The organism is Flavobacterium piscisymbiosum, from assembly GCF_020905295.1.
Lineage (GTDB): Bacteria > Bacteroidota > Bacteroidia > Flavobacteriales > Flavobacteriaceae > Flavobacterium > Flavobacterium piscisymbiosum.
Genome location: NZ_JAJJMM010000001.1, coordinates 5,478,186 through 5,593,528, shown reverse-complemented (window position 1 = coordinate 5,593,528; position 115,343 = coordinate 5,478,186). Strand labels below are relative to the sequence as shown.

The following is a 115,343-nucleotide window of genomic DNA, read 5'->3' as shown; positions in this document are numbered from 1 at the left end:
CTACAAGAATTAATTGGTAAGGAACAATTTAAAATAGAAAAGGATGGCATTTAAATCTACTTATCTTGGAACAATACAAGATGTTAGTGGCACTTCACTTAGTGTTGCATTGGATAATACAGCACCATCTGGTCTTACCTATGTGGACGGAGAAGGTTATCGTATTGGACAAATTGGTTCATTTGTAAAAATTCCTATTGGCTATATTGATTTATTTGGTATAGTTACACAAGTGGGGGCTAGTGCAGTTCCTGAAAATCAAATACTTGCACAGCCTTATGGGTATAGGTGGATCAAAGTACAGCTTATTGGTGAAGGACAAAGAAATGGCTCCTTCCAAAGAGGAATATCTCAATATCCGACGATTAGCGATGAAGTTCATTTGGTTTCTGAAAATGATCTGAAAAATATTTATGGACAACCGGATAAGCCTTACTTTGTAAAAGTAGGTCATATTGCTGGAGCAGAATCCATACCCGCACTAATTGACATAAACAAATTAATTACTCGTCATTCTGCTATAGTTGGTACTACTGGTTCAGGAAAATCAACCACAGTTGCAAGTATCTTAAATGCAATTTCTGATCCTTTTAAATATCCATCAGCAAGGGTTATTGTATTCGATTTACATGGTGAATATGGACATGCTCTAAAAGACAGGGCAAATATTTTCAAGGTAAATTCAGACAAGACTGAAGGAAGTATAGAAAAAGATTTATTTATCCCTTTTTGGGCACTTAGTTTCGAAGAATTGGTTGGAATTAGTTTTGGACAATTTAGTAGTGAAAAAGATTATAACACCATTTTAGAAAGGATAACTAACGCAAAACTCAAAAGTTTAGAAACCTATCCAAAAAGAGGGATAGACATAGACTCTCTAAATGTTGATTCTCCGATTCCATTTAGTTTAAATTATTTATGGCACGAATTATATACTAAAACATTAGGTAAGTTTTACCCCGATAAAGTTGGTAAACCATTAGCATATGAGCTGGATGAAGATGGTAACGAAATGACAGGTGATCCAATCAAAGCAATTCCGCCAGTTTTTAAACCCGTGAATACTAATACAGCTAACGGAGATCGTGTCCAACACCCTACGGACTCTCCTTTAGCTAATAGCCAACAACTTCATTCTTTGGGATCAAAATTAAGAATACCACGATTTGATTTTTTATTTAAGCCAGGCGATTGGACTCCTGATGAAGATGGTAAAACAGAGAAAGATTTAGATTCTTTAATTCAAGAATGGATTGGTAGCGATAAACCTATTACAATAATGGATTTATCCGGCGTTCCGAATTCTATCCTTAATACCATTATTGGAGTTTTGTTGCGGATCATTTATGATGGGCTTTTTTGGGCAAGAAATTTATCACAGGGAGGTCGTAACAGACCATTGTTATTACTAATGGAAGAAGCTCATAATTACTTAAACAATGAAGGAAGTGCTTTGCCAGTAGTTCAAAAAATAGTAAAAGAAGGGCGTAAATACGGTATTGGAGCTATGATAGTTAGTCAAAGACCTTCAGAAGTTAATTCCACCATTCTATCTCAGTGCGGAACATTCTTTGCTTTAAGACTTGCTAATGCGACTGATAGAGGGCATATTACTAGCGCAGTAACTGATAATTTAGAAGGATTAACTAGTATGCTCCCAATTTTAAGAACCGGTGAAGCAATTATACTTGGTGAAGCTGTAAAACTTCCTATGCGGACATTAATTGATGCACCTCCAAAAGACAGAAGACCAGATAGTCAGGATCCTATAATCTATGATGAAAAGGGCAATGAAGATTCTATACATCCTGGAGGATGGGGCAGTAAAATGGAGGAAAATCCTAATTATAAAGAATTTGTAGAGACTTGGAGAGCACAAAATCCATTTATTAAATTAACCAATAAATCGAAAATTATGAACAGACAATCAGTTTCATCGTCTAACATTGCATCAATTGGATATGATGCAGATTCACAAACATTAGAAATCGAATTTTTAAACGGTGGTGTATATCAATATTTCGATGTACCCCAACACGTTCATGCGGAACTAATGAATGCAGATTCACACGGACAATATCTAGCCCAAAATATTAAAGGAGCATATCGCTACTCTAAAGTTTAATATTTATAATGGAAAGATACAGAAATTCAGGAGGAGATTCAGGCGTCTCCTCTTTTGAACTAGGGACTGATTTTATAATTGTTAAGTTTTCTGGCTCATTTCGTACTTATCGATATAGCTACAGAAAAGCAGGCCAGCATCACGTGGAAAACATGAAAAAGTTAGCTAGAAGTGGCGATGGTCTAAATAGTTATATCAACCGTTATGTGAAAAATCTATATGATTAAAAAAATTGAGCACATTAAAGATTTCGGTATTTACAAAAATTTCTTTTGGGTATCTTCAACAGAGATAAAGGATTTTAATTTAAAAAATTTATTCTATGGATGGAATTATTCCGGAAAAACAACTTTATCTCGAATTTTTAGTTCATTACGGGATAAACAAGTTCATGATAGTTACGTTAAAGGAAGTTTTAGAATAGTGACAGATGCTGGTACATTTGATTCATCAAATCTACAGCATTTTCCTTATGATGTTCTCGTATTTAATTCTGATTATATTAAAGATAATTTGAGCTTTAGTTTCAATGATAATAACATCACAGACTCCAAAACTATTTTTTTTGAAGTTGGAGATAATGCTAAATATGAGAAAATATTATCAGAATTAAGAACAGAAATATCAGAAATTAACGGGACTGATATTCTTATTGGAAAAAAAGCAAGATTTCTAAACGAGATTGATGAATTTGATATTTATGACAAAGCAAGTTCAGGAAAGTTTACTACTCTTGCTCGTGAGATTAAGGATGATCATTTTCTTAGTTTAATTAATTTTACTAAAGCGAATTTAAAGCCTATAGTATTAAGGATTAAAAATGATACAGGAGCATTTATTATTAAAGACAAAAAACAATTATCGTATCTAAATGATATAGTTAAAGTTAATGATCCCAAAGAAGAATTAAATGGAATCACTATTGACTTTAACTATGACGTAATTATTAAATACGCAAATAGAATTTTAGAAACTACTCCCGAAAAAAATACTGTAAATAAAATTTTGGATACTAATTACGAGATTTACGATTGGGTTAAAAAAGGAAAAGATTTAAACAAGCCAAATACTAAATGCCTTTTTTGCGATAATACAATAAGCGAAGACAGATATAATTACTTAATAGCTTATTTTAACAGCCAAGCCTCTTTATTAAAAAAAGAAGTAGATAATTTAAAATTCTTAATTGAGCAGGAATTAAACTGGAAAAACCGGTCAATTTGACCACCTAATTCCGGAGTAAATTGACCACCCGTTCCGGAGCAAACTGACCACCTAATTCCGGAACAAATTGACCACCAAGTTTTGTGGTTAATTAACGATTAAAAACTATTGATTTTTTCATGTTGTTAGAACCATACATTCGTTAAAAATATACGGATTATGGCAAACAAAATAACAGACATGAGTAAAATTAGAAAAGTAATTAAATTCTATTGTAATGGAAAGAGTAAGTTATTTATAAGTAGCTACTTATCCCTTTCAAGAAATACGGTAAAGAAATATATTTCTTTATTTGAAGTTCTCGGATTAAGCTTTGAATTAATCGACCAAAAAACCGATGCAGAGCTGGAACTTTTATTCTCCCAGACTAGTGTAGAGGCCATTGGCCCGAGATTACAGACACTTTATGATTTTTTTCCTAAAATGGAACGTGAACTAAAAAAAGTTGGCGTTACCGTACAGCATATGTGGGAACAATATATTGCTGTAAATCCTGATGGTTATCGAACTTCACAATTTCATTATCACTACAATATATGGGGCAAACGAGTTAATCCGGTCATGCATATGAACCATAAGGCTGGTGATAAAATGTATGTTGATTATGCCGGAAAGACACTCTCAATTATTGATATAGATACCGGAGAAGTCAAGGAAGTACAATTTTTTGTAGCAATATTAGGCGCTAGCCAATACACGTATGCTGAAGCTTCCATGAGCCAGCAAAAGGAAAACTTTGTTGACTCAGTAGAGAATGCCATGCGCTTTTTTGAAGGTACTCCTGCTGCCATTGTTCCGGATAATTTAAAATCTGCAGTAATAAAAAGCAGTCGTTTTGAACCGACAATCAATGAAACCCTGGCTGATTTAGCAGAACACTACGAAACTACCATTTTACCTGCCAGAGCTTACAGGCCCAGAGACAAATCATTAGTTGAAGGAGCTGTTAAGATATTATATCGAAGGATTTATGTAACCATAAAAGAAACCAAGTTCTTTTCTCTGGAAGAATTAAACCAGCAGATCTGGGATTTACTTGACTCTCATAATAACAGAAAACTAACAGGACGGCCTTATTCCCGCTTTGAATTATTTTTAGAAGACGAAAAAGAAAAACTACGTCCACTGCCACAAGATCGTTTTGAAATTAAATATCAATCTTTTGCAACAGTAATGCAAAACGGTCATGTTCAATTAAGCCAGGACAAAAACTATTACAGCGTTCCGTATCAATATGTAAAAAAGAAAGCAAAGCTGTTATATACCAAATCAACGGTAGAGATTTATTATAAATACAATCGAATAGCTGTACATCCAAGAAACTACAAACCTTATGTCTATACAACAACCCCTGAGCATTTAGCAAGTACACATCAATTTGTAGCTCAATGGAGTGCTGCCCGCTTCATTGAATGGGCTAATAATATTGATGAGTCAGTGGGAGAATATATAATGCAGATAATCGAAAGCAGAAATCATCCGGAACAGGCTTATAAAAGTTGTTTAGGAATACTGAATTTTGAAAAAAAGGTAGGCAGACAGCGATTAATAAATGCCTGCAGGCGGGCACTTGATTTTAAAATTTACAATTTTAAGACCATACAAAATATTTTAGAAAACAACTTGGATCATATTGATTTTGATCAAGAACCTGAGCAGGAACTTCCCGATCACAGTAACATAAGAGGAAAACACTATTATAACTAAATTAAATCTTGAAAAAATGAATGAATCCACAGTAACCAAAATGAAACAAATGAAGCTTTATGGCATGTTTAATGCTTTTAAAACAGCCATTGAAAGCGGAAAAACAGATCATTATACCCTTGACCAGTTTGTATCGATGATTATTGATGCAGAATGGGATGAAAGGTACAATCGTCGTATTGAACGAAGTATCACTAATGCCAAATTCCATTACAAATCAAATATTGAAAGTATCAATTTTGATGTATCACGTAATCTGGACAGAAACATGGTACTGCGTCTGGCAGAATGCGAATTTATAGAGAAAAATGAAAACATTTTAATCACTGGAAGTACCGGGGTCGGTAAAAGTTATTTAGGTACCGCATTAGGTTATCAAGCCTGTATACAGGGTTTTAAGGTAAGTTATTTTAATACCTCAAAATTGTTTGCTAGACTAAAAATGGCTAAAGCAGATGGCACTTATCTGCGGGAACTTACCAAAATACAAAGACAGGATGTTATAATACTTGATGATTTTGGACTCCAGGCACTTGACAGCCATAACCGAATTACTCTTTTAGAGATCATAGAGGACAGGCATAATAACGGCTCTATAATCGTGACATCACAAATCCCAGTTCAGGGCTGGTATGATATAATTGGAGAAAAAACGATAGCCGATGCAATATTAGACAGACTTATACACCAATCTCACAGGCTTGAATTACATGGAGAATCGATGAGAAAGAAAAGAGGAATAAACAAAGAGTGATATTTTATTATATTTGAATACTAATTAACAGATGAAAAAATATAGTTTTTAATCAAAACGGAGGTGGTCATTTTGCTCCGGAATTAGGTGGTCATTTTGAACTGGAATCAGGTGCTCACTTTAAAACGGAATGGGGTGATCAATATAACCGGAATTTGCAATTAAACAAAATACAAAATATCAATTTTCCGTCAAGTAGCAATGATTTGAATTTAGGTTTTACTAATGATTACATAGAGATTAAAAGTAAGTTGGACGAAATGTTATCTAAATATAAAAAGTATTTAAATAATATAATTCTTAAGTTGGATCTTAAAATAAGTAATAATTTATATACAAAGGTCAAACCAATACCTTCATTTAATATCAAAATTAATATTTCGTTAATAGAACAACTTAATAACCTTATCAAAAAAAACAACGAATTTTCGAGCAATTTCAATTTTATAATTAATCAGGAAAGAGGAAAATTAATTGATCATCTAGTTGCTTCTTTTTTGAAAACAGAAAAATACCTTTCAAAAGAAAACAAATACGAAAAAGCACTTTTTGAAATAGAAAAGCTAGACCAAAAAATACAAAGGTTAGAGAGAGAAATAGAAAGTTATGAATCACTTAAAGAAAGTGACAAAGAAGGAGCTGAACAGTATACTTATTTTATTCAAAGTTTTCTAAGCAGAAATGATATTGAAATAAAATTAGATGAACAATCTAAAAAATTTATTTTATTAAGAAACAATGAAAATGCGTCGAATCTAAGTGAAGGAGAAAAAACAGCAATAGCATTTTCTCACTTTCTGGTTTCTATTAAAGCATTAGAATCGAAAGGAAAATTCAAAGACTATATAATGTTTATTGATGACCCTATTTCGAGTCTAGATGGTAATCATATTTTTCAAATTAATTCATTGTTAAAAGAAATGTTGTTTTCAAATAAAAATATAAATGGTCAATGGGATATAACATGTAAACAATTATTCTTTTCTTCTCATAATTTTGAGTTTTTCAACCTTCTAAAAGAATTACCTTTAAATAAAAAAGAGTCTAGATATTTTATTGAAAGAAATAGAGCTTACAATACATCTGAAATAAAAATATTACCTGATATTTTTGACAAATATTCTTCTGAATATCACTACTTATTTAAAGAAATATATGATTTTAATAAACTTAGAAAGCCTCTTAATTCGGATAAATTATTAATTATCCCTAATATTTTGAGACGTTTTTTGGAAATGTATACACTAACAAAATTTCCTAGTTCTGAAAATGTAGATCGAAGAGCAGAAAGAATTTTTACACCAGAAGTTTCAAAGAGAATCTGTAAACCTTTTCATTTTTTTAGCCATTTAGATAATATTGATAGAATAGGTAAGCAAAGTGAATATATGGCAGATATTCCGATAGCGTGTAAAGAATTAGTAACTTACATCAAAAAGAAAGATAAACTTCACTATGAAGCTTTAGTAAATTCTATAATCAAGTAAAACAATATGTCAACAATAAAAATAAACCAACAACTAAGACGAATCGAAATAAAAGAATTCGAAATAGAAAATCAAATCGTTTTTAATTATTTTGACAATCTTCCAGTGTTTGAAAGAGACGAAAAACTGCTTCGAGCAATTTATATAGGTGTTTTAGCTTTAATGGAAGATCGCATGTCAGCATTTCTTGCCAAGACAAGTAATGAACTTGGTACAGAATTGGAAAGTTTGAAAATGATTTTTGATATGAAGAAAGAGCTATTTTATAAATCGTCAATCAAAGGTATTTTGGCTGAGGAAGAAATAGCCGATTTTCTCAATCAGTATTTTTCAGAGAAAAAACTAAAAGATCGGGCCATACTCACAGGGAATAATGCCGGGAGTATTCCAAGAAATAAAACAGGTGATATTATTTGTGAGATAGATGGTAATGTAAATCTTAGAATCGCTATTGAATGTAAATTCGACAAGAGTGTCCGTTTGGGAGATATTGAAACTAAAGATTTATTTACAAGAAAGACCGATACAGCTTGGAGCCAATTACTCGAAGCTCAAGCTAACAGAGATTCAAAAGTAAGTCTCATTATATTTGATATTTCTTTAGTAGACAATTCTGTTCTTCGGGTGTTTGAAAATGTTGGATATATCTCTGGAGTTGGATTAGTTGCTATTATTAATTCTCAAAAAGGAGATTATTCCAATTTGACAATTGCTTACATGCTGGCGAGAGATATTGCATTGAATTCCAAACAGGTCGAATTAGATAAGGATTTATTGGTGATTTTAGTCAATCGCCTTATAAAAGACATTAACGAAATAACAACTATAAAAAACTTGGTTCAAAATAATATTGATAATAATAAAGTTATCCTTAAACAGCTGGAAAAAAGCATCTTATTAATGGAGTTTAATCAACAATATCTCAAAAAATTCTTGTCGGATGGTACTTTAACGAAAGAAGATTTACTAAATTATTATCAAGGTGAAGATGTAAAAGATAGATATCGATTGATAGAAAAGGATATAAATAGTCTATAAAAATTACAGTTTCGTAATTTTTAACTATGGAACAAATTCATTTATAAACGAAATATAATCGTTTTCTTCATGTATATGCGAACGAAAACTACAGGCTTAGAAACAAGTAAAAAATGTTTGTAAATTTTACGCTATTTTTTGTTTGAATATCCAGACGTCTTCTAACATATTAATATAGGATGAATGGGAAAGCGGTATAATACTTTTGAATTACAAAACCTCGTCAAAAGAGTCGGCTAAAATTTTTAGGTCTTCAAGTAAAAGGTTCGTATTCGCTCCTTCTGCGTTCACATAAAAATACCACTCAATTTGAGTGGTATTTTTGTTTTATATCTAAATGGTTTAAGTGCGTAGCTCAGCTTGATAGAGCATCCCGATTTTCAATCGGGACGATCAAAGGTTTGAATCCTTCTGCGTTCACATAAAAATACCACTCAATTTGAGTGGGTCTTTTGTTTTCTATAATTTTACTGTTTGTAAAATCGATCAAAAAAATGTGGTAAAACCGTGGCAAAACGGTTTTTGAAATTACTGAAAGATAGAATTGATGCGGGTTTGTGACCTATTGTTGCAATCCTTCTGGGACTGCAAACTCTTTTTTGTAATTTCTGGCAGAACCGGATAAATTAATAATGAATGAAAACTTGAGGAAATGGATTAGAGAAATGTGTGATTTGGGGTATAAGTACGATTGCAGCTTTGATCGTTGGAGAATTGTGAGAGAATCAAAATAAAAAACAGTTCAATTATATTTTAATTCGGATATAGAAAAGCTTATATGTATAAAGAGCATATAGATTTTTAATAATTCAAAGATTATGCTCCTGAACCTGTATTAAAATGACGAAGGATTTGTTTAGGAGCATCAATAACCTCTCCTCTAAGAGAGTCGAACCATGTTACTTCTTTGGTAACTTCTGCACAACATTCATTTTTTGAGTTGAAAAAACTGCTTTTAATGTTGATTTTTTCAGCTATGTAACAATGTTTTAATTCTACAAAAAAATGCTCGGTAAACATCAGGTCTTTATGGCAAACCAATACATGATTTCCTTCCTGAAGAACAAGATGCAGTGTATTGAGTTTTTCTTTTGAAAAACCATGGCAAAACAAAAAATGATACAATAATCGAACTGTATATGCAATGTAGGAAGCGCTTTCCATGACCATAAAATCATTCACATCTTCTCCGGTAACAACATAATTTTTGCAGATCATTTAATTTGAATTGAAGTTAAAAAAAGAGGTCAGCTTAATATAAAACTGACCTCAGGGCATTAGTCATGTTTAGTGATCTTCCAAATCAAAAAAATAAATGTAGATAATAATTGGTGGGTAGTTTTTATTATCTAATTATTTTCTTTTTTTTTAACGATCATTTAGTTAATAAAAAATTGTAGTTGATTTTTATTTTATCAGCAATTTTTTTTCTCACAAGATTGGGTATTTCGATGTCAAAATCTTCCGGTTTTACTTCAAATAAACCTGTAGCATTAACTCCGTTAGCAGCTTTTGAAATTTTTACGCTTACTGTTACAGGTTTTGTTTTTCCATGAATGGTAAGATCCCCTTTTAAAGTGAAGTTTTTAGCTGTATTTGTAATTTTAGAAATATCAAAATCCTCTATTTTACCTTTGAAAGTCGCTTTTGAGAATTTTTCAGATTCCATGTAATTTTCGTTAAAATGTTCTTCCATTAAAGCTACTTTAAAACGAAAACCTTTTATAAGAATCAAAGCAGCAAAATCACCTGTAGACTGTTCCAGAACGGCAGACACACTTTTATTTTCTGCAGCAACTTCTTCGTTAGAAGGTGTAGAAGCCTGAAATTTGATAGTACCTGTTTTTGTGATTAATTTTTGTGCAAATCCGCTTGTATTTGCAGCAATAAGCAGCACCAATACAAAAAAATGAATATATGTTTTTTTCATGATCATTAATTTTCTTTTAGACCGTCCGTATTCCATTTTACAATGATATCAATATTTGCCTGAGACATTCTTCCTGCCTGAGGCATGATACCCTGTTGTCCGCTTTGCAATTGAATTCGGTTTAATAAACCGGCGTTTTCAACCGCAGATTTTACCTCTGCATAAGTAGTCAGAGGCCTGAAACCTGCAGATCTTCCGCTTTGGTGGCAACCGATACAATTGGCATCAATAACAGCTTTGGCATTTTTAGTATAACTAAATGTGGCTACTGGGTCAGGGTCTGGTGTTCCTGGTCCCGGAGGGGTTACTGTATCGGGTGGTGTTTCAATATCCTGATAGGTATCCGAATCACTACAGCTTGCAAATGCAGCGAGTAAAAAGGTAAGTGCTATTATTTTTTTCATAGTTTATTGTTTTTTTAAAATACTCTGTATAGATTAAATCCGAAAAAGAAATCACCTTTACCCCAGTCACCCGACGCATTAGTAAGGTATCCGCTCTCACTCATAGATTGTGAATTGGTAAATATGAGTTGAAAAACGTGTCCGCCTGTTTCTACATCAAGACCTACAGATAATGGATTTTTATAAAAGTCTGGTTTATCAAAATTGTGCATGTACTCTAAATTGACTGATAATCTTTTAGTGATTTTATAGCGGCCGCCTCCACCAAAAGAAAATTGATTGTCGTTTTCAATAGCCGGATTGTAAAGGTTTTTATGTACAAATGAAGGAACTATTTCCAGTGACAGCTTTTCGCTAACTTTTCTGGATATCAAAAGCTGCTGTACATAAGTCATGCGATGCTTAAATTCTAATCCCGGATACTGATCTTTTTCTAAAAAAGTATTGATGTCGGCAACACTGTATCCAACTATGTCTACAGGAAAATTGGCATTTTGTCTCATCATTCGATATTTTAATCCCGTTTCGTACATTTTGTTTAAGGTATGTCTGGAAAGACTTACAGATAACCAATCTGTAACCCCATAAATACCACCCAGTTTCGTAGTTGCGTTATCAAGACCAAAAAAGCTGTCAAAACCATCTTTGACGGTACCAAAACGGTGAGAGACTACAAAATAAAACTCCTTTTTTGCAGCCATTTTTGTGGTCTGTAGGGTTACGAGCTGTAAGGCTTTAAAAGTTGCCGTAGAATAACTTTCTTCTACCTGAGTAGAATCCAGATCCTTAAGCAAATCATCCTGCGAGTATGCCACAGTAGCGAGAAGTAGGCAGAGTGAGGCTAAAAATTTCTTCATAATTGGTTTAATTGTTTGGTTTATTAAAAGTGCACTGGTCTAGTTTAACTTCCTGAAAAAGTTCATCATACCCAATACATTTTCCTTTTACCGTTACTTTATCATCGAGATGTTTTTCTTTTATTTTTTTGGTAAACAGACAAAAAACAGTGTTTTCGATTGTAATAACAGAATCGGTTTCTTTGGTTACCGTACCTGTGATTTCAATAGTTTTATTGAGATACAAGACATCAGCTTTTTTTGGATCAGAGTTGTACTGTTCAAGTAATTTTTCGGCCGTTATACTGAAATCGGGTTTCTCTGATGCTATATTTCGCGCTTCCTTAAAAAGAAATCCGTAATAAAAATAAATGCCCGCAGAGACGATGATCAATAAGGCCGCAATTAAAAATGCGATTCTTTTTGGTTTCATATTTTACTTAATTTATTTAGGTACAGGTATTATCCTTTTATTTAAAATCAGTCCAATCTGCATTGGACTAATTTAAAATGGAGTATACTAAAGGGAATTTCCTAAAATGAATCGTTCTTAGATTGCAAGAGGTGAGTCTTTCACCGGTACAGGCCAAACTCCCGGGGCAGGAAAACTAATTCCTTTATTTGAGCCTCTTACGCTTGCATCCTGTCCAAAATAGTACAATGGCCAGCCGTTGTAAGTAAGTTGAGATTTGCCAAAAACAGTGATAACAGAAAATTTAGATTTATCCAATACAGAAGGGACAACAATTTTATCTGTTTCATAAATAGGCCAAACCCCATTGTTTGAAAAATCAGCTTTTGTAAAATTGTTTTTCTTGAAGTTATCATTCTTAAAAGTATATAAGGTGATTCCTTTAGCATCTGTAAAATAAGTTGTTAAACCATCTCCCACAGTATAATCTGATTTGTAGTTTTTAGTATCGTGTCCTACAAGCTGGCTTCGTACAATCATAATCGAATAGTCTGGTTTGGCAATAAACCAAACACCACCAACTCCGTCTCCTGTTGTTTTACCGGCAGCTTCTGTTGTGTTGGTTCCGTTTACATTTGGTGCATAATAATACAAAGGCCATCCTTTATAAGTCACTTGTTTTTTACCAGATGCAGTAGTTATCGTAGCAAAATCTGAGAATGTTAATCCTGTACCTAATTTATCGGCAGTTAAATTGTCAAGGTAAAAAGGAGGCCAAACGAGTTCACATCCTCCTGTACAAGTTACCTTGTCTTGAGCATCTGTTGAGAAAAAGTACAAAGATTTTCCATCCTTGTCTGAAAGATAAGAGCCTAATGTTGTACTTGTAGACAGGCTGACTTCTTTTTTTGTTTCAGTGGTAGGAGTAGTATCATTATTATTGTCACTACTACAGCTTACAAAAAATGTTGTTGCAACAGCAACCATAGCGAGTTTGATTTGTTTTAATTTCATTGTTCTTTTGATTAGGTTAAGGGAGTTACTTTTTTTCCTCTTTTCATAGGATTCAATAGTAAAACAGCCTTGGTGCAGATTACCCTACCAAAGAATTATTATTTTTTTAAAAAAAAGCAGAAAAAAATATGGAGCTTAAATTAACCCTGGATTCTCCGGGTTATAATGAAATCCTAAAACTCACATTTGGAGTTCTTTGCAGGGCGAATGTTTCAACTTCTTCTACAGAATTAGTTAGAGAACTTATTCTGTAATATTCACTGATTTCGTTTTTCCTGTTAAGGATATTTAAGATGGAGATTCCTAATTTGTACTGAATTCCGTTACCAGCTTCCCATTTATAAGTAGAGGAGATGTTTACCTGCGAAAAAATATGCAGGTTCGTATTGTTGGGTCTGTTGTATACCAAAACAGGATCTGAAAGATTAAATTGAGAAAGGTCAGGTGATGTTTTTGGTCTGCCCGAAGACCATTTTGTTCCCAAAGCAATTTTAAAATTATTTTTCTCGTAAATTCCTGCCCACGATACTGTATGCATTAACTGATAATTGTTGGGAAAACTTGGATATTCATAATTAGCAAAATGATAATTATTATGGTTATAGGTATAACTTAGCCAGGTTAGAAAGTGATCCATTTTTTTCTGAATCAGCATTTCTGTTCCCCATACTTCGTAATCTCCAGTTGTACGAACAAACTCCAACTGGTTCTGAAAACCCTGGCTGGAAGTTGTAATTCCTTTTACTTTTTTATAAAAATTTTCGATGTCCAGCAGCCAGTCATTTTTTTGATAAAATAAATTCAAGGATATCTGCCTGCTTCTTTGAATAGGAATTGTCGTATTGTTAGAAACAATCCAACGCCTTTTTTCAATGCCAAAGTAATCTTTTTGTAAATCAATTATTTGTTGTGAATTTTGACTTTTGAGTTCGCCCAGCAATTCTAAATTAAGATTTTTATTAATGCCATAACTAAATTGCATGCGGGGTTCTACAATGAATTTTTTAAATTTTTCAATATAATTAACTCGGCTTCCGGCTTTAAAATAGATTCTGGAAATCGTGTCGTTGTATTTTCCTTCTGCAATAAAGGAGTGTGTTCTCAGTACATCTTTAACTCTGCGATAAAAATCAGGATTTTGTACCTGCTCCAGATTGGTAATCCCAATTTCATTGTACTGATAGCCGTCGTTAATGATAAATTTTGGGCTAATAACATGATTATTCTCCAGATTTAACCCATTATTGTTTACTCTGTTTTCTTGTGTGACAACTTGTTCGTCAAGGGTAGTTTTTTGGTTGGCAAAAAGCTCATAAGAAGAATTATAAACATTAATTTTAGTGGTATTAAAGTTGTTCCAGTTTCTTTTCCATGACAAATTTCCACCGTAATTTTGTTGGCGTAAAATATTATTTTCAGATTTGTTTATGTCATATACGGTTGCGCTTTGAAAAACTTCCAGATTGTCTTTTATGGTAATCAAATCTAAAATTAACTGATCTTTAGATCCTATTTTTTGGGCATATTTTAGCGTAGCATCATAAAAACCAAATTTTTTATCGCTTTGGTAATTGATGTTTTGGTTTTGCGAAAAATCAGTAATGGTTGTGTTTTGAAATATTTTATCAAAATATTCCTTATAAGTAGGTGTTTCGACAAAATCAGTAATTGATTTGCGCGCCGAAATTTCGATATAACTCTTTTTCGAAATATTGTACTTCGTGTAAACATCGGCATTAATCATATTGATTCCGGCGCTAAAAGCATTTTTTTCCTCTGTTTGAGGATTGGAGGAAATAGCAACAACGCTCGAAACACTTTCTCCGTAAAAAGCAGAACTTCCATTTTTGTAAATAGAAATAGTATGAGCAAGATTTGGGTTAAAAACCGATATTAAACCAAAGAAATGTCCTGTTTGAAACATTCGTATTCCATTCCATACAAATAAATTCTGGTCGTGCGTTCCTCCGCGTACATTGATGCTTGATACACTTTCATCCAGACTGTTTACACCTGGAATCTGCTGCATGGTTTGTAAAGCGTCCGGCTCGATAAGCCCAGGTAGAATACCAAATTTTTTGGGTTTAATTTCCAGTGATCCATCGGCATTTTTTGAAATTCCCGAAGCCAGAATAGCTGTTGTTTTTATCTCCTGAAGTTCTGTGATTTCAGGTTCTAATATTATCTGAAGACAATTTTTAGATTCTGAACTTCCTGCTGTAATTCTTTTAGAAACAAAACCAACGTGACTAATTAAAATAGTATTTTTTTCCTCTTTAAAAAGTTCAAAATAACCTTTTGAATCTGTTGTGGTTTGAGTTTTATTAGCTAAAGTAATATTGGCGTTTTCGATGGTTTTTTTATCCAAAGCAGATAAAATATATCCGCAGATTCTATTTTGTTCGCTCTCTTTTTTATAAATATTAATGAATTTATTGCCTATGTTTTCAAAGGATAAATTGGTTTTTTTAGCAAGATATTCCAATTTCTGATTTAAAGAAAGTGATTGTTTCGGAGGATTTAATTCCAGGCCGGCAATATTGTCTTCGGTATAATTAAAACCAACCCCATGCTGTTTTTCAATGTCAATTATTATTTTTTTAAAAGGCACAGCTTTTCCTTTGTCCTGACCAAAAAGATTAAAGACAAGGAGGAAGAAAAAAAACAAAAAATGAAATTGTCTGGGGCGCAGCATTTATTTTTCGTCAAAAATTACTTTATTTTCAGAGACTTTTTTAGACTCTAAATGATAGGTTGTACTAATAATCTGTAAGGCTGTATTTAAATCTTTTGCCGGTAATTTTCCGGTAAATAAAGCGATGCTGTCCTTGGTGTTTAATTCAATTTTAATATTATACTGTCTTTCAACTTCGTCCAGAAGGCTTCTTATGTTTTCTTTATAAAAACATATTTGATTTTGTGTCCATTCCGGCTTCAATGAATTTACAGTCATTTTAATTTCTTTTCCATTTTCAAAACTTACGCTTTGTCCGTGAGTCAATAGAATTTGAGTGTTGCCATAATTTACCTTCACACGCCCTTCATAACACACTACATCAAACCTATTTTTTCGGGCTTTTACGTTAAATTGAGTCCCTAAAACGGTTACTTTTCCAAGAAGGGTTTGAACTTCAAATCGTCGGCCTTTGGCAACTCTAAAATACGCTTCTCCTTTAAGCTCGAGATGCCTGTTATTGTCCCAGTTCCATTTTTTATAATTGATTTCAGAACCTGAGTTTAGTACCACTTCAGAATTATCAGGTAAAGAAAAAGTAGTTTTTTCTCCAAAATCTGCTTTATGTGTTTGAGGAACCAAAAATTTCATGGCGAAAGTAATTCCAAGTGCTAAAACAAATATTGCAGCCGCTTTAAATAGCCATTTTTTATACAAAGGAACCACTTTTGGGGTCGTTTTTTTCTGCGCCAAAATGTTAGACAACATGGCGTTTTCATCCAAATCACTTATTTCTAAATGATTGGTGTAATTTTTTATCTTTTGATACTTTTCAAAATCGGGACCTGCCTCAAATTCAGCTAATTCATCGGGAGATAAATCATCATTGAGCCATTTTGCTAATAAGCGATTTTTTTTCATTGTACTAGTATTATTTATTAAAACAATTGGAACTAAATTTACCCTACTTTTATAAATCAATTTCTTTACGCAGACTTAACAAAGCCAAATGAATGCGTTTTTCTACAGCCTTTACGCTGATGTTTAATTCTAAGGCAATTTCACTGTATTTTTTACCGTCTATTCGATGCATCAAAAAAGCTGTGCGTTGTTTTTCGTTTAAGTCTTCGATGGCTTTTAAAAGTTTCGACTGAAATTGTTTTTCTTCCAAAAGATATTCCGGACTTTCATTTGTTTTATCCAAACCCGTGAAGTTTTTTTCATATCTCAAAACCACTTTTTGGTGCGCTATTGCATTAAGACTGCTGTTATTTGCAATTGTATAAAGGTACGATTTTGCTTTTTCGAGTGGTACTGACGCGCAGTTTTGCCAAAGCTTTACAAATGCTTCCTGAGTAATATCTTCTGCCTGGTCTAAGCTGCCAAATTTGTAGAAAAGAAAATTTCGTAGCGCTTTTACATGACTTTTGAAGAAAGATGAAAAAAATATTTCATCGCAAGTATTCGATTGATTTTTTGGTGGCATTTAGATTTTCGATTTGTACGACGCAAAAGTATTTGTTTTTAATTTAAGTAGGGTAAAAGCATAGCTGATTGTTTTATAGAAGAATAAAATGCTATTGGCTTTTGATAATTTAGTATTGAAGAAGAGAGAAACCTGGCGTTATATTAAAACCCCGTATCTTTTAAATTTTATTACATTTGTAAAAATATAAATATGTTCGCTTTAAAAAAATATTTATTCCTGGCTGTTTTACTGCTTATTTGCTCCTGTCAGAATGATTCAGAAGAGCAGGATTCTAATGCGCAAGGAACGGTTACCAGTACATCTCCTCTTACGACTTATTTGCAAAGGGTAGCTATGGTAAGCACCGTGCAGGATAATATGATTGATGGATCGACTTATTGTACCATAAAACTTCCATACACCGTAACTGTAAATAATGTACAGATTGCAGTTAATACAACAGCAGATTATCAAAAAGTAACAGACAATATCAACGCAAGTACGTATGATGATGATATTGTAAAAATAGATTTTCCTGTAACGATGGTGTACTATAACTACATTCAGAAAGTGATTCCCAACGAAGCAGATTTTAATGAATTGATTAATTACTGGAATCTTTATCCTGATCTTTTATCTAAAATAAACGGACTAAATATCAAATATCCCATAACGATTAATAGTTATAATAGCGCTAACCAGATAGCGAGTTCTGTATCTATTGTAAGTGATCAGGCTTTTTTTAATTTTATAAAAAACCTAAACGGCAGTCAGTATATTGCCTTACAATATCCAATTTCGATTACTGATTACAAGAATCAGACAAAATCAATTACCAATAATCAGGAGTTCGAAAATGCAATCAAATATGCTATTGACTACTGTCCGGAAAATAACGTGGTAACAGTCGATTTTGTTGCAACTCTTACTAATGGTTCCTGGGATATTCCGTATTATTTTGCCGATTCAGAAAAAACTTCCACTTATAATGGTTACACTTTTGTTTTTAAAAATGACCAATCAGTAGTAGCTACCAAAGGAGCAGTTTCGCAAACCGGTCAATGGGAAACTACTCTACAATATGGTGTTAGGGAATTGAAAATAAATTTTAGTTCAGCGCCACTCGCCCAATTGAACAGTAACTGGAAGGTGTTTGAGTTTAATGGTTCGCAGGTACGATTACGCAATGTAGGTACCGGAACTAATTATCTTTATTTTGAAAAATAAATTCAGAACTTAAGTTGGAATGGGATTAAGTATGTTTTGTTATTATGAACTAATTATAATGTGTTTACTAAGCTACTTTCTTTCCAGAATTTATTAAATAAAGTAAAAAGCTCGTTAGCATCAACATCGATTTCAGAAGCGGAATACATTAATGTCAGTTGATTGGTTTCTTTGTTAATAGCCATATTCCAAAGCATTTTAGAAAGTCTTCCTTCGTATTTTTTAGGGTTATTAATAGTGACAACTACTAAAGTATCTCCTCCGGTTTTTTGAGATTGAATATCCGCAACATCTTCCCAATTTACGACGCCAAATGATTTTGACATAGGTGTAGTTTTACCGTAGAAGTTTTGTTTATTTAAGTCGATTAGCGGACTTTTATCTTTTAAACTCAGCAAGCTTTTTAGCAAAAGAATAAACATAACTAAAAATATTCCGGCTGAAAATACAAGAGGTTTGATTTTTAGTTCACCATCAAATATTCCGGCACTATAAAGAATAACAAGAAGCAGAATAACACAGACTCCTAAAGAAGTAAATAATAGTTTTTTTGTTTTTTTTGAATTTCGGTAAAGTTGAATTCCATTTCCTGTAGCGTTAATTTCCTGCATTTTAAATTTAATTGATTGTTTGTATTTAGAATTATTTATTTGTTTTTAATGGTCAGCCGTTTTATTTTATTTAAAAATTCGTCCGATAATTTTTCCAATGTCAGCAAAATCATCCAGATTGCTTACCGCTCTTTTTTCGGTAACGGTTTTGTCAATTTTCGAAAAAGGATAAATCAGGATATAATTATTGTTGTTTAGATTTTTGTTTAAAATTTCAGGTACATTTTGCATTTGCGAAAAATAAGAATTCATGCCTCTGTCTGCCATTAATACAATCAAACCTTCGTCCTGTTCTAAATTGCAAGCAGCTTCCTGTGCTTCCTGCCATGCGGTTACGGGATTAAAAACAGCTTCGATATTTGCTTTTTTAATGATGCTCTTTAAGATCTCTGTTGTTTTGTCATTGGCATAAAAACTCATCTTAGCACCTGAGTTTTTGCCAATATTCCATACTCTTAATAAGGAATGAAAAAAACCAGGTTCACGCTCTGCATTTGCAGGAATCAATACAGCATATTTTTTTATGGTGGCAACGGGTTGAACGGCATGATATATAATGACGTTTATTTCCTTATTGCGTAAATAACCATTATAAAGATTGTATGTGAATGAAGATGAAAAACCTTTTTCTTCTTCCAGTCCAATGATTAGATCTGTAATACTTTGCTCTTTGACTACATTGCTTATTCCTAATACTACATCATTATCATGTCGGGTAATAGGATTTAGTTTTACATCTGCTCCGGCAGCCATATTTACGGCTTCACCAAGCAGTTTTTCTGCATTTTTAGACGAGGATTCACTTTTAGCTTCATTGATAATATTTACGGCAAACAGGCTGTCTTTATTGGTTTGTGTTTTTATAAGCAAGCCCAGATTGACTAATTTTTCAACGGTGTTTTCATGATTTAAGGCCAACAGTATTTTTTCTTTTTCATGACTTGTTCCTGCAACGGTTTCTTCTTTATCTGAATCTGCGATTCGCTGAGCACTAGCCATTGAAACAAATGACGAAATTGTACAGGAAACCAGAATGAGTAAAATACTTCCGTTCAGTACATGTTCATTCAAAAGACGCACAGGTTCTCCTGCTTCATTTTCGAACAAAATAATATTGTATCCTACCATTACAGAAGCTAATGTCGCAGCAGCAGAGGCGGCGCTCATTCCAAAAATAAGCGTACCCTCGTCATTGGTAAGCTTAAATGTTTTTTTGGTCAAAATAGCGGCTGCATATTTCCCCCCAATAGAAGCTATCAGCATAATCGAAGCTACGCCCAGCGTTTCCCAACTCTGTATAAAAGCATTAAAATCGATAAGCATACCAACACTTATAAGAAAGAAGGGAATGAAAATCGCGTTTCCAACAAATTCTACGCGATTCATAAGCGATGAGGTATGCGGTATAAGTCGGTTGAGGGCAAGACCAGCAAAGAACGCTCCAATGATGGCTTCAATTCCGGCTAATTCTGCCAGTAAAGCCGCAAGGTATATCATGACAATGACAAATATATACTGCGAAATTTTATCTTCGACATTCTTAAAAAACCAGCGCGCTATAATAGGAAATACGAGTAAAACGATCGAAGCAAATACCACCATAGAAACCGATAGTTTTACCCAAAACGAAGTTCCTACTTCTCCTTGCGACATACCTACGACAACGGCTAAAACAACCAGTGAAAGTACATCTGTAATCATTGTTCCGCCAACAGTTATGTTTACAGCCAGTTTTTTGGCGATGCCGAGTTTACTTATCATAGGATATACAATAAGAGTGTGCGACGAAAAGAGACTGGCAAACAGTACGGTGGTTAAAACAGAAAAATGCAAGACATAATAACCGCCAATAAGTCCCAGTACAAAAGGCACTATAAAAGTATAGAGTGAAAAGGTGATACTTTTCCATTTATTCTTTTTAAAATCGCCCATGTCAATTTCAAGTCCTGCCAAAAACATGATATAAAGAAGTCCGGTTGTACCCGTTACTACGACACTGCTGTCCCTGGCAAGCACATTAAATCCGTTTGGGCCTATGACAGCTCCGGCTATAATAAGACCCAAAAGATGCGGTACTTTTATTTTATTCAACAAAAGCGGAATGCATAATATGATAATTAGCTCAATGAGGAATTTTAACAGAGGATCTTCTATGGGGAGGCTTACGTGTTGTATACTTAGTAACATATATTATTTTTTTTGAGGAAGAGTCAGTTCTACAGAAAATCTTGCCGTACAGTTATCCTGTCCCGTTATGGTCTGTGTACCTTTTATGACATTGTTTTTGATATCATCAAGAACCACATTTATTTTTACACCATTTTTAGAGATAGTGTCCGTTTTAAATTCAAGCAATATTTTTTCATCAATATATTTTGCCTGAAACACCCGAATAAGCTTTTTGTTGTTTAAAACATTCGTATAAATTCCTGTAGAATCTGATAAAAATTGCCAGGTTTCGTTGCGCTGATCTCCAATTACGTATTTGCTACAGTTAGATTCGCGACACAACATTTTACTGTTCCAGATTCCCTGAATGTTTTCCGGCCATTCTTTTATAGACGAGGTGATATCTTTTACGGTATCTTTTAAGGCAAAAATACTGTCGCGAAACAGGAGCAGGGATTGATAGTCTGATTCCTTTTCGGCTATTTTTTCTTCTCTTACATTTAAAGCTTGTTCTCTTTTTTGCAGTTCAAGTTCTTTTTTGTTTTCACATGAAATAAAAAGGCATGTAAGGATCAATAATAGAGGGATTTTTTTCATAAAACAGGTCTTATGGATTACGTTTTTTGGAAATAAAAATTCACACTTTCAACAGTGTAAAAGAAATTTTGGTACTACAAGGTACTAAAAATAATTAGGAAAGAGCCCGTTTTTGGCTCATTAAGATTGAGTGGCGCTTATTTTTGATGGAACAAAATTGGTGTATTAAGCAGCAAAAAAATGTATGAAAAGATATGCAGACAGTTCTATAATAAGGTATTATATTTCATTTTTTTTATGGATAAGTAACTGTTTGTGTAGAAAATTTTAATGCTGAAAAAAATCGGCATAAAGTTATTGAGTCAACCTTATTTTTATTGAGTTAATGCAATTTCCTAAAATGAAGTACATTTATTTTAAAATTAAAAATAATTACCATTCATAAATGCATTTCAAATACCTACTGATTTTTTTTGTTTTATTTTCAATTAAATCAAATTCGCAAATTTCTCAAATTGTAGAAGAGAAAAAAAATTTCCGGGCAGCAGATTCACTTTTAAAAGAGCCCAGTTTTTCTGTTCATAAAGATAATTATTTTTTAACAGGAGTTCCAGTCAATACAGATATTACCCGCAATACTGCCGATGTAAAATATCAGGTAAGTTTTAAATTACGATTGAATTCAAAGCCTTTATGGGGAGGATTTTTTCCGTATTTAATGTATACCCAAAAAGCGTTTTGGGATATTTATGCAAGTTCAAAACCATTCTCAGAAATTAATTTTAATCCCGGTGTAGCGATTGTTCGTCCGTTTTATTTAAAAGGCAATAGGTTGACTTACGGAAGTGTCTCATTCGAACATGAATCAAATGGAAGGGATTCTATTTATTCACGAACCTGGAACATGCTTGCTTTTTCCTTAAAATCCCAGATTTCTCCACGTTGGATTGTTGGTTTAAGAGGATGGATTCCGCTTGTGGATAAAGAGGATAATCCCGGACTTACCAAATATGTGGGTTATGGCGAAGCGAGTGCAACGTATCAGATACAACCCGGAAGATGGAGCGCTGATATTCTTTTCAGGAAAGGAAGCGGACTTATCAATTACGGATCTTTGCAGACACAAGTAAATTGGAGGCCGTATAAAAGCGAGAATTATTATCTCACGCTGCAATGGTTTGTGGGTTATACAGAAAGTTTGATCGATTATCAGGAACACAAAAGTATGGTCCGTATCGGTTTTACGATCAAGCCTGAAAATATGGGAATATTTTAAAATAAATTAAAAAATCACTTTTTACTTGCCGCCCAAAAAATAGCATTTCGAAGTAGGGTAGTATACGCTTCATTTTGAAATAATTCCGGCGAATGTCCCATGAATATATAAACATTTCGAGATGCAAAATGGTCGTTGGTCCAAACTACAGGATGATCGCCCATTTTTATTTTTGAATCAGGTTCATAAGTAGATTCGTCTACAGAAGCCAGTACATGAACATTCGCTCGTGGGCTCTTGTTATACGTATACCATTCTTCGGTATTTACAAAAAAGTTCGAAGGAACTCCCTTTGTTATAGGATGTGATGTGTCTTCGATATTTACTTTGGCATTGGCAAAGGCAGGAATATAATCTAAAAAACGAATTCCTCCCATAAAATCAGAAAACCATTCCCACATAGGATATCCGTCAAATTCGCCCAATAAAGTAGCGTGATGTAATCCTACCCATCCGCCTTTTCCATTACTCATGTATTTCTCAAAAGCTTTCATAGATTCCTCGCTCCAGGTATACGGCGGATAATCTAATTGTATAAAAACCTGATATTTTTTTAGAAGAGCTTCGTTTATTGTTTTGGTACTTTCAATATAATCAATTGTAAAACTGCTATCGACAGCCAATTTGTTTAGCCAGGGTTTTGCCACCTTGGTAAAAGCCAGATGATGTCCGCCATTTTCGTATAAAACCAAAGCTTTGAATCTCGTTTTTTTTGACTTTTGGGCAGTACAATTCGCTTGGAAAAAGAAGTAGAATATTACTAAACAGATTACTATTAGTGAATTTTTCATTTAATTATTAAATTACCATTTTAATGATTGATAGTGGTTATAGCATTTTCTCTGCGCCCAGTTTTTAAATCAATAACTTCAAATTTTTTAGTCGAAGAAAAAGAACCTATATCACTATCACTATTGATTAAAATACCACCAACAAGAATAACGTATTTGCAATTGTAAGTAGTAGCAGCAACTAATTCCTCAATGCGTTTATCGATCGAATCGTAGATTATTTCTGTTGCTTCGTAAAGCGGTATTTCTGCATTTAGGATTCTTTCTTTCTGTCTGAACAGAATTTGCTCAATAGTATTCATCTGATAATCAATTTCTGTAATATGACCGGATTTTATGGTATTATTGATTAGTTTTCCTAGAGCCCCATTGGCTGCACCGCAACAGCCTGAAGGTTTATTTTGTCCAAATCTATTAATTTCACCAATAGTTCCTTCTTTCGAAATGCCAATATGTGGTCCGTAATATATAAAAACGGCACCATCATCAGGAACATGACTCGCAAATGCCTGCATGCCGGTTAATCCCGTAAAAGGAAATCCGTCTAATCCTCCCATTTTAAAAGGACCCAGAAATTCATTTGTTCTTACAGGATATTGAATGCTATTTACGTCATCACTGCAAATACTATCAGCAAACATTATTTGCGCGGGTTCCAGATCAAGTTTTTCTTCTACATAATCAATGATTTTGTTCATAAAATCAATGGTCGTTAATGCATCAGGATAGTATTTTCTAATAATTTCTAGTTTTTCTCTTTTTTTCATTATTAAAATAGATTGAAAGTTGGTGTAGTCTTCGCAGTTTGTAAAGCCATAAAATTTATTTTCTTTTTAGAACGCCTTAGCTTTTAGGAGAAAAGTAAAGTTAGATAATTTCGCAAAGTGATCTTTATTTTTTTGAATTTGAGCCTTATTATTTTTGATGTGGAGAATTCAAAATGTTTATCTACAAGTCATATTTTTTCTTCTTTTATCTGTTTTTGATAAACAATTGTGAAAAAAAAATCAGCTTTGTAATAAGTAAACCATAATTATAATAATTGTACGGCTTTTTGCGCTTAATTTTAAGAAATGATCAATTCGTCGGATAATTTTGTTGTTGGTCGATATTTTGGTTAAAATTTATTGAAAATTAATACATACATTCGCAAAAATTTTTGCGGATGAAAGTAATATTACACTTATTAATATTTAGTTGTTTTTTTAACGTTGCACTTTACGGCCAAAATGAGACCAATATCACTTATGGACTCAAGCTTGGCGGGCTATTTTCACGAATTAGCAATCTGCCGGAAAGCATTAAAGGCCGTGATAATACTTTCGACAATAGTGTGATGGAAAGTAAAGGCGGATACGGGTTAGAGGGCGGTTTTTTTTTGAACTTTAAACTTTATGATACGCGTGTCGCAATTCAGCCGGAAATTTTATTCAGGCAATCAGGAGAAACTATAAACTATCACGATGCTACAGGAAAAGAATTTGAGTTAGGACTTCATTACTCTTATTTGCAAATTGGTGCTTTGTATAAAGTATATCCATACGAGGGATTAAACCTGGGTTTTGGTGCATTTTACGGCATCAGTTTATCATCAAATAATGTTACTTACAAATCCAACGAAGCCGGAGGAATGTACGATGTTGCGACCAGACAATTTTATAAAGATGGTCTTGACGGTACAGATGATTTCTCCTTGTGTTTTGCCTTAGGTTATGAATTGCATCAAAGTATTCACTTCGATTTACGTTATTATCTAGGCGTAAAAGATGTGGTAAAAAGTAATTCTTCTTCCTTTCAGTTTATCGAAAATCAAAATAAAAGCAGTGTCATTTGCTTTTCTTTAGGTTATAGTTTTCATCAATGGTAATTTCAATAAAAAACATGAAAAAAATTATTTTGCTTCTTTTATTAGTAAGCACAAAATCGCTGTTTGCACAAGGTGACAGAGAGATTACTTATGGTCTTTTTGCAGGAGGAATTTATTCTAAAATGTCTAATCTTCCTGATGTAATTGTGCCAAAAGGAATTTATGAAGGATACACTTTAAAAGAAGAAGGAAAATTTGGAGGAACGGCCGGTATCATGATCAACTGGAAATATCCTTATGCCAAAGTGAGTATTCAGACAGAATTATCTTATTCAGGTCAGAGTACGGATTTAAAATATGAAGATATTAAAGGACTTAAATATACCATGACTTTTGGATACAGTTATCTAAATGTGGGTGCGCAATTTAAATATTATCCTGTTGAAGGTTTTTATATTGGTGCAGGACCTTACGTAGGATTTAATATTGCCAGTGATAATATAAAATACAGTTCGAATGCCCAGGAAATATTTGCTGATTCAGGTACTTATTTTGAGCCGGATGCTAATGTGCAAAAAGTATTGAAAGAATCACTAACAGGGAAAAACTATTTCTACGGTTTGTTATCTGCAGGATACGAGTTCAATTCGAGACTTTCGATAGGAGCGCGTTATACTTTGGGACTTACAGATGCTTTAGCTACCGAAGAAAACGGACACCGTTACAGCGAGAATAAAAACAAAATCAATAGTATTTCACTTATTATTGGTTACTCTTTTGATTTTGATGATTTAGCCAATTTCTAAAAAGTCGCTCATCATTTTAAAAACATAAAATTATGTACAGAAAGATTTTTTTAATAGCTGCTTTTGTAACCTTATTAACGAGTAATTTAATTTTTTCCCAGCAAAAAGCAGTGCCCGGATTAGTTGAAGAACCACAATTTTGGATTAAATCCCAAAATAATGGTGAGGCTTATTATTGGGAAAGTCTGACAAAGAAGGAAGCCAAAATATCAGGACGAAAACATAATGGAGCTGTTTTTAATTTTAATCCAAGTATTGTTTTTGACAGCAAACAGGATTCCCTGATTTTACCTCTGGGAATTGAAAGCAAAAGAAAGCAAACCCTTTTTATGGTGTATAAAGTAAAAGACAGTTTGAAAGAACAATTTTTATGGACCATAAACGATACAAAAAAAACACTTTCTGTAGCGACCAATAAACGGTTAGTCGATCTAAAAAAATATTCCTATCAAACCTATCAGGAGAAAATAAAACCCAATAAAGCCAATATTCATTTCTTTCAGCAAAATGTTACGGATAGTGTTGCAAAGTTATCGTTGCTGACTATTGGACAGAAGTCAAAATTTGATAAATTACCACCCGAAGAATTCAAAGGAAACATCAGCGAGATTTTGGTGTACAACAGGGTTTTGTCAGGTCTTGAAACTCAAAAAGTGGCAAGTTATCTGGCGGTAAAATATGGTATTTCACTTTCCCAGTTTGATATCAAAAATTATCTTAATAGTAAAGGTCAGACCATTTGGGATATCAATCAGCATAAAGGATTTGAAAATTCGATTACCGCAGTAGGGCGTGATAATGCCAGCGGATTATTGCAGCCCAAAAGCAGTAATATGGTCGATGAAGGACTCCTGACTATTGGACTTAAAAGTAAAACGAATACTATTCCGGATAATTATTTTGCTTTTTGGAGTGATAACGGAAAAAATCTTCTGGTAAAAAAACAGGAGCAGGGAGAACCTATTGGAATCGCCAAAGAGTGGCAGCTGGATTTTACCAACCCGACCGATTTAAGTCTTGACTGGACATTAAATCCAAAATTCATAAAAGGAACTTTACCAAAAGATACGTATTACTGGTTGTTAGTAGACTATTCCGGGAAAGGAACTTATGACGAAAAAGATTCAGAATATATTAAGTTAGCCAGTACTTCGAGTCAGGAAAAACTGGTATTGAATGATTTTAACTGGGACAAACAAAAATCTGGCAAAGCCAAATTTACGCTGAAAGTCGCCCCGGAAATGTTTAGCCGTGTCTGGATTACAGAGGCAACTTGTGGTGTTTCAGGATCAGGACAATTAAATTACTCTATAGAAGGCGGCGAGGCCCCATTTACCGTTACGGTAAAAAAAGAAGGCAGTGAACTTGCGGTAAAACAATGGAATCAGGCTGCAAAAAGTGCAACAGGAGTACAGCTTTCATCAGGAACTTATGATTATATCGTAAGGGATGCAAAAGGAAATTTGTACTCAGAAACTGTTTTTGTGGCTGATAAACAAGGAACATTCCCGAACCTGAAATCAGATTATTTATTGAAAGACGGAAATGCCCTGGCTCTTGATGCCAGTGCTGGTTTACCAGAAGGAAATTATGAATACCAATGGTTTTACGAAGGTGATTTTTTAGATAATAATCCAAAAATACTCATCGATCAACCGGGAGCATATGAACTTAGATTGGTAAACAATCAGGAATGTAAAACCGCTACCAAAATTGCCGTTGCTACTGATGGAAAAGAAATAACAAATTCAAGCGTACTTATTTTATACCCGAACCCAACTACAGACGGTCATTTTTCTGTTGCAATGCAATTCCCTAAAAAGACAAATGCCAACATTAGTATTTATACGCCAACCGGTTCACTTTTAAAACAAAAACAATTCAGCCAAATCGAAACCTATTTGTATGAAGATGTTATAAAAAGTGCTTCAGGAATGTATTTAGTGACCGTAAGTTCAGATTTCGGAACCAAAACTTTCAAAGTGATTGTGAAGTAATTCAAACTTATCTGATCAAAAGATAGTACGAATACAACTTGAAAAAAATAAACAGATTGCCCCATAATTGATTACCCCTGCTTTATGAAAAATAAAATTATAATACTGGTATTTTTAATAGGTTCTTTTTTGTTTGCCGCCAATTTTGGTCCGTACAAAATAGCCTCTTTATTTACTCAAGGTAATACTGAGAACGAATTGGTTATTGAAAAAGCAAAAGCAGATTCGATAGCGATTCTTAAAAACGAAACTAAAAACACAAAATCATTTAGTGCAGATATTGCCGAAGGTATTATAGGAATAAAGGATGAATCTGATGTTGATGATGCCTATGATAATGTTTTTCATCTTAAAGTAGATGCTTTGCCATCTCAGGAAGAAAATGCGTATCTGGAATATGAATTGTACGGATATGATCAGGCAGCTTCTATTTCGAGAAGTTTAAACAACCAAGCTAGTATTGGAGGACAATTTGTATCGCAAAATAACCACTGGAGCAAACAATCGGAGTTGCTTTCAGAAAAATCATTGCGAGAAGGAGACAACGTTTTATTGTTTACGGCTCCTGAAGGAATTTCAAATTCGTACCGAATAAAAAATGTTCGTATTGTTTATAAAACCGCTCTGGCTTCGACTGATTTTACTTTATTAAAATCAGATAACAAACTTTATATCAAAGGAACCAATTTTCCTTCTCAGATTAGAAAAATGACTATTGGTGGAATTTCCATTGATGTCAACCAACCCGAATTCGAATTGGTTTTGGACGCGGCAACTACGGGAAAATCTATTTTGGTAACCAAAGAAACGGCTACCGGAGTTATAGTAAATGAAAAATTAGAACTCAATCAATTTTTGAAAGTTCCGGGTTACAGACCACTGGAAAATGCGAAAGAACGTATTGCTAAAACCATCAACTTTGAAACTGTAAACACATTAGATTACAAGGCGTTTTCGGCCGTTTTTCCTGTTGGAGCTTTAAAAAGTAATGTAAAAGTTTCAGTAAGTGGTTTAAGAAAAATAGATATTGCTCCGCTAAATTCTGCCATGGTAAACGTTACGGGAACTAATGCAGGTTTCAGGTTATTGCCACACGGAACCATTTTTGAGAAAGCCGTAACATTGTCATTACCGTACGATAAAAAAACAATTCCGGAAGGTTATACAGAGAAAGACATTAACGTATTTTATTTTGATGAAAATAAAAGATTATGGCAGGAAGTAACCAAAGATTCTTTGGATATCAAACAAGGAATTATTAAGGCCAAAACCACTCATTTTACCGATTTTATTGCCGGAATTATAAAAATGCCGGAATCTCCTGAAACTTCAGGGTATACACCAACAAGCATAAAAGATTTAAAAGCGGCGAGTCCGCTGGTTGGAATTCAGTCTATTGCGCCACCTTCGGCAAACGGAAGAGGAACAGCAAGTACAGGATTTTCAATCGTAATTCCAAACGGAAGAGGCGGGATGCAACCTTCATTTAACCTTCAATATGATAGCGATGGCGGTCATAGTTGGGCAGGTATGGGCTGGGATATTTCGGCTCCTGCAGTAAGTATCGAAACCCGTTGGGGAGCACCACGATATGATGCATCAAAAGAAACCGAAACCTATGCAATAGCCGGAGAACAATTAATCCCCAATTCGCACAGGGCCGAATGGGTGGGAAGAACAACCGACAAACAATTTTACCCAAGACGAGAAGGAGCATTCCAGCAAATTATCCGTAAAGGATCATCTCCTAAAAATTATTATTGGGTCGTAAGGGATAAAAGTGGAGTAGCAAGTTATTACGGAGGAAACGCATCAGGACTTTCAACCGATGCAATTTTACAGGATGGATCCGGAAATATCGGGCATTGGGCACTATGTCTTCAGGTTGATTTAAAAGGAAATACAGTTGAATACGAATACGATAAAAAAGACGGAGAACTCTATCTTAAAAAAGTATACTATACAGGTTTTGGTTCCCAAAAAGGAAACTACAACGTTACTTTTGTAAAAAACTCAGATTTAGGTGAAGCCAACCGTGCAGATGTTCAGCTTTCGGCAAGATTAGGTTTCAAACAACTTAACAACCAGTTATTACGCAAAATCGAAGTACGCTACAAAAGCGATATGATTCGCAGTTATGAGCTAAAATATAAAGAAGGCGCTTTTAAGAAAACATTGCTTGAATCGATTTCTGAATATGATTCTGAATCAAAATTATTTTACACCAATACGCTGGATTATTTTGATGATATTCGTGATGCTTCAGGGAAATATAATCCTTTTGGGCCGGAGCAGAGTTGGAGTGTGCCGAGTGATAACTTAACTAATAATTCAATACCTTCTTTTAGTGATGTATTATATTCTGGAAAACACTCTTTAGTAAGTAGTACTGAGGGTGAAAACATTGGAATTAACTATAGAATTGGTATAGGATTGGGTTCCGGATATGGAAGCTTAAAAAGCAATACTATAGGGGCGCACGGTGGAAACGGTATAGGAAACTCAGAAACCGCCGTAACGCTTGAAGATCTAGATGGTGACGGATTGCCGGACAAGGTTTTTAAAAATAAAAATGGTGTTTTTTATCGTAAAAATTTAGCTGGATCAGGTCAAAATGGTTTTGGTGAGGCGAAAGAGATTAATATTAGCAATTTAGGACTTTCTAAAACATCTTCCTTCAATTGGGGTGTTGATGCCATTATCAGTATTGGAAATGTTGGATACGACAAACTGCGTACCACCAATAAAACGAAATCCTACTTTATGGATTTTAATGGCGATGGCTTAGTTGACTATGTAAAAAACGGACAAGTATATTACAATAGATTAGTTGACGGTGTTCCTACATTTGATAGGACTAGTTCAGGAACTCCTTCTCCGGTTGCGGGAGGTGGTACGATAACAATTCCGGGATCTTCTACTTTATCTCAGGAAGAAATAGAAAAACAAAATCCGCTGCACGATGTAGTACGCATGTGGGAAGCTCCTGTAACAGGGACTATTAGCGTTTCTCATAAATATCAATTAATTAAAGATGTAAGTCCTGAAGGAATAAAAAAACGAAGCGAATATGTAAATAATGCAGGTGATGAAAAGGCGGATGGAGTTCGTTTGTATTTTCAAAAAGGAAATCAGCTTTTATGGAATCAGTCGATAGATGCTAACGATGTTGGTCCAAAAACAAAAACTGATAATAATATTACAGTTACTAAAGGTGAAAGATTATATTTTAGGGTAAGTTCTATAAAAGATGGAAGTTTTGATACTGCTGTTTGGGATCCTGTGATTACGTATTCTCAGATGAATAAATATGACAGAGATGCTAATGGAAATCAGATTACATCGAGTGTAACGGTAATAGCAGGATTAAAAGACGCTAATTTATATTCGCTGGCTGTATATGAAGCTGGTGCCGATTTTTTCAGCAGTAGTAATGCAGGGAAAGTAATACCTGTGGCAGGAAATATTATTCTTAAAGGGATATTAAATAAACCAGTTACTTCAGATCATATTACATTACGCATTACAAAATCGTATCTTGACCAGACAAATGCTCCGGTGGTAGTATTCGAAAAGACTTTCCTGTCTAATGAAGTAGCATCATTTGACTTAGCGTCTGTAAACTTACCTTCATTTGAAAAAGAAACTCAGGTCAGTATTGCTTTAGAAACCCAAACTAATATTAACTGGCATAGCATTTCATTCGCTCCAACTATTATAGTACCCGTATTTCCGGGAGGAGAAATTGAAGAAACCCCTATGGAAGTGTCACATTTATTGTATGCTAAAAGAGCCGGGAATTATGATATTCCAGGAATTACTTCGACAGTAAATGGAAAAGTAAAATTAAACATATTACCTCAGGATTTAGTTCTGGCATCAGCGTTTCCTCCGGGTCCATTAAATAATTATAATGGAGATGTTATTGTTTCGGCAAAACAAAACAATGTTTTACTGGCTCGTAAACGATATAAACTGACAACAGGCACTTTAACAGAAGTTATAAATGCTTTTGACAATGCTGTTGATTATCCTTCAGCAATATCCGGAGTTCCTATTCAGTTAGAAGTAACAATTTCCAATCCCGAATCTATAAATATACTTCGTAATTATCCAAAAGCAAATGCATTAAATATTCAGGTTCAGGTTACGGATTTGAAAGATGTAGCCGATCTTACTGATGATGTAATATGGAATAGTGCAACAGACGATTTTGGAATTTACAGCCTTTTAAATGCTGACGAAATAACAATGGGATTGCATCACCGTCAATGGGGAGGATTTGTTATTAACGGAAATCTGGCATCAGATACAATCGATCAATCACAGTTAAAGCAATCAGATGCCTATGGTTCTGAACCTAACTTAAATAGTCAGGATCCAGATAGCTATAAAGATACCGATTACGAAATGTCTAAAACCTATTTTGTATCCTTACAGTCTTCTTATGCAAAAGCAAAGTGGGAAGGTCTGGAACAAGGTATATATATAAAAGATATCACAATAGGAACTTCCAGATTAGGAGAAGACGATATTACGGACTACATGGATTTCTCTCTTCCAAATTTACAAGGAGGAAGTACGAGTGCCCTTGATATGATTAGCGTGAGCAAAAGTGAAAGTATATCTGCAGGAGTTTCTGTTGGACCCGCTGGTCTCGGTATCAGTAAATCTATTGATGGTGACTCTGATGTAACACAAACCATGAGCGATTTTAATGGGGACCGTTTTCCTGATTATATAAGGGGAAGCAATGTACAGTTGACACTACCTTTAGGAAAAATTTCAGAAGAAGTTATTGATTTAGGAAATAATTTTAGTCATTCTAAGACAAGTTCAGAAGGAGTTAATACAGATGGAAGTTATAGTCACGGAGCAGTAGCAAACAGCAGCACTAAAACGACAAATAAACCCGAAGTAAAACCACAAACGGCAGCAGACGTAAGTACTGATAAAGCAAAAAAAGCAGGGGAGAAAATAGCAGGATCCATTAATGCATCTGTAGGATCTGGTGAAGACGAATCTACCATGATTCATAGTGATATTAACGGAGATGGATTACCCGATAAAATTACCAGTTCAGGAGATGTATTTTTGAATACAGGTTACGGATTTTTGCCGGCTGAAAATTGGAACGCCTTAAATTCATTAAATAAAGGAAGTTCTACAGACTGGAGTTTAGGATTAGGTTTTAGTATAAAAAAAGCCTCTATTTCAGGAGGTGCAAATTATGCACGATCAGAATCTGACGGAATAGATTCGTTTTTGGATATCAACGGTGATGGTCTGGCCGATAAAATTAAATACGTGGGTAATAGAATGCTCGTATCACTTAATATGGGGAATTCTTTTGCAGCCCCTGTTGATTATCCTAGATATACCGAGATGCAGCAGAATAAATCCGTTAGTTACGGAATGAGTGCCAATATTACTTTTGAAATCCCCATTCCGATACCTTTCTTTCCTCTTAGATTAGTGCCAACTATCGGAGAAAGTAAAGGATGGAGTACCAGTCGTTCTGAAGGAACTTTTACAGACATCGATGGCGATGGAAATATGGATTACATCGTTTCCAGAGATGATAATAACCTTACCGTACAACTTTCGAATATCAAAAGAACCAATAAACTTAAAGGTGTTACCAATGGTGCAGGAAATAGTTATGTGGTAGATTATGAACTAACTAAACCAAGCTACGAAAATCCTTCAGCCAAATGGGTGTTACAATCCGTAGATGTATTTGACGGACATGTAGGCGATGGTATCGATCATTCAATAGCTAAATTCAGATACGAAGATGGTTATTACGATCGTCGTGAAAGAGAATTTTACGGTTTCGGAAAAATAAGTCAGCAACAAATTGATGCAGCTGATAATTCGGTTTTTTCAACTACAGTTCAGGAATTTTACAATCAGGATTATTTCCGTAAAAATCTTTTAAAGCGTAGTTATAGCTTAGATAAAAATAATAAAATGCGTCAGGAATCTGAAAACGAATATAGTTTTACAGATGTAGCAACGCAGGCAAGTGTTTCAGTATCAGAATTGAATTTACCTTCTTGTGATGACAGACGTATTTTTGTTGGAGTTATTCATACCAATCAAAAAGTATACGAAGGCGGAAGCGATTATCTGGAAACCAATACGTTTAACACTTATGATGCCAACGGAAACATTACGCAATATGAAGATTTAGGCAATGGTTCTGCTACTGATAAAGTAACAGCAAAAATAAGCTATTACGAGAGTACAACGCCTTATTATGGTGGAATACCAAAACAATTGGAAGTATTTACAACAGAAGGTTTACGTCGTAAAAGAGGGACAACTATCAATACGACAACAGCCGAAGTTACACAAATAAAAAATTACAGCGCGGCAGATAAAATAGCACTTACTGATATTGCCTATGATACATACGGAAACCTACAAAAAATAACAGGCCCGGCCAATCACAAAGGACAGCGTATGACATTGGATTATATTTATGATACAGAGAATCATCAATATATGACCGATATAAAAGATGCATTTGGATACCGAAACAAAATGGAATACAATTATCGTTTTGGAATACCTATAAAAACAACCGACCGCAATGATCAAATTACGCTTTATACATTAGATGGAATTGGTCGTATTGCAACTATTAAAGCACCCTATGAAATTGCTTCAGGTAAGCCATACACAATAGCGTATGAATATTTTCCGCAAGCGAAAGTGCCGTATGCTAAAACTAAAAACTATGATCCGGAACTCGATAAAGATATTGAAACTTTTACCTATACTGATGGAATAGGAAGAGCTTTGCAGGTGAAGAAAACAGCCAGTTTATTTACACAAGCCGGAAGTGCAGATCAGGAAGCGCAAATCGTTTCCGGAAAAATTATTTATGACGGTTTAGGAAGACCAACAACCAGTTATTATCCAACGACGACGACTACCGTAGATAACAATTTTAGTACAGCAGTATCAACCGTTGCGCCAACCAAAACAGAATATGACGAAGTAGGACGTGCTGTAAAAGTTACGTTACCTGACGGAAGTTCCAATAGCACAGCTTTTGTTTTAGATAATTACGAGGGAGTGCAAGTTTTACGTACCACACAAACCGATGCTTTAAATAAAATAAGCCAAACCTATATGGACGCTAAAAGGCAAAATATGGCCAGTATGCAAAATGATTTAGTGACCAAGTTTGAGACCAATGCTTTAGGAGAAATCATAAAAGTAACCGATGCGATGGATCATATTACCAAAAGCAGTTACGACTGGTTAGGCCGACGAGTTGAATTTACACATCCTGATGCGGGAACAACCACCATGCAATATGATTTGGCAGGTAATTTAATATCACGCATTACACAGGATATTAAAAATACAGTACCAAATGGTGGTGCTATCGAATATGTATATAATTACAACCGTTTAGAAACGATAAAATATCCTAAAAATCCTCAGAATAATGTACAGTACAATTACGGTAAGGCTGATGGAACAGCATCACGCCGTGGCAGATTATGGTTTGTGCAGGATGCGAGTGGAGGACAGGAATTTTTTTACGGAAAATTAGGAGAGATCGAAAAAGAAATCCGTACACTTCGTATAACACCTACAGATGTGCAAACGTATATTTCGCAATACGAATACGATACCTGGAACAGAATTCAGAAAATGACTTATCCGGATGGCGAGTTTGTGGACTATACCTATAACCGTGCAGGAAACCTGCAAAGTATGCAGGGTAAAAAAGAAAGCCATACGTACGATTACATCAAACAATTGAGTTATGATGAGTTTGAGCAGCGTAAATACCTAAAATACGGAAACGAAACTGAGACCAACTATACCTACGATGCTGTAATGAGAAGATTACAACAATTGCAGGTAAAGAGCGAAACCAGACAGGTCATGAACAATTCGTACGGTTATGATTTGGTTGGGAATGTTTTAGGGATTAAAAATGTTGCTCCTGTAGTAAACAATACCTTGGGCGGAACTTCGAACCATGAATACCAATATGATGATTTTTATAGATTAAAATCGGCAAAGGCAACCTATCAGGGTGAGTTTACCAAGGCAAGTTATGAGCTAAATATGAGCTATAACAAAATGCACAATATCACTAAGAAAGATTTGGTTCACACCGTAAACAACGAGCAAAAGGGTTATGTATTAGATTATAATTACGATAACGAGCTGCATCCTAATGCACCAAACAAGATTGCTGAAACAGGAAAATCAGAGCCACGCCAATATGGGTACGATGGCAACGGAAACCCAACGAGTTATACCGAAGAAAAAAGTTTCAGAAAAATGACCTGGGACGAAGAAAACCGTTTATCAGGTATTAATGATAATGGTAGAATTCATCAGTTTACATATGACGCAGGGGGAGAAAGAGTCATTAAAAGCTCTGGAGATTCGCAAAACGTAGCCATTAACGGAGAAACAGCAGCAACAATTGTGCATACCGATGATTACACAGGATACGTTTCTCCTTATTTTGTTATTAGCAAGGGTAAATTTACCAAACATTATTTTGAAGGTGCAGGACGTATCGTAAGTAAATTAGGAAATGGAACTTTTGCGCAGCCTCTAGGTATTACTGCGGGAGGTGTAAACTACACCAAGCTAACAGCAGAACAACAAAAAGCATTAGATACGTATGTAAAAAGTTTGGGAGTTCCTCCGGGGCCTCCAACACAACAGGGTATTTATGCGACACCTGAGTTTACTGGAGATCCTTACCCAACAGCGGTGATAAAACCTGTGGAAGAAAATCAGGAACCACCGGAAGGCTGGCCAAGAAACCCAATTTTTAATGCTCCGGGAGATGTTCCGGGACCACCGGCACAATTTGGTCCTCCGGTCGAACCTGCAACGGTTAAGCCAGGTGAAGGATTTACAGGAATTGGTCTACCCGAGAATGATATTTTTTATTTTCATCCGGATCATTTGGGAAGTACTTCGTATATTACCACCAAAAACGGAAGCATTAGTCAGCATGTAGAATATATTGCTTTTGGTGAAGTTTTGTTTGAAGAGCATTCTAGTTCTTTTTCGTCGCCTTATTTGTTTAATGGGAAGGAACTTGATAGAGAAACGAATTTGAGTTATTACGGGGCTAGGTATTTGGATATGAAGACTAGTTTGTGGCTCAGCTTAGATAAGGAAGGAGAAAATGATTTAAGTGTAGGTAGTTATGTCTATTCGTTTAATAATCCAATTAACTTCACAGATCCAGATGGTAACTGGCCAGATTTACCAAGTTGGGGAAATAGTTTAATAAATCGAGCAAAATCAGTGGCTAGAAATTATATAAATAAGAAAGTAGATAACTTAGTTTCAAATACTAAAAAATATGTGCAACAAAAATCTAAGGCTGTTTTAGATGCTATCACTCCAAGTAATCCAATTAGAAGGTCTAAACCTGAGAAAGCAGAAAAAGGAAGCGGTTATGGAGTTAACTTTACAGTTGAAGGAGGAAAAGAGGGAGCAATGACCACTCCGCAAGGAGGGAGGAATGTTCAATCAGAGGATATGACTGTTTTTATGGTTTTTGCAATGGATGTTTTCGGACCAGAAACTACGTTACCAGGAGCGGCTCCAGATGGCAGCAATCCATTTAAAAAAGAAAGTAATGCAACTTCTGCTCCAGCGCCAACTTCTACAACCAGTGTGAATGATTCGGGTAACGAGATGATTGATATGAAAGTAGAAAGTAATAGTGCAACAGGAACTGAAGGTTGGAATCAATCAGAAGTCAATACGAAAACTAGAGATACTACAGTTAACAAGTCTAAAGCAGGTGTTATTAATAAAATGAATAAATTAAATCGAATGAGAGCCGAGCAAAAAGCAAAGACTAACAATCAAGAACTTCAAAAAAGAATAGATTATTATAAAGAATAAATTATGAAAAAAAGGATGATATTAGTAGTTAGTTGTTTTTTTTTAGCATTGCTATCTTGTAAAAAAGATGTAAATCAAGAAAATAACACTAAAAATAATGACGAAGCAGTTCTTGTTTTTCCTGATACGGTATATATCAATGAAAAATATGATGGCAAAATAGATTATAAAAGTGATTTAGATACAATTACTAAAAAGTTTAATGATGTCAAAAAAGCTAGATTTATATTTTACTCTTTTCTAAGAACCTATGACAAAAATTATGATGTAGAATATTTAAAAAGAATAGTAAAAGACACGTTTGTAGCAGAAACAAATAAAATGATTCCATTATACAATATCAAATTTGATAAATTGGGCTTAAATTTTTTTGATGGTATTATTACAGATGAAGTCATAATTGAAAATGGTGCGATAGATAAAAATGGTGAGTCAATGGCTCGTATTATTACTCACGAAACTAGACTTACTCGAGGTGTTTATGTTATAGAGAGAAAAAACAAGAAATAGAAATAACCAAACTATGGAGGATATGTTTTTAGTTTTAGTAACCCAATAAGTTTTATTGATCCCGATGGAAAATTTCCAATATTAGTAAATGGAAAAGTGGGCGGAGATAGTGAAAGAGCAAGTTCTTCATATTGGAATTCAAAAATACGTTCAACTATTTCAAAACAGACCGGCTATTCTCAATCATCATTTAAATATGTCGATGGAGATCAAGGATTTAGTGCAAGTACAAGAATTAAGGCTGGATTAATAAAAGGTAAAGCTGATGCGGCTTCTATATATGCTAGAATGAAGAAAACAATGAAGGGTGGAAAAATCACAGAACAAATACAATTTATCACTCATAGTAGAGGTAGTGCTTTTGGGAAAGGCTATATGGATGGGGTAAGTGCTGAAATTGCAAATTTAGCTAAAAAAGAAGGTATTGAGTTTGCTTATGGTGCAGGGAATATTATCGAATATTCAGTAAATTTAGCTCCGCACCAGTCTAATAGTATTGATTATAAAGATAATGGTTCTAAAAATGTAAATATTAGTCATGTTGGAGATTATCTTTCGGGTGATGATGGAACTGGAAATGTAGTTAACGTGGAATCAGCAGAAACCAATGCCTTTGACCAACACGGAAATAGTACTTATAATAATGAATTAAATTTTATTTTAAATGTATTAAACAATAATAAGAAGAAGTCTAACTTATTGAATGAGGTAAAGGCGGCTTATAATAAATATAATAAAGATGCAGGGAAACGTGATAGACCAGTAATAACTAGCGGCTCAAACTAAAATAATAAATATGAATGATAATCAAATATTATACATCAGCTCTATTTTGTGTTTTGTACTAATAATTTTTTCAAGTAAACACAATAAAAAAAAATTCTTAATCAATAGTGGAATATTCATTTTATATAGCAGTATATTATACTATAAATACTTTTGTCAAAGTAAAGAAGGCTCAGCTTTGCTATGGTTTTTTTATCTTGAAGTTATTACTTTAGTACAAATACTGGTAGTTGGAATTTATTTATTGACCAAATTTGTTAAACGATAACTGCAATGACTTGATTATCTCCTTAGTAAAAATGAATAATCTACATCGAAGCCCGATCGCTTGGATATGCGCAACGATAGCGCGGAAATTCTTTTCGTGCCCACAAAGCGCATCGACAAAGAGTAAAAAGTCAAAACTCGTCAGTAATGGCGAGTTTTTTTAGGTCAAAAAGCAAAAAAATATAAATTACTTTTTGCCTTTTTTTTGGAACAATGCCCAAGCTAACAGCCGAACAACAAAAAGCATTAGATACCTATCTAAAAAGTTTAGGAGTTCCTCCTGGACCTCCAACACAACAGGGTATTTACGCTACACCAGAATTTACAGGAGATCCTTACCCAACAGCAGTAATAAAACCTGTTGAAGAAAATCAGGAACCGCCGGAAGGCTGGCCACGAAACCCTATCTTTAATGCACCGGGAGATGTACCAGGGCCACCGGTACAATTTGGCCCACCGATAGAACCCACTACAGTTAGGCCTGGTGAAGGATTTACAGGAATTGGTTTGCCGGAGAATGATATTTTTTACTTTCATCCTGATCATTTAGGAAGCACTTCGTATATTACATCCCGAAATGGTTCTATTTCACAACATGTGGAGTATATTGCTTTTGGAGAAATTTTATTTGAAGAGCACGCATCCTCTTTTTCTTCGCCTTATTTGTTTAATGGGAAAGAATTGGATCGTGAGACGAATTTATCGTACTATGGGGCTAGGTATTTGGATATGAAGACTAGTTTATGGTTAAATGTTGATCCATTAACAGAGCGAGGTCTAGAATATTCGCCATATTCTTATGCCTTTAATAATCCGATAAATTTAACTGATCCTGATGGAAATTGGCCAGACTTACCCTCTTGGAGTAATATTAAAAAAACTTATAATGAAGCAAAAAAGACGATAACGAAGTCATACAATGATGCTAAAAAATCTGTATCTCAAACATATAATGAAGTCAAAAAAACTGCTACTCAAACAAAAAATAATGTTGTTAAATCGACTAAGCAAACATTAAAAGATGGTCAGAAATGGGTGAAAAACAATAAGAAAGATCTTTTAAAAATTGCGGACAACATGCAAGATACTGGAGATAAAATTGCCTATGTTGGATATGGCGGTGCAGTTGTTGGCTCAGCATTTGCAGGAGTTGGTGCAGCACCTGGTTTGGCAGTTGCAGCAGAAGGAGAAGGAGAAGGAATAGCTTTACTAGGTTCTATTTTAGAAATAGGTGTTACTGCAATAGCAGGTGATACCGATAAAGCTATTTCGAAAACTGAAAATGAAGTTGGGTGGTTTATTGCAGGTAAAATTGTAAGTAAGGGACTAGATAGAGTTATACCTGGGCCAACTCCTGATATAACCACAGAGGCTGCAGAGGTAATTAAAAATGGTAAAGATATACTTATTAAGGGAGCAGATGTGAAATTAGGTATAGCTAAAAAATTGTTGAATCAAAAGATAAAGAATCAAAAGATTAAAATTATGGATTATGAATATTTATTAAAGAGTTTTGTTTGTTTTGTGTGTGTGTTCTTGTTATATAAATACGATATTTGGTGGCGGAATAATAAAGTTAAAAAGAGAGGTGAGCTTTTAAACAATTATGATAATACAGTTAGACCTGTAAAAAACTTTGCACTGAAGATATTGTTATTTATACTCGGACTTATTTTCTTAATATTAGGTGTAATAAATTAAAAAATGGAAGTAAAAGAAATATTGAGGTTGTTATTACCTGTAGTAAGTATAATCGTTGGGTTTATTATTAGAAAGTCAAATAATCCAAATCTTGAATCTGTCAAAAAATATTGGTTATTTTTTATAATTGTCGGCGCTTTGCTTTTTTTATTTAGATTGTATAAATTTTTAAAATCATAAAAAAAATAAGTTATATCAGATAGTTGTTTGAACAGTTCTACTGAAAAATTTATAATTGCCTTGTCAATTAATACCTAAATAGAAGACACAAGAAGTAATTGAAAATGTAACTAGAGAATGTGCAGGAAATTATACGACAAAACCATATTTAATAAAGAAATAATTTTTATATTAAATATGGTTTTTCTAGTATCACTAATTTATTCTTTTTATTACTATCAAGAACTAAAAGAGATAGTTAGTAGAGAAAGTAATACTTATATTGTGAAAAATAAATATTCCCCAGGGAGAGGCGTAAATTATATTATTGTTTACAATAAAAAAGAGTACATTATCGAAGCTCAGGGCAATAAATTAAATATTAATTCCAAAATAGAATTAATTTATAGTGACAAGTACGATACTTTTTTTTATCCTAATAATTCAAAAAAACAGGAAATATATATATGTGGAATTATAATTTTAATTGTGGCTTTTAATTTAATTGTATTTGAAAAAAATAGATAATTTTTCAGACGTCCGCGCGCGCGCGATCCCTTCGTGTGTGTGAAAGTAATAAAAGTAAAAAACCTCGCGTAAACGAGGTTTTTTTATGTGAAAAAACAAAAAAATGTAGAAGCTACAGGAACTGGTCTGTCTGAGAATGATATTTTTTATTTAACCCCGATCATTTAGGAAGCACTTCGTATATTACCACCAAAAACGGTTTTATTTCACAGCATGTGGAGTATATTGCTTTTGGAGAAGTTTTGTTTGAGGAGCATAGTTCGTCTTTCAGTTCACCTTATTTGTTTAATGGGAAAGAACTGGATAGAGAGACGAATTTGAGTTATTATGGGGCCAGGTATTATGATGTGAAGACTAGTTTGTGGTTATCTGTCGATCCATTGGTAGAAAAATATCCGAATGTTGAATCTTATGTTTATTGTTTAAACAGTCCAGTTGTTTTAGTCGATCCTGATGGAAAACATCCTATTACAGGTATAATTGATGCTGTTTCTAGTTTTGCGCTAGATGTAGGTATGCATTATTTTGGAGGGATGTTGATTGAAGGCAAATCATCTGAAGAGGCATATAATGATATAGGATGGGCTTCTGCAACATGGGGTGCAGTGGGTTCGTATGCTATTTCATCTGTTACACCAATTGGAACAGCTACAGCTATTAAAATAAAAAGATTTGCTAAAATTGTTGGAAGGCGATGATGGTCTAATGAATATATTTTTAGAATCGTCTATAGAAGCTTTAGTTGAACAAGGTTTTGGAAATAAAGTAGATGAAATGCTAAGTAGCCTGAAAATCGAAAACAAAGCTTTAATAAGTAAAGTAAATAAATTATTAAATAAAGTAGAGAACGGTGATTCTTCTACAAGAATTAGAAAATATTTTAAAAAGGTACAACAACAGGGAAATAAAGCATTAAAAAACACAAACAATCTTTTACAGCAAAAGGCAAAAGATGCTGTTGCAGAAGGAATTATTTCAAAAGAAGCAAATCAAATTAGAAAAGGAAAACAAAAAGAAAATGATCAATAAAATTTTAAAAAGTAAATGGATTTATTTTTTACTGCTAATAGGTATAGTTTTATATCTAAGAGAGAATCAATTAATATTAAACTCTCCTAAATATATATTTTGGGTATTGTTTTCTATATCCTTTAGTACATTATTTGTATTGGAGATTAGGAATAAAATCAAAATAAAAAAAAGTATTTTGGATTATTTTTTTGTTATAATAACGGTCTCTTTTTTTTCTATTTATATGGCTTTAATTCTAAAAATTCCAATAAATGAATATATAATATATAAAAGTCAGAGCGAAATTTTGGTAAAAAAATGTAAAATATCAAATTATATTTCAGGTCGATCAGATAGATTGCTTTTTTATTTTGATGATAAAGTTTATAGTGTAGGGTTTCAAAATTCTAGCCATTTAGAGAGAAAAAAAATTATTGCTAACTTTTTATTAAGAGTTGAATACAAAAAATCTATTTTGAATACTTATGTTGTGCAGGAATATGGGTTAATTAAAAAATAAGGAAAACATGTTTTTTCCCTTGTTGGCGCGAGTATCTTGCTCGTGAGACAAAGTGTATGTTGCTTTTGGAGAGATATTGTAAGAGCATAGTTCATCGTTTAGTTCCCTGATCGCTCGGATATGCGTAACGATAAACCACCAACTTTGTAATTAATTTAAAAAAAAAACAATGAAAAACACTAAAATGAAAAAGTATACTAATATTTTTCTACTTGGATTTTTGTTCTCTGTAAATTCATGCGGCGTTTATGATAGTTATTATCATAAGGTAAAAGATAATAAAGCAGAATTTCACTCTATTGTAGAATACATTATAAGAGAAAAGTCATTAGAGAAGATGGATTCTGTGTTAATAAAGCAGAATAATTCTATTTCTTTAGAAAGAGCCTGTATTTATTATAATAAATATGATAAACACAATAAACTTGCTGATAATAGACTTATAGAATTTATGAATAAATATGATTTAGATCGAATTTGTTTAGAAAAACAAAACAATGAATTCTATTCTACCGTTATTATTTTTCATAAAGAATATAATCCTATTGTGGGGAGTTCCAGAACAATAGATTATGATTACGGAAAGAGCTCAAATAGAAATAAAATATTGCAAGGAGAAAAGAAAATTGGTGGAACATATAATAAAATTATAGATAGTGTTTTGATTTACTCTATCGATAAAACCCCTTCATTTGGTCAATAACTGCTGGTTTCTACAAATATTGCTCGCTAGCGAGTAAGCTTAACCCCAATCGCTTGAATATGCGCAACGATATCGCGGAAATTCTTTCCCTGTGGGCAAAGCGCATTGACAAAGAATAGAAAACTAAACCTTTGAAATTGCGAGTTTTTTTTATGTTTTAGAAATTCCAAAAAGCAAATTATCGCTGCATTATTTTGAAAGCATGCTCGTTTTATATTTACTTAAAAAGGATAAATTCCCTGGTATTATTTCAAAAAAATGCCTGATCCAATAAGTTTTGGTGCTATTTATAATGGGCATAGTATTGATTATAGTGTTGAAAATTTATAAGGAACGAGAGGCTTTTTTGAAAGAACATGGGATGTAATAAAACAAGCTATGACTCCTCCAGCATCATTACGTTAATAAAATTTATAAAAAAGATGAAATACAATTATGTAATTTTCTGTATGGTTTTACTGTTTATAAGCTGTAATAGAGAAACTAAAGTAGATAAACAAAAGTTGTTAGGAAATGATTATAGATTATTTCAAAATACACCTGCTTGGTTATTAGCAAAAGCAGTAGAAGATAATAATGTTGAAAAAATAAAGGAAGAGGTAATTTCTAATAAAGTCAATATAAATTATCAAGAATCTAGATTTGGAAACTCTTTATTAATGCTTGCGATAACAAATAGTCAATACAAAACCACTGAAGAATTATTAAAATTAGGTGCAGATCCAAATTTAAAAGATTTCTATAGAGGCTCAAATAGTGTAATTGATGCAACTGATAATGAAGATCCTAAGTATTTGATATTAGTACTGAAGTATGAAGGAAATGCTAATTCGTTAGAAACAGCGCCCGGTAAAGAGGGGAATCAAGCAAGAAGTACTGCTTTAAATAATGCGATATCTTATGTTGATGAATATAGTCTAGAAAAAGTAAAACTCCTGATAGATGCCGGAGCAGATATTAATTATTTTAATAATGGCCCGGAAGTATATACCAATTTACCTTTAGCTGATGCCTTAATTCATAATAATATGGAGGCATTACTATTTCTTTTAGAGAAAGGTGCAGAATATAATAAAGTAATGTACACGATGGGAGATGGTCACAAAGTTTTTATTTTAGAAGGATTAAGAAAATCTCTGATAGAATTAGATTCGAAACAATATAAATATAAGTTAAGGGTAGTTGCTTTTTTAAAGAAACACGGGTTAAACTATGAGAAAGAACCTATACCAGATTATGTTTTAAAAGAAATAATAAATCTCCATCCAAAAGATTGGGAAGAATATCTAAAAAAATATTAAGAATAGTTTGCTTTATGCTAATATAGAATAAATTTTAAAATCCCCAAATTTTCTAATTTTAGATAATTTTTTCGAGTTATTTTTAATCTTGAATTTAATAAAAATTCTATGTTCGTGCTATCTTTTTGTTTTTGAAGTTACTTAATTAAAAGTGAAGATTGATAAAAATGAAAGCCTCACATCATTGTGAGGTTTTTTATACATTTATAACTTTAAATTCTGAATCTTTTGATGAGTATTTCGTAATAAAAAGTAATAAAGATTTAAGAAAAAATTATTCAAAAAAGAAATAAAATGAAAAGGAGTGTTATTATATTTTTAATGTGTTTTACTGGTGCTTTAGCACAAAAAAAAGCAGATGTTGTAAGTGGTTATTATGTAAATAATGATGCCGAATTCTATTTTGATAAGAATGGTACTTTTACCTACTATGATTTTTCAGTATATCGATCAGACGTTTATATTATATTTTGTAATGAATGGACGAAAGGTAATTGGAGGATAAAAGATGAATTTATTGAGATAAGTTCGAATATGTTAGAAAACCCCATTTTATTTGATATTTCTGAAACAAATAGTAATGATTCAATAAATAATATTTCAGTTGCGTTGAAAGACGCTTTATTCAAAAATGATTATAAAATTATTTTAGTAAATAATAAAAATAAAGATTCTATAGAAGTTGATCTCAATCAAAAATTATCAAATGTAACTAAAGGTGAATATTTTTTAAAGTTATTGCCTAATAAGCAAAATCTGCAAGAACGTATGAATTTAAATAATGAAAGTTTTACATCAAAAACTTTCATTTTAAATGAACAAAAATCTTATAATATTCAAGTTGATTTTGACAAAAACATTTTTGCATATCGAACTTTGAAAGATGTGAAAATAAAAGTAAAACGTAACAAAATTATATTTGATAAGTGGAATTTCAAAAAAATGAAAGAGAATTATAATTCTAAAATATCGAATTATTATTAGTTAATATCTGTGATTGATGCACCCGCTAAACGAAGAGTTCTAATGAAAAGCTGTGCGAAGTCTTCTGACTTCGCATTCGCAATTTTTAATACATACCAAAATGGAAAGTGATTTTAAAACAGAAAATATTGATTTAATTCAACTTGTTGCAAAGAGACCAGCAATTTTTTCAATTCAAAATGTAGAATCTTTTTTTGTTTTTTTTAAAGGATATTCAATTGGTAAAAATGACTCAGTAGTTATTGATTTTTTTGACTCTTTTAGCGATTTTATCCATAAAAAACATCCTGAGAAGTGTTTAGGGAATATTGATAGTGAAAGAATCATTAGACTTTATAGTGTTAATGATTCTCATTCTTTAGAACGTGTGCGTTTTTTGATAGAAGAGTTTATAAGTGAAAGTACTATATACCAGATTAGGGAATATTGAAGTTTTTTTATAGATTCAATTATGAAATTTTAAAAGTAAAAAGCACCTCACTGTAAAAACACATTTATGAAATATACATTAATTATTACGGCTCTTTTCTTGTTGCTATCATGCAAAAATAAAGATGAAGAGATTGGAAGACCAGATCCTTATATATTAACAGAAAAAAATATTTCAGAGGATTGTAGCGCTTATCAAATGCGTTTTAAAAAAGGTGAATATATTTTAAATTTTGCTTTATCAGGAACTTGCAAGAAATTAAAGTTTGAAGAATATATTCAAGAATATTCTAGATATTTAAATCATTATCAAGATAGCTTATTAGTTAGGAAAGGCTACATAATGCTTAATTATCATAGTCATAATTTTTTAAATACTAATATAAAAGACTTTCAGGATTCTATAATAAATATTACAAAAAGAAATTTTAAAACAAATGTTTCTTTAGTAGAGTCAGATGAAGGCTTTTTTATGGTTAAAGTTGGTAATGGCAATGTGTCTGATTAAGTGCTGTTTTTGATATTAATCTTTTATGAAAGAGATCTTATTAAGAATAGAATAAAAAGAAAATAAAAAACAATGTATAAAAAAATATTACTAGTAATTCTTTTTTTGCTTACAATTAGCTGTAAAGATAATTGCAAAAATATAGAGAATATAGATTTTTCCAAAGACATAGAAATTATGGCTGAGTCTAAACAAATATGTGATGCCGATATTTCTTCTGCTAAATGGGGAATAAATTTAAAGCTAGAATATGATGATGATAATTTTTCATTATTTAGATTTAATGAAAAAATAAAAATCCTTTCAGATAAAAAAAGAAATATTAATCTCTGTATTAAAACTAATGAAGTTGAAAATTTTAGTGTGATTTATAATCCTAATGATAAATTTCTTTATGGTATAAATGAAATTTACTTTTTGGATAAAAATCTAGTAGCTCAGTATTCTATTAGTGAAAGTGGTTCTTATAAATATGAAGATGATTTAAAAAATAAGCAGATAAAATATTATTTAATTGATGAAGAGAACATCTCTTTTTTAAACTTAGACTACAAAAAAGTTTTAATTATATATGAAAAACTAAAAAAGATTAAAGTTAAAAATCCTAGAGTAGAAATTAGTCCTTATTATAAAAAACCTTATTCGTGGGAAATTCCATGAAAACCACCAGTGTTTTATGATTTTATTATAGTAAAAAAAAATAAAAACGAACTCAGTGAAATTTATTGTAATTATCAATTGTTAGAAAAAATGTACAGAGAAATAAAGAGATTAAGCCTAATTAGTGTGTCATTTATATTGTTTTCTTGTAATACAAAAAAGGAAAATGCAAAAGAATATACGGATTTTAAATTAATTAGAGGTTTGCAAATGCGTAAAAATGATGCGTATACTTATTCAAAAAAGTGCTTTTTATATTATGCTAATTACAAATTTTTGATAGAGGAATCTTTTAAATATGAAAAAGGATTATTAAAAGAATATGTTTATTGTTCCCCTGAAGGGCCAGATGTTAGAGATTATAATAAGGAAACCTATAGCAAGGATAAACTTGAATTTTCAAAGCAAACAATTAAAAATTATGATAATGAAATAGTTTTTAATAGTGAAAAATATAAAATAGACAAAATAATTAATGATAGTATTATTGCGACAAAGAGAGATGAAACAATAATAGTAATAATTGAAAATAAAAATGAAGAATAAAAAAGTATTACATGCACTTAAAAAATAAAAAAACTAAAATAAATAATAAATTAACTATTATCGATTGGATTAAGTTAATAGGATTCGTACTGGTTTATTTTTTCTTTATCAAGTCAAAAGATGTAATTATAAATTATCCATATTGGCTATTATTTACTGCGTTTGCAATTGTAGTGGTTATTGTTGCTATTTTGCAATATCGAACAATACAAAAAGAGTATAGTAAGACTGAAAAAGAGGATAAGCTTTTGTTCTTAGTAATAAATAGCCTTAAAATAGCAGTAATTGCTTATTTTGTTTCCGGAATAATTTTAATTCCATTTAATTATTATGCAATTTACAATTCTAAAGAAAGTCCTGTAAGTTCAGAAAAATGTGAAATTACAGGTATATCCACTTATTCAAAAAACAGAAGTATATTTTTTAATTTTAAAGGAAAAACTAATGTTGTAAATGGTTTTAAGCCAATAATGGAAGATATTAAGGATGATGGTAAATTTGAAAACTATTACTTTGCAGCACAAGTTAGGCAGGGCATTTGTAATACTTATATTCTTGAGAGTTGGGATATAATACAAAAGTAATTTTCTAATCGTGTAGATATCTGGAGAAAATGAAAGATAAATTTAAAATATCAGATAAAGAATTGCTTATTGCAATAAATACTATTTTTAAAGATTACGGTATTCCCGAATTAGAAAGGAACGGATTTGCAAGATCACCATTTAAAACATCGTGGTACGGAGAATACGATTCGAATATAAGAGGGTATTCTTATGAATTATGCAAGCTGACAGATCAAAATCATTTGCTCGATATTACAGTTGACATTGTGAGAGAAAGTAAGTATATTAAAATGTACTTGAATATTTTTGAACTCAATGAAAAACTAACTTCAGTTACAGAATTGAAAGATTATGACGGAATAAATTTTCATCTTCCGCCTAATGATTCAACAACTATGCAATTAAGAAGCGATGATTATAAAGGTCCGCCTTTGTTTTACATGCTTTTTTTACCCGAGTATAAAATAGGAAGATATAAAACCCAAAGCGGCTTTGAAAAACAGATAAATAAACTAAGAGATTTGGTAAAAAAAGACATGGCTAACATCGATTCTTTTGTAAAAAGATGGTATGAAATCCATAAACCCAATGTAACTGATTTAGAAGGAAATATAGTTTCTAAAATTCAGTAAAATTATGTGTGATAATCAACGATTATGCATTAATTTTCTTCTATACTAAAATTTTTAAAAATGAAATTAAAACCAAATTACCTTTTTCTACTGCTTTTTTTAGGCTTTGTAAACCCAATTTCAGCTCAGATAAAACCTTTAATAGTAAAGCGTTATTATCCTAAGGACTCAATAAAATACAGTAAAGCCGTTCCGGATGCTGAGTTTAATTATGAGAGCAAATTATATGGCAAAACAACGATGATTATTCATTGCGAAAGCCAGTACGGTCATTTTGAATTTGTTTTTAAAAAGAAAATCAACAAGCTCAGACGTATGATTGATTATAAAGATGGAGCTGTAAGTGAGGAATTTAATTTTAAAACAAAAAAATGGATTCATGATGAAGAAACCTGGAAACAGAGTGATATGAAAGGTAAACCCATTGATACTATTATTTTGAGCGAACACAATTTATATGCCTTTGTACTATTGCACGATCACGGCAGATTAATAGAAAAAGCTAAATTTCAGGATTTTGGCAATGAAGTGTACTGGCCTGAATTTGATTATCAAAAATGTACCATTAGCGACGAAGATAAAAATGGTAAACCTGAATTTTACTTATCATATATGGGAGACAGCGATGGTCTGGATGCAAAACCTTTCAAACAAATTATTTATACAATTCCTGAAAAATCAGACACTCAGAGTTTTGTAAAATTAAAAGCAACAGCTTATTATCCTTCAGGAAATGAAAATGATGTTTATAGAATTGAATACGATGAAAATTGGAAACAATTACCTAAGGCCATAAAACTTAAAAGCCAGAAAATAATTAAAGAGCATAGTTTAAAGTACAAAGATTAATAAAGTATTATCTAAAATCGTATTTTTTGTACAACCCTTTTTATGTCTATATTTACATAATACAATACATTTACAATGACAATAAACACATCTTCAAAATTTCGTTTTTTATTATTCTTCAGTATTATTTTGTTTGTGCCTACGGTAAAAGCGCAAAACGAAGCGTATTCAGAACCTCAAAGTCAAGAAATTGCAGATACTACTTTTGTGAATTTAAAAGATTATAGCAAAGATTTTGTTTATGATATGAAGTATGCAACAGAAGATAATTTTCTAAAAGCAAAAGTATACGATTGCGCCGAATGTTTATTGCGTTACAAGACCGTTCAGGCGCTTGTAGCGGCCAATAAAGAATTTATGAAGAATGGATGTAAAATAAAAATATACGATTGTTACAGACCTTTATCTATCCAAAAGAAAATGTGGGAGATCGTATCAAATCCAGAGTATGTTGCAGATCCTAAAAAAGGCTCCATCCATAATAGAGGAGGAGCCGTAGATATTTCGTTAGTATATGCCGATGGTATCGAACTTGAAATGGGAACTAAATTTGATTTTTTCGGAATTCAGGCCAGTCATAATTATAAAAAACTACCGGTTCCTGTAATCGCAAATAGAAAATATCTTAAATCCATCATGATAAAAAATGGCTTCAATTCATTTGATTCAGAGTGGTGGCATTATAATTTAAAAACCGGTTTAAAAGATAAAGTCTCCAACCAAACCTGGAAATGTGATTAATTATTCAACACATCTCATATTTTCCATAAAATAGGTATTTGGTTTGTAAACCTTTCCGTTTAACTCAGATGTTAGCTCTCTTTTTACAATATAATCTTCTATATTGGTCAGGTATTTTATTCGCATAATCGATACAGGAGATTTTTTCAGTTCTTCATAATTGTCTTTCATAAACATAAAAATGCCCGTCGTGATACGATTATCAAAACCTTTATCATCATGAATAAGCGTACCGCAATTTTCTCTGTCGATATGCATAAGCGTTACGATCTTTCCGTTTTCTAGTTGTAAAAAGATTTTCGAATTCTTATCAAAACAATTCGCTTTAATAAAATCTTTACTTTTCTGGATAAGTTGTAGGTTTAATGTTGGCAATCCATCAGTTTGGGCTAAAGCGAAGAAAATATAATCAAATGTTCCACCAAAATATTTTTCGCTAATAAGATAATCATTGGTTACTTTATAACTGCCAATAGAGTCATTTACATTTGCGCTGTATTCACATGGTTTTTGTGCAAATGCGGTAATCGTTAATAAAAAAAAGGTTAGAGTAATTAGTTGTTTCATTTTTTAGTTATTTTTCTGCAAATTAAAACTATTTTGTTATCATTTTTATCAGTTGTAAAAAAACAATACAAATTTCCTCCATTTTTTATTTTCCATTTTTTTCGAATGTTTTCTACCGTGTCCGGAAAATTTCGTGTAGTAATATTAGCCTGCTGGTTGGCAAGCTCAGTTTTCATTTCGTTTTTACTATAGGGAATCACTTTTTCGATTTCAAAAGTTCGTCCAGGAAAGTCAATTAATTTTTCAGAAGTGTATAAATGCGAGTGTTTATGCAGTTTATGGATGTCGTAAAAAGCACTAACTTCATCAAAACCACCTGATTTCATTATGGCCGAATTGGGTTCATAAAGGTGTTTTTGAGGCAAATGATAAGACGCGAAAATAGTATCATCACCCAATATAAATTCAAAAGTTTCAATTTTATCCTTTAGAATATTGGCTGTTTTTATACTGATTTCGCCTTTATAATGATTATGAATTTCAAAAAGCAATTCTTTCACCTCGTTTTCAAGCGCGATAATATGAATATTTTTAACGAATTTTAATTCAGATAAACCTGCGGAAATATCCAGTAAAGGAGCAGTTTTTATTAAAATAGAATTACTTTTTTCAAAATAAAAATCCAATAATTCAGGAACATTAGGCAAACAATCCTTCAACATAAAAACTTTGCCTTTTGCATCATTTCTTCGCGATGGGTCAATGTAAATCCAATCCCATTTAAAACCATTTTCTGCTTCATTCAGGATATTGGCAGAATCATCGGCATAACAAAAACAATTTTTCACTTCTAATTGTGTAAAATTATGTTTTACAATGGCCGATAAATCTTCATTGATTTCGCAATGAGCAACGACTTTAAAGTTTTTAGCAAAATAATAATCATCAACTCCAAAACCTCCTGTAAGATCGATTAAGCTTTTACCCGAAATTAAAGAAGCTTTATAAGCCGCCGTTTTTTCAGATGAGGTTTGTTCAACAGAAATTTTACTGGGATAAATGATATTCTCCGTTATAAACCAGGTGGGCAATTTATCTTTTGCTTTAGATTTTGCTTCAATCTGATTTAAGATTAAAATCCATTCGGTTTCAGGAAACGGATTCTTCTGAAGTGCTAATTTTGTAATTGGGGCACCACTATTTTGAGTTATAAATTCTTGAATATTTTTGTCTAAAATAGAAGTGTTCAATGCTAAATTCTTTCGGTTAATACAGATACAATTTTGTTATTAGGAAAAAATTCTTTCAAAATTACTTTTATCATTGTAAAAACCGGAATCGCAATAATCATCCCAACAATACCAAAAGTAATTCCGCTGATTAAAGTAATCAGGAATATTTCCAGAGGGTGCGAATTTACACTTTTTGACGAAATTATAGGCTGGCTAATATTATTATCAATTGCCTGAACCAATAAAAATCCTATAAGTACGTAGATCGTTCTGGGTAAAATCTCTGTCTGAAAATCGCTGCCAATCATGCTGATCATGGTTAAAATACCGGCCAGAGTAGTTCCTATTATTGGTCCTATATAAGGTATAATATTCAGGATTGCACATAAAAAAGCAATTACAAAAGCATTTTTATTTCCAAAAATCATTAATACAATTAAATATAAAATAAACACAACCGTTAGCTGAAGTAACAAACCAATGAAATAGCGTGTTAAAAAGTGATTGATTTTAGTAACTGAGTTTAGAATTTTATCCTCATTCGTATCCGGAAGAATTTTTCGTGCCGTTACCTTAAAGGTATCCTGATCTTTAATAAAGAAAAAAGTAATAAAAAATACCGATACCAGTCCCATACCCATATTGGCCATAAAACCTAAAATTGAATTTAGAAAAACGGTAAAATAGCTAAAATCTATTAGTGAGGTAATTTTAGAATCTTTTAAAACTTTATTCAAATCCATATGCTGAATATTGAAATAGGTCTCGATACTTTTTTCAGTTTGAATAAATTGCTGTTGCAGGTTATGGGTATCGAGTAAGGATAAATTATTGGCTTGCGAAATGATCAAAGGCACAAATAATAATATAAAACCCACTATCGCCAATATAAAGACTATTAATGTAGTTGTAGCTGCGAGCGAGTTACTGAATTTTAGTTTATTTTTTAAAAATTGTACTAACGGGTTTGCAATTAGGCACAATAACAAAGAGATGCATAAGTAAACAATTACAGTTTGTATTTCGTATAAAAAATATAAAACGATAAGAACAACAATAATAGTTGCTAAAGCTCTTAATATTCCGTTAGAAATAATTTTTGATGTGATCATATTTCGATTTTAGATTATAAATATAGGAAAAAGCTTTTAAAATTAAGGGATAAACAAAAAAAAGCGAGATGATTTCATCCCGCTTTTCACTTCATTATTTTATTCTGTTTTTTTAGATTCCAAAAGCAGCTCTCGCACCTCCTGTAACAAAGATGGCAGCCATTCTGTTTTTTTGTCCTGTAGAGAACATGTACATGGCATTATCATCAACATAATCCATGTAATTCATAGTCATTTCAACAGGAGTTCCTGAGCAAGTACTATAATGAGGATAAGCAGGTACACCATAATTTTCTTCATTATGAGTAGGAGTATCCGCTACTAAATCGCTTCCGCAAGTAGCGTCTCCCCAAATATGGCGTAAATTCATCCAGTGGCCTACTTCGTGAGTACCAGTACGTCCTAAATTAAAAGGAGCATTTGCAGCACCAGATAAACCAAAATATTTAGAATCGATTACAACTCCGTCTGTAGCAGCTGCTCCTCCGGGAAATTGCGCATAGCCCAATATTCCGCCACCAATTGCGCAAGACCACAAATTAAGTTTTGTTGTTGGCGAAGTTGGCGCTAAACCACCCTGAGCTACTTTTTTCATGGCATCGTTTGTTCCCCATGAAGTTTTTGTAGTCGATTTTCTAATGATCTGATCTAAAACAAATGAAATTCCTACATTCGCCTTTACACCGGCAAATAAGGCAGGTACACTATTGTAATCTGAATTTAATGCATTGAAATCCTTGTTAAGGACATCAATCTGACTTTGAATTTGTGCATCAGAAATGTTTTGTGCAGCTGTTCTGTACAAGACATTCACTACAACAGGAATTTGAACTTTTCCGTTTACAAGCTTCCCTGAAATCAAGGCCTTGTTTGTAAAAGCTTCAATTTCATTCATTCTGATCGCTAATGTGGGATCAGCTCTCAGTTGCTCATCTAAAACTTGTTGCGATGCACATGCGCGGCGGGTTAATGCAGTTGCTTCTGAATCTTTTGATTCTGCTGTTTGGTCATTTTGACAAGAAAACAGCAATAGGGCTGTTACCGCGGAAATAAGAACTTTTTTCATAATAATTTGGGTTTTTGTTATAAAAAATTACATTTGGTTGTTTGTTCCGCAATTTTATAACAAAATGATTTTGTAGCCAAATTTTTATAATGATTTATTTGTGAGAAATTTAGAAACCCTTGTATAATCTAGTTCTTACAAAAATATCAAATATATTTTTAATATGTTTTTTCTTACTTATAGTTTTTCGAAATGTATTTTAACGTATTTATTTGCTTTTAATCGAGCTTTTGTCCATTTTTTTAAATGCTATTTTTTAAAACGGTTTAAATTTAACAACATTTAAAGCAAAAATTAGTAAGAAGTAATCTCATACAAGGCAATACTTGCGGCCTGCACAACATTCATACTGGAGTTTTTACCAAACATATTAATGTGCACAATTTGGTTCGAAATTTTCAAAAGATCATCTGAGATTCCGTCAATTTCACTTCCTATCACAAGTGCAATTTTTTTATTATCAGGAATTACAACTTCTTTTAGAGGTTTACTATTGCTGGCAATTTCCAAAGCAATAATTTCAAAGTTGTTTTGAAGTAAAAAATCAACAAGTTCTGTCGTTTCTTCAATTATAATATGTGGCACATGGAGATGCGTGCTTCGGGAAGTTTTATTGATTTTTCTGGGTGTTAGTGGAATATCCTTTCCTAGAAAGATAATATTCTCGACCCCAAAGGCTTCGCTGATTCTAAAAAGAGAACCTATATTTTGCTGAAAATAAATATGATCGCAAACCAATGTTATCGGAAACGTTCTTCGTTCAAATTGATTTTCTTCGTGAGTAAGTTGCACTTTATAAGAATTAAGAATTAAGAATTAAAAATTAAAAATGAGAATTAAAAATTGAGAATTAAAGATGTGAAACTCCTGGCTAGCGCAAGAGCAATGAGGATTTTTAATTCTCAATTTTTAATTCTTTACGTTTCTATCGGTTTAATTGGTAAAAATGTAATTGATAATGTTGGCGCCCATTTTTAGGGCTTTTTCTCTAACAGCGATGGGGTCGTTATGCACTTCAGCATCTTCCCAGCCGTCGCCCAAATCACATTCGTATGTATATAATAATACTAATTTGTTTTCTACGAAAATTCCAAAAGCTTGTGCGCGGGTTCCGTCATGCTCATGAATTTTTGGTAATCCGTTCGGGAAAGGATATGGTTTTTGAAATATGGCATGATTCGCCGGAATTTCGATTAAATTATTATTTGGGAATATTTTTTTTATTTCTTTTCGAATGTATTGATCCATTCCGTAATTATCATCAATATGAAGAAAACCGCCGCCAGTGAGATAATTTCTTAAGTTACTTACATCAGCATCGCTAAAAACCACATTTCCGTGCCCTGTCATATGAACAAAAGGATACGAAAGCAAATCAGGATTACTTGGCTCAACAGTCGAAGGTTTTGCTTTTATCCTGGTATTGATATTCGCATTACAAAACTTAATTAAGTTGGGTAATGACGTTGGGTTTCCGTACCAATCGCCACCACCGCTGTATTTTAGCAAAGCAATTTCTTGTGAATATGAAGAAATAGAAAAAAGTAACAATAAGTAAAATATTCTTTTCATAATAATTATAAATTATCTGTAATTGCTTTTTTTATATACGACCTGTTATGTCATTTCGACGCAGGAGAAATCTCCACAAGTAGCTCCGTTCCAATTTTTCAATCTTTGTCGAGTTTCTAACGGAGATTTCTCCTGCGTCGAAATGACAAAACTATATGATTAATAATTTAATCAATTAGAACTTTCATTAAAAAAAACAACGCTATGACAAGCAACAATTGCCGCAGTTTCGGTTCTTAAACGCGTATTTCCTAAAGTAACCGGTTGATAATCATTCTCTAAAGCCAATGCAATCTCCTTTTCAGAAAAATCACCTTCAGGACCAATAAGCATCGTAACGCTTTCATTTGGTTTTAATATATCTTTTAATGATTTTTTATCCGTTTCCTCGCAATGGGCTATCAACTGCAAACCTTCATTTTTTTGTTTAATGAATTCCTTAAACGAAATAGCATCGTTTAATTTAGGCAAATACGTTTCGTTAGATTGCTTCATTGCTGAAAGAATAATCTTTTCAAAACGCTCTAAATTAATTACTTTTCGCTCAGAGCGGTCACAAATAATTGGTGTGATTTCCTGAATTCCAATTTCGGTAGCTTTTTCCAGAAACCATTCAAAACGATCGTTCATTTTGGTTGGGGCAACGGCAAGATGCAAACGGAATTTAGGTTCGTCGGTTTTTTTTATCGAAAGTACCTGAACGATACATTTATTGTCAGAAGCCAATGTAATTTGGGTTTCAAACAATAAACCAAAACCATTTGTAACATGTAAAATATCGGAATCTTTCTTGCGTAAAACCTTTATAATATGTCGGCTTTCTTCCTTATCAAAAGAAAAACTTTCAGTGGTTTCGTCAATATCCGGATTGTAAAATAATTGCATAATTAAAATTGAATTCGCGCTTTCGAAACTACTGCTGAAGTTTCGAAACGACTTGATAAATATTTTTGATATCCTACAATTCCTATCATTGCAGCGTTATCGGTTGTGTATTCAAATTTAGGAACAAAGGTTTTCCAACCGTATTTTCCTTCACTTTCTTTTAATCGGGTTCTAATGCCTGAATTTGCCGAAACTCCTCCGCCAATGGCAATTTGTGTAATTCCGGTTTCTTTGACTGCCAATTTCAATTTATCCATCAAAATTTCGATGATCGTATATTGTATAGAGGCACAAATATCATTCAGGTTTTCTTCGATGAAATTTGGGTTTTTAAGTTTTTCCTTTTGGATAAAATATAAAATTGCCGTTTTTAATCCTGAGAAACTAAAATCTAATCCCGGAACTTTTGGTTTGGTAAACGCAAATGCTTTCGGGTTTCCTTCTTTGGCATATTTATCGATCAAGGGGCCGCCAGGGTAGGGAAGTCCAAGAATTTTGGCGCTCTTGTCAAAAGCTTCTCCAACTGCGTCATCAGTGGTTTCGCCAATGATTTCCATATCAAAAAAGCCGTTTACCTTCACGATTTGAGTATGACCACCGCTAATGGTCAAGGCAAGAAACGGAAACTCAGGTTTATCAAAACCTTCTTCATCAATAAAATGAGCTAAAATATGCGCATGCATGTGATTTACAGCAATCAAAGGAATCTTTAATGCCAATGATAATGATTTGCTGAAAGAACTTCCCACAAGCAAAGAACCCATCAAGCCCGGACCCTGCGTAAAAGCAATGGCAGTTAGTTGATCTTTTTGTACATTTGCTTTGCGGAGCGCTGCATCAATTACAGGAACAATATTTTGCTGATGTGCTCTCGAAGCCAATTCGGGAACAACACCACCATATTGGTTGTGAATTAACTGATTGGCCACAACATTTGAGAGTACTTTGTCGTTATGTAAAACCGCGGCAGCAGTATCATCGCATGAACTTTCGATGGCAAGAATAAAAACCTCTGAATTTTGCATATAAAGGCACGAATTTTGAATTATATTTGACAAATCAAATATTTGATTTTCTTTTATTATAAGGAGAAGCCAAAATTAAAGAATTTTTATCAAAAACAGCCGTTCTTTGCCTGTTCAAAATAAATTTAAAAGAAAACTAAAATAAAAGCAGCTATCAAAAAAGTAAAGAAAATAATATCACGAACCCTAATTGGGTTAATTTTACTTTTGTTAGTACTCGCTATCACCTTGGCTTTACCTATCGTTCAGACAAAAATTGCCAAATACGTTACAGAATCTCTAAACACTGATTTTAAAACCGATATTACAGTAGACAGAGTTGCGATCAATATTTTTGGTGGAGTAAAACTCAAGAACGTCTTGATTCGTGATCATCACAAGAAAACTTTAATCTATTCAGATATTATTACAACTGATATTTTAAGTATCAAAAGATTGTTAGATGGTGATTTGATTTTTGGCGATCTGCGCTTGACAGGATTAGTTTTTAATCTGAAAACCTATAAAAACGAGGACGAAAACAATATAAATAAGTTTATTAAATTGTTTGAAACAAGTCCTGAAAGAGCCAAATCGAGTAAACACTTTTTGCTGACAGCCAAAAATGCATACATCTCAAAAGGTGCTTTTTCTGTTATTGATGAAAATAAAACGACACCGGTATTTCTTGATTTTAAAAAACTAAATGCCTATATCAGCGATTTTAAATTATACGGTCCCGATGTAAACACTAATATTCATCGGTTTTCTTTTTTAGATCACCGTGGTTTATATGTGTCTAACTTTGCAGGTAAATTCAGTTATACAAAAAAGCAGATTAAAGTTGAAAATCTGGCTATAAAAACCAAAAGAACCTCGATTTACGGACAAGCGATCTTAAATTATAAAGTGGGAGATTTTCTTCAATTTACAGATAAAGTAAAATTTGATGTTGCACTGGATTCCGCTTCGATTGCTTCAAACGATATTCGTTATTTTTTTGACGGATTGGGTAAAAATCAGCATTTTAAAATAAAAACTAAAATTAAAGGAACTTTAAACGATCTTAATTTAAGACATCTTAATTTAAGTGATACCAATGGTTCTAAAATTAACGGAAACATAAATTTTAAAAACCTTTTGGGTACCAAAGCTCAAAAATTTGCCATGGATGGTAAATTTGATAAATTGGTTTCCAGTTATGATAATTTAGTCGTGATATTGCCGGGTATTTTGGGTAAAAAGCTTCCTAAAGAGCTTAAAAGATTGGGGAAATTTAATATCGTTGGTAAAGCAAAAGTTTCGACAACGGCATTAGAAGCCAACTTTAAAATGGTTACAGATCTGGGTAACGGTCAGGCAGATTTACACATGAATAACATCGATTTTATTGATAAAGCATCTTATTCGGGAAATATTATTTTGGATAATTTTAATGTGGGGGCTTTACTGAATAGAAAAGATATTGGTAAAACAACTTTAAATCTGGACGTTGACGGAGTTGGTTTTACAGAAAAATACCTGAACACTATTGTAAAAGGAGATATATCCAAATTAGATTATAATAAGTATACCTATAATAATATCGTTGTAAATGGTAATTTCAAATTGCCATATTATAAAGGAGAATTATCTGTAAATGATCCTAATTTGAGTTTAACTTTTGATGGATTGGTAGATTTAAGCAAGCGCGAAAGCAAATATGATTTTCATATTAATGTAGAGAATGCTGATCTTCGAAAACTAAAATTCCTAAATGATTCTATTTCCAATTTCCGCGGAGATGCCGTAGTTGAAGTAACAGGAAATTCGATAGAAAATCTTCAGGGAACCGTTTCGATTAGAGATGCCGTTTATCAAAATCCTAAAGCAACTTATACTTTTGATGAAGTAACGGTAAGTTCAAATTTCGACGCCGATAAATTGCGTACCATAACCATTACTTCAGATGATGTGGTAAAAGGGGAGATCGTAGGTAAATTTCAGTTTGGGCAATTAGATAAACTGGTGATGAATTCGGTAGGTAGCTTATATACCAATTACAAACCTTATAAAGTAAAAAAAGGACAGTTTTTACGTTTCAACTTTCATGTCTATGATAAAGTGGTCGAAATGCTGTATCCGGAAATTAATATAGATTCAAGTACTGTCGTACGTGGAAAAATAGATTCTGATTTACAGGAATTTAAATTTAGGTTTAAGTCACAGAAAATTACTGCTGCAAAAAACACCTTCGATAATATCCGTATTAATATTGATAATAAAAATGCGCTTTACAATGCTTATGTAGAGCTGGACAGTATAAAAACGCCTTATTATAAAGTACGTGATTTTAGTTTAATCAACGTTACGGCAAAAGATACCCTTTTTGTTCGATCTGAATTTAAAGGCGGATCAAAAGGAGAAGATTATTTTAATCTGGATTTGTATCACACTATCGATAAAAACAAAAATAATATAGTAGGTATTAAGAAATCCGAGATGAAGTTTAAAGACTATTTATGGTATTTAAACGAAAACGACGACGAGGATAATCAGATTGTATTTGATCAGTTTTTTAAAAACTTTACCATTGATAATATCATTTTATCGCACGAAAATCAGAAAATTGATTTAAACGGAGTCATCAAAGGAAACGATTATAAAGATCTCGTCCTGAATTTTGAAGATGTTGATATTAATAAAATTACGCCATTAACATCCAAATTTGTATTTAATGGTAATTTGAATGGTAACATTAATTATAAACAAAATAAGAATGTGTATCAGCCCACGGCGGCCATTTCTATAGACCATCTTAATTTGAATAAAGTAGATCTGGGGACTTTAAAATTCGATATTTCGGGAGACGAAAGTTTCAAGAAGTTTACCATAAATTCATCCATTCAAAATGGATTTACAGAATCGTTTAGGGCCAACGGAACTTTTGCAATCGAAAACAAAGAGACTTTCCTGGATCTGAATTTAAAACTCGAAGGATTTAATCTGGCGACTTTAGGTACAGTGGGAGGAGATGTTTTATCGAACGTAAGAGGATCTGTTTCAGGAAATGCTGCAGTTGTTGGGAATCTTAAAAAACCGGAGATAAACGGAAGGCTTTACGTAGAAAAAGCCGGAATGACAGTTCCGTATCTTAACACCGATTACGAATTGAGCGACCGAACAGTTATCGACTTAACAGATGAAAAATTCTTATTCAGAAACAATCAGTTAACAGATACCAAGTACGGCACCAAAGGATTGCTGAACGGAAGTATCGAACATCATAATTTTGGTGACTGGAAACTGGATCTTACCATAACCTCAAAACGACTACTGGCGCTTGATACAAAAGATAGTGAAGATGCCGCTTATTTTGGTACAGCTTTTATAAACGGTACAGCAAGTATCAAAGGACCAACAGAAAATCTCTTTATAAAAGTAGATGCTAAGTCCGAAAAAGGAACAGAAGTGAAGATTCCTATAAACAACGCGCAAAGTGTTGGAGAAAGCAGCTGGATACATTTTGTAACGCCAAAAGAAAAATACAACCTAGCCAATGGTATTGTCGAAAAAACGAGAAACTACAATGGTCTTGAGTTAGAATTTGATTTTGATATTACCCCGGATGCCGAAGTAGAAGTAATTCTGGACAGAAATTCCGGTCACGGTATGAAAGGAAAAGGATACGGATCTTTATTATTTAAGATTAATACATTGGGTAAATTTAATATGTGGGGAGATTTCCAGGCATACGAAGGAACTTATAATTTTAAATACGGAGGTTTAATAGATAAAAAATTCGCGGTCAAAAAAGGGGGGTCTATTATATGGGAAGGAAATCCTATGAAAGCCCAGCTGAATCTTGAAGCAGTTTATAAAACATCTGCGAATCCGGCTGTATTATTAGATAACTCATCTTTCAATAAAAAAGTACCGGTAGAAGTTGTCATTGGTTTAAGAGGAGATTTAACAAGTCCTGAACCTAATTTTGACATTCAGTTTCCATCAGTAAGTAATGTTTTGAAATCAGAGATACAGTATAAGTTAGATGATAAAGACGTTCGCCAGACACAGGCTTTGTATTTACTTTCGACAGGATCATTTATGAGTCCGGACGGATTTAATCAAAGTGATTTATCAGGAACATTTGCTGAAACCGCTGCAAGTTTATTAGGCGGGATTATTAAATCAGACAATGATAAGATCAATATCGATTTGAATTTTATATCAGCAGATAAACGAATTGGTCAGGAAGCCGATGGTCAGTTTGTGGCCAATATAACGTCTCAGGTAAACGAAAGAATTACAATAAACGGAAAATTAGGAGTTCCTATAGGCGGTGTAAACGAATCGGCTATTGTGGGTGATATCGAAATATTATACCGCGTGAATGAAGACGGATCTATGAATCTTCGTTTATTCAATAAAGAAAATGATATCAATTATATAGGACAAGGAATTGGATATACACAAGGAGTTGGTATTTCGTATGAAGTAGATTTTGATACTTTTAGCGAACTGGTCAATAAATTATTTAAAAACCATAAACTCGAAAGATCAATAAAAAGTTCATCAGATGATTTGCAGGACTCTTATTTGAATCCGGATTTTGTTAAGTTTTCTAATAAAAAAGATGCTGAAAAGGATAAAAAGAAATCCGATAAAAAAGAAGAGGAGAAACAACCGCAGCCTAAAAATAATAGTGAAGGACTGATTCCTGACAACGATTTTTAATTAATTGTTAAAAATAATCTTAAAAGAAACCATTCGTCGCCGCGAATGGTTTTTTTATGGTAAATTAGGCGCTGATTTATTTTCTTACAAATATAAAATGATGTCGAATTTTTATAACACTTCATTTATGTATTGTTAATTTTAAAGATTTAATTAAAATAGGTGCCTTTTATTATTTTAAATGAAATTTTTACTATCGAAAAACTTATTAACGAAAACGTTTGAATTTAACAAATTTTATTAATTAATGATAAACATCACCTGAAAAGTGCTGAATGTTTGCTAATTTTACACTTTAATACTTAAATAATGCCAAAAACAATAAAAAAAGTTGGTGTTCTTACTTCGGGAGGAGACTCACCAGGAATGAATGCTGCAATACGATCAGTTGTTCGAACATGTGCTTATCATAATATAGAATGCATAGGAATTTATAGAGGGTATCAGGGAATGATCGAAGGAGATTTCAAAGAAATGGGACCTCGTAGCGTAAATAATATTGTAAACAAAGGCGGAACGATCCTGAAATCAGCTCGTTCAGTTGAGTTTAGAACACCGGAAGGTAGAAAAAAAGCCCACGAAAATCTATTGAAAGCCGGAGTTGATGCTCTTGTTGTAATAGGTGGTGACGGAAGTTTTACCGGAGGATTAATTTTCAATTCAGAATATGGTTTTCCTGTAATGGGAATTCCGGGTACAATTGATAATGATATTTTTGGTACAAGCCATACATTAGGTTATGATACTGCCTTAAATACTGTTGTAGATTGTATTGATAAAATTAGAGATACAGCAAGTTCTCATAACCGTCTGTTTTTTGTAGAGGTTATGGGTAGAGATGCAGGTCACATTGCTCTTAATGCAGGTATTGGAGCAGGTGCCGAAGAAATCCTTATTCCTGAAGAAGATTTAGGTTTAGACAGATTACTAGACTCTCTTCAAAAAAGTAAAGCTTCAGGAAAATCATCAAGTATAGTAGTTATTGCTGAAGGTGATAAAATTGGTAAAAACGTATTCGAATTAAAAGATTACGTTGAAGCTAATTTGCCTGAGTATGATGTAAGAGTATCCGTTTTAGGGCATATGCAGCGTGGTGGTTCTCCATCTTGTTTCGACCGTGTTCTTGCAAGCCGTTTAGGTGTAAAAGCAGTAGAGTCTTTAATCGAAGGAAAATCAAATTACATGGTAGGTCTTCAGGCAGATAAAGTTGCCCTGACACCTCTTGAACAAGCAATTAAAGGTAAGTCTGAAATTGATAGAGAATTGTTGAGAGTATCTGATATCATGTCAACATAAAATAAAAGTTTAAAAAGGAAAGAAGTTTATTGTGAGGAAATTAGACTTTAAATTAGTGTAATAAAAACAAAAGCAAAAATTAAGTAAAATGTCAAAAGTAAAATTAGGAATAAACGGATTTGGACGTATCGGAAGAATCGTTTTTAGAGAAACTTTCAATAGAGATAATGTAGAAGTTGTAGCAATCAACGATTTATTAGATGTTGATCACTTGGCTTATTTATTAAAATATGATTCAGTTCACGGTCGTTTCAACGGAACTGTAGAAGTAAAAGAAGGAAAACTTTACGTAAACGGAAGAAATATTCGTATTACTGCTGAAAGAAATCCAGCTGACTTAAAATGGAATGAAGTTGATGTTGACGTAGTTGCTGAATGTACTGGTATCTTCACTACTATCGAAACTGCAAATGAGCACATTAAAGGTGGTGCTAAAAAAGTAATTATTTCTGCTCCTTCTGCAGATGCTCCAATGTTTGTAATGGGAGTAAACCACGAAAGTGCTAAAGCTACTGATTTAGTAGTTTCTAATGCTTCTTGTACTACAAACTGTTTAGCTCCTTTAGCTAAAGTAATTCACGATAATTTCGAAATTGTTGAAGGTTTAATGACAACTGTTCACGCAACAACTTCAACTCAAATGACTGCTGATGGTCCTTCAAGAAAAGACTGGAGAGGTGGACGTGCTGCAAGCATCAACATCATCCCATCTTCTACTGGAGCTGCTAAAGCGGTTGGAAAAGTAATTCCTGCTTTGAATGGAAAATTAACTGGAATGTCTTTCCGTGTTCCTACTGCTGACGTTTCTGTAGTAGATTTAACAGTAAAAGTAGCTAAAGAAACTTCTTATGAAGAAATTATGGCTGTTTTAAAGAAAGCTTCAGAAAATGAATTAAAAGGTATTCTAGGATATACTGAAGATGCAGTTGTTTCTCAAGATTTTATCTCAGACAAAAGAACTTCAATCGTTGATGCTACTGCAGGAATTGGTTTAAATTCAACTTTCTTCAAATTAGTATCTTGGTATGATAATGAGTACGGATACTCAAGCAAATTAATTGATTTATCTGTACACATTGCAGGTTTAAAATAATATTATATATTTTTGTAAAATCCCGTTATTTCAAAGTAACGGGATTTTTCTTATTTTGTTACTTCTTTAATTAATGTAAAAAAAACACTTTTTATTTAGCTAAAGAAAAACTAATCCAAAAACTAAATAAAATGAAATTAATAGTTGATAGTGGATCTACTAAAGCCGATTGGATTGCAATTGATGATAATGGAAAAGTATTATTCACCACACAAACATTAGGATTAAATCCTGAAATTCTTGAAGGTCCTGAAATTATCGAAAGACTAAATGATCGTTTTGATATTTTACAAAATAAAAAAAATGCCACACATTTGTTCTTCTACGGAGCAGGTTGTGGAACTGACAGAATGAAAACAGAGCTTTCGCAAATATTCCAGGAATATTTTGTTAATGCTATTGTAGAAGTTCATGAAGATACATACGCAGCGGTTTATGCAACTACTCCAAAAGGAGAAGAAGCTATCGTGAGTATCTTAGGAACAGGCTCTAACTGCAGTTATTTTGATGGAAAAGTATTGCATCAAAAAGTACAATCATTAGGTTATATTGCTATGGATGATTGTAGCGGAAATGTTTTTGGTAAGGAATTAATCAGAAAGTATTATTTCAATAAAATGCCTAAAGAACTGGCAGTAGAATTTGAAAAAGAATATGATTTAGATCCTGATTTTATCAAAAATAAATTATACAAAGAACCAAATCCAAATGCTTATTTAGCAACTTTTGCTAAGTTTTTAATTAAGCACAAAGACACTGAGTTTTGCAGAAAAATCATCTTTAAAGGGATGAAATCTTTTGTAAAGAACTATATCAAACAGTTTGATAACTGTAAAGAAGTTCCGGTTCATTTTGTAGGTTCTATTGCTTTTTATCTAAAAGACGAATTACAAGAAACATTTGATAAATACGAACTTCAATTAGGTAATGTATTAAGAAGACCTATTGATGGATTGATAGCTTATCATGTTGCTAATCAATAAATAAAAATAAATGATAGAAATTGCTATTATAGCTCACGATGGAAAGAAGGCAGATATGGTTCAGTTTTTAAACAAAAACAAAACACTTCTTCTTAAAGAAAATATTAAGCTGATCGCTACAGGAACTACCGGAAGTAAGGCTGTAAATGCTGGTTTTAAGGTAAAAAGAATGCTTTCAGGGCCAATGGGAGGCGATGCGCAAATTGCAGCGCGTGTAGCCGAAGGTAAAACGCAAATGGTTTTCTTTTTTAAAGATCCTTTAGCGAGCCACGCTCATGAAGTCGATATTAATATGCTTATTCGTGTTTGTGATGTACATAATGTACCTTTAGCAACCAATGAAGCTTCTGCTCAATTGTTACTAAATGCTGTTGCATTGCAATTATAGAATTTTATATCATTAAATATATATTCAAAACCGTTTCATTTACTGAAACGGTTTTTTATTGCCTATAAAATTCATTATAATAATATAATTGATACTGTTTATTGTTGGATTCTTAAATATTTGATTTCCAAGTGATTTGTAATACTTTTACAGCTGTTTTTAATGTAAATTTGATTTATATTTATTACTAAATCATGAAAAAACAAACTGTAATTGCAATAATTGCTCATGATAATAAAAAGGCAGATATGATTCAGTTTTTAATTAAAAACGGAATTGTGCTTCAACATGATAAAGTAAAACTTATTGCAACAGGAATATTGGGTAGAAATGCTGAGAAATCAGGATTTAAAGTAAAAAAGATGTTGCCGTGCTTAATGGGAGGAGACGCTCAGATTGCAGCCAAAGTAGCCGATGGTAAAATTAACGTAGTCTTTATGTTTACGGATCCTTTAGTGACCAATGCGCATGAAGTAGATATTAAGATGCTGGTCAGGATATGTGATGTTCATAATGTGCCGTTGGCAATCAATGAGGCAACGGCACAATTATTTTTAAATGCTATTGTACAGCAATTATAGAAATCTCAACGTTTACATTTTTTGGCAAGCATGCTACCTGAACTGTTTCACGTGCAGGTGCTGTTTTCTCATTAAAATAAGACCCGTAAATAGCGTTTATAGCGGCAAAATTATTCATATCCATAATGAAAATTGTGGCTTTAACTACGTTTTCAAAAGTCATGTTTGCAGCCTCAAGAATGGCAGCAATATTTTTCATTACTTGTGTTGTTTCATCATTTATATTTTCGATAACAAGTTCTCCTGAAGCTGGATTTATGGCAATCTGTCCAGAGGCATAAAGTGTATTTCCTGATAATACAGCCTGATTGTAAGGGCCAATTGGAGCCGGTGCTTTGTCTGTAAAGATGATTTTTTTCATGATAATAGTTTTTAAATACTAAATTGGAGAATTATAATATAATTAGAGATCATGAAATTAAGATTAAATCTTTAAATCCTGTTTCATAAATCTAAAAAGGTTACTTTAAATTAATGATTGTCTATCGGTTAGAAGTGCTTCGTTTGTTCCATTTAATGTCACTAAGCATTCCGGATTTGATTCCGATAAAGAAGTTCCAGTTTGAGTTTACGCCCAGTGGACTCCAGTTAAATGCCATTCTCCAGCTTAATAAATCCCTTTCAAAACGGAATTGCGTAAAAGTAACGCCTTTTTGTACAAAATCATAACCGGTCGAAACTCCGCCTTTCCATTTTGGAGTAATATCCATATTGGCAGATACCATAATAGAGTTTCCTGTAATCTTATTTTCGCGATTTACATTTGAATAGGTCAATGAATAAGCCATTGTCATATCCCATGGTATTTTTGCTTTAAAGAATTCAGTTATTACATCTTCTCCGTCATCTTTTTCATTGGCAAACTGGCTGTTTCGGCTGTCATTCAAGTCGGTATTTGTACCGAATAAATCATCTTTACGACCCCCGTTCCGTTCGCTTTGTGTATTGTCTTTTTCCTTTCCGGTTCCCTTATTAGAAAACGAATAGTTTAAAGTTACGTTGGCACTGGTCATTCTAAATAAACTCCCGCCATTATCAATATTATAAGTGTTAATTCTGGCTCCGCCATTGTCAATCGCATACGGATCTAAAGTCGCACCAAAATTCACATTCATTTTATTGTCAAAAAGTTGTGTTCCACCGCTTACAAGAACAGGTTGCCACGCTAAACTTTCTTTTCCATCCGCATTAAAATTATAACTCGTGCTAAAGTTTAAATTGTTTAGCAGCATAATTTTCTTAGGTTCTGTTTTTGTGCTGTCTCTGTCTCTTACTTTTGCTTCAAAAGTATTGCTTAAAGCAAAAGATACAATATTAGAATTGCTCTTGCCGGGTGCTCCAAAAATACCACCATCAAATCTTGAATAATTCGAAATTCTTCCGGTAGCATCAACAGTATAATTATTATAATACTGATCAAAACTTGGAGTATACGAATAAGTAACAGTTGGACGCATTACGTGACGAATGGATTGAATTCTTTTATCGCTTCCAAAATTAAATGTACCGTAAATCGTAGTTCCTAAATTCGTACTGAAATTATACGTTCTAAAAGCGTCAAAACCATTAACAGTTGTGTTTACAACCTGACCTTTATCCGGATCGTAATTTTTATCAATAGTTTTTGTTACCCATGTTTCCTGATAATTAGTAGAAGCTCCTGCGCTAAAATATTTAAATATTTTAAAGTTGGTACTAATCGGGATACTATGTTGCATTCCTATTTGTGCATCTCTAAACATTTGTGGTTTAAAGAACAATGAATCTGTAGTGGTAATGTTGTTTTTACCGCTTAGATTATATTGTAAGTTGATGTTTTTGATGAAACCTTTTTTAACCCCGTCTTTTCCAACAAACGGATATACACGATCGACACTGGCTTGCAATGTTGGCAATGTCATCTGAATTTGCTCTGTTTGCGTATTTTGCGAATGTGTTGCTGTTAATGAAAAACGTGCTTGTGGAATTGTATTGAAGGTTCTGTTGTAAGAAATCGATGAATTTAAAGTATTATTTAAATTCGAACCTACGTTGGCCTGGTTAATCGATCGCTTAAAATATTTACTACTACCCATATTCACAGAAGCAGAAAAACTAGAATTTGGATTCGATTTTGAGTCTTTTGAATGAGACCACTGAATGTTGTAAATATTTTCTTTACTATAGTCAGGATAGCCTCGTTCACTGTTAATCAGGTTCTCAAAACGAATATTAATATTTCCTCTATACTTGTATCTTGTTGCGTATGCCGACTCAAAACGCATGGCATAACTACCATTGGTATAATAATCTCCCAGAACTGTTAAGTCGTAATTATCGCTTAAAGCAAAATAATAACCCATATTTTGCAATGAGAAACCTCTTGTATTCGAGTCATTATAACTTGGTACGATAATACCGGAAACACTTCTCTCTTTGGTCATTGGGAAAAAAGCAAAAGGCAATACTAGTGGAGTAGGTACGTCTGCAATTACCATTTGAGTGGTACCTACAACAACCTTTTTATTGGGAACGAACTTTACTTTGTTGGTTCTGAAATAGTATTCAGGATCGTCAATGTCTTTTGCAGTGGTAAAACGGGCTCCTTTTAAAAAGTAAACCGAATCGTTTTCTTTTTTGGTAATTGCCGCTTTGATTTTAAATTCTCCCTGTTCAGTTCTTGAATTATAGATTAAAGCTTTTTTTGTTTTAAAATTAAATCGGATAGAATCAGGCTGAACTTCGCTTGGTCCTTGTTTAAAATTGGGATATTGTATCAAAACACCGGCAGAATCTCGTATTCTACCAGCATAAACTTCATCTTTTTCGAGATTTAAAACAATAATACCCGACTTTAGCTCGACATCTTTATAATATAATTCAGCTTCATTATATAAAGTAAGCGTTTTGTTTTTCCTGTCGTACTTAGCATAATCTTTGGCTTTATACTTAGTAACGGCATCTAAAGCGCTCTTTTTAGTTTTAACTGTGTCTAACTTTATGGTATCAGCAATTGGAGCCGGTGTTAGATCTGGAACAACAGTTTTGGGTTTATCTGTTTGTTTTACAGTTGGTAACGGCTTTTTTTTGTTTTTTATCTCTTGCGAATATAAATTACCACATCCTAATGTTAGGAAAAATGATAATAAAACGATATTAAATAAGTTTGTATGCAAAGGTTTAAATGCTATTTTTGTAAAATTATGGCTTGTTTTTTGACATGTCAAACTTACATATAATTTTTTGTCAAAAATAATCAATTGTAAAAATTATAGCAGTTACGTTTTATTAAAATTAACTTTTAGATTTATGAACAGATTTAACAAAATTAAAGTAATATTTACTTTTTTTCTAACGATATTGTCTTTTTGTGCATACAGCCAGTCAAATGTTTTTAAGGTAACACTTGATGCTGGACATGGAGATCATGACTTTGGAGCTGTTTATAGCGGACGGATTGAAAAAAATATTGCTTTGGCTATTGTTTTAAAAGTTGGTAAAATTTTAGAAAGCACGCCCAATGTTAATGTGATTTATACTCGTAAAACAGATGTTTTTATCGATTTGGTCGAAAGAGCCAATATTGCAAACAGAGCAAATTCGAATATTTTTGTCTCAATTCACTGTAATGCCAATAAAAATACGGCTGCAGACGGAACAGAAACATATGTAATGGGTTTAAGTAAACTGGCATCGAATCTTGAGGCTGCGAAAAAAGAGAACTCGGTTATTACCTTAGAGAAAGATTATAAACGTAAATACGAAGGTTATGATCCCAATTCTCCGGAATCTATGATTGGATTGACTTTAATGCAGGAAGAATATCAGGACAATAGTATTTCACTGGCCAGTAAAATTGAAGATAATTTTGAAAAACTGGGAAAAAAACTAAGACAGGGAGGAGTAAAGCAGGCACCATTTATGGTACTTCATAAAGCGTATATGCCAAGGGTTTTAGTAGAAACCGGATTTATCTCTAATCCTACTGAAGGAAATATTTTAAATTCTGAAGAAGGGCAAAACGACATTGCAAAAGCTATTGCCGAAGCAATTTTGAGTTATAAAAGAGAATATTTTGGTTCCGGGTCTAATGAATCAAACGATGCGCGACCAGTAAGAGATACTACTCCGGTAAAAGCAAAGGTGGTTGAAGCTCCTGTGGCTGCTAAGAATACTCCAAAAGGAACATTCTTTAAAGTACAGCTTATTGCAAGCATTAAAAAAACACCTTTAGAACCTAAAAATTTTAAAGGACTAAAAAATGTAACAATGATATACGAAAATAATATTTATAAATATTTTTACCAGGAAACTTCAGATTATACAGCTGCAAAAAAATATTTAGAAGAAGCTAAGGATAAAGGATATGGGGCTTCTTTTTTAGTTGCAACTAAAGACGGAGAAAAGATCAGTATTCAAGACGCTATTAAATAATAGCCTCTAGTTCGAATATTTATACTAATTTTGTACAAACACTAAGAATTTTGAAACTAACAAGAGAAATTAAAACGGCTATTTTAGTCATCGCGTCAATTTTATTATTTATCTGGGGCTACAGCTTTTTAAAAGGTAAAGACCTTTTTACAAATTACAAAACATTATATGTAGAGTATAATAATGTTGAGGATTTGTCACCATCAGCACCCGTTACCATAAATGGACTTTCAATTGGTAAAGTAAGTAAAATTACAATAAACGAAGTAACTGGCAAATTGCTGGTTGAACTTCAGTTAAAAACAGATTTTCCAATCTCAAAAACAAGTAGAGCTGCTTTGTATTCTCCAAGTTTAATTGGTGGAAAACAAATTAAGATTTTACCTAATCTGGCTGATAAAGATCCTGCTGAAGAAGGGCAAACGCTTTCATCTACAGTAGAATTAGGTTTAACAGAATCTCTGGGAGGTAAAATCGAACCAATTCAGCAAAAATTAGATTTAATGCTTCTTAATATTAATACTCTGGTTTCCGGGTTAAATAATGTATTGGATAAAAAAGGGCAGGAAGATCTAAAAAAATCATTGGCAGAATTAAGTCAGACAATGGAGCAATTTCATAAAGCTTCAGGAACTTTGAATACTATTTTAGATACTAACAAAGGTCAGATTAATGGAGTGGTGACAAACTTTAATAAAATGTCGAACAACTTCAATAAGATATCTGATTCTTTAAATAAAGCTGATTTAGGAAAAACAGTTAGAAACCTAAACCAGACTTTGGCTAAAGTAGATGGTATTATGAGTAACTTAAACTCAGGAAAAGGTACAGCAGGTAAATTATTGAATGATGATGCTTTGTATAACAACTTGTCTAAAACTTCAAAAGAGTTAGAATTGTTATTGCAGGATGTTCGTTTGTACCCAACTCGTTATGTAAATGTTTCTCTTTTTGGAAAGAAAAATAAGCCTTACGTAGCTCCTGCAGAAGATGCAAATTCAACCGATAAAAAATAATAAGGAATGGGATATTTAGACAATATTTTATTTGCTATACTTTTAATAGCTGGTTTTGGCTTTTTTGCTTCAAGTGTAAAAAAGATTATCCGAAACATTAACTTAGGAGTTGATGTAGATCGTAAAGATAATCCAAAGGCACGTTGGGCAAATATGGCGATGATTGCTTTAGGGCAGTCAAAAATGGTGAAACGACCTGTTGCCGGAGTATTGCATATTGTTGTTTATGTAGGTTTCGTTATTATTAATATCGAGTTGCTCGAAATCATCATTGATGGTTTATTTGGGACACATAGAGTTTTTGCACCTTATTTAGGTGTGGTTTATGATGTTCTTATTGCTGCGTTTGAGATATTGGCATTTTTGGTTCTGGTTGCAGTTATTGTATTCTGGATCAGAAGAAATATAATTAAATTAAAACGTTTTCTAAATCCGGATTTAAATGGTTTTCCAAAAAGTGATGCCAATTACATTTTGTATTTCGAGACTGTTTTGATGATTTTATTTTTATTAATGAATGCTTCTGATTTGCATTTGCAAAATGTTCCGGGAGGATTTTCGCATTTTCATAAAGCAGGAAGTTTTCCAATAAGTCAGTTTATTGCGCCAATGTTTAACGGAGTTTCAAACGAATTGGTTGGATTGTTGTTTGAAGTTTTTTGGTGGTTGCATATCGCAGGTATTTTGGTTTTTATGAACTATCTATACTTCTCAAAACATTTACATATTCTTTTAGCTTTTCCAAACACTTATTTTGCAAACCTGAAACCACAAGGTCAGTTTGATAATTTGGCATCAGTTACCAAAGAAGTAAAATTAATGATGGATCCAAACGCAGATCCGTTTGCGGCTGCTCCGGTAGATGAAAATGCTGCACCAAGTAAATTTGGAGCAAGTGATGTTCAGGATTTAAATTGGGTTCAGTTATTAAACGCATATACTTGTACAGAATGTGGTCGTTGTACATCAGCTTGTCCGGCGAATCAAACAGGTAAAAAATTATCTCCTCGTAAAATTATGATGGACACAAGAGACCGTTTGCAGGAAGTAGGAAAAAATATTGATGCCAATAAAGGTGTTTTTGTTCCGGATAATAAAACATTATTAAACGATTATATTACTCCTGAAGAATTATGGGCGTGTACCTCATGTAATGCTTGTGTAGAGGAATGTCCGGTAAATATTAGTCCGTTGTCTATTATTATGGATATGCGTCGTTATTTGGTAATGGAGCAAAGTGCTGCGCCAATGTCATTGAATGCGATGATGACTAATATTGAAAACAATGGTGCGCCTTGGCAATACAATCAACAAGACAGATTGAATTGGAAAAACGAGAATTAAAATTGTAGTTTAATCGGTTAATCGTTAATTCGTTTAATTGATAGAATAAAATAATTTTTCGGTTTTAGTGAAGTTTGAATATTCGTTTTACAACGATTAACCAAATTAACGATTAGCCGATTAAACAAATAAGAAGATGTCAGAAAGTTTAGTAGTACCAACAATGGCAGAAATGCTGGCCGAAGGAAAACAACCAGAAGTTTTGTTTTGGGTAGGTTGTGCGGGAAGTTTTGATGATAGAGCAAAAAAAATTACAAAGGCATTTGTACGAATCTTAAATCGTACTAATGTTTCTTTTGCTGTTCTGGGTACAGAAGAGAGTTGTACCGGAGATCCGGCAAAACGTGCCGGAAATGAATTTTTGTTTCAGATGCAGGCCATGATGAATATCGAGGTTCTAAATGCTTATGAGGCTAAAAAGATTGTTACGGCTTGTCCGCATTGTTTTAATACTTTAAAAAATGAATACCCTGAATTAGGTGGTCAATACGATGTAGTGCATCATACGGAGTTTTTAAAGTCGTTAATGGATGACGGAAGATTAACTGTTGAAGGAGGTCAGTTTAAGGGGAAAAAAATCACTTTTCACGATCCTTGTTATTTAGGAAGAGCCAATAAAGTTTATGAAGCACCAAGGGATTTAATCGAAAAACTTGATGTGGAACTGGTCGAAATGAAACGTTCGAAAGCGAATGGTTTATGCTGTGGAGCGGGTGGAGCACAAATGTTTAAAGATGCTGAACCGGGAAACAAAGAAGTAAACGTATTACGTACAGAAGATGCTCTGGAAGTAAAACCGGATATTATTGCAGCAGGTTGTCCGTTTTGCAATACAATGTTAACTGATGGTATTAAACATCAGGAGAAAGAAGGACAGGTTAAAGTAATGGATATCGCGGAGTTAATTGCGAATGCGCAAGATCTTTAAGTAAGGTTCTGAGGTGCTAAGTTACTAAGGTTCTCAGTTTTTTAACTTGAAACCTTAAACTTGAAACTACTTTTGAATCTAAAATCAACAATCTAAAATCTAAAATTAAAATGTATATACCTTTTGAAGATTTACCTGGTGAGTCCAGAATCTGGATTTACCAATCGAACAGAAAATTTTCTGAGGAAGAATTTTCTGAAATAGAAACTGACCTGAAAACTTTCGTTGAAGGCTGGGCAGCACACGGAACAAGTTTAGAAGCTTCGTACCAACTAAAATACAATCGATTCATTATTTTGGCTGTAAATCAGGATGTGCAGGCTGCTACAGGGTGCTCTATAGATAGTTCTGTAGAGTTTATTCAGAGTTTAGAGAAAAAATATAACGTTGATTTATTAGATAAAATGAACGTGACTTTTAAAAATGGTGAACATATTGCTCATAAAACATTAATCGATTTTAAGAAAATGGTTAAAGATAAATCGGTTTCTGAGAATACGATTGTTTTTAATAATCTTGTAAATAATATCGAAGAATACAATGAATCATGGGAAGTTCCTGCTGCCGATAGCTGGCATAGCAGATTTTTTTAAAAGAGATTTGTAATATATTTGAAAGGCATAAAACTTGGGTTTTGTGCCTTTTTTTTGTGGAGTTAATTGGGTTTGGTTTTAGTTTTGTCATTCTGAGGAACGAAGAATCACACAAGTAATTTCCGTTCCTAAAAGCTCCAATTGTTATAACGTTTCGAGTGTGATTCTTCGTTCCTTGGAATTGACAAAAAAAATGTAAACACAATACAAAAAAGGTCCTCATAAAAAACTAAACCTTTAATCTAGCCCCGATGGAAGTGGTATCCTTTTATGTGGTCCCGAAGCCTCGGGACACCATAAAAGATATAGCGGACAGCGGGACGAGTGGTCTTTTGGAAAATGCATCTTCTGCTCCTGAATAGAATCATGAAATATAAATTATGTATTAAAAGTTCTTCGACTTCGCTTAGGATGACAGAGATAATATTGAAGTAATTGTCAGGTACCGAAGCTTTGCAACTAACAGTCTAATACTCTGATAGATCTAATCTTCACAAAAATCTAACAATCTAAATCTTCGATTAAATGCTATTTTTGAGTACTTTCGTAGTATTAAATTTAATACATGAAAATAGCTATAGTTTGTTATCCGACATTTGGCGGTAGTGGCGTAGTTGCTACAGAATTGGGTCTTGAATTAGCCAGACGCGGACACGAAATCCATTTTATTACTTATAGTCAGCCGGTTAGGTTGGCACTTTTGAATCCTAATGTTCATTATCACGAAGTAAACGTTCCTGAATATCCTCTTTTTCATTATCAGCCTTATGAATTGGCTTTATCGAGCAAATTGGTTGATATGGTGAAATTATATAAGATTGAAGTTTTGCACGTGCATTATGCTATTCCTCACGCTTATGCGGGGTATATGGCGAAGCAAATGCTGAAGAATGAAGGAATTAATCTGCCAATGATTACAACGCTTCACGGAACTGATATTACACTGGTTGGAAATCACCCGTTTTATAAACCGGCAGTGACATTTAGTATCAATAAATCTGATTATGTGACGTCTGTTTCTCAGAGTTTGAAAGATGATACTTTGAAGTTGTTTAAAATCAAGAATAAAATTAAGGTGATTCCGAATTTTATTGAGTTGGATAAGATGAAAAAAGATCCGCTTGCACCTTGTCACCGATCTGTAATGGCGAAGGAAAATGAGCGCATCATTACCCATATTAGTAACTTTAGAAAGGTAAAACGTATTCCGGATATTATTAAAATTTTCTATAATATCCAGAAAGAAATGCCTGCTAAACTGATGATGGTAGGTGATGGTCCTGAAAAAGAAAAAGCGGAAGTTTTGTGTATGGAACTGGGAATTTACGATAAGGTAATTTTCTTTGGAAACAGTAATGAAATCGATAAGATTTTATGTCTGACGGATTTGTTTTTACTTCCGTCAGAAACAGAAAGTTTTGGTTTGGCAGCTTTAGAGGCTATGGCTTGCGGAGTTCCGGTGATTTCAAGCAATTCAGGAGGTTTGCCAGAGGTTAATTTTGATGGTATTTCGGGATATTTGAGTAATGTTGGTAATGTCGAAGAAATGGCGGCAAATGCAATTAAAATTCTAAAAGACGATAAAACACTGAATGAATTTAAAGCAAATGCTTTGGAAGTTGCTAAAAAATTCGACATCAAAAATATATTGCCTAAGTATGAAGCTTTGTACCAAAGGGCTATTGATGATTACAAACATGAGAAGAACTAATTTTAAAAAAGCGTAAATGAGAAAAGTAATTTCGGTTTTAATAGTTTTTGTTTTGGTTTCCTGTGGGGCGAAAAAAACATCAGATTCGGGTTCGAAAGTGTTGTATGAAGTTTTGACGGAACAATCTGACGGCGGCGGAAATATTAAGTTTTTTGAAATTTTGACAGAACCTAATGAAATCAAAATGTTGGAAAACGATCCGCTTTTGAAGGATAAAATGAAACAGGATGATATTAGTAATTCGAATTACATTATTCTAAACATGGGCGAAAAGAATACAGGCGGTTATTCTATTGGAGTTGAAAAAGTGGAAGAAACGGATAAGAATATTATCATTACAATAAAAGAAAACAGCCCTGCTCCGGACGCTATGGTTATGCAGGTAATTACTTATCCTTATACGGTGGTAAAAGTGCATTCGAAAAAAGAGATTATTATTAAATAAGGTATTTTGTAAGGCTTAGCGATGAATTTAACCGCGAAGCACGCAAGGTTTTTATACATTCGATTTTGTAAAATAAACGCAAAAGTTCGCAAAGCTAACAATAGAAAGCTTTGCGAACTTTGCGTTTTCTAGGCATACATTATATAAAAACTTTGCTCCCAATAGCTATCGGGATTGCGGTTAAGTAATATTTAGAACAAAAAAATCCTGTCGCTTTTCAACGACAGGATTTTTTTTTACAATTATTTTTTTAGTCTTAATTTAGAATCTAAATTTAACTCCTAAACCTACATCAAATCCAAAATTGTCATCATCATAGTATCCAGAACCAATTTCTGGTCTTGCATCTAATGAAAGTGTAATAGGTGCTTCGCTAAATCTGTATTCTATACCGATATCTCCAGCTGCAAATACGTAAGTTCCGCTGTCGTTATACTTGAAATTGTTGTTGTAGTAATCGTGATCCCATGCAGCAATACCACCACCAACACCAGCATACCAGTTAAAACCTCCGTCGATGTTCCAAACCCATTGGTAAAGAGCAACTCCTTTAATGGCGTCTACGTTACTGCTATTTCTAAAACCTAAATCAAATTCAAGTCTGTTTTTTTGGCTTAAGCCTAATTGATATGATACCTCGCCACCAAATCCGTTGTTATCTCCTAAACGTACTCCTAAAGCATGTTTCGAAATTTCTTGTGATTGAGCTGTAAATGCTATTCCTAATAGCATGAAGGCAGATAAAATGATTTTTTTCATAAAAATGGTTATTAATTTTTTTTCAAATGTACTGTTACGTCCAAAGTTCAAACGTATAATATTTTTGAAAATTGTTATATAATTCACATTTTTAAGTTTGAATCAAATTTTGTTAAAGCCTTCTATTTCAGTTATAATGCGGGATTGGGCGTTTTTTTGAAATCTTTTTCTTAAATTATTTCTTCAGGATTATAGAGGAGATTAATTGTGAACTTAGAATATCTTCCATCTCAAAAAGGTTTTCTTCTTCGGTAAAATTACTTTCTGTATACGAATATAATTTCCAACGTTTTTTATGGTATTCTAGTGCGGTAAGATTTTCGACCCAGTCTCCGGAGTTGAGATATAAGGTAGATCCGTGTTTATTTTCTTTGGTAATGATTTTTGGTTCGTGTATATGTCCGCAAATTACATAATCGTATTTTTTTTCGATAGCCAGATCTGTAGCTGTAGTTTCAAAGTCCGAAATAAATTTGACGGCTTTTTTTACGCTTGCCTTTATTTTTTTAGAAAAAGAATATGGTTCGCGGCCTAATTTTGCTAAACACCAATTGGCAAATCGATTGCTCAAAATAAGATAATCGTATCCTAATCCGCCTAGTTTTGCGATCCATTTTGAGTGCTGAACCGAAGCGTCAAAAACATCTCCGTGAAAAATCCAGGCTTTTTTATCGTCTAATTCTAAAACTAATTTATCCACCAGAGAAAAATTTCCCATATTCATATCGCTGAATTTTCGAAGAATTTCATCGTGATTTCCAGTAATATAATACACTTTTGTGCCCTTAGATGCCATCCCGATGATACGTTGAATGACTCTTAAATGTGCTTTAGGGAAGTATGATTTTCGAAACTGCCAGGCATCAATTATATCGCCGTTTAAGACTAATGTTTTGGGTTTAATGCTTGATAAGTAGTTGTTTAGTTCTTTAGCGTGACTTCCGTAAGTTCCCAAATGGACATCTGAAAGAATGACCAATTCAACATTTCGTTTTTTCAATTTTTCTTTTTTTGAAGTTTAACAAATAAAAGAAACTCTGGGCGGAGATATTTTATCAAAAGGTTATCAATTTGGCCACAATTTTAATAAATTGTGATTTTTAAACTGCTTAACCTTTAGTTAATAATACTAATTTTAAATTTTTTAATTTAATTCATAAAACTTACATTTGCTCAAAACTAATTACAATGGCAGGAAATAGCTACGGCACCCTTTATAAAGTTACAACATTTGGAGAATCTCATGGTGAAGCTTTAGGCGGAATTATTGATGGTTGTCCATCAGGAATTGAACTTGATTTAGAAGCAATTGAACTTGAAATGTCCAGAAGAAAACCGGGACAGTCAGCAATTGTGACACAACGTAAAGAACCGGATGCAGTGCAGTTTTTATCTGGTATTTTTGAAGGTAAAACTACGGGAACTCCAATTGGTTTTATTATCCCGAATACCAATCAAAAATCTGACGATTACTCTCATATAAAAGACAATTACAGACCAAGCCACGCTGATTATGTATACGACCAGAAATATGGTTTTCGTGATTATCGCGGTGGCGGAAGAAGTTCTGCTCGTGAAACAGCAAGCAGAGTAGTGGCAGGGGCAATTGCAAAACAAATGTTACCTGAAATTAAAATTAATGCTTACGTTTCGTCTGTAGGGCCAATACATTTAGATACGCCTTATCAGGATTTAGATTTTTCTAAAATAGAAAGTAATCCTGTTCGTTGTCCGGATGAAAAATCGGCAGCGATTATGGAAGAATATATTCGCGATATCCGCAAACAGGGAGATACTGTAGGTGGCGTAGTTTCGTGTGTGATTAAAAACGTTCCGGTTGGTTTAGGCGAACCTGTTTTTGATAAATTACACGCCGAACTTGGAAAAGCAATGCTTTCTATAAACGCCGTAAAAGGTTTTGAGTACGGAAGCGGATTTTCAGGTTCTGAAATGAAAGGTAGTGAACATAACGATTTATACAATCCTGACGGAACAACAAAAACAAATCTTTCAGGAGGAATTCAGGGTGGAATCAGTAACGGAATGGATATCTACTTTAGAGTAGCTTTTAAACCTGTTGCAACTATTATGCAAACCCAGGATTCATTAGATAATAAAGGAAATATAACACCAATGACGGGTAAAGGTCGTCATGATCCGTGTGTTGTACCACGCGCTGTGCCTATTGTAGAGGCAATGGCAGCAATTGTTTTGGCTGATTTTTATTTGATCAACAAAACATATTAATAAAAATTAAGACAGTGAGGGTCTTAATATTTTAATTCTAAATAAAACAAATTAATGCAAGTAACAGAAACCAAAAAAAAATCATTTCTTAAAGGATTAACAGGGCAAATAATAATTGCAATGGTGCTTGGTGCCGCTTTAGGAATTGTGATCCATAATTCGATTTCGCAGGAAGCTGCACTGTCTTTTAGTAATAAAATAAAAATGCTTGCTACTATCTTCATCAGATTAGTGCAAATGATTATCGCTCCTTTGGTTTTTACGACCTTAGTAGTAGGAATTGCTAAATTGGGCGATATAAAAACAGTTGGAAGAGTAGGAGGAAAAGCTCTTGGATGGTTTTTTACGGCATCTTTTATATCCTTATTGATTGGATTGTTTTATGTAAATCTTTTAGAACCTGGAGTAGGTTTAAAATTAGATCACGTAGATATGGCTGCAGCTTCTGAGGTTACAGCAAAAACAAAAATATTATCTGTTGAGAATTTTGTAGAACACATTGTTCCTAAAAGTCTTTTTGAAGCATTGGCAACCAATGAGATTTTGCAAATCGTAGTGTTTTCTATCTTTTTTGGTCTGGCAGCTGCTTCACTGGGAAGTACTGTAAAACCAATTATAAACGCTTTTGATAAAGCGTCTCACATCGTTTTAAAAATGGTAAATTATGTAATGAACTTTGCTCCCATTGGAGTATTTGGAGCCATTGCAGGAGTTTTTGCTATTAGAGATGCAGAAGAATTAGTTATTACTTATTTTAAATTTTTCGGATCATTTTTAGTCGGAATCAGTACATTGTGGGTAGTCCTGATTGCTGTGGGTTATATTTTCCTTAAAGGAAGAATGACCGAATTGCTAAGACGTATTGTTGGGCCACTGGCGATTGCTTTTGGAACAACGAGTAGTGAGGCTGTTTTTCCTAAATTAACAGAAGAACTAGAAGAATTTGGTGTAAAGGATAAAATCGTTGCCTTTATGTTACCGCTAGGATATTCGTTTAACCTTGATGGAAGTATGATGTACATGACTTTTGCCAGCATCTTTATTGCTCAGTTTTACGGAGTTCATTTAGATTTAGGAACACAAATGGCTATGCTTTTGGTTTTAATGTTAACCAGTAAAGGTATTGCCGGAGTTCCAAGGGCGAGTTTGGTTATCGTTGCAGCTACTTGCGGAATGTTCAAAATTCCGGTGGAAGGAATTGCTTTGATCTTGCCAATTGACCACTTTTGTGATATGTTCAGAAGTGCTACCAATGTTTTAGGAAATGCTTTGGCTACTTCGGTTGTCGGGCAATGGGAGGATGATAAGGAAATAACTGAAACGATTGTAGAATAATTTTTTAACGTATATTTTTTGAAGAAAAGGATCTTCGATTTATCATAATTTAAATAAATAAAGAAAAGCTGTATTTTTAAATGAAATACAGCTTTTTTTTATTTTTAAGTGTATATTTGATAAAATTAGCCGATTCATGCCCCAAATGCGGATTTTTTTATTGCTGTTATTCTTTCTGAATTGCTTTGCCAATTCGGCAATAGCACAATCAGATTCTATGTCTGATGATAAGGTTGCTAAACTGGTCAAAAAAGCCTGGAATGATTATAAGGATTCTAATTTCGAAAAATCATTAATTACTTCGCGAATAGCTCTCAATTATGCTGTAGCTTCTAAGAATGATTATTTAATTGCTAAATCGTACAAAATTATTGCCGGAAATTATAGTGAATTATCAGAATTTGATAAAGCTATTTTCTTTTATAATAAAGGGTTGTACTACGCCAATAAAACCAATAACGATTCTATAAAATACAGTCTCCATAATAATCTTGGTAATATATATTGTTTCGAAAAAAAGCAATTTGACAAAGGAATCAATTACTATAAAAAATCGATTGCTTATAGTTTGAAAATTAATGATATGAACCAGGTTTATTTTACAAACGTAAATATAGCCTGGGCTTATTTTGATGTTGGAAAATTCAAAGAAGGATATCCTTATTTAAAGTTTGTAGGGAATAATGTGGCGCGATATGGCGATGCATCTACAGAGATTGTTGTGAATATGCTTAACGGAATGTATTCCAGTTATAATAAAGATTATAAATCTGCCAATTCATTTTTTGTAAAAGCTATCCAGGCGGGAGAAAACAGCGATGAGAAATCGGATTTGTCTTATGCTCATTTAGAATATTCGAAATTTCTCTTTACAATTAAAAAGTATAAAGAAGCTTACGAAAATCTTTCTGTCTTTAATGAAATAACAGATGAATTATACAATCAGGAAAAACTAAAGAAAGCCTCTATTGCTGGTTTTAATCTGGAATTAGATGAATATAAAAGGCAAATTGACAAAATCGAAAATGAAAAAGACTCACAATATCAAAGTCTGAAAAAATCCCGCATCATTGTCATTTTGTTTGTATTGATTTCTATTATCCTGCTTTTTTTAATTATTACATTGATCAAAAATATCAGATTTAAGAAAAAACACAATTTAGAGCTTTTAAAAGCAAAAGAAATTGCCGAAGAAGCCTCTTTGCTTAAAACTCAATTTATTTCGACCATAAGTCACGAATTGCGTACTCCTTTGTATGGTGTGGTTGGTATAACCAATATGCTGCTCGAAGAACATAAAGAATTGTCCCGAAGCCAGCATTTGAGTTCCTTAAAATTTTCTGCGAGGTATTTGCTGTCATTGGTAAACGACATTCTTCAGATTAATAAAATCGAAGAAAATAAAGTAGTATTAGAGAATTTGACTTTTAATATTGCCGATGAGATTACAATGATTAAAAACTCGCTTTCTTTTTTATCTCAAAAAAATAACAATAAGATTTCTGTGTTTATAGATCCGGATATTCCTGAATATTTAATTGGAGATAAATTAAGACTGGCTCAGATTTTAATGAATTTGGTTAGTAACGCATTGAAGTTTACTAAAGATGGTGAAGTAGAAATTATTGTAAAGCTTCATGATATTGAGGCAAAAATGTACTTTCTTGATTTTCTTATTAAGGATAATGGTGTTGGAATTGCAGTAGTAGATCAGGGCAAAATTTTCGAGAAATTTGTTCAGGTAGGCAGAAAAGACGAAGATTATCAGGGAACGGGATTGGGTCTAAGTATTGTAAAACGTTTGTTAGGACTTTTTGGAAGTACAATTAACTTAAAAAGTACTATTGGTGAGGGGACTTCGTTTTCGTTTATTATTCCTTTTGAACATAATCCGCAAAGGACTAAAAACATTATAGATGAAATTGAAGTGGATTTGACTTCGAGTGAAGTATACAAGATTTTAATAGTAGAAGATAATCTGATTAACCAACTGGTAACGAAGAAAATTATCGAAAAGAACAATTACATCTGTAAAGTCGTAGATGATGGTTTTGGTGCTTTGGAGATACTCGATCAGGAAGATTTTGATCTTATTTTAATGGATATCAATATGCCATTGATGAATGGATTTGAAACTACGAAAAGAATTCGCTTAAAAGGAATAAGAACACCAATTGTGGCCTTGACAGCTTTTGATAAAGACGAGATAACAGATGAGGCCATTTCATCCGGAATGAATGATATTATCATTAAACCTTTTGAACCTGTTAAACTCTTTAAAATTATAAGTTACTTGATACGCGAAGCAAATAACCTCACTCACTAAGTTTGTATAAGAATAAAAATTAAACACTAATTTCACTAATTAAGACAGATATTAGTTTGTGGAATTAATTACACAAACTTATCTAAGCATTTAAATTAGTGTCAATTCGTGAAATTAGTGTTCAATTGCTGGTGGTATTAATACCAGCGCTTTTTATTTTGCTTCGAAGCGTTTGATTTTCTTGATTTGTGAGCACCACCGCTTCGGTTTGAGTTTTTAGGTTTCTCTTCTGCTGCTGCTTCAGGGCTTCCTGCATGCCATTGATAAGGATGATCTGTAATTGTTTTTACATCTACTTTTATCAATTTCTGAATGTCCTTCCAGTAACCATGTTCGTCTTTACTGCAAAACGAAATGGCAACTCCTCCGTTTCCGGCGCGACCTGTTCTTCCTATTCTATGTACGTAAGTTTCAGGAATGTTAGGTAAATCAAAGTTGATAACGAATGGTAATTGATCAATATCAATTCCTCTTGCCGCAATATCAGTTGCTACCAGAACACCAACTTCTTTGTTCTTAAAAGCATCCAAAACACGTTGTCTTGCATTTTGCGATTTATCACCGTGAATCGCTTCAGCAGGTATATCTTTTTTACGCAATGCTTTTACAACATTATCAGCGCCGTGTTTGGTTCTTGAAAAAACCAATACGTTTGATAAATCTTCATTTTTTATTAAATGATAAAGTAAATTTCTTTTCTCTGTTTTCTCAACAAAATAAACGCGTTGTTCTACGTTTTCTGCTGTTGATGAAACCGGCGAAACTTCAACTTTTGCAGGATCCTGCAAAAACATCTCGGCCAATTCACGAATCGCAATAGGCATTGTAGCAGAGAATAATAAAGTCTGACGGTTTTTAGGAGTCAGTTTTACAATTTTCTTTACATCGTTTATAAAGCCCATATCCAGCATTTGATCCGCTTCGTCAAGAACTAAAGTGTGTAAATGATCTAAATCAAGAAAACCTTGTTTTTGTAAATCCAGTAATCTTCCTGGTGTTGCCACCAAAATGTCAACTCCGTTTTTCAGCGCGTCTACTTGTGGATTTTGCGAAACTCCACCAAAAATCGTCAATTGAGTCAGGTTCGTATATTTGGCATAAGTATCAAAACTTTGTCCAATCTGAACCGCTAATTCACGTGTTGGTGTAACTATAAGAGCACGAATTACTTTGGCTTTTTTTGTTGAACCTACAATTCGGTGTAATTGATGTATGATTGGGATTGCAAATGCAGCAGTTTTTCCTGTACCGGTTTGGGCACAACCAATTAAATCCCTTCCTGCCAAAACAATCGGAATAGATTGTTCCTGAATAGGAGTAGGGTTTAGGTAGCCTTCTTCAAATACGGCTTTTTGTATACTTTTTGAAAGTGATAAATCTTCGAATAACATATCTTAGGTATTAAGAATTTAGTTTTAAGTACTAAAATTCTGTGCAAAGATAGGTTTATTCGACCAATCGTTTATTTGATTCTTGTTTTATTTGGCAAATGAACTCATTTTCAGTAAGTCATCTTACAATAAAGTATTCTTTTCGTTATTGGCTTTGATGAAATCAGTAATCAGGTAACCGATTAATTTTCCAATTAAATTATTGTTTGGCGAATCAGCCAAATCCGGAGCTCCTTCGCAAATATGCAAATAAGTTGCATTTCTGTGTTGCCCGAAAAAGGAAATAAACTGACGTAGTTCTTCAACTGAAAAACCACTAATAGTCATAGCGCTGCTGGCAATGTTAGGGATAGCATCTAAATCAATTTCGATACCAAAAGAATCTGTTTTGATAAATTCTAAAGCCAAAGCCATCTCACGGTCAAAATCTTTTTCTTTACGAATATTCACGCTGTCGTAAGTATTGTAACGTACTCTGTCTTCGAGTTTTTTGATAATATCTAAAACACTTTTTGAGGTGTAATTTTCGTGTAAACCAAAAATGAAATATTTTTTCAGAAATCCTTCTTCATAAGCATACGAAAATCCGTTTCCGCTGTGACGTCCTTCAAGGATTCTGAAATCAGAATGAGCGTCAAAATTGATGGCATTGATTGGTTTTCCTTTGGCTAAAGCCGAACCTTTTATATTTCCGTAAGCATTGTTATGACCTCCGCCAATGATAATGGGGGTTTTTCCTGCTTTTATAATGGTAAAAATAATATGAGAAACTTCTTTGTCTACTTTTTCAACAAGCTGACTTAATTTTGATCGGTCGTCAATATCATTAAAATCCAGGTTTTCGACCTCACGCATTTCTTCGGCAACATTAATGTGTCCTAGAACAATAATCTGGCTGCCTTTAGAAAAACGATTGTGCTGAATGTTTGCAATACTCTTTATCGCGCTTTCCCATGCAGATGCCGCTCCGGGCCTGCCGTAATTGGCACGCACACCAATATCTTCAGGAATTCCTAACAGTACGTATTTGGCTTCACTTTCTTTTAGAAAATTAATTTTATCAACTCCTTTAGGGATGATAATCATCTTTTCTCCAAACTTTATTTCACCACTACGATGATTTGTGACTTTTGCTAAATCATTAATAGTAAACGGTACTAATTTCTCCATGAAAAAAATTTATTTTCCAAAAATAATATAATTGTAGTAACTTACGTTATAACCTTATATTAATTCTTAAATTTGTTTTAAAGAAAATTTTTTAAATATGGAAAACCCGAAGAACAACAACTCAAGTCTAAAGGCGGTAATCGCAGTTTTAGCAGTCCTACTAATTGGTAGCTTAGTGTATATTTTTAAATTGTCGTCAGATTCAGATGTAACAAAAACTGAACTTACAACAACTCTAACAGAGAAAGAATCTGTAATGAAAGATTTGCAGGAGTTAAAAACAACTTATGATGCTGCAATCGCTGAAAACACTTCTATGTCTGACGAGTTAATTCAGGAAAGAGATAAAGTAGTGGCTTTGATGGATGATTTGAATAAATCAAAAGGTGATGTATCTAAATTTAGATCTCAGGTTCAGGCAATGCAAGGTAAAATGAAAACTTTAGTTGCTGAAAACGATGAATTGAAAAAACAAAATGGTGTTTTAACAACTCAAAGAGACAGTACAATTGTAGTTTTAGGTGAATCTAAAAAATATAATGAAGTACTTGTAGGTCAAAACGAAGAATTAGCTAAAACTGTTGAAAAAGGGGCTAAATTATCAATCCTGAACACTAAAACTTCTGCTTATAAATTAAGAAGTTCTGGAAAACAAATTGAAACTGACAAAGCAAGCCGTGCTGATGTTTTAAAAATTAGTTTTACTGTTGCTGAAAACCAAATTGCTAAATCTGGTGATAAAACGTACTATGTACAAGTTATCGATTCTAAAAACAATGTTTTAGGAGATAAAAAAACAGAGAGTTTTGGTGATAATACTTTGACTTATAGCTTTAAAACTATTGTTAAGTATGAAAACAAAACCGTTAACGTAAGTGAAGATTTACCAGGTAAAGATTTTGCTAAAGGAGCTTATTTTATCAATGTTTTTGATAATGATGAATTAGTTTCTAAAACTAGCTTTAACTTAAGATAATAAAACGTCGCTTAGGTAATAATACCACTAAAATATTAAAGGTCTGTGAAGTTTCACAGACCTTTTTTTATGAAGTAAAATTAAGAAGTTTAACTGAAGTTTATTTTCGTTTTCTAGTTTGTTGTTCCTCTAATTTTTTTTGAATTTTCTCTTGTTTTTTTGCTTTTAAATCTGTTGTTGAAGCTTTCTTAGCCATGATTTCTTTTTCTTTTAATTATTAAATATTTTCTAATCCTGATCCTATAATTTATTTTGTAATAAATAAAAACTTTATGGCGAGTCACAATATTCAATGTGGATTGAAAGGCGTTGCAGAAAAGTTTTATAGGATTTTATGAAGCACACTCGCAATGCCTAATAATTCGGGAAGATTTTTAATTTTAACAAAGAAGATAATTTCAAAATGTTCTTGTTAGTATACGATCTAACGCTGGTACATAAAGCATTTTGCTTCATACCAAATTTACTTATACTTACAAGAACTAACATTTCCATATCAAAAAATTTTGATTGGTAAACATAACCCCATATTTCAGTAATAACTAATTTATGTAAGATTTTTGTGTCAGTTTTAACGATTTAAGAGAATTAATAGATTGGTTTCTATTTTATATAATTTTTCCGTTTACAAAAACACTTTCTATTAGATTACTGCCAAAAGCGTATGGAATCTGGTAATAAGATGAAATTGGTTTTGTGAGAATCAAATTGGCTTTTTTGCCTTTTGTAATACTTCCGTGAGTTTCTGAGATTCCCATTGCATAAGCACCGTTGATCGTTGCAGCGTTTATGGCTTCTTCGGGAGTCATTTTCATTTTGATGCAGGCTGTTGCTACAACAAAATTCATGTTTCCGGACGGAGTAGAACCAGGATTAAAGTCGGTTGCTAAGGCTAATGGAAGTCCCGCTTTTATCATTTCGCGAGCCGGTGTATACGGAATACTTAAAAAATAAGAACACGATGGTAATGCTACAGGCATCGTTTCTGTGTTTTTTAAAGCTTCGATATCTTCGGGGTTCATAATTTCAAGATGATCGACTGAAAGGGCTTTAAATTTAATTCCCGCTTGTATTCCGCCAATAGAATTAAATTGATTGACGTGAATTTTTGGCTTTAAGCCAAATTGAATTCCGGCTTTCATAATTCTCTCTGTTTCTTCTACAGAAAAATAACCGGTTTCGCAGAAAACATCAACATAATCGGCTAGTTTGTTTTGAGCAATTTCAGGAAGCATTTTGCTTATTATTTCATCGATATAACCTGCTTTATTGTCTTTGTAGTGTAAAGGAAAGGCATGTGCGCCAAGAAAAGTGGCTTTTATTTCGATAGGATAATTCTCTGCCAGTTTTTTAATAACGCGAAGCATTTTGAGTTCGCCTTCGATTGTTAATCCGTAACCGGATTTTATTTCTACAGCTCCTGTTCCTAAATGCATCACTTCTTTTAATCGAACTTTTGACTGCTCGTAGATTTCGTCTTCTGTAGTTTCGTTGAGTTTTTTAGCCGAATTTAGAATTCCGCCGCCACGATTGGCGATTTCTTCATAAGTAAATCCGTTTATGCGATCTACAAATTCCTGTTCGCGATTTCCTGCGTAAACAATATGGGTATGGCTGTCGCACCACGCGGGTAAAATAACCCGGCCAGTTGCATCAATAATTTTATCTGCTTTGACTTCAGGAAGGTTATCCATTGCACCAAAATCAGCAATAAGATTATCTTTTATAACTAAGAAAGCATTTTTAATGGTAGGAAGAATAGCCATTTCGGCACCCGAAACTTTAGCAATTGAAGTTTCACGAACCTGAAGCAGTTCTTGTATGTTGGTAATTAGTGTAGTCATTATTGATATTGTTTTAAAACACAAATTTCACAAATTATCACGAACTAATCCGTGAAATCTGTGAAATTCGTGTTTAATATTGGAATTTATTTTTAGTTTACTCTGAAACCGTTATTTCGAACATTTTGCTCCAGTTTTTACCTGTTACGAAAATAGTTTTAGTTTTAGGATTGTAGGCAATTCCGTTTAAAACATCGTCTTTGGTTATTTTGGCATCCATAAATTTTCTCAAACCAGACATGTCTAAAATTCCTTCAACGGCTCCTGAGGTAGGGTTTACAACTGCAATAGCATCTTTAAACCATACATTGGTATATATTTTTCCATTAATCCATTCTAACTCATTGATTGCTTTAATTTTTGAAGTTCCTGAGTATACATTGATGTAATCTACCATTTTTTGAGTGGCAGGATCTACTTTCCAGATTTTTTCAGTTCCGTCAGTTTGATAAATGTATTTTCCGTCATTTGTCATTCCCCAGCCTTCAATATCTTTTTCGTAAGCAAAGGTTTTTTCCAGTTTTAAAGTATTAGCGTCATAGATAAAACCTTTTTTATTTTTATAAGTTAATTGAAATAATTTACCATTTATAAAGGTAATACCTTCGCCAAAATATTGTTTATCAAGATCAATTTGTTTGTAGATCTTTCCTGTTTTATAATCATATTTTTTGATTAATGAAGCACCTTCTTGTCCGGTACTTTCGTATAAAGTATCCTTGTAAAACTCTAAACCTTCAGTAAAAGATAAGGTATCGTGAGCATATGTATTTACGATCTTATATTTTAAAGCTTTGGGTTCGACATCAGATACTAATTCGATTCGTTTGGTTGCATCAGAAGAGTTTGATCCAAAATAAACGGTTGCTTTTAAGTATTGGTATCCTAACTTTTGATCTTTTAAAGGGAAATTAAATTTTGAAGCTCCTTTTGTACTTCCCACTTTTTTATCATTAACAAAGTAAACAATGCTGTCAATTTCTTTCGAATTTGGGTTCGAAATTCCAACAGAAAGTGCTTCTTTTTGGGTAAAATGTGCCGGAAAAGCCGAATCATCAATATTAAATAAAGAATTTTCACCTTTATTTTTATCTCCACATCCAATTAATGTGATTCCTAATAAAATGACAGCTAGGAAGTTATAATTTTTCATAGTTTAAAATTTGAATAAGCCAATATACAACGATATTTTTATAGCAACAAAGGTCTTGCAAAAATATAAAAAGATTGTATATTTGCACCGGCAAGTCCTACACGACCAGCTCCTGCAGACTCCCCCAGGATGGGAACATAGCAAGGGTACGTGGTTGAGCGGTGCGATGTAGGTCGCTTGCCATTTTTTTTATTCCCGATGTTTCGGGATTTTTTTTTATAATTAATTCAAATCTAGTCTTCCTTATGGAGGATTTTTTTATTTTTGGACCTTGGGAAAGTTGGATTGATTTTAGAACCTGTGGAGGGATAAATAAATTTAACCGCAAAGGACGCTAAGTTTTTTTTTGAATATGCTAAGTTTTGTGAAAAGACAAAGTTCCCAAAGCTTTGTGTGCTTAGATTGTGTTAATACAACTTAAATCTTAGTCAACTCTGCGAAAAACCTTTGTGTTCTCTGCGGTAAAAAATAATTAATGAGTATGTTTTTCTATGTAATATTAGTGATCTCTCTTATAACCTATAACATTTAACATCTAACCTACAAATGAATAAAGTCGTTTTAATTACCGGAGGATCCTCAGGGATTGGAAAATCAATTGGAGAATTTTTACAAAAAAAAGGTTTCGTTGTGTACGGAACGAGCAGAAATCCTGAAAAAGTACTCAACTCGGTTTTTCCATTGGTTGCCTTGGATGTTCGTAATGCTGAGTCTATAAAATCAGCGGTAGCTAAAATTATTGCCAATTCAGGTCGGTTAGATGTGGTGATTAATAACGCGGGCGTTGGAATTACAGGACCTCTGGAAGAAATTCCGACTGAAGAAATCAGGAATAATTTTGAAACTAATTTTTTTGGACCAATTGAAGTAATGAAAGCGGTGTTGCCACAAATGCGTGAACAAAAATCTGGTTTAATTATTAATATAACGTCGATTGCCGGTTATATGGGGTTGCCTTATCGCAGTGTTTATTCGGCATCGAAAGGGGCTTTAGAATTGATTACAGAAGCTTTGCGAATGGAAGTAAAATCATTTGGAGTTGAAATTACCAGTATTGCACCAGGTGATTTTGCTACGAATATTGCTTCAGGTCGTTATCATGCACCGGTTGTAGAAGGGTCTGCTTATGCAAAAGTTTATGGAGAAAATCTTGCAACGATGAACGAACATGTCGATGCTGGAAGTAATCCTAATGAAATGGCTGAGGCAGTTTATAAAATTATGCAGCAGAAAAAGCCAAACGTACATTATAAAGTAGGTGCTTTTATGCAGAAGTTTTCGATTGTTTTAAAACGTGCGCTTCCGGATAAAGTGTATGAAAAAATGCTAATGAATCATTATAAATTATAAGAAATGAATTGGGAGTAAAATTTGAAGTTATTCTACAGGAATAAAAATCTCGAATTTTGCTCCTTGATTTAAAGCTCCTTTTGCTTTTATAAAACCGTTATGGTTTTCTACAATTCGTTTTACTATTGTAAGTCCAATCCCGGTACTTTTTAGTGGTTTTGTATGCAGCGCCTGAAAGAGACCAAATATTTTATCACTGTATAATGGGTCAAATCCAATCCCGTTGTCTGAGATCGTTATTTTGTGATACTTTGTAAACGGCGAAAGTTTGTCTAGCTCTCCGTTGGTGATTTCTGCCGAAACGGTTATGATTAAATCCCTGTCCGGACTTGCAAATTTCAATGAATTATTGATAAGATTGTATAAAAGTTGTCTGAATTGAAATTCTATGACAGAAAGTTTGCCCAGGTCTTTTATGTCAAAAATTACATTTTTATTTTCGAATTCATTGGTGAGATCTTCAATAACATCTTTTGCAATTGTGTTTAAGTCTTTTATTTCGAACTTTCTGTCATCGAATTTTGTCTTAGAATAAATCAAAAGATCGTTGATCAGGTTTTGCATTCTAAAAGCTGAAGTTTTGATTTTATGAAAAGCTGTTTTTCCTTTCTCGGATAAATTACGGGCTTCTTCACGCTCGATGGTATCTGTAAAAAGTTGTATTTTTCGTAATGGCTCCTGAAGATCGTGGCTCGAAATGTAATTGAAAGCTTCGAGTTCGCTATTCATTTTTTCGAGTGAAAGATTTTTTTCGATTAGTTTTTTCTTGAAATCGGAGTTCAGTCTTTCTGCTTCATCTTTTTTAACTTGGGTTTTTTCAAGCAGGTGTGTTTTTTCTTGTAGTGCTTTTTTGCTTTCTAAGGTTTGTTCGATTCCGTCAAGATGAAACGAAATAAGTTCAGCAAACAAGTTGAACATTTCGCTTATTTTAAACTCTTTTAAGTTGTTTGGCTTAGGGTCTATGGCGCATAAAGTTCCATAAAAACTTCCGTCCTGACGCATGATTGGTACTGAAATATAACTTTGTAATTTGTACATGGCCGGAGTGTGATGGTCATGATAGTCTTTGTCTTCGCTTACATTATCAATAATAACCGGTTTGGGATTTTGTCTTATTTCGTCGCAAATTGTGGTTTTTATTTGTAATTCGTCTCCGGGTTTTAGGCCAAAAAGTACATTGTCCTGTACACTGCAAGTAATCCATCTATCCTCGGTAACTCTTGCTATTGCTGCAAAACCCATTCCGGTAGTCTGGCAAATAACATTTAGTAAGTTTGGAACAATTGAAATGTTCCCGATATTGATTATATCTTGTTTGAAATTATCTTCTAGCACTTTTAAGGGAGATGTTTTAATTCTTTAAAAGTACAAAAATAAAATTAGTTTGACTAGTAAAGGTGTTTTTGGCTATAATGAATGTATTTGGAATTATTTTTTACTTTTTTATTTTATGGAAATATAAATTGTAATTTTGCACCGAATTTGCGTTAGGGATAGGAACGATATCCTTTTATTTTTTTTCTTTAGAAAAATAAAAGATATAGAGGATAGCCCGACCCTTGGGGAACGCCCAAAAAACTGAACACAATTAAATAGATATAATTATGAAATTTTTTATTGACACAGCTAATTTAGCTCAGATTAAAGAAGCACAAGCTTTAGGTGTTTTGGATGGTGTAACAACTAACCCATCATTGATGGCAAAAGAAGGAATCACTGGGAAAAACAACATTTTGAAGCATTATGTTGACATTTGTAATCTTGTTGAAGGTGATGTAAGTGCTGAAGTTAATGCGCTTGATTATGATGGAATGATCAAAGAAGGTGAAGAACTGGCTGAATTACATGACCAAATCGTAGTTAAATTACCTATGACAAAAGAAGGTGTAATGGCTGCAAAATATTTTTCGGATAAAGGAATTAAAACAAATGTAACGCTTGTTTTTTCTGCAGGTCAGGCTTTATTGGCTGCAAAAGCTGGTGCTACTTATGTTTCTCCTTTTATTGGTCGTTTGGATGATGTTTCGACTGATGGTTTGAATTTGATTCAGGAAATTAGAGAAATTTATGATAACTACGGGTACGAAACTCAAATTTTGGCAGCTTCTGTACGTCATACAATGCATATTGTAAACTGTGCTAAAATTGGTGCAGATGTTATGACTGGACCTCTTTCTGCAATTTACGGATTGTTGAAACACCCATTAACTGATATTGGATTGGCTCAGTTTGTTGCTGATTTCGAAAAAGGAAATAAATAAGAATCAGATCTTTATAATCTAAAAATCGTCATCCTTGTAAAAAGGGTGACGATTTTTTTTTACTTTTATGTGTCTCAAAAAGAAATACATATGAAAAAAGTTGTTCTGATTATTGCATTTTTTATTGTGAGTTTCGCTGTAAATGCACAAGTGGCCAAAATAATAAAATCGGTTAATGATGCTGGTGATGTCGCTACTTTTGAACTGGATTGCTCAGTTCAGTTTCAGGTTTTGGCAAAAGGATTACGATACAATATTACGCGCCACGAGTTTAAAGGTCCGGAATTGAAAAATACATATCGGTTATTGTTGGTAATGGATGGTTTTTATTCGAATACACTCAATAAAACAATGACTATTTCGGCAGTTTTGAGTGATGGAACAATATTGGAAGCAAAAAAAATAATCGAGGATGATGGTTTTTTTGATGGTGCCTGTACATTGAAAATTAAAGACCCGAAAGCACTTTTAGAGGCGAATATAGATAAAGTTATTGTTCATGCTGATAAAGATGTGGTTTATGTATTATCAGAGCAAAATAAGAGCCTTTTTAAAAAGAATCTTAGTGATGTTATTAATGCTAAATAGAAGGTTCTAAGATGCTAAGATTCTAAGGTTCTGAGGTTTTTTTTTTTGCGAATAAAAAAATCCCAAATTTCAATTTTGTGGATTGGAATTTGGGATTTTTTATTATTGTTGTTATAGCTTGGCTTAGTGTCCTCCGCCTTCGCTTTGAATGTTATGATCAATTCCTTGTCTTTTTAATATTTTAGGGCAATAGAAACCGTAGAATCCTAAATAAGCAAATCCAAGAAGTGGAACGATGTAAGAGAAGTGTGTCCATGTGATTCCGAAGATTCCTCCAGGGCTTGTAAGGTCGATATCACAGATACTTCCCTGAATCAAAGGAATAACCCCTCCTCCTAAAATCATCATAATTAAGAATGAAGATGCTTTTCCTGTGTTTTTACCTAATCCTGCAATAGCTAAATCGAAGATCGATGGCCACATGATAGATAAGAATAAACCTCCAGAGATAAAGAAGAATTTAGCAATTGATGGATCTGGCCATACTAATCCGGCAACCATCATTAATAAACCTGATATTCCGAAAAGCATTAATGTTTTTCCGGCATTTTTACCTCCTACGAAACTTACGGCGATAAACAATAAGATCCAGATTGGGTAGATATAGAATGCAGAAACATCGTGTGCAGCAAAAATATTAGCTCCAATAATTACTCCAAATGCTATAGCTGGTACAATGAATTTTAATGCTGTATTTACTAAGTTTGAGGTGTTGAAAACGTTAACACCACCATTCCAGCGACCAATCATTAAACTTCCCCAATAAAGGGCGATAAATGGTGCGATTGCATCTTCAAGAACGTTACCAAACTCTGCTGTGTGCAGTAAAGCTGGTAAATTACTAATGATTGTAACCTCAGTACCAACGTAAATAAAGATTCCTAACATTCCCAAATATAGTTGTGGATAATCTGAGATGTTGAATTTTTCGTGTGCTACTTTAACTACTTCTTCCTCTTCTTTTGCAGGATCTTCGATTTTAGAGAAGTTCATGAAAATGGCCACTGCAATAAAAGCAAGCCCAAGAATAACGAAAGGTAGTTTGATATCTTCTAATGAAAGTGATGTGTTTTTGTTATCTCCCATTCCGAACAAGGCGATTCCTAAAAGAATAGCTCCAATTGTTGTTCCGAAAGAGTTTATTCCTCCGGCTAAAGTTAAACGGTGAGCGCCTGTTTGAGGACTTCCCATTTTAATAGCTAACGGGTTAGCTACAATTTGCTGGATCGAGAATCCTAAACCTACAGTAAATAAAGCTGTTAAGAAGAAAGGGAAACTTTCCATTGTTGCAGCAGGAATGAATAAAAATGATCCAACTGCTGAAAGAAGTAAACCTGCTGATAAGGTTTTTTTATATCCAAATTTTTGTAAAACATCTACTTTTAAGGATACTAAAAAGAAAATTACAGATCCTACAAAGTATGCCGCATAAAATGCCCATGCTACTAATTGTGATTGTACCTGAGATAAAGTAAAGACTTTTTTGAATACGGGAATCAGGATATCATTGGCTGAACCAACAAAACCCCAAAAGAAGAAAACAATTATCAACGAGATAAACTGTCCCCATTTGGTTTGAACATTTTCTGAACTCATAATTTAAGAGGTTAATTTTTTATTTTATTGTTTTTTGAAGACCGTAAATATATTTGTTAAGTGTATCAAAAAAAAATAAAAAGGCACAAATAATGTTAAATTTAAACCAACGGCGTCATTTTTTCAACAATGTGTTAATTTTTACCGACTTAGAAAATGAATTTAAAAGTTAAAGTTTATTCTAAAATTTTGTTTTTGACCTCTTTGCTGTAATTTCTACCTATCGGAATGGTGTAGGATTGTATCTGGATGCGGTTTCCTTCGATAGATTTTACCTTGTTTAGCGCAATTACGTAAGATTTATGGATGCGCAAAAAGCGATCTGCGGGTAATTCTTCTGACAAAGATGTGAGTGATTTATGGGTAATGTAGGTTTTATCCGGAGTAACTACTTTGATGTATTCCTTCATTCCTTCGACAAATAGAATTTCTTCTATATTAATTTTCATCATCTTTTTGTCGACCTTGATGAAAATATGAGAGTCGCCTTTTGTGGTTTCGACTTTGATATTGTTTTTTAAATTGTATTCGGTAGTAATTTTATTAATGCATTTTATAAATCGCGGCAGCGGGATAGGTTTTACTAAATAATCCAGAACATCAAGATCGTAGCTTTCTGCAGCAAATTCCCTAAAAGCGGTAGTAATGATAACTTTGGTTTTGTTTTCGATTAAACTAATAAGTTCAAAACCTGTCATCATAGGCATATTGATGTCCAGAAATACGGCATCGACAGTAGTACTGTTTATAAAATCAAGTGCTTCCAGAGAATTATTGAATGTGCCAATTACCTCAAAGTCTGTAAAATTTGTAAAATAATTTTGCAGGACTTTGATCGCCAATGGCTCATCGTCAATCAACACGCATTTAATCTTCATTATCAATAGGTATTTGCAAACGGATTATATAGTAGTTTAGTTTTGTTGTATGTTTTAAACTGAAATCGTTTTTGTAAATTAATTTTAATCTTTTCTTGGTATTTACTAAACCAATTCCGCCTTTGGTATTAAGATTTTGTGAATTTACAAAATTATTTAGGATTTCAAAATCTAACATTTTATTGTCGATAACTTTACAATTAATCTTAATTTTTAGATTATTGTTGTTGATTCCTCCGTGTTTAAAGGCGTTTTCGACCAATGAAATGAATATTAGAGGAGGTACAACAATATCTTCTATATTCGATTCGAGATTGACCGTAACTTCTACATTCTCAAAGCGTAACTTCTCGATTTCGATATAATTCTGGATGTAATCAATTTCTTTAATTAATGGAACAAATTTGGTGCCTTTTACATCATATAAAACATATTCCATCAAATTTGATAGTTTTATAATAACATCCGGAACCTTATCTGAAGATTCTAATGATAAAGCGTAGAGATTATTTAGTGTATTGAAAAAGAAATGCGGCTGAATTTGATTTTCAAGATATTTCAGTTTGATTTTGAACTGGTTTTCTCTTAATGATCTGTTTCGTTCTCTTTCTCGAAGCCATGTTAAGGTCAAATAAACAGATGAAGCCATAGCCAGCACATATAACTCTCCTATGCAAACTGCCAGAATATGATTAATATCAAAAGGATGATATTCTCTATTGGCTTCCGGCCAGATGTTTTCGGATATAATATAATAGGTCAAAGCTGTTTTTAGCAGATAGATTCCAAAAAGGCTTGCTATTAATGCGAGGGTATAGGGAATGTATTTTTGTTTCAATACATATTTGGGTACCAAAACAAAAAGGTTAAAATAGACTAACGGAATGTGCAGGGAGAATTCAATTAAGTTCGATTTGAACGAATAGGGGTAATCATTAAAGTAAGCTCCCCATCGCAAAAAGTTAAGAGTGAAGTAGCTGCCCCAAAACCAAACATGATTTTTAAGCTTAATATCAAATTTTAATTTTTGGATTTCGGTCAACTTTAATTTGGTGATTTAGGGTTGTATAATTTCTTGGTGGGAAATATTGTGCAACTTTAAACAATTACTGGGTAAAACACAATTCTTTTGAATAAAATTTTATAAAAAAAGACATATTTTATATTATTTATGTGGGATATCGTTTTCGTAAAACATATTGTTGATTGTTTTGTGTCGTTCGTTTAAGGTTTTGTGCTGTATGTTTAAAATGTTTTATTTATGTTAATTTTAACAATAAATTTATCGCTTAACCAACAAAACCATGTTAAAATGAAAAGAATTATGTTAATCTTTATGGTTGTATTTACGGCGCAGCTCTCGCTTGCTCAGGTAAAAACAGTCAAAGGCTTAGTTAGCGATCAAAACGGATTGCCGCTGCCGGGAGTAAGTATTATTATTCAGGGTACGAAAACCGCAACCCAGTCTGATTATGACGGAAAATTTACGATACAAGCATCTGCAGGAGATGTGCTTGTTTTTTCGTTTATCGGAATCAAAACTGAGAAAGTTACTGTAACACAATCAGCTACAGTAAATGTTGTGCTCACAGAAGATGCACAAAATCTAAACGAAGTTGTTGTTACCGCATTAGGTATCAAGAGACAGAAAAAAGAATTGGGTTATGCAGTTCAGGACATTAAAGGTGATCAGCTTAATAAGGTGATTACAACAAATGTAGCGTCGGCACTTTCAGGTAAAATTGCCGGTGTTGATATTTCTATGCCTGCCACAGGAGTTGGAGGAAGCTCCAGAGTTATTATTAGAGGAATTTCAAGTATAGGTGAGAGTAACCAGCCACTTTATATTGTTGATGGAGTTCCTATTGATAACTCAGGTTTGAATAATGACACTGCCGGAGCCAGTAAATGGTTCGACGGAAGAGATAACGGAGACGGAATTTCAAGTCTTAACCCAAATGATATTGAAAGTCTTACTGTATTAAAAGGTGCAGCTGCATCAGCTTTATATGGTTCAAGAGCGTTAAACGGGGTAATTTTAATTACAACTAAAAAAGGAAGCAAAGGAAAATTACAAGTCGAATTAATGAGTGGTGTTAGTTTTGACCGTGTAAATGCAAAATATGATGATTTTCAAACTGAATATGGTACGGGAGGTCATGGAGTTTTGCCAGATCCTACAAAAGCACCTAGTGAAGTTTACGGATATACGACCAGTGCCTGGGGACCTAAATTTTCAAATAGTGTAGGAACACAAGTAAAAATATTTGATGGTTCTATGCGACCTTACGCAAGAGTTGAAAATAATATTCAGGATTTTTTCAAGACCGGTGTTACAACAACAAACGGAATTGCACTTTCTGGAGGAAGTGAAAATGCATTTCTTCGTTTTGGATTTAATAACTTAAAAAATGATGATGTTGTTCCTAATTCTGGTTTAGAAAGAAACAATGCTAGTTTAAACGTGACATTAAAATCAGATAAATTTACTTTAGATGCTAATGTAAATTATATGGTAGAGACTACAAATAACCGACCTGGACTGGGTGATTCACCAAACAATGTGGGGTATTCTTTAAGTGGTCTGGCGCCAAATATTGATCAGGCGTGGTTGAAAAATTATGGAAATCCGGAGACTGGAGAAGTTTATAAATGGAACAATAATATTTATCAATTGAATCCTTATTTAACTGTAGATGCAAACCACAATACTTCTAAGAAAAATCGTTTTACCGGGAATGTTGCCGGAACGTATCAACTAGAAAAATGGGTTGCGCTGACTTTTAGAACTGGTTTAGATACTTACATTTTTGATTCTAAAGATTTTATGGTGCCTGGAAGTACATGGCCTGGAAGAGATACTGGTTATCTTAGAGTAGGTGATATCACCGTTTCTGAAATGAATACGGATATCATTGCGACTTTTAGCGGAATTAAATTAGCTAATGATCTGACTTTTTCAGGAATTTTAGGAGCAACCAGAAGAGATTTTAGAAGATCTGAAAATTCTAGTGAGGGAACCAATATTATTCAGCCGGGAACAGAGTTTATTAGTAATTTTTCAACGCAGACAATAAATGCACCAATAGAAACAAGAACAAGAACAAATTCTGTTTACGGTTCTGCAAAATTGGATTATAAAGGGTATCTATATGCTGAGTTTACAGGAAGAAATGACTGGTTTAGCGTTATTAATAAGGATGCTTTCTATCCTGGAGCTTCATTAGGATTTGTATTCTCGGATGCATTTAACATTCAGGGTGATACTTTTTCTTATGGAAAATTAAGAGCTTCGTGGGCAAAAGTTTCTAATGCTCCGGGGGCTTATAAAAATGCATTAAACTATACTACTTATTCTTCTTACGACGGACAAAGTGTGGTAAATGTTAAGAATACATCGGCACCAAATGCAAACCTGACTTTTCAAACGAAAAAAGGAATCGAGTTTGGTTTAGAAACAGCTTTCTTTAAAAATAGATTAAAAGCTGATATAACTGTGTATCGTGAAGATACATCTGATCAAACTCTTGATTTAGCATCTTCATCAACATCAGGATATGAATATCTTTCTGTAAATGCCGGTGAATTGCGTAACGAAGGTATTGAGGTCTTTTTATCTGGTTCACCAATAAAAACGAAAGACTTTGAATGGGGAATTGACTTAAACTATTCGAGAAATAAAAACTCAATTCTTTCTTTACATCCTGAAATTAATACATACACAATTTCTGAGGCTCGTTGGGCTAACGCAGCGATTGTTGCTCAGGTTGGTGGAAAATACGGTACTATCATTGGAAGAGATTTTGAAAGAACACCTTCAGGAGAAATGATTGTAAATGCACAAGGTATGCCTGTATATACAGATAATAAAGTAGTTTTAGGAAAAGGAGTTCCGGATTGGGCAGCGGGTTTAACCAATAGATTTACTTATAAAGGAATCACGCTTCAGTTTTTATTAGATATGAAATTTGGTATGGATGTATATTCTATGACAAATTCAGTTGCTGCAATGAGAGGATTATTAGATGTTACTACAGAGGGAAGAGATGCGTATATCGCTGCAAGAACACAAGCTGCTGCAAATGATCCTAATTTCGACATCAATAGTTGGGTTCCTACAGGTGGTTATGTGGCAAATGGAGTAGTAAATACAGGAACGGCTCAGAATCCTGTTTATGTAAAAAATACCAAACCTGTAGATCCTCAGGAATATTGGAGAAATGTTACAGATGCTACTCCGGCACCATTTATTTATGATGCTTCGTATGTAAAATTAAGAGAGGTAAGTTTAGGGTATAATATACCTAAAAGTGTTTTTGGCGGAGCAAAAATAAACTCAATTTATGTTTCTGTATTTGGAAGAAACTTATTGACATTCAATAAAGATTTACCAAACATTGATCCGGAGTCTATGTATACTTCAGGAAACGGACAAGGTTTTGAATATGGTTCATTACCATCAAGACAATCGTATGGTTTTAATATTAAAATTACATTCTAAAAAAGTAGATTATGAAAATCAAATATATAATAGCCATGCTTGCAGTTTTTACGGTAGTTGGCTGTACAGAAAATTTTGACGAACTGGAAAAAGACCCTGTGGCGTTATCTGCAAATCCGGCAGGTCAGCTTTCATTTACCCAATTGTGTATGTCTGGAGATGGATACTATCAACATAGAACCAATTTAATATATGCCGGAGGTTTTGTACAGCATTACTCTGGTTCCTGGGCAGTAACAAACTACGGTGGTAAATTTAATAATTCAGAGGAATATGCGGTAGCTTTATGGAGAAACGTATATGCTCATGAAATGAAAAGTGTTGTAGATATTCTGGATGTAACCGGAAAAGATGCTTCGGCTGTAAATATGAATGCAGTTGCTAAAATTATGAAAGTAATGGTGGCACAGCGATTAACAGATATTTATGGAGATGTACCTTATTCAGAAGCAGGTCTGGCTTTTTCTAAAGGAATTGTAACGCCTAAATATGATAAACAACAAGATATTTATGCTTCATTTTTTAGAGAACTAGAAGAAGCCTATAATCAATTAAATGTTGGAAAAGATCTAATAAAAGGAGATTTATTTTATAAAGGCGATGTTTCAAAATGGAAAAAATTAGCCAACACTATGCGTTTGCGTGCGGCGATGAGAATTTCTGAAGTAAGCCCGGCCGAAGCAGAAAAACAAGCAAAAGCAGCATTGCAAAATGGCGTTTTTGAAAGCAATGATGATAACTGTATTATGCAACATTTAGATTTTCCTTTTAGTGATGATCCTGCCAGATTGGACTATAGAGGAAACGGATTGTCTTATGGTTTTATAGGAAATGAGCAGGGAGATCATTTTAGTTCATTACTAATAGATTATTTAAAAAATAACGGAGATCCAAGATTGACTATGATCGCTACTCCTAAAACCAGTAGTAGTATAGTTGCGGGTGCGCCACTGCAACCGGGAGAAACATTGTACGAAGGGGTTAAACCGGGAGTGTTTAGATGGGAGCTTTCCGGAGGATCAAATTCAGCATCTGGTATACAACCTTATTTAAAATTAAGAACAACTCCGTTCTTGCACGTAAGTTATTCAGAAAGCCAATTGTTATTAGCAGAAGCTGCTTTTAGAGGATGGGTTTCAGGTTCTGCTGCAGAATATTACAAAAAAGGTGTTGAGGCAGGAATTAAACAATTGTCTATTTATGGTGCGGCTCCTGCAAGTCAGGCAAGCATTGATGCTTATGTAAATGCGAAACCTTTATTGCCGGGTACAGAAAAAGAACAAATTGGAACACAAATTTGGATTACCTATCTATTTAATAGTATTGAAGGATACTCGAACTGGAGAAGAACAGGATATCCTCACTTAATACCAATAACAAATTCAGATTCAGGAACTGGTGGTATTGTGCCAACACGTTTGTACTATCCAAGTGATGAACTACAAAAAAATGAAAAAAATTATCAGGAAGCTTTAGCTAGATTAGGAGGAAAGAATGACTGGTTTGGTAAAGTTTGGTGGGATGTAAACTAAAAAATAAGTCTCAAATATAAAGTTATGCCTAATAAGGTGTTATTTTCATTCTAATTAAAATTAAAAACAACAAGTTTAAATTAAAAATTATGATAAAAAATAAAGCCTTGTTAGGCATCCTTTTTTTTATAAGTTCTCTTTTTTCAGCATACAGTTGTTCGACAGAAAAACAATCAGATCCTGAAAATTCAAAAACAAAAACAGCAAGAGTTGTAGGTTATTTATCTTCGGATAATTTCGGTAAAATGACTTCTATTCAATTTTGTCAATTAACACATCTTAATATAGCGTTTGCAAATCCGGATAAAAATGGCAATATATTATTTAACGGAGATCTTGATGGTTTGGTTAAATATGCAAAATCCGTTAATCCTAAAATTATAATTAGTATTTCACTCGCCGGTGGAGTCATATCAGAAGAACTGGCATCAAATTGGTCTTTTTTAATAGATAAGCCAGAAAACAGGCCAGCTTTAATTCAGAACATCGTCAGCTTTGTCGAAGTGCATCAGTTGGATGGAGTAGATGTCGATCTCGAATGGAACGCTGTAACCTCAGGATATAGTGGTTTTGTAATTGAATTAAAAAAGAGCCTTACAGAGCATAAAAAATTATTAACAGCAGCTTTGCCTAATAATTCCCGTTTCGAAAATATAACTCAGGAAGCATTAAATGCATTCGACTTTATTAATATAATGGCTTACGATAGTACTGGGCCATGGTCTCCTGATAAGCCAGGGCAGCACAGTTCTTTTGAGTTTGCCAAAGAAGGAATTGATTTTTGGCATAAACTTCAAAATGTACCCACTGATAAATTAACGCTTGGTGTGCCTTTTTACGGTTACAATTTTACTTATCCTGATGTTACAAGTTCAACTTATAATGAGATTATACTAGCAGGAACTCAATTTGCAGATCAGGACGAACTGGGTAAAATATATTACAACGGAAAATCTACGATTGCTAAAAAAGTAGAATTTGCTTCTCAAAACACTGGAGGAATAATGATTTGGGAAATAGCTCAGGATTCTTTTGGCGAATATTCTTTATTAGATGTAATCCATAAAAAATATACAAGCTTAAAAGTAAAGACTACAGGATTGTGTGGCAACTAAATTCAAAAAATATATAAATACAGGTTCTTTAAATTAATAAGATTTTAACTATTCTAAAATTTCTGTTTTATTGAATAATTACCCTTTTTTAAAGTGTTTTTTGTTGTAAAACTCACATTATTAGGTTTTTATTGTAAATGATGATTTTTCAGTAAATAAGTAAAATGTCTGCGTAAAATATTAATAAATAGGATAAATACAATCTATATATCAATTTGAAAACGTTTTCGTGAAACGTATTGTTGATTGTTTTATGTCGTTGGTTTAAAATTTGAAGCTGTTTGTATAAATTATTTTTTTTAACAATCCCTTAAGAATAAATTTACACCATAACTAACAAAATAAATAAACATGAAAAAAATTTTCTTAATCTTTATGATTGTTTTTACGGCGCAAGTTTCTCTTGCACAAGTAAAGAGTGTCAAAGGTGTGATTACAGATTCTGATGGGTTGCCGTTGCCAGGGGCGTCCGTTGCAGTACAAGGAGGTCAAAAAGGTGCTACTACCGATTTTGATGGTTTGTACACAGTTGAAGTACAAAAAGGACAGACTTTAGTTTTTACTTATGTAGGTCTTGAAACTCAAAAAATAGTTGTAGGCGATGCCGCTACAATTAATGTTAAAATGGCTGTTGCAGCATCAAATGCTCTTACGGAGGTTGTTGTAACTTCATTAGGTCTTAAGAAAACTAGAAAATCATTAACTTATTCGGCTCAGGAACTTAAAGGAGAAGAACTAACTCGTGTAAAAGATGCCAACGTTATCAATACAATTGCTGGTAAAATTGCCGGTGTTGCTGTAACAAAAAGTTCTGGAGGTACTGGAGGATCTACTAAGGTACTTATCCGTGGTAACTCTTCTATTATGAACAGCCAGCCACTTTACGTTATTGATGGTATTCCTTTATATAATGGTTCTTCAAATCAGCAGGGTAATTATAATGCTTCAAACGATTCATTTGGTAGTACTGCCGGAGGTAACCGTGATGGAGGAGATGTTGTTTCTTTGATTAATCCAGACGACTACGAAGGAATGACTGTACTTAAAGGTGCAGCAGCTTCTGTATTATACGGATCTCAGGGAGCAAATGGAGTTATCTTATTGTCTTCTAAAAAGACGAAAGAAAACACATCTAATTTAGCTGTGTCTTCTGTTACTACTTTTGAATCTGTTCATTCATTACCAGAATTTCAGTATGAATATGGAACAGCAAATGCACAAAAATCTTGGGGAGGAAAAGTATCATCAAATGATTTTGTAAAAGACTTCTTTAATACGGGAGTTACACAAATTACTTCTGCTGCCTTTACAACTGGAACAGATGTTTCTTCAACAAGTTTATCTTACGCTAACACATCTGCTTCAGGAGTTATTGAAGGGAACGGCTTAAAGAAAAACAACTTTGGAATCCGCCAGACAGGTAAATTTTTCGATAATAAATTAACTGTTTCTGCTGATGCAAAATATACAAGCCAAACTATTGATAACAGACCTGTAAACGGACTTTACTCAAACCCATTAACGGGAGTTTATTTGTTCCAAAGAGGAAATGACTTTAATTATTATAAAGATAATTTCGAAACATTTATTCCTTCTAGAAACCTATACGGTCAAAACTTTTACAGTGCACCAAATGCTGATATTTATGTTCAGAATCCTTATTGGTTAATCAATAGAAACAAATCTGTTGATAAAGATAATTTCTTCAACGGAAATTTAGCTTTAGAATACAAAGCAAACAATTGGTTAAGCATTGCTGCAAGATATAGCTACAATAGAGTTGAAAACGATTATGATAAAAAGATTTATGCTACAACCAATACTTCTTTATCTAATATAAACGGTAGATATATAAACGTTGGAACATTAAGCACACAGCGTTACGGAGATTTGATTGCTAAAATTAATACTAACTTCAACGAAGATTTTAGCTTTAATGCTATCGTAGGAGCAAGTATCAATAACACATTAGCAAATCAATCGACTACTTTAGATTCTGGTATTGTTGGCGGACTTGTTAACGCTAACTTGTTTACATTAGGAAATTTTGGAGAAGCATCAGGACTAGATAATCTAAGTCTTCAGGCTACAGGTTCTTCCAGAGAAGTTCAGTCGATCTTTGGTTCTGCAACTTTTGGTTATAAAAACATGTTATATTTAGACGTTACAGGACGTAACGACTGGTCCTCTACTTTAGTAAATACAGATACAGGGTCATATTTTTATCCATCTGTAGGGGTTACAGCTCTTTTAAGCGAAATGACTACTATGCCAGACTGGATTAACTTCGGAAAAGTGAGAGGAACATATGCTCAAGTGGGTAATGACGTTTCTGCTTTCGTAACTTCACCGAAATCAACTGTTCAAGGAGGTAACCTTATTCCTCCTACGGTAGGACCAAGACCAGGTGATGGATTAAAACCAGAACTAAAATCAGAATTTGAATTTGGTACTGAGTGGAGAATGTTTAATAACAGATTAGGTTTTGAAATTTCGTATTACAATTCAGAAACTAAAAATCAATACATTCAGATTCCTGCACCTGCAACAAATCCTTACGGTTATACGAATTACGGAATTAATGCAGGAAGTATCGAAAACAAAGGTTTTGAGGTTGTTCTTACCGGAAAAATCATTGCCGGAGATAAATTTTCATGGGATACAACAATCAACTATTCTCAAAACAGAAATAAAGTTAAAGAAATTCCTGAGGAATTAGGAGGTACAATTCCATTGACTCCTGTAAACAATATCAATTACAGATATGTTTTAACTGAAGGAAAACCATTTGGAGTTATTGAAGGAAAACATATTGTCAAAAACGATCAGGGAGAAATTGTTTTAGATGATAAAGGAAATGTAGCGTTAGAAGCTGGATTGCGCGAAGTAGGTAATGCAAATCCTGATTTTATGTTAGGATGGTCAAACACATTTAAATTTGGAGCTTTTACAGCGAACTTCTTAATAGACGGACGTTTTGGTGGTGATGTAATGAGTATTACAGAATCTATGAATGATTTTTATGGAGTATCAAAAAGAAGTGGAGATGCAAGAAATGCAGGTGGTGTTGCTGTAAATGCAGTGAAACCTGATGGTACAAAAGTAACGTCTATGCCTGCTGAGCAATATTATACTACAGTTGCCGGGGTTAATGGTGCTACAGCTGAATATGTATATGATGCTACAAATGTAAGTTTAAGAGAGGTTTCATTAGGTTATACTTTTAATAAAAAAGTACTTCCATTTGTGAATACAGCAACTTTATCATTAATCGCAAGAAATTTATTCTTTATTTATAAAGATGCACCATTTGATCCAAACATTGCTTTAAGTACAGGTCAAGGTTTACAAGGAGTTGATATTTATGGTTTACCATCAACTAGAAGTATTGGTCTTAATTTAAATGTAACTTTCTAATTTAAAATATCATGAAAACAAATAATATAAAAAAATCATTAATCTGTTTTGGTCTTTTAGCCTTGGTTGGTTGTACAGATAATTTTGATCAGGTTAATAGTAATCCTGATGGTTTTACTTATGAGGAAACAACACAGGACTTTAACCATATTAATGGTCCTTTTAAAACCATGTTCGATAACGTAATGGTAAATGTTCCGGGTTGGAAATACCAGGTAGCGAATGACTTATCTGCAAATAACTGGGGCGGATACACCGCGGCTCCGGGTTTTGATGGAGCTAATAACCTTTCGTATGCAATTTCTGATAACTGGAATATTTGGTGCTGGGAAGCTGCTTATGCACAAGTTATGGCAAATTTCTATAAAGTAGAAAGAGAATCTAAAGGTAAATATGATGAGTTTTATGCTCTTGCCTTAATTATTAAAGTCCAGACTTTACATAAAATGGCAGATGCCTGGGGACCAATAGTGTACTCAAAGTTTGGTACTACCGATGCAACAATTGCATACGATTCTCAGGAAGAAGTTTACGGATTTATGTTTAAAGACTTAGACTTTGCCGTAGAAGAATTAACAAAAAGAATCGACGCCGGAGAGAAAAGTTCTTTTACAAATATAGATCGTTCAACATATAAAGGAAGTTATGCAAGATGGGTTATTTATGCTAATTCATTGCGTTTAAGATTAGCGATGCGTATTGTAAAAGTGAGTCCTGCACTAGCTAAAGCAGAAGCTGAAAAAGCGATGAGTCAAAAATTTGGCGTAATGAAATTTGCTTCAGATAGTTTTATCGTTACCAAAAATGTATCGCAACATCCTCTTAATGTAGCATCTGGGGAATATAATGACAGCCGCATGTCTGCAGATATGGAGTCTATCATGGGAGGTTACGACGATCCTAGAATGAAAGTTTATTTTAAAGAATCTATGCAATTTCCTGGACAATACAAAGGAATACGTACTGGAGGAATTATGGGAGATAAAACGTTACATCAGGAATTTTCAAATTTTGGTAAAATAATAAATGAAGACAAACAAGTAGTTTGGCTGAATGCTGCTGAAATTTATTTCTTAAGAGCTGAAGGAGCTTTAAGAGGTTGGAATATGGGCGGTGATGCTGCAACATTGTATAAAGCAGGTATCAATGCATCTTTCGATCAGCTTTCTACTGGTGGTGCTGCTGATTATATTGCAAATAATGTAAAAATGGCTAAAGATTATATAGATCCGGTTGCTTCGTTTAACAATGGTGTAGCTGTAAACAAAGTTACCGTTGCCTGGGATGAAACAGCAAGCAATGAAGTAAAATTGCAAAAAATCATTACTCAAAAATGGATCGCGAACTTTCCTGACGGTTACGAAGCTTGGTCTGATCACCGTAGAACAGGTTACCCTAAATTATTGCCAATTCTTAATAATCAAAGTGCTGGTTTAATTAGTACTGAATTAGGTGTAAGAAGAATGCCTTTTGTTTCTACTGAAAAAGATGGAAACCCTGGAGGGGTAGCAACAGGTCTTGCAAAACTTGGAGGACCTGATACTGGCGGAACTAGAACCTGGTGGGACGTTGATGCTCCAAATTTCTAAAATAAAATATCAAAGAACTATAAGAATTTAAGTTTGGTTAGTAAATGGTATAAGCAATGCGAGTTGCTTATACCATTTCAAAAACCAAAATTGTAAATAGCAAAAAAAAGAAAAAGAAATGAAAAGTGCTTTAGAAATAAAACCTGATATCAGCTATAAAAGTGCGGGAAAATTTGAAGAAACCAGATTTGAGAAAATCCATAATGAAATCTTCAAAAATTCAGCAGAAGCTTCTATAATTGTAGCGCAGGAAATTGCGCAATTAATTAGATCTAAACAAGAAAAAGGAAAATCTTGTGTATTAGGTTTAGCAACAGGTTCTTCTCCTATAAAAGTTTACGAAGAGTTAGTGAGAATGCACAAAGAGGAAGGCCTGAGCTTTAGCAACGTGATTACTTTCAATCTGGATGAATATTATCCAATGACCAAAGAAAACAATCAGAGCTATCATTATTTCATGCATCAGCATCTTTTTAATCATATTGACATCAAACCAGAGAATGTTAATATTCCTGACGGAACGGTACATATTGATGAATTAAACCAATATTGTATTGATTATGAAATGAATATTAAAAACGCCGGAGGTCTTGATTTTCAATTATTAGGAATTGGGCGTACAGGTCACGTGGGTTTCAACGAGCCGGGATCGCACATCAATTCAGGAACCAGAATTATTACACTGGATCATATTACAAGAGTAGACGCCTCATCAGATTTTAATGGAATCGACAATGTTCCTAAAAGAGCGATTACCATGGGAGTTTCTACGATCATGAGATCGAAGAGAATCGTACTTATGGCTTGGGGACAAAACAAAGCCGATATCATCAAGAGAACTATTCAGGGGGATATATCTTCAGAAGTTCCTGCTACATTTTTACAAAATCATGCTAATGCGACTTTCGTATTAGACCAGTCTGCAGCATCTGAACTAACGCGTTTCAAAACGCCTTGGCTTGTTGGAGAATGCATTTGGACACAGGAATTAAAAAGCAAAGCGATTGTTTGGTTGTGCCAAAAAACAAAACAATCGATATTAAAATTAACAGACAGAGATTACAACAACAACGGAATGTCTGATCTATTGGCGCAGGAAGGTTCTGCGTATGATTTGAACATCAATATGTTCAACGTATTGCAGCATACCATCACAGGATGGCCGGGTGGAAAACCCAATACCGATGATTCGCATCGTCCAGAAAGAGCCAATCCAGCAAAAAAACGAGTGATTCTTTTTAGTCCACATCCGGATGATGATGTGATTTCTATGGGAGGAACTTTTTCAAAATTGATAAAACAAGGTCACGATGTACATGTAGTATATCAGACCTCCGGAAATATAGCGGTTACAGATGACGAAGCATTAAAATTTGCTGAGGTTGCCAAAGATTTTATTGGCGAAGCCGGTAGCGGAATCAACTTCACATCGGTAATTGAATTCTTAAACAACAAGTCAGAAAACGAGATCGATTCTCTTGAAGTTCGAAAATTAAAAGGATTAATAAGAAGAAGAGAATCTTATGCGGCCACAAGATATATTGGTTTAAAAGATGAGAATACGCACTTTTTAGATCTTCCGTTTTACGAAACAGGACAGGTAAAAAAGAATCCGTTAGGAGCTGAAGATATTGCCATTGTAAAAGATATTATCGCCAAGATAAAACCGCATCAGGTATTTGCAGCCGGAGATTTGGCAGATCCGCACGGAACGCACGAAGTTTGTCTGAATGCGATTTTTGCCGCCATGAAACAATTAAAACCAGAAAAATACATGGATGATTGCTGGTTATGGCTTTATAGAGGAGCCTGGCACGAATGGGACATTCATGAAATTGATATGGCTGTTCCGCTTTCTCCATCAGAAGTATTATTAAAACGTCATGCGATTTTATACCACCAATCTCAAAAAGACAGGGTTATGTTTCAGGGAAATGACTCTAGAGAATTCTGGGTTAGAGCCGAAGACCGTAACAAAAACACTGCGATTTTATACGATGATTTAGGATTGGCAGAATACGAAGCAATCGAAGCTTTTAAACGTTTTGATTACTAGAATAACAATTTAAGATTCGGGTGAGAGCGAATCACATTACAAAATTCAGATTGATTTCATAAGGAAAGTGAGGATTCAATAGAGATCATTCTGAGTTTTGTTTCTTATTTATTTAATACTGTTATCTCCGGATAACATCTTTTTCAAAAACAGTAAAAAATGAAATATTTATTAGTCCTACTATTAGCAGGTGTAACTTCTAGTGCTCAAATTCAAAAAGAGCAGCTAAATCTTATGCCCTGGCCTCAGAGTATTGTTGTAAACGACGGAAATTTTGCTTTAAACAAAAACTTTAAAGTAAACATTACCGGAAATCCTAATCCTCGAATTTTTGGTGGAGTAACTCGTTTTTTACGTCGCTTAGATGGTAGAACCGGTATTTTTTTCGAACAAGGTTTTATTACTAAATTAAATGAAGTTCCAACAGCTTCACTTCAGATCAATTGTACCAAAGCGGGAAAAATTGGTTTGTATGAAGATGAAAGCTATCATTTAGATATCAAACAAAATCAGATTATAATCAATGCAACCAGCGATTTAGGAGCACTTCATGGCCTTGAAACGTTATTGCAAATGTTACAGAATAATAATAACTCATTTTATTTTCCAAACTCAAAAGTTTCAGATTTTCCAAGATTTACCTGGAGAGGTTTAATGATTGATGTTTCAAGACATTTTCAGCCAATTGATGTCATCAAAAGAAATATCGATGGATTGGCTGCTATGAAAATGAATGTTTTTCACTGGCATTTAGTAGACGATCAGGGTTGGAGAATCGAAATGAAAAAACATCGCAAATTGATTGATGTAGCTTCAGATGGAATGTATTACACACAGGAAGAAATCAAAAATATCGTAAAATATGCTGATGAGCGCGGTATTTTGGTTGTTCCGGAAATAGATGTTCCTGGTCATGGATCTGCAATACTTACCGCTTATCCGGAAATAGGAAGCAAAGTGATTACATTGACAGGAGGAACTTCTGAAAAAAATATTCAGGGTACAGCAATTACTACCTATGGAATTGAAAGAAATGCAGGTATTTTTTCGCCAACATTAGATCCTTCAAATCCTAAAACATATCAATTATTAAGTGAAATTTTTGATGAGGTTTGTCCATTATTCCCAGGCGCTTATTTTCATATCGGGGGAGATGAAAACGAGGGTAAAGACTGGGATGCAAACCCAAAAATTCAGGAATTCATGAAGAAAAACAAGTTGGCAAACAATCATGAATTGCAAACTTATTTTACCATGCAATTAGTACCAATGCTTAAAAAACATGGTAAACAATTAATGGGATGGGAAGAAATTTTGACAAAAAACATGTCAAAAGATGCCATTATTCATTCCTGGAGAGGTCCTAACGAAGGAGTTATTGCGGGTCAGTCATTGGTTGATGCAGTAAAAAAAGGATATAAAACAGTTTTATCAAACGGATATTATATCGATTTGATGTACCCAATTGCAAGTCATTATTTGAATGATCCGATGCCAAAAGGAGCCAATTTAACTGCCGAAGAAAAAGCAAGAATATTGGGTGGGGAAGCTACAATGTGGACAGAATTGGTAACGCCAACAACTATAGATTCAAGACTTTGGCCAAGAACAGCTGCAATTGCAGAAAGACTTTGGTCAGCAGAAGATATTACAGATGTAGCCAATATGCGCAAACGTCTTGAAGTAGTTTCTTTTAGATTAGAAGAAATAGGATTAACACACATTCGCAACAAAGATGTGATTTTAAGAAACATCACAAACAATCAAAATATTGCCTCTCTAAATGAGTTCTCGAATGTTTGTGAGCCATTAAAAGGATATACACGTAATAAAGGCGGAACAGAATATCAAATGTATTCTCCGTTTACACTTTTTGCTGATGCTTGCGGACCGGATGCCAAAGATTCTTTAGATTTTGATGATGCAGTAACGCAATATCTGGCCAATAAAACACCGGAAAATAAAGCTAAAGTAGCCTCTTATTTTAATAGATGGATTGCCTTAAATAAAGAATTAGTTGCCCTGAGTGCAAATGCGCCATTAGTACAGCCAATTTTGCCTTTGTCTAAAAAGCTGACAGATGCATCGCAGGAATTATTGCTTGTTTTAGATAATAAATCAACATTAAAAACAGATGATCTAAAAAGCTTAATTGAGCAATGTAATACAAAAGATCATGCAGATGTTGAGCTATCAGTATATGCAAGTCTTAAAAAATTAATTTAAAGAGTTTGGTTTGAGTTAGTATTTAGTAAGTTTTGTTACCATGATTATTAGTAATTTATTTATCTCTACCAGAAGTTTCTGGTAGAGGTGAATATGGTAAAAGCAACTAGATTAAAATCATTAAATCAAATAAAAAATATAGTAACCAAATAAGAAGTATTAACATTTAAAACCAAATAAAACAGAATAAAGCATAAACATGACAAACAAGTATTGAAATTGATAAACCCCAAATTTATCATTGACTAACCTAATTTTTTAAATTAAATAAATATCAATCAGTGCTATTCACTAATGATTATGGAAAATCAGTAATAGTAGTATTTATTTTTAGAAGTAATATGAATTAATCCAATGGGTTGCAATGTTTTCTATTTGCAATTTATTGAAACCCAGTTATTGTTTTTTTATGTGCCGTGTTTTGGCGCACAATTTATTGTAATTGGAATATTTATTTTTTTCTATTAACCAATATTAATTTAACTATGAAACATTATTACAGATTGCTTTTTTTGTTACTGTTTCCCTTACTCGCGTT

The 115,343-nt window shown here is 33.3% G+C and carries 93 protein-coding genes, 1 tRNA gene and 1 other RNA gene (2 of these 95 cut by a window edge); 61 read left to right on the top strand and 34 right to left on the bottom strand.

Annotated features, from left to right (window positions below; genetic code table 11):
* From LNP81_RS23540 to LNP81_RS23505, 8 genes are all read left to right on the top strand, one after another.
* On the top strand, positions 1–54 hold the end of the coding sequence (locus LNP81_RS23540) for an SIR2 family protein (RefSeq protein WP_230039705.1). It extends 1,254 nt beyond the left edge of the window; the window shows 54 of its 1,308 coding nt (coding positions 1,255–1,308); its start codon lies off the left edge, out of view; it ends in the stop codon at positions 52–54.
* Positions 44–2,125: a helicase HerA domain-containing protein gene (locus LNP81_RS23535; RefSeq protein WP_230039704.1), complete on the top strand. Its 2,082-nt coding sequence runs from the start codon at positions 44–46 to the stop codon at positions 2,123–2,125. Before LNP81_RS23540 ends, LNP81_RS23535 begins: the two co-directional genes overlap by 11 nt.
* A gap of 219 nt (positions 2,126–2,344) precedes the next feature.
* Positions 2,345–3,349 carry an AAA family ATPase gene (locus tag LNP81_RS23530; RefSeq protein WP_230039703.1) on the top strand — a complete coding sequence of 335 codons (1,005 nt, stop codon included), beginning with the start codon at positions 2,345–2,347 and terminating at the stop codon, positions 3,347–3,349.
* 159 nt (positions 3,350–3,508) lie between these two features.
* On the top strand, positions 3,509–5,056 hold the full coding sequence (istA, locus tag LNP81_RS23525) for an IS21 family transposase (RefSeq protein ID WP_230039702.1): 1,548 nt from the start codon (positions 3,509–3,511) through the stop codon (positions 5,054–5,056).
* Positions 5,057–5,072: 16 nt separating this feature from the next.
* The gene (gene istB, locus LNP81_RS23520; RefSeq protein ID WP_056251131.1) at positions 5,073–5,810 is read left to right on the top strand and encodes an IS21-like element helper ATPase IstB; all 738 of its coding nucleotides are present in this window, start codon (positions 5,073–5,075) and stop codon (positions 5,808–5,810) included.
* A gap of 155 nt (positions 5,811–5,965) precedes the next feature.
* Entirely contained in the window at positions 5,966–7,297 is a 1,332-nt protein-coding gene (locus tag LNP81_RS23515) for an AAA family ATPase (RefSeq protein WP_230039701.1), read from the top strand.
* 6 nt (positions 7,298–7,303) lie between these two features.
* Entirely contained in the window at positions 7,304–8,335 is a 1,032-nt protein-coding gene (locus LNP81_RS23510) for a hypothetical protein (RefSeq protein WP_230039700.1), read from the top strand.
* A 344-nt stretch (positions 8,336–8,679) separates the two neighbouring features.
* Positions 8,680–8,752: transfer RNA gene (locus LNP81_RS23505), tRNA-Glu, on the top strand.
* Positions 8,753–9,151: 399 nt separating this feature from the next.
* On the opposite strand, the gene LNP81_RS23500 is transcribed toward LNP81_RS23505, so the two are convergent.
* The 9 genes from LNP81_RS23500 to LNP81_RS23460 form a co-directional block, all read right to left on the bottom strand.
* Complete coding sequence (locus LNP81_RS23500; protein ID WP_230039699.1) at positions 9,152–9,553, bottom strand: hypothetical protein; 402 nt, start codon at positions 9,551–9,553, stop codon at positions 9,152–9,154.
* 157 nt (positions 9,554–9,710) lie between these two features.
* Positions 9,711–10,265: a YceI family protein gene (locus LNP81_RS23495; RefSeq protein WP_230039698.1), complete on the bottom strand. Its 555-nt coding sequence runs from the start codon at positions 10,263–10,265 to the stop codon at positions 9,711–9,713.
* 5 nt (positions 10,266–10,270) lie between these two features.
* The gene (locus tag LNP81_RS23490) at positions 10,271–10,669 is read right to left on the bottom strand and encodes a cytochrome c (RefSeq protein ID WP_230039697.1); all 399 of its coding nucleotides are present in this window, start codon (positions 10,667–10,669) and stop codon (positions 10,271–10,273) included.
* Positions 10,670–10,683: 14 nt separating this feature from the next.
* The gene (locus LNP81_RS23485) at positions 10,684–11,526 is read right to left on the bottom strand and encodes a DUF5777 family beta-barrel protein (protein ID WP_230039696.1); all 843 of its coding nucleotides are present in this window, start codon (positions 11,524–11,526) and stop codon (positions 10,684–10,686) included.
* 7 nt (positions 11,527–11,533) lie between these two features.
* Positions 11,534–11,938: an OB-fold putative lipoprotein gene (locus LNP81_RS23480; RefSeq protein WP_230039695.1), complete on the bottom strand. Its 405-nt coding sequence runs from the start codon at positions 11,936–11,938 to the stop codon at positions 11,534–11,536.
* Between the two features lie 117 nt (positions 11,939–12,055).
* Positions 12,056–12,931 carry a COG4315 family predicted lipoprotein gene (locus LNP81_RS23475; protein ID WP_230039694.1) on the bottom strand — a complete coding sequence of 292 codons (876 nt, stop codon included), beginning with the start codon at positions 12,929–12,931 and terminating at the stop codon, positions 12,056–12,058.
* 160 nt (positions 12,932–13,091) lie between these two features.
* Positions 13,092–15,599: a carboxypeptidase-like regulatory domain-containing protein gene (locus tag LNP81_RS23470; protein WP_230039693.1), complete on the bottom strand. Its 2,508-nt coding sequence runs from the start codon at positions 15,597–15,599 to the stop codon at positions 13,092–13,094.
* 27 nt (positions 15,600–15,626) lie between these two features.
* The gene (locus LNP81_RS23465; protein WP_230039692.1) at positions 15,627–16,526 is read right to left on the bottom strand and encodes a FecR family protein; all 900 of its coding nucleotides are present in this window, start codon (positions 16,524–16,526) and stop codon (positions 15,627–15,629) included.
* Positions 16,527–16,575: 49 nt separating this feature from the next.
* Entirely contained in the window at positions 16,576–17,091 is a 516-nt protein-coding gene (locus LNP81_RS23460) for an RNA polymerase sigma factor (protein ID WP_230039691.1), read from the bottom strand.
* 192 nt (positions 17,092–17,283) lie between these two features.
* Between LNP81_RS23460 and LNP81_RS23455 the strand changes: the two genes are divergently transcribed.
* The gene (locus LNP81_RS23455; protein WP_230039690.1) at positions 17,284–18,300 is read left to right on the top strand and encodes a hypothetical protein; all 1,017 of its coding nucleotides are present in this window, start codon (positions 17,284–17,286) and stop codon (positions 18,298–18,300) included.
* 53 nt (positions 18,301–18,353) lie between these two features.
* On the opposite strand, the gene LNP81_RS23450 is transcribed toward LNP81_RS23455, so the two are convergent.
* From LNP81_RS23450 to LNP81_RS23440, 3 genes are all read right to left on the bottom strand, one after another.
* A complete protein-coding gene (locus tag LNP81_RS23450; protein ID WP_230039689.1) occupies positions 18,354–18,911 on the bottom strand; it encodes an STM3941 family protein in 558 nt (185 codons plus the stop codon).
* 66 nt (positions 18,912–18,977) lie between these two features.
* A complete protein-coding gene (locus LNP81_RS23445; protein ID WP_230039688.1) occupies positions 18,978–21,098 on the bottom strand; it encodes a cation:proton antiporter in 2,121 nt (706 codons plus the stop codon).
* A gap of 3 nt (positions 21,099–21,101) precedes the next feature.
* A complete protein-coding gene (locus tag LNP81_RS23440) occupies positions 21,102–21,677 on the bottom strand; it encodes a hypothetical protein (RefSeq protein WP_230039687.1) in 576 nt (191 codons plus the stop codon).
* A gap of 385 nt (positions 21,678–22,062) precedes the next feature.
* On the opposite strand from LNP81_RS23440, the gene LNP81_RS23435 reads away from it, so the two are divergent.
* Positions 22,063–22,893 (top strand): phospholipase A, encoded by an 831-nt coding sequence (locus LNP81_RS23435; protein ID WP_230039686.1) that lies wholly within the window; start codon positions 22,063–22,065, stop codon positions 22,891–22,893.
* A gap of 14 nt (positions 22,894–22,907) precedes the next feature.
* On the opposite strand, the gene LNP81_RS23430 is transcribed toward LNP81_RS23435, so the two are convergent.
* On the bottom strand, positions 22,908–23,684 hold the full coding sequence (locus LNP81_RS23430; protein WP_230039685.1) for a ThuA domain-containing protein: 777 nt from the start codon (positions 23,682–23,684) through the stop codon (positions 22,908–22,910).
* A gap of 20 nt (positions 23,685–23,704) precedes the next feature.
* Positions 23,705–24,451, bottom strand: coding sequence for a hypothetical protein (locus tag LNP81_RS23425; protein WP_230039684.1), 747 nt, complete (start codon positions 24,449–24,451; stop codon positions 23,705–23,707).
* 398 nt (positions 24,452–24,849) lie between these two features.
* Between LNP81_RS23425 and LNP81_RS23420 the strand changes: the two genes are divergently transcribed.
* The 22 genes from LNP81_RS23420 to LNP81_RS23315 all read left to right on the top strand — a co-directional run bounded on the left by LNP81_RS23420 (position 24,850) and on the right by LNP81_RS23315 (position 51,610).
* A complete protein-coding gene (locus LNP81_RS23420; protein ID WP_230039683.1) occupies positions 24,850–25,551 on the top strand; it encodes an outer membrane beta-barrel protein in 702 nt (233 codons plus the stop codon).
* Between the two features lie 14 nt (positions 25,552–25,565).
* Positions 25,566–26,297, top strand: a complete 732-nt coding sequence (locus LNP81_RS23415) for an outer membrane beta-barrel protein (RefSeq protein WP_230039682.1) — start codon at positions 25,566–25,568, stop codon at positions 26,295–26,297.
* A 32-nt stretch (positions 26,298–26,329) separates the two neighbouring features.
* Complete coding sequence (locus LNP81_RS23410) at positions 26,330–28,294, top strand: T9SS type A sorting domain-containing protein (protein WP_230039681.1); 1,965 nt, start codon at positions 26,330–26,332, stop codon at positions 28,292–28,294.
* Between the two features lie 84 nt (positions 28,295–28,378).
* Positions 28,379–38,209, top strand: a complete 9,831-nt coding sequence (locus LNP81_RS23405; protein WP_230039680.1) for a SpvB/TcaC N-terminal domain-containing protein — start codon at positions 28,379–28,381, stop codon at positions 38,207–38,209.
* Positions 38,210–38,212: 3 nt separating this feature from the next.
* Entirely contained in the window at positions 38,213–38,719 is a 507-nt protein-coding gene (locus LNP81_RS23400; protein WP_230039679.1) for a hypothetical protein, read from the top strand.
* 96 nt (positions 38,720–38,815) lie between these two features.
* On the top strand, positions 38,816–39,505 hold the full coding sequence (locus LNP81_RS23395; protein ID WP_230039678.1) for a hypothetical protein: 690 nt from the start codon (positions 38,816–38,818) through the stop codon (positions 39,503–39,505).
* Positions 39,506–39,985: 480 nt separating this feature from the next.
* Complete coding sequence (locus LNP81_RS23390; protein WP_230039677.1) at positions 39,986–41,473, top strand: RHS repeat domain-containing protein; 1,488 nt, start codon at positions 39,986–39,988, stop codon at positions 41,471–41,473.
* Positions 41,474–41,830: 357 nt separating this feature from the next.
* On the top strand, positions 41,831–42,160 hold the full coding sequence (locus tag LNP81_RS23385) for a hypothetical protein (RefSeq protein ID WP_230039676.1): 330 nt from the start codon (positions 41,831–41,833) through the stop codon (positions 42,158–42,160).
* 215 nt (positions 42,161–42,375) lie between these two features.
* On the top strand, positions 42,376–42,858 hold the full coding sequence (locus LNP81_RS23380) for an RHS repeat domain-containing protein (protein ID WP_230039675.1): 483 nt from the start codon (positions 42,376–42,378) through the stop codon (positions 42,856–42,858).
* Positions 42,845–43,189, top strand: a complete 345-nt coding sequence (locus LNP81_RS23375; RefSeq protein ID WP_230039674.1) for a hypothetical protein — start codon at positions 42,845–42,847, stop codon at positions 43,187–43,189. Before LNP81_RS23380 ends, LNP81_RS23375 begins: the two co-directional genes overlap by 14 nt.
* Positions 43,179–43,691 carry a hypothetical protein gene (locus LNP81_RS23370; RefSeq protein WP_230039673.1) on the top strand — a complete coding sequence of 171 codons (513 nt, stop codon included), beginning with the start codon at positions 43,179–43,181 and terminating at the stop codon, positions 43,689–43,691. The genes LNP81_RS23375 and LNP81_RS23370 overlap by 11 nt, the downstream gene beginning before the upstream one ends.
* 169 nt (positions 43,692–43,860) lie before the next feature.
* Positions 43,861–44,394, top strand: coding sequence for a hypothetical protein (locus LNP81_RS23365; protein ID WP_230039672.1), 534 nt, complete (start codon positions 43,861–43,863; stop codon positions 44,392–44,394).
* A 422-nt stretch (positions 44,395–44,816) separates the two neighbouring features.
* Complete coding sequence (locus LNP81_RS23360) at positions 44,817–45,695, top strand: ankyrin repeat domain-containing protein (protein WP_230039671.1); 879 nt, start codon at positions 44,817–44,819, stop codon at positions 45,693–45,695.
* Positions 45,696–45,989: 294 nt separating this feature from the next.
* The gene (locus LNP81_RS23355; RefSeq protein WP_230039670.1) at positions 45,990–46,679 is read left to right on the top strand and encodes a hypothetical protein; all 690 of its coding nucleotides are present in this window, start codon (positions 45,990–45,992) and stop codon (positions 46,677–46,679) included.
* Between the two features lie 100 nt (positions 46,680–46,779).
* On the top strand, positions 46,780–47,109 hold the full coding sequence (locus LNP81_RS23350; protein ID WP_230039669.1) for a hypothetical protein: 330 nt from the start codon (positions 46,780–46,782) through the stop codon (positions 47,107–47,109).
* 66 nt (positions 47,110–47,175) lie between these two features.
* Positions 47,176–47,616, top strand: coding sequence for a hypothetical protein (locus LNP81_RS23345; protein ID WP_230039668.1), 441 nt, complete (start codon positions 47,176–47,178; stop codon positions 47,614–47,616).
* 72 nt (positions 47,617–47,688) lie between these two features.
* A complete protein-coding gene (locus LNP81_RS23340; RefSeq protein WP_230039667.1) occupies positions 47,689–48,276 on the top strand; it encodes a hypothetical protein in 588 nt (195 codons plus the stop codon).
* Positions 48,277–48,366: 90 nt separating this feature from the next.
* Positions 48,367–48,822 (top strand): hypothetical protein, encoded by a 456-nt coding sequence (locus LNP81_RS23335; protein WP_230039666.1) that lies wholly within the window; start codon positions 48,367–48,369, stop codon positions 48,820–48,822.
* An 11-nt stretch (positions 48,823–48,833) separates the two neighbouring features.
* A complete protein-coding gene (locus LNP81_RS23330) occupies positions 48,834–49,406 on the top strand; it encodes a hypothetical protein (RefSeq protein WP_230039665.1) in 573 nt (190 codons plus the stop codon).
* Between the two features lie 29 nt (positions 49,407–49,435).
* A complete protein-coding gene (locus LNP81_RS23325) occupies positions 49,436–50,020 on the top strand; it encodes a hypothetical protein (protein ID WP_230039664.1) in 585 nt (194 codons plus the stop codon).
* 60 nt (positions 50,021–50,080) lie between these two features.
* Positions 50,081–50,869 (top strand): hypothetical protein, encoded by a 789-nt coding sequence (locus tag LNP81_RS23320; RefSeq protein ID WP_230039663.1) that lies wholly within the window; start codon positions 50,081–50,083, stop codon positions 50,867–50,869.
* 75 nt (positions 50,870–50,944) lie between these two features.
* A complete protein-coding gene (locus LNP81_RS23315; protein ID WP_230039662.1) occupies positions 50,945–51,610 on the top strand; it encodes a M15 family metallopeptidase in 666 nt (221 codons plus the stop codon).
* Here LNP81_RS23315 and LNP81_RS23310 read toward each other — a convergent pair whose 3' ends face one another.
* The 8 genes from LNP81_RS23310 to tsaD all read right to left on the bottom strand — a co-directional run bounded on the left by LNP81_RS23310 (position 51,611) and on the right by tsaD (position 59,009).
* A complete protein-coding gene (locus LNP81_RS23310) occupies positions 51,611–52,177 on the bottom strand; it encodes a hypothetical protein (RefSeq protein WP_230039661.1) in 567 nt (188 codons plus the stop codon).
* Entirely contained in the window at positions 52,174–53,367 is a 1,194-nt protein-coding gene (locus LNP81_RS23305) for a THUMP-like domain-containing protein (protein ID WP_230039660.1), read from the bottom strand. The genes LNP81_RS23310 and LNP81_RS23305 overlap by 4 nt, the downstream gene beginning before the upstream one ends.
* Positions 53,368–53,369: 2 nt before the next feature.
* A complete protein-coding gene (locus tag LNP81_RS23300) occupies positions 53,370–54,461 on the bottom strand; it encodes an AI-2E family transporter (protein ID WP_230039659.1) in 1,092 nt (363 codons plus the stop codon).
* Positions 54,462–54,573: 112 nt separating this feature from the next.
* A complete protein-coding gene (locus LNP81_RS23295; RefSeq protein WP_230039658.1) occupies positions 54,574–55,527 on the bottom strand; it encodes a zinc metalloprotease in 954 nt (317 codons plus the stop codon).
* 294 nt (positions 55,528–55,821) lie between these two features.
* Positions 55,822–56,319 (bottom strand): TrmH family RNA methyltransferase, encoded by a 498-nt coding sequence (locus LNP81_RS23290; protein WP_230039657.1) that lies wholly within the window; start codon positions 56,317–56,319, stop codon positions 55,822–55,824.
* A 141-nt stretch (positions 56,320–56,460) separates the two neighbouring features.
* Positions 56,461–57,099, bottom strand: a complete 639-nt coding sequence (locus LNP81_RS23285) for a DUF4159 domain-containing protein (protein WP_230039656.1) — start codon at positions 57,097–57,099, stop codon at positions 56,461–56,463.
* A 171-nt stretch (positions 57,100–57,270) separates the two neighbouring features.
* Entirely contained in the window at positions 57,271–57,984 is a 714-nt protein-coding gene (locus tag LNP81_RS23280; RefSeq protein ID WP_230039655.1) for a 16S rRNA (uracil(1498)-N(3))-methyltransferase, read from the bottom strand.
* A 2-nt stretch (positions 57,985–57,986) separates the two neighbouring features.
* Entirely contained in the window at positions 57,987–59,009 is a 1,023-nt protein-coding gene (gene tsaD, locus LNP81_RS23275) for a tRNA (adenosine(37)-N6)-threonylcarbamoyltransferase complex transferase subunit TsaD (RefSeq protein ID WP_230039654.1), read from the bottom strand.
* Between the two features lie 207 nt (positions 59,010–59,216).
* Between tsaD and LNP81_RS23270 the strand changes: the two genes are divergently transcribed.
* The 6 genes from LNP81_RS23270 (at position 59,217) to LNP81_RS23245 (ending at position 68,045) form a co-directional block, all read left to right on the top strand.
* Entirely contained in the window at positions 59,217–63,704 is a 4,488-nt protein-coding gene (locus LNP81_RS23270; RefSeq protein ID WP_230039653.1) for a translocation/assembly module TamB domain-containing protein, read from the top strand.
* Positions 63,705–64,013: 309 nt separating this feature from the next.
* Positions 64,014–65,000, top strand: coding sequence for a 6-phosphofructokinase (gene pfkA / locus LNP81_RS23265; RefSeq protein ID WP_055096466.1), 987 nt, complete (start codon positions 64,014–64,016; stop codon positions 64,998–65,000).
* A gap of 88 nt (positions 65,001–65,088) precedes the next feature.
* On the top strand, positions 65,089–66,093 hold the full coding sequence (gene gap / locus LNP81_RS23260; RefSeq protein WP_065450328.1) for a type I glyceraldehyde-3-phosphate dehydrogenase: 1,005 nt from the start codon (positions 65,089–65,091) through the stop codon (positions 66,091–66,093).
* Positions 66,094–66,224: 131 nt separating this feature from the next.
* Positions 66,225–67,076 carry an N-acetylglucosamine kinase gene (locus LNP81_RS23255; RefSeq protein ID WP_230039652.1) on the top strand — a complete coding sequence of 284 codons (852 nt, stop codon included), beginning with the start codon at positions 66,225–66,227 and terminating at the stop codon, positions 67,074–67,076.
* Between the two features lie 13 nt (positions 67,077–67,089).
* On the top strand, positions 67,090–67,464 hold the full coding sequence (locus tag LNP81_RS23250; RefSeq protein ID WP_041518369.1) for a methylglyoxal synthase: 375 nt from the start codon (positions 67,090–67,092) through the stop codon (positions 67,462–67,464).
* A 194-nt stretch (positions 67,465–67,658) separates the two neighbouring features.
* The gene (locus LNP81_RS23245; RefSeq protein WP_230039651.1) at positions 67,659–68,045 is read left to right on the top strand and encodes a methylglyoxal synthase; all 387 of its coding nucleotides are present in this window, start codon (positions 67,659–67,661) and stop codon (positions 68,043–68,045) included.
* Here the strand turns inward: LNP81_RS23245 and LNP81_RS23240 are convergent.
* Entirely contained in the window at positions 68,026–68,406 is a 381-nt protein-coding gene (locus LNP81_RS23240; protein ID WP_230039650.1) for a RidA family protein, read from the bottom strand. The genes LNP81_RS23245 and LNP81_RS23240 overlap by 20 nt on opposite strands.
* 121 nt (positions 68,407–68,527) lie before the next feature.
* Complete coding sequence (locus tag LNP81_RS23235) at positions 68,528–71,251, bottom strand: putative LPS assembly protein LptD (RefSeq protein ID WP_428979535.1); 2,724 nt, start codon at positions 71,249–71,251, stop codon at positions 68,528–68,530.
* An 82-nt stretch (positions 71,252–71,333) separates the two neighbouring features.
* On the opposite strand from LNP81_RS23235, the gene LNP81_RS23230 reads away from it, so the two are divergent.
* From LNP81_RS23230 to LNP81_RS23200, 7 genes are all read left to right on the top strand, one after another.
* Positions 71,334–72,458: an N-acetylmuramoyl-L-alanine amidase family protein gene (locus LNP81_RS23230; protein WP_230039648.1), complete on the top strand. Its 1,125-nt coding sequence runs from the start codon at positions 71,334–71,336 to the stop codon at positions 72,456–72,458.
* Positions 72,459–72,508: 50 nt separating this feature from the next.
* Positions 72,509–73,474 (top strand): MlaD family protein, encoded by a 966-nt coding sequence (locus tag LNP81_RS23225; RefSeq protein WP_230039647.1) that lies wholly within the window; start codon positions 72,509–72,511, stop codon positions 73,472–73,474.
* A gap of 6 nt (positions 73,475–73,480) precedes the next feature.
* Positions 73,481–74,818 (top strand): 4Fe-4S dicluster domain-containing protein, encoded by a 1,338-nt coding sequence (locus LNP81_RS23220; protein WP_230039646.1) that lies wholly within the window; start codon positions 73,481–73,483, stop codon positions 74,816–74,818.
* Between the two features lie 136 nt (positions 74,819–74,954).
* Positions 74,955–75,746, top strand: coding sequence for a (Fe-S)-binding protein (locus LNP81_RS23215; protein WP_230039645.1), 792 nt, complete (start codon positions 74,955–74,957; stop codon positions 75,744–75,746).
* Positions 75,747–75,856: 110 nt separating this feature from the next.
* Positions 75,857–76,339 (top strand): ABC transporter ATPase, encoded by a 483-nt coding sequence (locus tag LNP81_RS23210; RefSeq protein WP_230039644.1) that lies wholly within the window; start codon positions 75,857–75,859, stop codon positions 76,337–76,339.
* 565 nt (positions 76,340–76,904) lie between these two features.
* Complete coding sequence (bshA, locus tag LNP81_RS23205; RefSeq protein ID WP_230039643.1) at positions 76,905–78,050, top strand: N-acetyl-alpha-D-glucosaminyl L-malate synthase BshA; 1,146 nt, start codon at positions 76,905–76,907, stop codon at positions 78,048–78,050.
* A gap of 16 nt (positions 78,051–78,066) precedes the next feature.
* Positions 78,067–78,495 (top strand): protease complex subunit PrcB family protein, encoded by a 429-nt coding sequence (locus tag LNP81_RS23200; protein WP_230039642.1) that lies wholly within the window; start codon positions 78,067–78,069, stop codon positions 78,493–78,495.
* 261 nt (positions 78,496–78,756) lie between these two features.
* Here the strand turns inward: LNP81_RS23200 and LNP81_RS23195 are convergent, their stop codons facing one another.
* Together LNP81_RS23195 and LNP81_RS23190 are read right to left on the bottom strand one after the other, a co-directional pair.
* Positions 78,757–79,254, bottom strand: a complete 498-nt coding sequence (locus LNP81_RS23195) for a hypothetical protein (RefSeq protein ID WP_194618912.1) — start codon at positions 79,252–79,254, stop codon at positions 78,757–78,759.
* A 175-nt stretch (positions 79,255–79,429) separates the two neighbouring features.
* Positions 79,430–80,254 (bottom strand): UDP-2,3-diacylglucosamine diphosphatase, encoded by an 825-nt coding sequence (locus LNP81_RS23190; protein WP_194618910.1) that lies wholly within the window; start codon positions 80,252–80,254, stop codon positions 79,430–79,432.
* Between the two features lie 188 nt (positions 80,255–80,442).
* Here LNP81_RS23190 and aroC point away from each other — a divergent pair, with 188 nt between their 5' ends.
* The 3 genes from aroC to LNP81_RS23175 all read left to right on the top strand — a co-directional run bounded on the left by aroC (position 80,443) and on the right by LNP81_RS23175 (position 85,162).
* Positions 80,443–81,501, top strand: coding sequence for a chorismate synthase (gene aroC, locus LNP81_RS23185; RefSeq protein ID WP_194618908.1), 1,059 nt, complete (start codon positions 80,443–80,445; stop codon positions 81,499–81,501).
* Between the two features lie 54 nt (positions 81,502–81,555).
* The gene (locus LNP81_RS23180) at positions 81,556–82,836 is read left to right on the top strand and encodes a dicarboxylate/amino acid:cation symporter (protein WP_230039641.1); all 1,281 of its coding nucleotides are present in this window, start codon (positions 81,556–81,558) and stop codon (positions 82,834–82,836) included.
* Between the two features lie 136 nt (positions 82,837–82,972).
* Positions 82,973–85,162 carry a response regulator gene (locus tag LNP81_RS23175; protein ID WP_230039640.1) on the top strand — a complete coding sequence of 730 codons (2,190 nt, stop codon included), beginning with the start codon at positions 82,973–82,975 and terminating at the stop codon, positions 85,160–85,162.
* A gap of 137 nt (positions 85,163–85,299) precedes the next feature.
* Here LNP81_RS23175 and LNP81_RS23170 read toward each other — a convergent pair whose 3' ends face one another.
* Entirely contained in the window at positions 85,300–86,553 is a 1,254-nt protein-coding gene (locus LNP81_RS23170) for a DEAD/DEAH box helicase (RefSeq protein WP_230039639.1), read from the bottom strand.
* Between the two features lie 123 nt (positions 86,554–86,676).
* On the bottom strand, positions 86,677–87,723 hold the full coding sequence (locus LNP81_RS23165) for a formimidoylglutamase (RefSeq protein WP_230039638.1): 1,047 nt from the start codon (positions 87,721–87,723) through the stop codon (positions 86,677–86,679).
* 97 nt (positions 87,724–87,820) lie between these two features.
* Between LNP81_RS23165 and LNP81_RS23160 the strand changes: the two genes are divergently transcribed.
* Entirely contained in the window at positions 87,821–88,699 is an 879-nt protein-coding gene (locus LNP81_RS23160) for a hypothetical protein (RefSeq protein ID WP_230039637.1), read from the top strand.
* Between the two features lie 608 nt (positions 88,700–89,307).
* Here the strand turns inward: LNP81_RS23160 and hutI are convergent.
* Complete coding sequence (gene hutI, locus LNP81_RS23155; RefSeq protein WP_230039636.1) at positions 89,308–90,543, bottom strand: imidazolonepropionase; 1,236 nt, start codon at positions 90,541–90,543, stop codon at positions 89,308–89,310.
* 97 nt (positions 90,544–90,640) lie between these two features.
* Positions 90,641–91,696 carry a glutaminyl-peptide cyclotransferase gene (locus LNP81_RS23150; RefSeq protein WP_230039635.1) on the bottom strand — a complete coding sequence of 352 codons (1,056 nt, stop codon included), beginning with the start codon at positions 91,694–91,696 and terminating at the stop codon, positions 90,641–90,643.
* Positions 91,697–91,784: 88 nt separating this feature from the next.
* On the opposite strand from LNP81_RS23150, the gene ffs reads away from it, so the two are divergent.
* Positions 91,785–91,882: signal recognition particle sRNA small type (gene ffs / locus LNP81_RS23145), an RNA gene on the top strand.
* A gap of 360 nt (positions 91,883–92,242) precedes the next feature.
* On the top strand, positions 92,243–93,046 hold the full coding sequence (locus LNP81_RS23140) for an SDR family oxidoreductase (RefSeq protein WP_230039634.1): 804 nt from the start codon (positions 92,243–92,245) through the stop codon (positions 93,044–93,046).
* A 27-nt stretch (positions 93,047–93,073) separates the two neighbouring features.
* Here LNP81_RS23140 and LNP81_RS27490 read toward each other — a convergent pair whose 3' ends face one another.
* Positions 93,074–94,381 (bottom strand): GAF domain-containing sensor histidine kinase, encoded by a 1,308-nt coding sequence (locus LNP81_RS27490; RefSeq protein WP_230039633.1) that lies wholly within the window; start codon positions 94,379–94,381, stop codon positions 93,074–93,076.
* A 269-nt stretch (positions 94,382–94,650) separates the two neighbouring features.
* Between LNP81_RS27490 and fsa the strand changes: the two genes are divergently transcribed.
* Together fsa and LNP81_RS23125 are read left to right on the top strand one after the other, a co-directional pair.
* Complete coding sequence (fsa, locus tag LNP81_RS23130) at positions 94,651–95,307, top strand: fructose-6-phosphate aldolase (protein ID WP_065449355.1); 657 nt, start codon at positions 94,651–94,653, stop codon at positions 95,305–95,307.
* 90 nt (positions 95,308–95,397) lie between these two features.
* Entirely contained in the window at positions 95,398–95,895 is a 498-nt protein-coding gene (locus LNP81_RS23125) for a hypothetical protein (protein WP_230039632.1), read from the top strand.
* A gap of 123 nt (positions 95,896–96,018) precedes the next feature.
* Here LNP81_RS23125 and LNP81_RS23120 read toward each other — a convergent pair whose 3' ends face one another.
* From LNP81_RS23120 to LNP81_RS23110, 3 genes are all read right to left on the bottom strand, one after another.
* Positions 96,019–97,491, bottom strand: a complete 1,473-nt coding sequence (locus tag LNP81_RS23120; RefSeq protein ID WP_230039631.1) for an MFS transporter — start codon at positions 97,489–97,491, stop codon at positions 96,019–96,021.
* Between the two features lie 176 nt (positions 97,492–97,667).
* On the bottom strand, positions 97,668–98,369 hold the full coding sequence (locus tag LNP81_RS23115; protein ID WP_089481263.1) for a LytR/AlgR family response regulator transcription factor: 702 nt from the start codon (positions 98,367–98,369) through the stop codon (positions 97,668–97,670).
* Positions 98,359–99,411, bottom strand: coding sequence for a sensor histidine kinase (locus tag LNP81_RS23110; RefSeq protein ID WP_230039630.1), 1,053 nt, complete (start codon positions 99,409–99,411; stop codon positions 98,359–98,361). The genes LNP81_RS23115 and LNP81_RS23110 overlap by 11 nt, the downstream gene beginning before the upstream one ends.
* Before the next feature lie 270 nt (positions 99,412–99,681).
* Here LNP81_RS23110 and LNP81_RS23105 point away from each other — a divergent pair, with 270 nt between their 5' ends.
* The 8 genes from LNP81_RS23105 to chiA form a co-directional block, all read left to right on the top strand.
* Entirely contained in the window at positions 99,682–102,870 is a 3,189-nt protein-coding gene (locus LNP81_RS23105) for a SusC/RagA family TonB-linked outer membrane protein (RefSeq protein WP_230039629.1), read from the top strand.
* An 11-nt stretch (positions 102,871–102,881) separates the two neighbouring features.
* Complete coding sequence (locus LNP81_RS23100; protein WP_230039628.1) at positions 102,882–104,402, top strand: SusD/RagB family nutrient-binding outer membrane lipoprotein; 1,521 nt, start codon at positions 102,882–102,884, stop codon at positions 104,400–104,402.
* Positions 104,403–104,491: 89 nt separating this feature from the next.
* Complete coding sequence (locus LNP81_RS23095) at positions 104,492–105,517, top strand: glycosyl hydrolase family 18 protein (RefSeq protein ID WP_230039627.1); 1,026 nt, start codon at positions 104,492–104,494, stop codon at positions 105,515–105,517.
* 351 nt (positions 105,518–105,868) lie between these two features.
* Positions 105,869–108,934 (top strand): SusC/RagA family TonB-linked outer membrane protein, encoded by a 3,066-nt coding sequence (locus LNP81_RS23090; protein ID WP_121319556.1) that lies wholly within the window; start codon positions 105,869–105,871, stop codon positions 108,932–108,934.
* A gap of 11 nt (positions 108,935–108,945) precedes the next feature.
* Positions 108,946–110,523 (top strand): SusD/RagB family nutrient-binding outer membrane lipoprotein, encoded by a 1,578-nt coding sequence (locus LNP81_RS23085; protein ID WP_072965124.1) that lies wholly within the window; start codon positions 108,946–108,948, stop codon positions 110,521–110,523.
* Between the two features lie 118 nt (positions 110,524–110,641).
* Entirely contained in the window at positions 110,642–112,579 is a 1,938-nt protein-coding gene (nagB, locus tag LNP81_RS23080) for a glucosamine-6-phosphate deaminase (RefSeq protein ID WP_230039626.1), read from the top strand.
* Between the two features lie 159 nt (positions 112,580–112,738).
* Positions 112,739–114,805 (top strand): beta-N-acetylhexosaminidase, encoded by a 2,067-nt coding sequence (locus tag LNP81_RS23075; RefSeq protein ID WP_230039625.1) that lies wholly within the window; start codon positions 112,739–112,741, stop codon positions 114,803–114,805.
* Positions 114,806–115,290: 485 nt separating this feature from the next.
* Positions 115,291–115,343: the 5' end (the start) of a T9SS-translocated chitinase ChiA gene (gene chiA / locus LNP81_RS23070; RefSeq protein ID WP_230039624.1), read on the top strand. 4,684 nt of this gene lie beyond the right edge of the window; 53 of the gene's 4,737 nt are visible here — the first part of the coding sequence; it begins with the start codon at positions 115,291–115,293; its stop codon lies beyond the right edge, outside the window.

What these genes read in the sequence shown, in the direction of transcription:
- LNP81_RS23535 (WP_230039704.1), top strand. Translation starts at nt 44, where the DNA reads ATGGCATTTAAATCTACTTATCTTGGAACAATACAAGATGTTAGTGGC.
- LNP81_RS23530 (WP_230039703.1), top strand. Translation starts at nt 2,345, where the DNA reads ATGATTAAAAAAATTGAGCACATTAAAGATTTCGGTATTTACAAAAAT.
- istA (WP_230039702.1), top strand. Translation starts at nt 3,509, where the DNA reads ATGGCAAACAAAATAACAGACATGAGTAAAATTAGAAAAGTAATTAAA.
- istB (WP_056251131.1), top strand. Translation starts at nt 5,073, where the DNA reads ATGAATGAATCCACAGTAACCAAAATGAAACAAATGAAGCTTTATGGC.
- LNP81_RS23510 (WP_230039700.1), top strand. Translation starts at nt 7,304, where the DNA reads ATGTCAACAATAAAAATAAACCAACAACTAAGACGAATCGAAATAAAA.
- LNP81_RS23500 (WP_230039699.1), bottom strand. Translation starts at nt 9,553, where the DNA reads ATGATCTGCAAAAATTATGTTGTTACCGGAGAAGATGTGAATGATTTT.
- LNP81_RS23495 (WP_230039698.1), bottom strand. Translation starts at nt 10,265, where the DNA reads ATGAAAAAAACATATATTCATTTTTTTGTATTGGTGCTGCTTATTGCT.
- LNP81_RS23490 (WP_230039697.1), bottom strand. Translation starts at nt 10,669, where the DNA reads ATGAAAAAAATAATAGCACTTACCTTTTTACTCGCTGCATTTGCAAGC.
- LNP81_RS23485 (WP_230039696.1), bottom strand. Translation starts at nt 11,526, where the DNA reads ATGAAGAAATTTTTAGCCTCACTCTGCCTACTTCTCGCTACTGTGGCA.
- LNP81_RS23480 (WP_230039695.1), bottom strand. Translation starts at nt 11,938, where the DNA reads ATGAAACCAAAAAGAATCGCATTTTTAATTGCGGCCTTATTGATCATC.
- LNP81_RS23475 (WP_230039694.1), bottom strand. Translation starts at nt 12,931, where the DNA reads ATGAAATTAAAACAAATCAAACTCGCTATGGTTGCTGTTGCAACAACA.
- LNP81_RS23465 (WP_230039692.1), bottom strand. Translation starts at nt 16,526, where the DNA reads ATGAAAAAAAATCGCTTATTAGCAAAATGGCTCAATGATGATTTATCT.
- LNP81_RS23460 (WP_230039691.1), bottom strand. Translation starts at nt 17,091, where the DNA reads ATGCCACCAAAAAATCAATCGAATACTTGCGATGAAATATTTTTTTCA.
- LNP81_RS23455 (WP_230039690.1), top strand. Translation starts at nt 17,284, where the DNA reads ATGTTCGCTTTAAAAAAATATTTATTCCTGGCTGTTTTACTGCTTATT.
- LNP81_RS23450 (WP_230039689.1), bottom strand. Translation starts at nt 18,911, where the DNA reads ATGCAGGAAATTAACGCTACAGGAAATGGAATTCAACTTTACCGAAAT.
- LNP81_RS23445 (WP_230039688.1), bottom strand. Translation starts at nt 21,098, where the DNA reads ATGTTACTAAGTATACAACACGTAAGCCTCCCCATAGAAGATCCTCTG.
- LNP81_RS23440 (WP_230039687.1), bottom strand. Translation starts at nt 21,677, where the DNA reads ATGAAAAAAATCCCTCTATTATTGATCCTTACATGCCTTTTTATTTCA.
- LNP81_RS23435 (WP_230039686.1), top strand. Translation starts at nt 22,063, where the DNA reads ATGCATTTCAAATACCTACTGATTTTTTTTGTTTTATTTTCAATTAAA.
- LNP81_RS23430 (WP_230039685.1), bottom strand. Translation starts at nt 23,684, where the DNA reads ATGAAAAATTCACTAATAGTAATCTGTTTAGTAATATTCTACTTCTTT.
- LNP81_RS23425 (WP_230039684.1), bottom strand. Translation starts at nt 24,451, where the DNA reads ATGAAAAAAAGAGAAAAACTAGAAATTATTAGAAAATACTATCCTGAT.
- LNP81_RS23420 (WP_230039683.1), top strand. Translation starts at nt 24,850, where the DNA reads ATGAAAGTAATATTACACTTATTAATATTTAGTTGTTTTTTTAACGTT.
- LNP81_RS23415 (WP_230039682.1), top strand. Translation starts at nt 25,566, where the DNA reads ATGAAAAAAATTATTTTGCTTCTTTTATTAGTAAGCACAAAATCGCTG.
- LNP81_RS23410 (WP_230039681.1), top strand. Translation starts at nt 26,330, where the DNA reads ATGTACAGAAAGATTTTTTTAATAGCTGCTTTTGTAACCTTATTAACG.
- LNP81_RS23405 (WP_230039680.1), top strand. Translation starts at nt 28,379, where the DNA reads ATGAAAAATAAAATTATAATACTGGTATTTTTAATAGGTTCTTTTTTG.
- LNP81_RS23400 (WP_230039679.1), top strand. Translation starts at nt 38,213, where the DNA reads ATGAAAAAAAGGATGATATTAGTAGTTAGTTGTTTTTTTTTAGCATTG.
- LNP81_RS23390 (WP_230039677.1), top strand. Translation starts at nt 39,986, where the DNA reads ATGCCCAAGCTAACAGCCGAACAACAAAAAGCATTAGATACCTATCTA.
- LNP81_RS23385 (WP_230039676.1), top strand. Translation starts at nt 41,831, where the DNA reads ATGGTTTTTCTAGTATCACTAATTTATTCTTTTTATTACTATCAAGAA.
- LNP81_RS23370 (WP_230039673.1), top strand. Translation starts at nt 43,179, where the DNA reads ATGATCAATAAAATTTTAAAAAGTAAATGGATTTATTTTTTACTGCTA.
- LNP81_RS23365 (WP_230039672.1), top strand. Translation starts at nt 43,861, where the DNA reads ATGAAAAACACTAAAATGAAAAAGTATACTAATATTTTTCTACTTGGA.
- LNP81_RS23360 (WP_230039671.1), top strand. Translation starts at nt 44,817, where the DNA reads ATGAAATACAATTATGTAATTTTCTGTATGGTTTTACTGTTTATAAGC.
- LNP81_RS23355 (WP_230039670.1), top strand. Translation starts at nt 45,990, where the DNA reads ATGAAAAGGAGTGTTATTATATTTTTAATGTGTTTTACTGGTGCTTTA.
- LNP81_RS23350 (WP_230039669.1), top strand. Translation starts at nt 46,780, where the DNA reads ATGGAAAGTGATTTTAAAACAGAAAATATTGATTTAATTCAACTTGTT.
- LNP81_RS23345 (WP_230039668.1), top strand. Translation starts at nt 47,176, where the DNA reads ATGAAATATACATTAATTATTACGGCTCTTTTCTTGTTGCTATCATGC.
- LNP81_RS23340 (WP_230039667.1), top strand. Translation starts at nt 47,689, where the DNA reads ATGTATAAAAAAATATTACTAGTAATTCTTTTTTTGCTTACAATTAGC.
- LNP81_RS23335 (WP_230039666.1), top strand. Translation starts at nt 48,367, where the DNA reads ATGTACAGAGAAATAAAGAGATTAAGCCTAATTAGTGTGTCATTTATA.
- LNP81_RS23330 (WP_230039665.1), top strand. Translation starts at nt 48,834, where the DNA reads ATGCACTTAAAAAATAAAAAAACTAAAATAAATAATAAATTAACTATT.
- LNP81_RS23325 (WP_230039664.1), top strand. Translation starts at nt 49,436, where the DNA reads ATGAAAGATAAATTTAAAATATCAGATAAAGAATTGCTTATTGCAATA.
- LNP81_RS23320 (WP_230039663.1), top strand. Translation starts at nt 50,081, where the DNA reads ATGAAATTAAAACCAAATTACCTTTTTCTACTGCTTTTTTTAGGCTTT.
- LNP81_RS23315 (WP_230039662.1), top strand. Translation starts at nt 50,945, where the DNA reads ATGACAATAAACACATCTTCAAAATTTCGTTTTTTATTATTCTTCAGT.
- LNP81_RS23310 (WP_230039661.1), bottom strand. Translation starts at nt 52,177, where the DNA reads ATGAAACAACTAATTACTCTAACCTTTTTTTTATTAACGATTACCGCA.
- LNP81_RS23300 (WP_230039659.1), bottom strand. Translation starts at nt 54,461, where the DNA reads ATGATCACATCAAAAATTATTTCTAACGGAATATTAAGAGCTTTAGCA.
- LNP81_RS23295 (WP_230039658.1), bottom strand. Translation starts at nt 55,527, where the DNA reads ATGAAAAAAGTTCTTATTTCCGCGGTAACAGCCCTATTGCTGTTTTCT.
- LNP81_RS23285 (WP_230039656.1), bottom strand. Translation starts at nt 57,099, where the DNA reads ATGAAAAGAATATTTTACTTATTGTTACTTTTTTCTATTTCTTCATAT.
- LNP81_RS23280 (WP_230039655.1), bottom strand. Translation starts at nt 57,984, where the DNA reads ATGCAATTATTTTACAATCCGGATATTGACGAAACCACTGAAAGTTTT.
- tsaD (WP_230039654.1), bottom strand. Translation starts at nt 59,009, where the DNA reads ATGCAAAATTCAGAGGTTTTTATTCTTGCCATCGAAAGTTCATGCGAT.
- pfkA (WP_055096466.1), top strand. Translation starts at nt 64,014, where the DNA reads ATGCCAAAAACAATAAAAAAAGTTGGTGTTCTTACTTCGGGAGGAGAC.
- gap (WP_065450328.1), top strand. Translation starts at nt 65,089, where the DNA reads ATGTCAAAAGTAAAATTAGGAATAAACGGATTTGGACGTATCGGAAGA.
- LNP81_RS23255 (WP_230039652.1), top strand. Translation starts at nt 66,225, where the DNA reads ATGAAATTAATAGTTGATAGTGGATCTACTAAAGCCGATTGGATTGCA.
- LNP81_RS23245 (WP_230039651.1), top strand. Translation starts at nt 67,659, where the DNA reads ATGAAAAAACAAACTGTAATTGCAATAATTGCTCATGATAATAAAAAG.
- LNP81_RS23240 (WP_230039650.1), bottom strand. Translation starts at nt 68,406, where the DNA reads ATGAAAAAAATCATCTTTACAGACAAAGCACCGGCTCCAATTGGCCCT.
- LNP81_RS23230 (WP_230039648.1), top strand. Translation starts at nt 71,334, where the DNA reads ATGAACAGATTTAACAAAATTAAAGTAATATTTACTTTTTTTCTAACG.
- LNP81_RS23220 (WP_230039646.1), top strand. Translation starts at nt 73,481, where the DNA reads ATGGGATATTTAGACAATATTTTATTTGCTATACTTTTAATAGCTGGT.
- LNP81_RS23215 (WP_230039645.1), top strand. Translation starts at nt 74,955, where the DNA reads ATGTCAGAAAGTTTAGTAGTACCAACAATGGCAGAAATGCTGGCCGAA.
- LNP81_RS23210 (WP_230039644.1), top strand. Translation starts at nt 75,857, where the DNA reads ATGTATATACCTTTTGAAGATTTACCTGGTGAGTCCAGAATCTGGATT.
- bshA (WP_230039643.1), top strand. Translation starts at nt 76,905, where the DNA reads ATGAAAATAGCTATAGTTTGTTATCCGACATTTGGCGGTAGTGGCGTA.
- LNP81_RS23200 (WP_230039642.1), top strand. Translation starts at nt 78,067, where the DNA reads ATGAGAAAAGTAATTTCGGTTTTAATAGTTTTTGTTTTGGTTTCCTGT.
- LNP81_RS23195 (WP_194618912.1), bottom strand. Translation starts at nt 79,254, where the DNA reads ATGAAAAAAATCATTTTATCTGCCTTCATGCTATTAGGAATAGCATTT.
- aroC (WP_194618908.1), top strand. Translation starts at nt 80,443, where the DNA reads ATGGCAGGAAATAGCTACGGCACCCTTTATAAAGTTACAACATTTGGA.
- LNP81_RS23180 (WP_230039641.1), top strand. Translation starts at nt 81,556, where the DNA reads ATGCAAGTAACAGAAACCAAAAAAAAATCATTTCTTAAAGGATTAACA.
- LNP81_RS23175 (WP_230039640.1), top strand. Translation starts at nt 82,973, where the DNA reads ATGCCCCAAATGCGGATTTTTTTATTGCTGTTATTCTTTCTGAATTGC.
- LNP81_RS23170 (WP_230039639.1), bottom strand. Translation starts at nt 86,553, where the DNA reads ATGTTATTCGAAGATTTATCACTTTCAAAAAGTATACAAAAAGCCGTA.
- LNP81_RS23165 (WP_230039638.1), bottom strand. Translation starts at nt 87,723, where the DNA reads ATGGAGAAATTAGTACCGTTTACTATTAATGATTTAGCAAAAGTCACA.
- LNP81_RS23160 (WP_230039637.1), top strand. Translation starts at nt 87,821, where the DNA reads ATGGAAAACCCGAAGAACAACAACTCAAGTCTAAAGGCGGTAATCGCA.
- hutI (WP_230039636.1), bottom strand. Translation starts at nt 90,543, where the DNA reads ATGACTACACTAATTACCAACATACAAGAACTGCTTCAGGTTCGTGAA.
- LNP81_RS23150 (WP_230039635.1), bottom strand. Translation starts at nt 91,696, where the DNA reads ATGAAAAATTATAACTTCCTAGCTGTCATTTTATTAGGAATCACATTA.
- LNP81_RS23140 (WP_230039634.1), top strand. Translation starts at nt 92,243, where the DNA reads ATGAATAAAGTCGTTTTAATTACCGGAGGATCCTCAGGGATTGGAAAA.
- fsa (WP_065449355.1), top strand. Translation starts at nt 94,651, where the DNA reads ATGAAATTTTTTATTGACACAGCTAATTTAGCTCAGATTAAAGAAGCA.
- LNP81_RS23125 (WP_230039632.1), top strand. Translation starts at nt 95,398, where the DNA reads ATGAAAAAAGTTGTTCTGATTATTGCATTTTTTATTGTGAGTTTCGCT.
- LNP81_RS23120 (WP_230039631.1), bottom strand. Translation starts at nt 97,491, where the DNA reads ATGAGTTCAGAAAATGTTCAAACCAAATGGGGACAGTTTATCTCGTTG.
- LNP81_RS23115 (WP_089481263.1), bottom strand. Translation starts at nt 98,369, where the DNA reads ATGAAGATTAAATGCGTGTTGATTGACGATGAGCCATTGGCGATCAAA.
- LNP81_RS23105 (WP_230039629.1), top strand. Translation starts at nt 99,682, where the DNA reads ATGAAAAGAATTATGTTAATCTTTATGGTTGTATTTACGGCGCAGCTC.
- LNP81_RS23100 (WP_230039628.1), top strand. Translation starts at nt 102,882, where the DNA reads ATGAAAATCAAATATATAATAGCCATGCTTGCAGTTTTTACGGTAGTT.
- LNP81_RS23095 (WP_230039627.1), top strand. Translation starts at nt 104,492, where the DNA reads ATGATAAAAAATAAAGCCTTGTTAGGCATCCTTTTTTTTATAAGTTCT.
- LNP81_RS23090 (WP_121319556.1), top strand. Translation starts at nt 105,869, where the DNA reads ATGAAAAAAATTTTCTTAATCTTTATGATTGTTTTTACGGCGCAAGTT.
- LNP81_RS23085 (WP_072965124.1), top strand. Translation starts at nt 108,946, where the DNA reads ATGAAAACAAATAATATAAAAAAATCATTAATCTGTTTTGGTCTTTTA.
- nagB (WP_230039626.1), top strand. Translation starts at nt 110,642, where the DNA reads ATGAAAAGTGCTTTAGAAATAAAACCTGATATCAGCTATAAAAGTGCG.
- LNP81_RS23075 (WP_230039625.1), top strand. Translation starts at nt 112,739, where the DNA reads ATGAAATATTTATTAGTCCTACTATTAGCAGGTGTAACTTCTAGTGCT.